Below are 115,343 nucleotides of genomic sequence, written 5' to 3' on the forward strand. Positions count from 1 at the left end.
ATCGTCGATCACGAAAACAAAAAGGTCCCAATGAGCAGGCCCGCAGCGAAGGCGAGAAGCCCCAAAGTACAGGCTGAAACGATACGGACGAGGATGCGAACTTGCTCCTCGTACTCCTCTTCGGCGGTCTTGTGGGACTGAGCCGTCATTGCAACTGCCCTGCCATCGCCCAGATCGGGCGAATGTAGGCTCGAAATTATGGTCAACGCGAGGCATTTTAGCCCCGCCGCGATGCCCTGTTCGTGATCTGGCGGGCCAATCTCCTCAACGGGGAGGGGCATTGAAGCCTCCCTTGAGGTCCGTTCAATGGGGGCTTAGCGGACTGAATTTGCTCACGTTGTGTTTTTCGCGTTGGCCCTTAGCGGACTTGAGGCGATGCCCGGTTTGAGTCCGCAGAGAGTCGGATACCGGACGCTCGAGCCGCGCCAGTGAATCTCGATTACGAGCACACCGCCTAGCCTTCCTTCGCGAACGCCGCTTCCATCGCTTTCCGCGTCCTGATCGTCTCGTTGTTGGCGTCGAATTCGACATCGCTCCAGCGCACGATCTCGCCATGGGCGATGTCGTGCTTCAACTTGAGGCGATGCGCCAGCCCAATCGGCAGGGCGCTCGCCTTCAGGCTCGCGGCCGCCGGCACCAGCTTGCCCCACACCGTGTAGCCGCCTTCGCCGTCCAGCAACTCGCCGGCACGCAGGCTACGTTTCGCCACGGCGGCGACGTCGCCGCGGAAGCCGTAGGGTTGCCCGGTTGGTTCGTTGCGCAGCGCCGCCGACAAAACCGAGACGTTCAGCTCGAGGCCGATGAGATGATAGGGCTTGTACATCGCAGCAAAGCGTCCGCTGGAATCGGTCTTCAGGCCATACTGCTTGAAGCAGTCGGCGGCATAGTCGTTCGGCGCCTCCAGCACGACGTAGACGCCCCAGCGCAGATCGCGAAACACCGGCCTTCCGTCGCGCTCCAGCGAGGACACGACCTCCACCACGCCCGGCCGCTCCAGCACGCCGCCCTTGTCGCTGGGACGCATGATGTGCGGCAGATCGTCGACCCCGCACGGCGGAAACAGCAAGCCGCCCGTGGGCACGTCGAGGCCGCAGGCGTTGGCAATCGCGGCCATCTCGATCGCCGATTTGGTGCCGTCGAGGAAGGAGTTGAACATCTGCGGATTCATGCCGGCCGACTGTGCTTCGCCCGCGGTGAGACCGTAGTGCTGCCAGACGCCGTCCGGCGTCACGTCGTGATAGGTCGGCAGATATTTTGTGCCCTTGCCGGCGGCGACGACGCGAAAGCCGGTGGCGCGGGCCCAATCGACCATCTCCGCCGTCAGCGCCGGCTGGTCGCCATAGGCGAGCGAATAGACCACGCCCGCCTTGCGCGCTTCGTCGGCGAGCAGGGGGCCTGCCAGCACGTCGGCCTCGACATTGACCATCACGATATGCTTGCCCGCCGCGATCGCGGCGCGGGCGTGCTTGATGCCAACGGCGGGATTGCCGGTCGCCTCCACCACGACATCCATCGCGCCGCCGGCAATGGCGCGCGCGCCGTCATCGGTGAAGACGGTTGCTGCGATGCGATCTGTGTCCCAGCCGACCGTGCGGCAGGCCTCGCGCGCGCGGTCGCGGTCGATGTCGACGATGATGGGCACCTCCAGCCCCGGCGTATGCGGCACCTGCGCCAGAAACATCGAGCCGAATTTGCCGGCGCCGATCAGCGCAACACGGACGGGCTTGCCGGCGGCAGCGCGGGCCTGGAGGAGGCGGAAGAGGTTCATGGGGAAATATCCAGTGCAACTATCGTGTCCCGGACGCGGCGCAGCGTGCAACGCTGCTCCGCGGAGCCGGGACCCAGTGTGAGGGAATTCCGTGCAGTATGGGCCCCGGCTCTGCAGCGCATCGTCGAAGAGACGCTGCGCTGCGTCCGGGGCGCGAGACCTGTTTACTCCGCCGCCTGCCGCGGCGCACGTGCGAGGCGCACGAGCGCGTCGTCGTCCACGGTCCTGATCGGCGCAAAGTCGCGGTGGGCGATGTACTCCGGCCTTGTGGGGTTGCGGATGTAGTTCGAGACCGCGTTCAGCGTCAGGTACACGATCTTGCGCGGGTAGGGCGTGATGTTGCCGGCCGAGCCATGCACGAGATTGCCGTGGAACATCAGCATGCCGCCGCCCTTGCCGGTCGGCGCCACGATGCCGCCTTGCTTGACCAGTCGCGTCACGGTCTCTTCGTCCAGCGTCCATAGCGGATAGGATGTGGTCGCAAGGTCATGCGAGGCCTTGAGGTCGCCGGCGTGCTGGCTTTGCGGCACCAGCATCAAGGGGCCGTTGATCGGCATCACCTCGTCGAGGAAGATCGCGATGTTCATGGCGCGCGGCTCCGGCATGCCGTCGTCGCGCTTCCAGGTGCCGTAGTCCTGATGCCACTGCCAGACGTCGCCGGTGAAGGCTGACTTTGCGTTGATCTTGAACTGGTGCATGTAGACCGGCTCGCCGAACAGCTGCTCGACCGGGTTGATCATGCGCGGATGCGCGCCCAGAATGCCGAAGGCCTCGTTGTAGAGATGGGCGGCAAAGGCGGTGCGGGGCGCGCCGCTCTTCTCGCGCCAGACTTCAGGCCGGTTGGCGTCGTAGATGCCGACCGCCTCGCGCGCGAGGAAATCGACCTCCTCCGGGCTGAACAGCTCGGGCAAAAACAGCCAGCCCTCGCGGTGGAAGAACTCCAATTGCTCCTGAGACAGTTTCATGGGTCGTCCTCCTTGGTTTGTTATTGTTGTCATTCCGGGGCACGCGAAGCGTGAGAATCCATTTCCCCGCAGTCTCTGTCGCGTGATGGATTCCGGGTTCGATGCTCCCGGGCCACGCTTCGCGCGGTCCCGTCGCATCGCCCCGGAATGACGGCGCAATTTTTACGCCGCCACCTCGTCCGTTGCCCTCAATCTCTCCTCGGTCATCCGTCCCGCTGTCTGCGCATGCGCAAGTGCCGCGTGTTCGGCCGCGTTCGCCTCGCCCGCGAGAATGTGTCCGGCAATCGTCGCATGCTCGGCCCAGGCGTTGCCGCGATAGTCGAGCTCGGACAGCACCGTCGCCATCGAGCGGCGCATATGAGGCCATTGCGGCGCGATCGTCTCCTCGATCACGGGATTGCCGGCGAGCTGATAGATTGCGCGATGAAAATCGACATCGAGCGTGATGAGTTCTGCGAGCGACGTGTTGCGGTCGATGCTGCGTCCGGCGCCGAGCGCCGCGTCCAGCCGCGCGCGTCCCGTCGCGTCGCTTGCCGCACGCATCGCGGCAAGCCGCGCGGCGAGCGCATCGATCGCGCCGCGTACCTCGTAGAGCTGGCGGATCCGTGAGGGGTCGAGCTGGGTCACTTCGAAGCCGCGCCGGCCACTCTCGGCGACGAGCCCCTGCCGATGCAGCAGATGCAGTGCATGCGACACCGGCTGGCGCGAGACGCCGAGCTTGTCGGCGAGCTCGTTCTGCCGGATGCGCTGGCCGGGCTGCAACGTGCGATCGGAGATCGCCTCCAGGATCCGTGCATAGACCTGGTCGATCAGGTTCGGGAGCGGGTCGAGAGGGATCACGCCGGCAGCTCCGAAAATGGAATACGGAATTCCGTATTCGAAGATATTGCAGGAGGGGAAGGGCGTCAAGCGGCTGTGCAAGTCTTCATTTTTTTGGTCAGGTAAGCCTTTGATTTCTTTGAGGCCGTCTACTGTGCATGGGGTTGTTTTCGCGGAAATTGCGTCGTCCCGGACGCTCCCGCTACGCCGTCAGAAACCTGCTGACCGCCTCGCCGAACTCCAGCGGCGCCTGTTCGAACATCCAGTGGCCCGCATTGGGGATCACCGCCGTCTTGGCGCCGGCGATGTGCTCGGCCAGCACGCGCCACATCACCGACAGGCTTCCCGTGGTCGCGCCGCCGCCGATCAGCAGCGTCGGCGTCCTGATCGCTTGCGCATCTGCGAGCGTGTAGGATCTGCGCTGCTCGTTGATCTGGCCGAGAAAGGTAATGGTGTTGTCGCGCAACTGCTGCTTGGCCGCAGCCGGCACGCGCCGCCACGAGCCGTCGCCCTCGATGCCTTCGTAGAAGTTCTGCAGCGCGCCCTCGATGTCGCCGGCGTGGATCATCTCGACCGAGCGCGCCGTGCGCGCGGCCAGTGGCGGATGCGCGGGCGTCCCTGCCGGCACCGGCAGGCTAGCGTCGAGATCGCCGCCGGGCTCGGCCAGCACCAGCTTTCGCAACAGATCAGGCCGCGCCTGCGCCATGCGGAACGCGATGTGGCCGCCGCGCGAATGTCCCATCAGGTTGACCGGCGCCGGCCTGACCTGCTCGATGAAGGCGATCATGTCGGCCACATGCTGGGCCATCTTGTAGTCGTCACCGACGGCGTCCCAATGCTCGGGGAAGAAGTGCCGCAGGCTGACCGAGATCACCCGATGCGCCTTCGACAGCGGGCCAAGCACCGAATACCAGGTGCGGAAATCGCCGAGTGTGCCGTGCACGCAGACCAGCGGCGGGCCTTCTCCGACTTCGAGATAAGCCATGTCGTATCCGTTGACGCGAAATGTCTGCATGATCAGCCCGCCAGAAAATCGAGCACAATTTCGGAGTATTTTTGCGGCGCCTGCTCGAACATCGGATGCGTCGCGTTCGGGATGATCGCGGTCTTCGCGTAGGGCACATGCGCGGCGAGCGCATGCAGCACCTTCGGCAGCAGGCCCTTGGTCCGCGCGCCCAGGATGAACAGCGTCGGCATTTTGATCGACTCCGCGTCCGCCTTCGAAAATGGCGGTCGGTTGTCCCGGACCTGCCCGATCAGCGTATAGGCGTTGTCGCGCAGATTCTGCTTCACCATCGCCGGCAGCCGCGGCCAGGTGCCGGGCCCCTCCAGCGTGTCGACGAAGACGGCGAGGCCGCCGTCGACATCGCCGGCTGCGATCTTCTCGGCGGACGCGGTGAAGCGGGCCAGCAGCGGCGAAGGGCCGCCGGCATAGTCGGGATCGAGGCTCGCATCGAGCTCGCCGCCGGGCTCGGCCAGGATCAGCCGTCGCAGCAGGTCCGGCCGTCGCTGCGCGACGCGGAAACAGATATGTCCGCCGCGGGAATGGCCCATCAAATCGACTGGCCCGAGGTCGAGTGCCTCGATGAAGGCAATGACGTCGTCGACATGCTGGGCGATCGAATAGGTGTCGCCGACGCCGTCCCATTGTGCCGGGAAAAAGTGCCTCAAGCTGACAACGATCACCCGATGGCGCTGCGTCAGCGGGCCGAGTACGCAGCCCCAGACGCGGAAGTCGGAGAGCGATCCGTGCACGCAGAGCAGCGGCGGGCCGCCTCTATCCTCGCCCACGTCGAGATAGGGCATTTCGTAACCGTTGACGTGAAGGCTTTGCATCTGGGACTCGTGAAAGGGGCGGAACTCCTGTGCAAGATTCCCGGAAACCGGGTGGATCGCAACTATTTCCAAGCCTACATTTGGCCCCAGATCACACTGGGGGCTAGCGACGAGGACGCAAAGCCAGGAATCAAGCCATGACCGACCAGCATTTTACCCTGTTCGAGACCAAGATCGGCCTGTGCGCCATCGCCTGGGGCCCGCGCGGCATCAATGGCGTGCAACTGCCGATGGGCGGCGAGCAGAAGATCCGCACCCGCATCAGTCAGCGCCACGCTGAGGCCAGCGAAGCCGAGCCGACGGCCGAGGTACAAGAGGCGATCGACCGCATCGTGAAGATGCTCGCGGGCGAGCCGGATGACCTCACCGACATTTCGCTCGATCTTGACGGCGTTCCGGAGTTCAACCGCGGCGTTTACGCGATCGCCCGCACCATCCCGCCAGGCCAAACCATGACCTATGGCGACATAGCGAAGCGCCTCGGAGGCGTTCAGCTGTCGCGCGATGTCGGCCAGGCACTCGGGCACAACCCGTGCCCGATCGTCGTGCCGTGTCACCGCGTGTTAGCTGCCGGCAACAAGCCCGGCGGCTTCTCGGCGAATGGCGGCGTGGTGACCAAGCTGAAGATGCTCGAGATCGAGGGCGCGCTGGTCAACCACACGCCGAGCCTGTTCGATTGAGGCAACGTTGATCGTGCCCCGGCTTTGCGGCGCACCGCTACGCGCTGCACCGCGTCCGGGACACGAGATTTCTGCTAAATCTTCGCCGCCGTCTTCGGCCAATACCGGTCGCGCAAATGGCGCTTCACCAGCTTGCCGGTGGGCGTGCGCGGCAGTTCGGCCTCGAAATCGACCGAGCGCGGACATTTAATTCCGGAGAGGCGGCTCTTGCAGTAGGCGATCAAATCGGCCTCGAGCGCCTTGCCAGCGCGCTTCGGATCGTGCGGCTGCACCACCGCCTTCACCTCTTCGCCCATCTCCTCATTCGGCACGCCGAACACAGCGACGTCGGCGACCTCGGGATGGGTGATGAGCACATCCTCGGTCTCCTGCGGGTAGATGTTCACCCCGCCCGAGATGATCATGTAGGACTTGCGGTCGGTGAGAAAGAGGAAGCCGTCCTTGTCGAGATAGCCGACATCGCCGAGCGTCGACCAGCCTTTTGCGTTGTAGGCTTTCTTCGTCTTCTCGGGATCGTTGTGATAAATGAAGACCGGCGCATCAGCGAAATAGACCGTGCCGATCTCGCCGGCCGGCTGCTCCTCGTCGTTCTCGTCCAAAATCTTGATCTTGCCGACCACAGCGCGGCCGACGCTGCCGCGATGCTCGAGCCATTGCTGCGAGTTGCAGACGGTGACGCCGTTGCCTTCCGAGCCCGCGTAATACTCGATCAGGATCGGCCCCCACCAATCGATCATCCTGGCCTTGACGTCGACCGGGCAGGGCGCGGCGGCGTGGATCGCGCCCTTCAACGTTGCGACATTGTACTTCGTGCGGACGTCGTTCGGCAGCTTCAGCATGCGCACGAACATGGTCGGCACGAGCTGCGACTGCGTGACTTTGTATTTTTCAACGAGCTTCAAGAACTCTTCGGCGTCAAAATGCTCCATGACGATGGACGTGCCGCCGAGCACGATCGCCATCATGTTGAAGCGCAGGGGAGCCGCGTGATAGAGCGGCGCCGGCGAGAGATAAGTGCTTTCGGCATTCATGCCGCACATGTCGGCGCACAGCACGCGCAGGAAGGCGTTTGGCACGTCGATCTTGTTGCCCTCGAACGCCTTCTTGATGCCCTTGGGTCGGCCGGTGGTGCCCGACGAATACAGCATGTCATAGCCGGCGACCTCGTCGGCGACCGGCGTGGTCGGCTGCGCGGCCGCTTCCATGTCGTAGGAGCGGAAACCCGGGAGCGGCGGGTCAACCATGTAGAAGATGGGCTCGCCCGGGGCGCCCTTGATCAGGGCCTTGATCTGGTCGGCGCATTTCGGCGTGGTGATGACGACCTTGGCGCCGCAATCGGCGATAATGTAGTCGATCTCATCCTGCTTCAAATAGCGGCTGATCGCGGTGTAATAGAGTCCGCTGCGCTGTGCCGCCCAGCAGATCTCCATGAACGCGAGGCGGTTCTCCATCAGCAGTGCGATGTGGTCGCCGGCTTTCAGGCCGAGCGAGCGGAACAGGTTTGCGCCCTGGTTCGAGAGCTCGTCGAGCTCGCGATAGGTGATCGCCTTGCCGGTCGATGCCATCTGGTAGGCGATCTTGTCGGGCGTGGCGCGGGCGTGGATGGAAGGGTGGGTCATCGCGGAGATCTCGCAACAAAGACGGCGTCATCCCGGCGAAGGCCGGGATCCATAACCACCGATCAAAATTGTTGAAACACGATGTCGCCCCATCCCGGAATAACCACGGGCTCCTGTGGTTATGGGTCCCGGCCTTCGCCGGGACGACACCTTTAATGTGGCGGCCAATATGGCTGCCGACGTGAGCAGCTTACAGCCGCTCCACGATCGTCACGTTGGCCATCCCGCCGCCTTCGCACATGGTCTGGAGGCCGTAGCGCTTGCCGCGCTGGTGCAGCGCGTGCACAAGCGTCGTCATCAGCTTGGTGCCGGAGCCGCCGAGGGGGTGGCCGAGCGCGATGGCGCCGCCATTGATGTTGAGACGCTCCGGGTCCGCGCCGGTGGTCTTGAGCCACGCGGTCGGCACCGAGGCGAAGGCCTCGTTGACCTCGAACAGGTCGATGTCGTCGACCTTCATGCCGGCCTTCTCCAGCGCACGCTTGGTGGCGTGCAGCGGTGCGTCGAGCATGATCACGGGATCGCCGCCCATCATGGTCATGTGATGGATGCGCGCCAGCGGTGTGGCGCCGAGCTGCTTCAGACCGCGCTCGTTTACCACCATGACGCCGGAGGCGCCGTCGCAGATCTGGCTGGCGCTGGCCGCGGAGAGCTTGCCGTTCTCGGCGATCAGCTTGACGCCCTTGATGCCGTCGAGCGTGGCGTCGAAGCGGATGCCCTCGTCGATGTGATGGGTATCCTTGGAGCCGTCGGCGCGGGTGATCTCGAGCGGCACGATCTCCCTCTTGAAGTGGCCGGCCTGCGTCGCCGCAATCGCGCGCTGATGACTGTTGTAGGAGTATTCGTCGAGCTCGTTCTTCGACAGGCCGTACCTCTCGGCCATCATTTCCGCGCCGGTGAACTGGCTGAACACGATGTTCGGATATTTGGTCTCGATGCCCGGGCTCTTGTAATTGCCGAAGCCGTTCTTGGCCGGAAGCTGCGAAGACAGGCCCATCGGCACGCGCGTCATCGATTCCACGCCGGCCGCGATCACCACGTCCATCGCGCCGGACATCACGGCTTGCGCTGCAAAGTGCAGCGCCTGCTGCGAGGAGCCACATTGGCGATCGATCGAGGTGCCCGGCACGCTCTCCGGAAGTTTCGAGGCCATGATCGCGTTGCGCGCGACGTTGTTGGACTGCTCGCCGACCTGCATGACGCAGCCCATGATCACGTCTTCGACCAGGGCGGGATCGATCTTGGTGCGGTCGACCAGTTCGTCCAGCACCTTTGCGGCGAGATCGGCCGGATGCCAGCCCGCGAGGCGGCCCCCCTTGCGCCCGCCGGCGGTACGCGCAGCGGCGACGATGTATGCCTCGGCCATTTCGGTTTCTCCCTGAATTATTCTGGATCGCGTTCGATTGTCGGGTCGGATTTAAGAGATGGCCGAGCGTTTAGTCAATCGATCAATTAACTCTTGTGGGGAGGCGCTGCTTGGGCTTATCTGCGCGCTTCCTAGGGCACACCAGAGATCTCCGTGACTACCAGCGTACCGAACAGGCTCCCCAGCGGAAAGAATTCCACGGCAGAGAAATTGCTCGTGGCCGCGAGCGAGCTGATGATCGAACGCTCCTCGATCGAGATTTCGCTGAGCGACATCGCGCAAAAATCGGGCGCCAATGCAGCTTTGGTTAAATACCACTTCGGCAACAAGGACGGCCTGCTGTTGGCGCTGCTCGAGCGCGACGCGGGGACGGAGCTATCCAATCTCGAATATCTGCTGGCCCAGCCGATCACGCCGACCGCGAAGCTGAAGCTGCATATCGGCGGCATCATCCGCGCCTATCACCGGTTCCCCTACATGAACCGTCTGATCCACTATCTCCTGCACGAGAGCGTTGCGGGCTCCGCCGATGAAGTCTCGAAATTCTTCGTGGCGCCGCTCTTGGACTTCCATCGCCGCCTGCTCGCCGAAGGCGTCAGCCGCGGCGAGTTTCGCGCCACCGATCCGGTGCTGTTCTACACCAGCCTGATCGGCGCCTGCGATCATCTGTTCTTCGGCCGGCACGCGATGTCTCGCGCGACCGGTATCGGCCCGGTCACCGACGAAGTCTGCCGGCAATATATCAAGCACATGGAAACGCTGATCTGCGGCGGCATCCTCACGCAAGCCGAGGAAGCTGCCGCGGCCGGATAATCCGGCCGCCACCTAGAAGTCTAGAGAAGAAACGCCCAAGGAAAGGTATTTGCGATGCAGTTGAAAGACGTAGCCGTTCTCATCACCGGCGGTGGTTCGGGCCTTGGTGCCGCGACCGCCCGCGCCATGGCTGCCAAAGGCGCCAAGATCGGCGTGATCGACCAGAGCAAGGAAAACGCAGAGAAGGTTGCCGCTGAAGTGAAGGGCGTCGCCTTGCATGCCGACGTCACCGACGAGGACGGCATCAAGGCCGCGATTGCGAAGGCCGAAGCCGCGCACGGCGTCGCGCGTGTGCTGATGAACTGCGCCGGCATCGGCGGCTCACAACGCATTGTCGGCAAGGACGGCGTCTATCCGCTGGCCAAGTTTGCCCGCATCATCAACGTCAATTTGATCGGCACCTTCAATTGCCTGCGGCTGTTTGCCGAGCGCCTGGTCACGATCGAGCCTCTTGGTGAAGAGCGCGGCGTCATCATCAACACCGCCTCGGTTGCCGCCTACGAAGGCCAGATCGGCCAGATCGCCTATTCGGCCTCGAAGGGCGGCGTCGTCGGCCTCACCCTGCCGGCAGCGCGCGATCTCGCGAGTCAAAAAATTCGCGTCAACACCATCGCGCCCGGACTGTTCCTGACGCCGCTGTTGATGGGCCTGAACGAAGAGGCCCGCAAGAGCCTGGGCGCCCAGGTGCCCCATCCCACGCGCCTTGGCGACGCCAATGAATATGGCGCGCTCGCCGTGCATATGGTCGAGAACGCGATGATCAACGGCGAGACCATCCGTCTCGACGGCGCGATTCGTATGGCGCCAAGGTAGCGCGGTGCTTCCCTTCTCCCCTTGTGGGAGAAGGTGGCATAGGCGGCCTCTGGCCGCCGTCCTTAAAAGGACACCGATGCTTTGCATCGGTTATGGCGCTGGATGAGGGGTTTGCATCCGCGGAGACAGACCCCTCACCCAAGCGAACTCTGGGCTCACAGCGTACATGCCCTCTCCCACAAGGGGAGAGGGCGCAGCAATCGGCACCGCGACCAGCGGCACGCAGGAGCGCTCTCCCATGTCCCAACCGCTGCTGATCGAGCATCACGACGGCGTCGACCGGGTGACGCTCAATCGGCCCGAGAGCCTCAACGCGCTCGATCCGACGCTGATCGACGCGCTCAATGTTTACTTCCAGGGTCTCCAGCGAAATCGCGACACGCGCGTCGTCGTGCTGAAGGGCGCCGGCAAGAATTTTTGCGCGGGCCTCGATCTCAAGGCCGCGATGGCGCGACGTGCCGGGCAGCAGGAGCCGCCCGGCGTCACGGAGTCCCTGGACTCGCAGCGGCGCATCGCCGACATCGTGATGCTGATGCGGCGCTGTCCGCAGCCGATCCTGGCGCTGGTGCAGGGCGCGGCGGCCGGTGGCGGTTTTGCGCTGGCGCTGGCCTCCGACATCCGCATCGCCACGAAGTCGGCGCGGATGAATTGCGCCTTCATCAAGCTTGGGCTCGGTGGCTGCGACATCGGCACCAGCTATTTTCTGCCGCGTCTCGTCGGCGTCTCCGTGGCGTCCGAACTGATCCTGACGGGACGTTTCATCGGCGCCGAGCGCGCACTCGCGGTCGGGCTCGTCTCCGAGGTCGTGGACGAAGACAAGCTCGATGACGCGGCCGAACCCTACGTCGATGCGATGATCACGGCCTCGCCCGTGGGCCTGCGCCTCTCAAAAGAATGTCTCAACATGAGCGTCGATGCGGGATCGCTGGAGGCTGTCATCGCGATGGAGGATCGCAACCAGGTCCTGTGCAGTCGCTCCGAGGAATTTTCGGAGGGCATCAGGGCCTTCCTTGAGAAGCGAAAGCCTGTCTATATCAGGCGCTGAATGACAAGATCCGCAAAAGGACAAGAAATTCCGGGAGACGCAAAATGAGTGGGAGCGCGGTGGCGGCGATGACGAAACCCGCCTTTCGCAAAGTGGAGTGGCTGGCGCGCGACATCGACGTCGAGCGCCGCGACGACGGCGCGGTGGTGCTGAAGTCGCGCATTCCCTTGCAGGCTTACGAGAAGCATCTCCCGGCCTCACTGGCGAAATGGGCGAAGGAAGCGCCGGAGCGTATCTGGCTGGCGCAGCGCGGCGGTTCCAATCGCGAATGGCGCAAGGTCTCCTACGGCGAAGCCAAACACACCGTGGACGCGCTGACGCAGGCGCTGCTCAATCTCAAGCTCGACGGCCGCCCGGTCGCGATCCTCTCCGGCAATTCGATCGAGCATGCCTTGATGACGCAGGCCGCGATGCAGGCGCGTTCGCCGGCCGCGCCGGTGTCGCCAGCTTACTCTCTGATGAGCCACGATCACGTCAAGCTGAAATATCTGTTCGACCTGATCAAGCCGGCTGTCGTAATGGTGCAGGATGGTCCGACCTTCGAGAAGGCGCTGAAGGCGCTCGACCTCACTGGCGTCACCGTCGTTCACGTCGTGCGGCCCTGCGACGGCATCAAGAGCGTCAGCTTTGCCGAGCTCGCGGCAACTCCCGTGACGGTCGATGTCGAAGCGTCGATCGCGAAGATCACACCGCAAACGGTCGGCAAACTGCTGTTCACATCGGGCTCGACCGGCATGCCCAAGGCCGTCATCAACACGCAAGAGATGATGTGCGCCAATGCGGCGATGATGATGCAGGTGCGGCCGCGCACCGCAGGTGGACCACTCGCCACCGTGCTGGACTGGATGCCGTGGAATCACACCATGGGCGGCAACGCGGCGTTTCACCCGGTACTGGTCGATGGCGGCACGCTCTATATCGACGACGGCCGGCCGATGCCGGGCCAGCTCGAGGAGACCATCAGGAATCTCCGCGAGATCTCGCCGACCTATTATGCCAACGTGCCGGCCGGCTATGCCGCGCTTGCCGCGGCGATGGAGAAGGACGACGCGCTGTGCCGCTCCTTCTTCAAGAACCTGTCGATCATGGCCTATGGCGGCGCGCGGCTGCCGGACGATCTCTACGATCGCATGCAAGCACTCGCCGTGAAGACCACCGGCGAACGCATTGTGTTCTACACCGGCTGGGGCTCCACCGAGACCGCGCCGACCTCGACCGGCACCTATTGGAACACCGAGCGTGTCGGTCTGATCGGCCTGCCGTTCCCTGGCGTCGAATTGAAGATGGTGCCGTGCGGCTCGAAATACGAGCTGCGCCTGCGCGGCGTCAACGTCACCCCGGGCTATTTTGGCCAGCCTGATCTGACGAAGAAGATGTTCGACGAAGAGGGCTTCTACTGCATCGGCGACGCCGGCATTTTCGTCGACGATTCCGATCCGGTGAAGGGCATCATCTTTGCGGGGCGCGTCGTCGAAGACTTCAAGCTCACCACCGGCACGTTTGTGCATGTCGGCTCGCTGCGCACCGATGCGATCGCGGCCACGACGCCGGTCGTGCACGACGCGCTGGTTGCGGGACAGGATCGTTGCTCCATCGGCCTGCTGGCCTGGCCAAACTTGCACGCCTGCCGCCAACTCGTCGGCAATCCGGAGCTGAGTTTCGACGACGCCGTGAAGCATCCCGAGGTGATCGCCTGCTTCAAGCGTGGGCTGGAAGCACACAACGGGGAATGCGAAGGCGCGAGCAGCCGCATCATCGCCCGTGCGATGCTGATGGCCGAGCCGCCGTCGATCGACGGCAACGAGCTCACCGACAAGGGCTACATCAACCAGCGCGCCGGCCTGGAGCGCCGCGCCGCGCTGGTGGAGCGGCTCTACGCGGATAGACCAGACCAGGATGTGATCGTGCTGCGATGAGAACGACATTCTCTCCATTCGTCATTCCGGGCTCGCGCTACGCGCGCCCCGGAATGACGGCAATAATGAATGACAACGAATAAGAGGCCGCCATGAATTTCGATTTCTCTGACGACCAGAAACAGCTCCGCGACCAGGCGCGCAAATTCCTCACCGAAAAATGCTCGCCGAAGGCGGTGCGCGTCGTGCTCGACGGCAAGGCGCCTTATGACAGGGAACTCTGGAAGGGCCTTGCCGAGATGGGCTTTCTCGGCGTCGCGATTCCCGAGGATTTTGGCGGCGCGGGCGCGGGTCATCTCGAGCTGTGCGTGATCGCGGAGGAGATGGGCCGGGCGAATGCGCCTGTGCCGTTCTCCTCGACCGTTTATCTTGCCGCCGAAGCGCTGCTGGTCGCGGGCAGCGACGCGCAGAAGAAAAAGTGGTTGCCGGCGATTGCCTCGGGTGAGGCGATCGGCACGCTGGCGCTGTTCGAAGGCAAGGGCAATCCGTCGCCGAAGAACGTCAAGCTCACAGCTGCGAATGGCGTCCTTAACGGTGTCAAGAAGCCGGTCGCCGACGGCGCGATCGCCAATTTCGCGGTCGTTGCCGCGCGCACAGGATCGGGCGGGCGCGACAGCGACATCTCCCTGTTTCTGGTCGACCTCAAGGCTGGCGAGGTCGAGGTCAAGAGCCTCACCAATCTCGATCCGACCCGTGGGCAGGCCGAGCTTACGTTCAAGGACTGCAAGGCCGAGCCTTTGGGCGCGGCCGGCGAGGGCTGGAGCATCCTCACCCAGGTGCTTGACCGTGCCGCTGTGCTGTGCGCCTTCGAGCAGGTCGGCGGCGCCGATCGCGCGCTGGAGATGGGCCGCGACTACGCGCTCGACCGCATCGCCTTCGGCCGCCAGATCGGCTCGTTCCAGGCGGTCAAGCACATGCTCGCCGACATGTATGTCTCGGCGACGCTGGCGCGCTCCAACAGCTATTACGGCGCCTGGGCGCTCTCGACCAACGCCGGCGAACTGCCGGAAGCGGCCGCCGCCGCGCGCATCAGCGCGACGCAGGCGTTCCAGCATTGTGCCAAGAACAACATCCAGGTTCACGGCGGCATGGGTTTCACCTGGGAGTTCGACTGCCACATGTACTACCGCCGCGCCAATGCGATGGCGCTCGGGCTCGGCAGCCTGTCCTATTGGGAAGACCAGTTGATCGACCGCATGCGCAAGAAGAACGCGGCGTAGGGAAATACCCGTGTCCCGGACGCGACGCAGCACGTAGTGCTGCTTCGCAGAGCCGGGACCCAGAGAGCCGCAATGGACCCCGGATCAGCAGCGCACCACTTCGTGCTGCGCAGCGTCCGGGGGAACGAACCGAGAGACAAGACCATGAACTTCGACGACACCCCGCAAGAGGCCGAATTCCGCGCCACCGCCCGCGCCTGGATCGCGGCGAATGCGCCCAGGCAGTACGAAGAGGAGCTGCGCAAATCCTCGCTCGGCCGCACCCAGCTCAAGAACGCCAACATCCTGGAAGTCGCAAAGGCCTGGCAGAAGAAGAAAGCCGACGCTGGCTGGGCCTGCCTGCACTGGCCGAAGGATTATGGCGGCCGTGGCGCCTCGCCGATCGAGCGCGTGATCTGGCAGCAGGAGGAAGGGCCGTTCGGCAAGTTGTCCGGCATGTTCATCATCGGCCACGGCATGTGCGGGCCGACTATGATGACCTTCGCGCGCGAGGAGCATAAGCGCAATTATTTGCCGCCGCTCGCTTCCGGCGAAAGGGTCTGGTGCCAGCTGTTCTCCGAACCGGCCGGCGGCTCGGACGTCGCGGGCCTGCGCACGCGCGCCGAGAAGGACGGCGCCGAATGGATCATCAACGGCCAGAAGATCTGGACCTCGGGCGCGCACTACTCGGACTACGGCATCCTGCTGACGCGCACAGATCCTAACGTGGCCAAGCACAAGGGCCTCACCATGTTTTTCCTGGACATGAAGAGCCCCGGCGTCGAGGTGCGGCCAATCAAGCAGGCGAGCGGCGCCTCCGACTTCAACGAGGTCTATTTCACGAACGTGCGCATCCCCGATCACCAGCGCCTCGGTGAGGTCAATGACGGCTGGAACGTCTCGCTGACCACGCTGATGAACGAGCGCATGTCGATCGGCGCCGGTGTCTCGACTGGCTTTCCGGAGCTGTTCGACTATTGCGCCAGCCTGATGCTGGACGATGGCCCCGCGATCGAAGACCGCGCGGTGCGCTCGAAGTTGGCGAATTGGGCGGTGAAGGCGAGCGGGCTGCGTTACACCAGCATGCGTGCGATCTCGGCGCTGTCGAAGGGCGAGCGGCCGGGGCCGGAGAACTCCATCGGCAAACTGGTGGCGGGATCGATGATCCAGGATGTCGCGACCTATGCGCTCGATCTTCAAGGCGCTGCCGGTGTGGTCAGCGGCCCGGAGGAGGCCGAGGTCGCCGGCCGTTTCCAGGCGATGCTGTTGCGCGCGCCGGGCACCCGCGTCGAAGGCGGCACCGACGAGATCATGCGCAATATCATCGCCGAGCGGGTGCTGGGCCTGCCCGGCGATATCCGTGTCGACAAGGACGTGCCGTTCAACAAGATCCCGACGAAGGGAAGAAATTGATCGTGTCCCGAACGCGATGCAGCGTGCAACGCTGCTTCGCAGAGCCGGGATCCAGATGGCCACAATGGGCCCCGGCTCTGCAGCGCACCGCCAAGGCGCTGCGCCGCGTCCGGGGCACGCGAGAGGAGAGTGCGAAATGAATTTCGACGACACGCCGCAGGAAGCCGCATTCCGCGAGACCGCGCGCACATGGGTTGCCGCCAACGCGCCGAAGGAGTTCGAGCAAGAGCTGTCAAAATCCTCGCTCGGCCGCATCCGGCTCGCCAAGCACGACATCGTCGATGTCGGCAAGGCTTGGCAGAAGAAGAAGGCCGAAGGTGGTTGGGCCTGCCTGCACTGGCCGAAGGAATATGGCGGCCGCGGTGCCACGCCGATCGAGCGCGTGATCTGGCAGCAGGAGGAGGGCGTCTACGGCAAGCTGACGCAGCCGTTCCAGATCGGCGAGGGCATGTGCGGCCCGACCGTGATGGCCTGGGGCAGCGAGGACGCCAAGCGCCGCCATCTGCCGAAGCTCGCTTCCGGCGAGGAGATCTGGTGCCAGCTGTTCTCCGAACCGTCCGCAGGCTCCGACGTTGCGGGCCTGCGCACGCGTGCTGAGAAGAAGGGCGATAACTGGGTCGTCAACGGTCAGAAGATCTGGACCTCGGGCGCGCATTATTCCGACTTCGGCCTCCTGATCGCGCGCACCGATCCGAACGTGCCCAAGCACAAGGGCCTCACCATGTTCTTCCTCGACATGAAGAGCCCGGGCGTCGAGGTGCGGCCGATCAAGCAGGCCAACGGCATGCAGGAGTTCAACGAGGTCTACTTCACCGACGTGGTAATCCCTGACAGCCAGCGTCTCGGCGCCGTCGGCGAGGGCTGGAGCGTCTCGCTGACCACGCTGATGAACGAGCGGATGTCGATCGGTTCGCGGCTTGCGACCGGCGTGCCTGAGATGTTCGAGTTCTGCTCCAATCTGATGCTGGAGGACGGGCTCGCCATCGACGATCCCGCCGTACGTTCCAAGCTCGCGAGCTGGGCGGTGAAGTCGAGCGGGTTGAAGTACACGAGCTACCGGGCGATCTCATCGCTGTCCAAGGGCGAGCGGCCGGGTCCGGAGAATTCGATCGGCAAGCTGGTATCGGGCATGATGCTCCAGGACATTGCCACATACGCGATGGACCTCCAGGGCGCGGCCGGCGTTCTCACGGGAACGGACGAGGAAACCGTGCACGGCCAGTTCCAGCAGATGCTGTTGTCTTCGCCCTCGATGCGGATCGCAGGTGGCACCGACGAGATTTTGCGCAACATCATCGCCGAGCGCGTGCTGGGCTTGCCCGGCGACATCCGCGTTGACAAGGATGTGCCGTATAACAAGATCCCGACGAAGGGTAGATGAAGACTCTCGTGTCCCGGACGCGGTGCGGCGCGAAGTGCCGCTCCGCTGAGCCGAGACCCAGCACCACAATGGGCCCCGGCTCAGCATCGCACCACTTCGTGCTGCGCTGCGTCCGGGGCACGAAAGCGAGACAAGCCATGGATGCCAAAGCGCCCAACGCCCACTACGCCACCGAAGACCGCATCGGCGTGCTCGAAGAGCTCCTCAACGAGCGCTACTCCGTGCGCGCGTTCCTGCCGAAGCAGGTCGACCGCGCGACCATCGAGCACGTGCTGACAACCGCGCAGCGCACCGCGTCCTGGTGCAACAGTCAGCCCTGGCAGGTCATCATCGCCAGCGGCGAGGCCAAGGAGCGTTTCCGCCAGCTGATCTACAAGGAGGCTTCGGGTGGCCTCGGCGATGACTATGACTTCACCCCGCCGCGCGAATATGCCGGCGTCTATCTCGAGCGCCGCCGCGAGAGCGGCTTTCAGCTCTACAACACCCTCGGCATCGCGCGCGGCGACAAGATGGCCTACGCCAAGCAGGCGCTGGAAAACTACAATTTCTTCGGCGCGCCGCATGTCGCGATCATTCACACCAACGAGCCGCTCGGCATCTACGGGGCGATCGATTGCGGCGCCTATGTCTCGAATTTCATGCTGGCCGCGCAGGCGCTCGGGCTCGGCACCATTCCGCAGGCCGCGTTAGCGCGCCACTCCGGCCTGATCCGCCGCCACTTCAACCTGACGGATGATCGCCGCGTCGTCTGCGGCATTTCGTTCGGCTATGCCGACAATGCCCACAAGGTCAACAGCTACCGCACCTCGCGCGCCAGCGTCGCCGACACGGTGACGTTCGTGGAGGACTGACCTCGCGGGTTTCCGCGCGCCATCAGTCTTTCAGACGCGTGCAAAGACGGCCGCATCAACGGCCGCCTTCGCAGGTGTCGTCCTGGTCCGATTGACGCCGGCCGCTATCCGCCGCTGCCGCCGATCACGGCGCGCACGGTCTCGTCGGGCCCAAAATCCTCGGCGCCGTCGACATAGAGCAGCGCTGCGAGCTTCGAGCGCGCGCGGTTGACGCGGCTCTTGATCGTGCCGACCGCACAGCCGCAGATCGAGGCTGCGTCCTCGTAGGAGAAGCCGGAGGCGCCGACCAGGATCAAGGCTTCACGCTGGTCCTGCGGAAGCTTCTCGAGCGCGGTGCGAAATTCCTCGAACTCGAGATGTGCGTTCTGCGAGGGCTGTGTCTTCAGCGTCTTGGCGTAGTTGCCCTCGGCATCCTCGACCTCGCGCCGCCGCTTGCGATAGTCGGAGCGGAACAGGTTGCGCAGGATGGTGAACAGCCACGCCGGCAGGTTGGAGCCGGGCTGGAACGAGTCGATGTTGGCAAGCGCACGCAACAGCGTCTCTTGCACAAGATCGTCGGCACGGTCCGCATTGCCGCTGAGCGAGATGGCGAACGCGCGCAAGCTCGGCACGGCCGCTAGGATGTCGTCGCGCAGGGAATTCGTGAGAGGCATTAGTCCCTCCCATTGTTGTTGTCGTTAGGGCCCCCAGCTCCATTCTCATCCTGAGATCCGCCTCCCGGCGCATCAAGCTTCTTGATGAGCTCCGCGAACCGGTCGGGAACCCCCTGCCGGACGACGTCGTCGTACATGGCGCGCAGTTGATGCCCTATCCGGGACTGGATCTCCGGAGTAAGGCCTCCCTTGCCGGGGGTCGTGCTTTTGCTAGCTTGAGACTTGAGATCTTTCATGACCTGTTCCACGTTTCCCCGAGTTAAGTAACTGCAAAATCGAGAGGTTTCCTCAACCGGGAGCCGTTCCCTGGATAGGCACAATTCCACGTTCGACAAAAAGTTCCCGGACCAAGGGAACTTTTCTTACTCTGAGGCGTAATCAGTCCCAGTAGGGGAACCCGGGCCTCCCCTCGCAGTTCCTGATTTTTTACGGTTTGGCCCGAAATGAATGGAGTGGGGATGTCCCGTTCGCAGCTTGTTGCTGAGCACTTGCCGTTGTTGCGCCGGTACGCGCGCGCCCTGACGGGCAGCCAGGCCTCCGGTGACGCCTATGTCGCAGCCATGTTGGAAGCCATGCTCGGAGATCCCTCCGTGCTCGACGAGAGCCATGGACCGCGGGCCGGCTTGTTCCGGCTGTTCACCCAGATATGGAATTCGGTCTCCGTCAACGATGACGCTGAAGTGGCGACGCTGCCGATGCCGCCGGAGCGCCGTCTGTCGAACATCACGCCGCTACCGCGGCAGGCGTTTCTGCTGCTCTCGCTCGAGGGATTTTCGGAAGAGGAAGTTGCCTACGTGCTCGGCACCGATGTTGGCGAGACGCGGCGGCTCGCGGACGCCGCGGGACGCGAGATGGCAGCCGAGATCGCCACCGACGTGCTGATCATCGAGGACGAGACCTTCATCGCCATGGACCTCGAGAGCCTGGTGAAGAATCTCGGCCACAACGTCGTCGGCGTCGCGCGCACCCATGCCGATGCAGTGGCGCTCGCCAAGAACAGGCGGCCCGGCCTGATCCTCGCCGATATCCAGCTTGCCGACGGCTCGTCGGGCCTGGATGCCGTCAACGAGTTGTTGCGAACCTTCGAGGTCCCGGTGGTGTTCATCACCGCCTATCCGGAGCGCTTCCTCACCGGCGAACGCCCCGAGCCGGCGTTCCTGATCTCAAAACCGTTCCAGCCGGCGATGGTGTCGGCGGTGGCGAGCCAGGCGCTGTTCTTCCAGCGCAACTCGCGCAACCGCGCGCCCAAGGCGCCCGCGGCGTAAGAAGACGCTAGCGGCCTGAAATCCAGCGAATGGTGATTTGATCCGGCGTGCCGCAAGGTGCGCCGGATTTTTCTTGCGGTTTGTCGCGCTTGACGGCCATCGAATTCGCCGCTCATACCTCGCCTAGCGGCAAGTTGCCGCCGCAACGCAATCGGAGACGTGTTCATGGACCAGCAACTCCTCGATCGTCTCGCCATCCGCGACCTCGTCGAGAACTGGGCAATCTGGCGCGACGCCGGTGACTGGGAGCGCTTTGCCACGGTCTGGCACGAGGAAGGCTGGATGTCCGCCACCTGGTTTCAGGGACCGGCGCGGGATTTCATCCGCGTCAGCCAGGAAGGTTTTGCCAAGGGCGTCCGCATCCTACACTTCCTCGGCGGCACCAGCATCGACCTTTCCGGCGAGCGGGCCATCGCGCAGACCAAGATGACGATCTCGCAGCGCGCGCCGGTGCAGGACGTGCTCTGCGACGTCGTGTGCACCGGGCGCTTCTATGACTTCCTGGAGAAGCGGCAGGGCAGATGGGGCATCGTCCGCCGTCAGCCGATCTACGAGAAGGACCGGATCGATCCGGTCGATCCCGCGGCCACACTTCGCCTTGACGCCCAAGCGCTGGCCGCCCTGCCCGAAGGCTACCGCCATCTCGCCTACATGCAGGAGCTGATCGGCTACACGGTCAAGCGCGACATGCCGGGCCTCACCGGCGCCGAGGTCGAGAAGCTCTATGGCGAAGGGCGGGACTGGCTGTCGGGGAAGGCGAAGTGAACCCCAGACAAAAGTAAGGCGCGACTGGCATCACCACAGTCGCGCCCTACGTCGCCGGCTTATGGGGCAGGGGGGAATAGCCGGCTGTTGAGACGACTCTCAGGGCAGGGAGTCGTTCCAGCCGGTTGCAAAATTTTTTAAGACGCCTGCGACGATTTCCGCACACGGTTAAGTGATCTTAACGGCTGAGAACTCCCGGTCCTCCCATCGCGTTGTTCCCACGATCGCCACGGGGCGAGGGGGTCGACAGCCATGCCACAGATTCGCAAGGTATTTTTGAGTGCCGTCGCGCTTGTCGCGATGCTCGGCGCCGTGCAGCTGGCCTTCGGCCATGATCTTACCGACCGCTGGCAGGCGGTTTCCGACAAGCCCGGCCATGTCGTCAATCGTTCCGGCAAGTCCGACCGTCTGGCCGATCTGAAGCCGGGGGCGGTTCCCACCCGCACCGTCTCGATGCGGCTGAACGACCTTGCCGATACGACAGTGCTGTTGCGGGTCCCCGCGGTCATCGAGACCGGCAACGCCAAGCCGGCTCCCCTGGTGCAGAAGCCGGGCCGCGGCAGGCTGACCATCGCCTGCGAGCCAATGGTCAGCTCCTTGACCGAGGTGGCAAAACTGCTCCAGCCCGGCCGCTGCGTGACCTGATCGCCAATTCGGGGCCTGGTCAGGCTGCTTCTCCCGCAAGCCGGGCGAGGGCAGCCCGTTACATCCACTTGATCCCCGATCCCATCGCGTTATATCCCGGGTTTCCTTCCCCTTCTTTTTGACCGGGTAAACGCATGACGACGTCCGATACGGCTACGCATACGCAGCCCTTCCAGGCCGAGGTTTCCGAGCTTCTGCACCTGATGGTGCACTCCGTCTATTCGGAGACCGACATCTTCCTGCGCGAGCTGATCTCCAACGCGTCGGATGCCTGTGACAAGCTGCGTTACGATGCGATCGCCAATCCGGCGCTGCTGGGCGAGGGCGACGCGCTCAAGATCCGCATCATCCCGAACAAGACGACCGCGACCCTCACGATCGCCGACAACGGCATCGGCATGGAGCGGCAGGAGCTGATCGACCATCTCGGCACCATTGCCCGCTCCGGCACCAAGGCGTTCGTGTCGAAGCTGAAGGAGGCCAAGGACGGCCTCGGCCTGATCGGCCAGTTCGGCGTCGGCTTCTACTCCGCCTTCATGGTCGCCGAAAAGATCGTTGTCGTCAGCCGCAGGGCCGGCGAGAGCGACGTCTGGACCTGGACGTCGTCCGGCGGCTCCGGCTTCGAGATCGCCCGCGCCAGCGAGGAGGAGGCGGCGCGGGTGGCGCGCGGCACTGAGATCGTCCTGCACCTGAAGGACGACGCGAAAAAGTATCTCGAGACCTACGAGATCGAGCGTGTCGTCGGCGCCTATTCCGACAACATCCTGTTCCCCATCGAGCTCGTGCCGGAAGAGGGCGAGCCGCGCCAGATCAATTCGGCGAGCGCGCTGTGGCAGCGCTCGAAATCCGAACTCACGGCAGAAGACTACAAGAAGGCCTACCAGCAGATCGCCTCCGCCTTCGACGATCCCGCGATGATTCTGCACTATCGCGCCGAGGGCCGTTACTCCTACGCCGTGCTGCTGTTCGCGCCGTCGACCAAGCCGTTCGACCTGTTCGAGCCGTCGCGCAAGGGCCGCGTCAAGCTCTATGTCCGGCGCGTCTTCATCACCGACGATGCCGATCTGTTGCCGGGCTACCTGCGCTTCATCCGCGGCGTCGTCGACAGCGAGGATCTTCCGCTCAACATCTCGCGCGAGATGCTGCAGAACAATCCGCAGCTAGCGCAAATCCGCAAAGCGGTGGCGACCCGCGTCGTCAACGAGCTCGAAAGCCTCGCCGAAAAGGATGCCGAGAACTTTGCCAAGATCTGGGACGCCTTCGGCGCGGTGCTGAAGGAAGGCATCTACGAGGATTTCGAGCGCCGCGAAAAACTGCTCGCGCTGTCGCGCTTCACCACGACTGCAGGCGAGAAGCGCTCGCTCAAGGAGGTCATCGCCGACTTCAAGCCGAACCAGACCGAGATCTATTATCTCGTCGGCGACAGCATCGAGCGGCTGAAATCCAGTCCGCGGCTCGAGGCGGCCACCGCGCGCGGCATCGAGGTGCTGCTGCTGTCCGATCCCGTCGATGCCTTCTGGACCTCGATGCCGTCGGATTTCGAGGGCAAGCCGCTGAAGTCGCTGAGCCAGGGCGATCTCAATCTCGACCTGATCCCGCGCGTCGACGACAAGGACGAAACGACGAATGACGAGCCTGAGGCGGATGAGGCCGCCACCATCGCGGTGATCAAGGCCGCGCTCGGCGAGCGCGTCGGCGACGTCAAGGCGTCGACGCGCCTCACCAGCTCCGCCTCCTGCCTCGTCGCCGACAGCCAGGGTCCGAGCCGCGAGCTTGAGCGCATCCTGGCGCAACAGAACCGCGGCATGCGCACCAAGCCGATCCTGGAGATCAATTTGCGCCACCCGCTGGTCACGGCGATCACCAAGGCTCAGGCGGGCTCGAAAGTGGTCGACGATCTCAGCCTGCTGCTGCTCGAACAGGCGCAGATTTTGGACGGCGAACTGCCGGAAGATCCGGCGGCCTTTGCTTCCCGGCTGAACCGGCTCGTGTTGCAGGGGCTCGGATAACGCTGCCAGGGACCGAACATCATTGCCAACACGCTCCGCTGTCATTGCGAGTGAATTGCTTCGCTGCGCTCGCAAGGACGGAGCCGGTGGCGTCGTCCGGGTTCACTCCGCGGCGTCCTTTTGCTCGTCACTCTGCGCCTCCGGCTCGACCTCCGGCTTCTTCTCCATCCAGCGCGACAGCAGATGGGAGAAGCGGTCGAGGTAGAGATAGACGACGGGGGTCGTGAACAGCGTCAGCGCCTGGCTCACCAGAAGGCCGCCGACCATGGCATAACCGAGCGGCTGGCGGATCTCGGCGCCGGTGCCGCTGCCGAGCATCAGGGGAACGCCGCCAAGCAGCGCTGCCATCGTCGTCATCATGATCGGGCGGAAGCGCAGCAGCGCGGCCTGGCGGATCGACTGCTCCGGCGTCAGATTCTGCTCGCGTTCGGCGGCAATGGCGAAATCCACCATCATGATGCCGTTCTTCTTGACGATGCCGATCAGCAGGATGACGCCGATCAGCGCGATGAGGCTGAAATCGAAGCCGAAGACCATCAGGATCGCGAGCGCGCCGACGCCGGCCGACGGCAGCGTGGACAGGATGGTCAGCGGGTGGATGTAGCTCTCATAGAGCACGCCCAGCACCAGATAGACCACGACGAGCGCGGCGAGGATCAGCATCGGCACGGTGCCGAGCGACTGCTGGAACGCCTGCGCAGTGCCCTGGAAGCTTGTCGAGAGCGTCGGCGGCGCACCCATCTCGCCGACCGCGCGCAGCACCGCATCGGTCGCCTGCCCCAACGCCACGCCGTCCGCGAGGTTGAAGCTGATCGTTACCGCCGGAAACTGGCCCTGATGTGAGATCGCGAGCGGCCGCACCGGCTCGTTGGTCCAGGTGCAGATCACCGAGAGCGGCACCTCGTCGCCGGTCAGCGGCGACTTGATGTAGAGCTTGTCGAGCGTGTCGAGCTTGCCCTGCAAGGCCGGAGTGATCTCGAGCACCACGTGATAGCTGTTGGTCTGGGTGAAGTACTGCGCGACCTGGCGCTGGCCGAACGCATCGTAGAGCGTGTCGTCGATCAGTTGCGGCTGGATGCCGTAGCGCGCGGCGGTGTCGCGATTGATCGCGAGCTGCAGCGTTGTGCCCTCGGTCTGCTGGTCAGTGGCGACGTCGCGAAGCTGCGGCAGCTCCTTCATGTCGGCCAGGATCCTCGGCGCCCATTCGTTCAGCTCGGTGAGATTGGCGTCCTGGAGCGTGAACTCGAACTGGGTGCGGGTGGCGCGGCCGCCCAGGCGCACATCCTGCGAGGCCTGCATATACAGGCGGGCGCCCTCGACCTCGGCCAGCTTCGGCCGCAGCCGTGCGATGATCTGCTGCGCATTGGCGCCGCGCTCCGCGATCGGCTTCAACGTGACGTACATGCGGCCCGAGTTCAGCGCCGTGCCGCCGCCGCCAATGAACATCGCGATCGAATCGACGGCGGGGTCGGCCTGCACGATGGCGTTGAGCTCCTCCTGCCGCCGCTTCATCTCGGCGAAGGAGATGTCCTGCGGCATCTCGGACACCGCGGTCAGGAATCCGTTGTCCTGTTGCGGGAAGAAGCCCTTCGGGATCAGGATGAACAGCACGGCCGAAAGCGCGACGGTGGCGAAGAAGATGCAGAGCGTGACGAGGCTGTGCCGCAGTGCCAGGTCCAGCCCGCGCTCATAGGCGCCGAGCAGGCGCTCGAACATCCGTTCGCTCCACCGATAGAAACGACCGTGCCGAGCCTCGCGATCGGTGCGCAGGAAGCGCGAGGCCATCATCGGCGTCAAGGTCAGCGATACCACGAGAGAGACGAAGATCGCCATCGCCAGCGTCACCGCGAATTCGCGGAACAGGCGGCCGATGATGCCGCCCATCAGCAAGAGCGGGATCAGCACGGCGACCAGGGAGATGCTGATCGAGACGATGGTGAAGCCGATCTCGGCCGCGCCCTTGTAGGCGGCGGCGAGCGGGCTCTCGCCCCTCTCGACATAGCGCGTGATGTTCTCCAGCATCACGATGGCGTCGTCGACCACGAAGCCGACCGCGATGGTCAACGCCATCAGCGAGAGATTGTCCAGCGAATAGCCGAACACCCACATCAGCGAACAGGCCCCGAGCAGCGCCAGCGGCACGGTGATGCTCGGGATGATGGTGGCCCAGAAGCTGCGCAGGAAGATGAAGATCACCATCACCACCAGGGCGATGGTGATCAGGAGCGTGATCTGCACATCGTCGACCGCGGCGCGGATGGTGATGGTGCGGTCGCTGATGATCTTGATCCTGATCGCCGGCGGGATCGCCGCGATCAACCGCGACAATTGAGCTTTGATCCGGTCGACGGTCTCGATGACGTTGGCTCCGGGCTGCTTGAAGATGACAAGGAACACGCCGCGCTTGCCGTCGGCCCAGGCGGCGGTCTTCATGTCCTCGGGCCCGGCCACGGCCTCGCCGATGTCGCGGATCCGCAAGGGCGCGCCATTGCGATAGGCGACGATGATGTCCTTCCAGTGCGCGGCCTCGAGCAGCTGGTCGTTGGCGTAGATGGTATAGGCACGTCTGTTGCCGTCGATGTTGCCTTTCGGGCTGTCCGTGGTCGCGTTCGCGATCTGGTTGCGCACGTCCTCGAGCGACAATCCCTTGGCGACGAGCTTGCCCGGATCGACCTGGACACGGACCGATGGTTTTTGCTGTCCGCCGACGAACACCTGCGCCACGCCGGGAAGCTGGCTGATCTGCTGCGCCAGCTGGGCGTCGGTGAGGTCGCTGACGGTGGTCAGCGGCAGCGTGTCCGAGGTCGCCGACAGGATCATGATCGGCGAATCCGCCGGGTTGACCTTGCGATAGGTCGGCGGTGAAGGCAGGTTCTTCGGCAACTGGCCGCTCGCCGCGTTGATGGCGGCCTGCACGTCGTTGGCGGCGGCGTCGATCAGGCGGTTGAGATCAAACTGGATGGTGATCGATGCCGAGCCGAGCGAACTCGTCGAGGTCATCTGCGTGATGCCTGGGATTTGCGCGAGTTGGCGCTCGAGCGGCTGCGCCACCGAGGAGGCCATGGTCTCCGGGCTGCCGCCCGGAAGCGACGCGGACACCTGGATGGTCGGAAAGTCGACCTGCGGCAGCGGCGCAACCGGCAGCAGCGGGTAGGCGACGAGGCCCACGAACAGGATGCCCGCCATCAGCAGCGACGTGCCGATCGGATAACGGATGAACGGAGACGAGAAGCTCTCTTGCATGCCCTGAAACCATCGACCGGCCAGCGCATCTTCTCCCCGCGCGCGGCGGAGCCACGCCCGAGAGCTCGGGCGCGAATGTGCGTTTCCTTCAGCCCATATGTTCGTTAGTCGTCCCGGAGCGTCGTCGACCCCGGGCCGCATTGTCGACGCGAGACTAGTCCGTTTGCGCCGGCCTGCGAACGGAATCCTTTGCCGGATACTTGCGACCTTTGTCGAAAAGACGCTGCCGCGAGATATGCGTTTCGCGCAGGCCGGAAGCGGCCCGCTCTCGGCCTTTTTTCGCCCGCGGGAGGCCCTGTGTCGTCTTTTCGAACGCGTGTCACAAGCGGGAGAGGTATGACAGGGAACGATCGCTTCTCCAGCCGCGTTGTGCCATATCGAATTGGCATGACATCAGCCTTCGCTACCGATTCGAGGAATTTTTCGATGCGCCTACCGCTCCTGATCATCATGGCGATCGCCACGCTGCCAGCTGTGGCGCCGGCAAGTGCCCAGACTTACGATCCGCGCTATCCGGTGTGCATGCACGTCTATACGTCCGGTGGTCGGGGCGGTGGCGGCGATTATTACGACTGCTCCTTCACCTCGCTCCCGCAGTGCCACGCCACGGCGTCGGGCCGCTCCGCAAGCTGCGACCTCAACCCCTATTATGCCTTCAACGAACCGCCGCCGCCACCGCCGCGCCGGCGGCACAAGAAGGTGAACTGACGATTGGCGATGCGACGTCCGGCAGGCATCTTTACGCGTCGCTCACTCGGCCTGATCGTGACCGTCGGTACATTGCTGGCGGCCAGGCCGTCGTATGCGCAGACCTTTGATCCCCGTTATCCCGTCTGCATGCACGTCTATTCCGGCGCGAGCGGTGGCGGCGGCGAATGGTACGACTGCTCCTTCACCTCGCTGCCGCAGTGCCACGCCACGGCCGCAGGCCGCGCCGCGAGCTGCGATCTCAATCCCTATTATCCCGTGAACGCGCCGCCACCGCGCTGGCATCGCAAGAGAGGCGGTTAGCCAACGCCACCAGTGGCCGCGGCGCCAGCCGCGCGCGCGGCGAGGTAGCCTTGCATGTGTTGCAAGGACAGCTCCGGCCCGATGTGGGAGAGCTCGGTCGCGACCGCCTCCGCGGCGTGGGCGGCAGGACCCGCCACGCGCGCGAACATGTCGCGCTCGTAGCTGCGGACTGCCACGCCCCAATCGTTGTGCTCGATGAGAAGCCGACCGAGCTCCGCGCCATCGAGCATCGCCATGTTGACGCCGTCGCCGCCGAAAGGCGACATCACGTGCGCGGCGTCACCGAGCAGCGTCAGCCCGGCCCGATTCGGCCAATGATGGCCGACCGGCAGCGCATGGATCGAGCGCGCGGCCAGCGAGTCATTGCTGGCGCGAATGAGGTCGAGCAGTTCTGGCGCCCATCCCGCAAATTCGGCGATGAGCCGCGTGCGGACCGCGGAGGGTGATGCGAAATCGAAGGTCCTCACCGCCCAGTCTGCCGGGACACGGAATATGGCGTAGCCACGGAGATGCGCGTTGGCATTCCGCTGCACGATCATGCCGCGCCCGTTGCCCTCCGCTCCGAGCTTGCCGCGCCCGACCAGCGCGGCGAGCGCAGGGTGGCGCGCGTCCGCATCGTCGATGCCAAATTCGATGAAAGTGATGCCCGTGTATTGTGGTTCGTAAGCCGACACCAGCGGGCGCACGCGCGACCATGTGCCATCAGCGCCGACCACGAGGTCGAATGGTCCTTCGGTCGTGGTCTCGAATAGGAGCGCGAATGTGCCGTCGCTTGCAGGAAGGACCTCGCGCAGTGCGCGGCCCCAGTGAATCGTGCCCTTGGGCAGCGAGGCAAGCAAGATCTCCCTGAGCGCCGTGCGGTCGACTTCGGGTCGGTCGGCGTCGGCAGAATCGTCGTCGGCGAACAGCAATGTGCCGTGCTTGTCGTAGAGACGACTGCCCTGATCCTCGTAGCGGGCGATACGGCGGAATTCCGCTTCGAGCCCGGCGCGCTTCAGCGCCAGCTGGCCGTCATCCACGTGCAGGTCGAGCGTACCGCCCTGCGGACGCTCCAGCGCGTGCGTCTCCTTTTCGAAGACGGATGCGGCGATCCCGGCGCAATGAAGGATGCGGGCGAGCGTCAGGCCGCCGGGGCCTGCGCCGATGATGGCGATACGGGGACGCGAGACCATGGACAGACTCCTCAAAGTCAATTATATAGGCTCCTATATATTAAATATAGGTCCCTATGCAATGACGGATTCGAGGACGGGAGGCGGAGCCGCAGCGGCGGCTGACGAGCCGAGCGCCGTACCTGACAATGAATGGGAGTTGTTGAACACACCGGCGCCGCTCATCAACATGGCCTCGCGCGGCCTGATGCGCCTTGCCGAGCGTCGCCTGAAGCCATTCGGCGCCAGTGCCGGCCAGCTCCCGGTCTTCTATTTGCTGCGCGATGGCGGCGCGATGTCGCAGCGGGACCTGGCCCGGCTGGCGCGGATCGAGCAGCCCTCGATGGCGCAGACGCTTGCGCGCATGGAGCGCGACGGCCTGGTCCGCCGCGTGCCCGACCCGAAGGATGGCCGCAGCAGCCTGGTCTCGCTGACAAGGAAGGCGCTGGCGAAGATGCCGGCGTTACGCGAGGCGTTGCATGCCGGTCGTGCCGAACTGGTCGAGGGATTCAGCGAAGCGGAAGTCGCAACGCTGTGCGACCTCTTGCAGCGTCTCAATCGCAATCTGGAGCGCGGAGTCACCAGCGAGATCGCCGAATAGCCCCGCCTGCTCCGGCCGAAGAGCAGCGTTCGCCACTATTCCTTCTTGATCCCCGACAGCTCCACCACCTTGCGCCAGCGGTCGGTTTCTGCGGTCAGCATGCCGCCGAACTCGTTGGCATTGCCGTGTAGCGGGATCGCGCCGACATCGGCGATGCGGCCCTTGATCTCGGCGTCGGAGAGAGCTGCGTCGATCTCGCGATTGAGGAGATCGACGATCTCGCGCGGCGTGTCGCGCGGGGCACCGACGCCGTAGAACGAACTCGTCTGGTAGCCGGGAAGCGTGTCCGCGATCGGGGGTACGTCCGGCAAGATCTCCGAGCGCTCGCGAGTAGTGACGCCCAGCGCGCGCAGCTTGCCGGCGCGCACCAGCTCGAAGGACGAGGTGACGTTGTCGAACATGCCCTGGATCTGGCCGCTCATCACGTCGGTCAGTCCCGGCGCCGAGCCGCGATAGGGCACGTGGGTGAACTGCACGCCTGCCAGCGACTTGAACAACTCGCCGGACAGATGCAGCGAGGTGCCGATGCCGGAGGAGGCGATCGACATCTTGCCGGGATTGGCCTTGGCGTAGGCGATGAAGGCGGCGACGCTCCTCACCGGAAGATCGTTGTTGACGACCAGCACCAGTGGAATGCGCGCGACGCCCGCCACCGGTGCGATGCCCTTGGCGAAATCATACGGCAGCGCTGGGTCGAAGGAGGCGTTGATCGCGTTCGCGGTCGACGTGAGGAGCAGTGTGTAGCCATCCGGCGCAGACGCAATCACCGCCTGCGTACCGATATTGCTGCCGGCGCCCGGCTTGTTCTCGACGATAAAAGTCTGGCCGAGCCGATCTGACAGGCGCTGGCAGATCAGCCGCGACAGCACGTCGGTGGCTCCGCCCGGCGCATAAGGCACCACCCATTTCACACTGCGCAAGGGATAGGACGGGTTGCCTACGGCAAAGGCACGCGGTGCGACGAACGCGGCTGCGGCGCAGGCGGCGGTTTGAAGGAAACGTCGCTTGGTGATCATTATCACCTCCAGTTCACTCGTCCGTAAGCGGGGAGAGGCACACGCGCAGCGCCCCAATGACTGGATTTGCTATCGCAAGAATTGCGCCAAGCCGCACGCCGTTCCCGTCGGCTTGGTAAAGGATGACTGGAGTTAATCAGGAGCTAACCGAGTTTTACCTTGTCTCTTAACACCTGGGCAGGGCACGCGGGCTAAGCTGCCGGAACCAGCAGACATGGCCCCGAAAGAATGAACGGCATGACCACCGGCGTCATCGAGCAGCCGAAAGCGGCGCGCGCGCCCTCGGCCTCAAAGATCTGGCTGAAGGCGATCGAGCTCACCGCGCGGATCGAGACGTTGCCGGGCCGGTTGTTCGCCGACGTCGTCGACGACTGGGCGCGGCGCCAGCCCGATCGCACCGCGCTGGTCATGGACGACGCAAGCCTCGATTACGAAAGCCTGTCGAAGCGCATCAACCGCTACGCGCGCTGGGCGCACTCGGTCGGTGTGACCAAGGGCGACACCGTCGGCCTGATCATGCCGAACGGCATCGACTATGTCGCGGCGTGGCTCGGCATCAGCCGTGTCGGCGGTGTGGTCGCGCTGATCAATACAAAGCTCGTGGGGCAGTCGCTCGCGCATTGCATCGATCTCGCCCAGCCCTCGCACATCATCGTCGCGCATGAATTGGCGGAGATGTTGGAGAGCGCAGCGTCGCATCTGAGGACAGAAGCAAAGGTCTGGACCCACGGTGACGCTCGCAGCGAGCGCGCCATCGACGTCGCGCTGGCCGCGCTCGACGACGGGCCGCTCTCGCCGGAAGAACATGGCGACGTCACTATCAATGACCGCGCGCTGCTGATCTACACGTCCGGTACCACCGGCCTGCCGAAGGCGGCCAGCATTAGCCATCGCCGCATCCTCAACTGGGGTTTTTGGTTCGCCGGCCTCACGGACGCATCGCCGCAGGACCGGCTTTACGATTGCTTGCCGCTGTTCCACTCGGTCGGCGGCATCGTTGCGCCATGCAGCATGCTGGCCGCCGGCGGCTCGGTGGTGATCGCGGAAAAATTCTCGGCCTCGAATTTCTGGCCCGACATCGTGCGGCACGACTGCTCACTGTTCCAGTATATCGGCGAGCTCTGTCGTTATCTGCTGAAGGCGCCGCCGTCGGAATACGAGAACCGCCATCGCCTGCGGCTCGCCTGCGGCAACGGCCTGCGCGGCGACATCTGGGAGGATTTCCAGGGGCGCTTCGCCATTCCCCGTATCCTCGAATTCTATGCCGCGACGGAAGGCAATTTCTCGCTGTTCAATGTCGAGGGCCACGCGGGCGCGATCGGCCGCATCCCGCCGCTGCTCGCGCATCGCTTCCCTGCAAGTCTCGTCAGGCTTGATCCCGACGAAGGTGCGCCGCTGCGCAATGAAGATGGACTCTGCATCGCTTGCGCACGTGGGGAAGCCGGCGAAGCGATCGGCCGCATTGGCACGGCTGACCAGGGCGGTGGCCGCTTCGAGGGCTACACTGATGCTGGCGAAACCGAGAAAAAAGTCCTGCGCGACGTCTTCGCCAAGGGCGATGCCTGGTTCCGCACCGGGGATCTGATGCGGCTCGACGACAAGGGCTTCTTCCACTTCGTCGACCGCATCGGCGACACCTTTCGTTGGAAGGGTGAGAACGTCGCGACCTCGGAGGTCAACGACGCCGTGCGCGATCTCACCGGCGTGGTCGACGCCGCCACCTACGGTATCAGCATCCCCGACACCGACGGCCGCGCCGGCATGAGCGCGATTGTCGTTAACGAAGGCTTTGATATCACAGCACTGCCCGCGCATCTCGCGCAGCGCCTACCGACCTATGCCCGCCCGGTCTTCATTCGCATCTCGCGCGAGCTCGATGCGACCGAGACGTTCAAGCAGAAAAAGGGCGAGCTTGTGCGCGAGGGATTTGATCCCGGCGCGATCGCCGATCCGCTGTTCATGCTCGACCCGAGGTCCGGCGCCTATGTCGCGCTCTCGTCGGAGGCTTATGCGCAAATCATCGACGGTGCGATCAGGCTGTAGCCGCAGCAAAATCCGGAGATAGGTCCAATTTTATCTGAATTGTCCAAGAGGCCATTTACTTCTGTCCGGTAAACAAGCGGCCATGGGAGGCGGTCATCAAGAGCCGCCTTAAGAAAAACGATCGACTAACAAAGCACGAGGCGAGCCAGCCATGTCGGTAAGATCCAGGGTTATTGAAGCGATCCAACAGATCGCCAAAGAGCAGCACGTCACGATTCCCGAACTCTCGGACGATTTGTCCCTGCACGAGACGGGCTTCGACTCGCTTGCCTTCGCGATCCTGGTGGCGCGTCTCGAGGACGAGACCGGCGTCGATCCCTTCACCATTTCCGAGGACGCGGCGTTCCCCGCCACCGTGGGCGATTTCGTGCGGGCCTACGAAAATGTCCCCGCGTGAGATCTTTGCGCTTCGTGACCATCTCGGCGTGGAGCTGAAGGGCCGCACGCTGTCGGATGCGCACGATGTCGTGTCGTTGACCGACATCCTGTCGCAGACCGTCCTGTGCGGCCGCCTGCGTGAGTTGTCCGGCCGCGCCGTGCTGCTCAAGCTGTCCGACCAGCTTCGATCCGGCCTTGCGATGATCGAGCTCGACGGCATCGCCCGTCGCATGCTGTTGTGTCCGCCGGATCTCAATCCGGCGCATCTGGACGCGCTGATCGCTGATGCCGGGATCGATGCCGTCGTCACCGACGAGCCCGATCGCTGGGCCGATACCGGCGTCGCGCTCATCGTCACTGTACAATTGCCGCTCGTATCAACGGTGCCCGCGCAAACCGAGCGCGCCACTGAATGGCTGATGCTGACTTCTGGCACCTCGGGCGTGCCGAAAATTGTCGGCCATACCCTGGTAGCGCTCACCGGTGCGATCGTCGCCGAAGGTCCCGCGCGCGGACCGGCGCCAGTTTGGGCGACGTTCTACGACATCCGTCGCTATGGCGGCCTGCAAATCTTCCTCCGCGCGGTTCTCTCCGGCGGTTCGATGGTGCTGTCGGACCCGCATGAGGCGCTTGCCGATCACGTCGCCCGGCTGAACGCGCGCGGTGTTTCGCATATCTCCGGCACGCCCTCGCACTGGCGCAAACTCCTGATGAGCGGCTCGGCCGCGCAATTCGCGCCGCGCTATGTTCGTCTCTCCGGCGAGATCGCCGACCAGGCGGTGCTTGATGGGTTGAAGGCGGCGTTCCCGGAATCGTCGGTTGGCCACGCTTATGCCTCGACGGAGGCCGGCGTCGGCTTCGCCGTCAATGACGGGCTGGAAGGTTTTCCGGCTGACTATCTCGGCAATCGCAACGGCGTCGAGATGAAAGTTGTCGACGGTTCGCTCCGCATTCGTTCGAGCCGCACGGCGCATGCCTATATCGGCCGCGACGCGGCCGCGCTCACCGACAATGACGGGTTCGTCGACAGCGGCGACATCGTCGAGCTGCGTGGCGATCGCTATCATTTCGTCGGCCGCCGCGGCGGCATCATCAATATCGGCGGACTGAAGGTCCATCCCGAGGAGATCGAAACGGCGATCAACCGTCATCCCGACGTGCGGATGTCGCGGGCGAAATCGCGGCGCAGCCCGATCACCGGCGGCATCGTCGTCGCGGACGTGATCCTGGCCGACGGCACCGATCCGGCGCGGGCGAAGGAGATCCGCGACCAGATCCTGGGTCAGTGCCGTGCGCAGCTCGCGTCCCACAAGGTGCCGGCGGTGATCCGCTTCGTCGAGGCGCTCGACGTTACCCCGGCCGGCAAACTGGCGCGCACCGATGCATAATGTCCTCGTCACCGGCGGCAGCCGCGGCATTGGGCTCGCGATCGGCAAGCGCCTGGTGGACGCCGGCTACAACGTGATCGCGGCGGCGCGGCGCGAGAGCGAGGAGCTCGAGGCCGCGATCGCCGAATCCGAAGGCCGCCTGCATTTTCGCGCCTGCGACCTCGCCGTGATCGACGCGATCCCGGCCTACGCCAAGCTGGTGCGAGACGAATTTGGCGCGATCTACGGCCTCGTCAACAATGCCGGCCTCGGCACCGAAGGCCTGCTCGCCACCATGCACAATTCCGAGATCGAGGCATTGGTGCAGCTCAACGTGCTGTCGCCGATCATCCTCACCAAATATGTCGCGCGGCAGATGATGGCGGATGGTGCGGGTCGCATCATCAACATCTCATCCATCATTGCGACCACCGGCTACAATGGGCTCTCGGTCTACGGCGCGACCAAGGCTGCCGCCACCGGCTTCACCCGTTCGCTCGCGCGCGAGGTCGGCAAGCTCGGCATCACCGTGAATGCAATCGCGCCGGGCTTCATCGACACCGAGCTCACCCACAATCTCTCCGATGAGAGCCGCAAGCGCATCGCCGGCCGCAGCGCGCTGCGTCGCCTGCCGGAGACGGACGACGTCGCGCGCATGGTGGAATATTTGCTCGGCGAGGGCGGCCGCAACGTAACCGGCACCGTGTTTACGATCGATGCGGGGAACACGGCGTAGAGCGGAACTCCGCCGCCACAATTGAGTTGACCGGGCTCAATGACATCAAGCCGGATTTGGTCGTAAGATGCCCCGCAATCGATTGGGTTACGTCAATCGATCTGCCCTAATCGAGAGGGAGCAGCATGGCCATTTCAAACATGACCGCTTCGAGTCACGACCGGACGTCTACAGAGCAATCTCACGCGAAGCCGGATGACGTCCGCTGCCCGCCGATGTCGCATCAGAATTCCGGCGATCACGGCCACGAAATGTATCCGCAGCAATTCGTGCGGCTGGTCGGCTGTCACGACGCGCCTGCATCCGCGCCGCGCAAGCGTCAGGACGAGAAGCTGCACTAGCGCGCCTCCCCGGACATTGCTGACGAACAGTGCTGGGCCGGCTGGCCCTCGCCGGCATCTTGTTGTCATCCCCCATTTCAGACAATGATGCGTCGTCGTTCGGGCGAGCCGGCAGGCGAACCCAGATCGATCCCGCCCCGTATCTGTTCTCGTGCAAAACCAGACCGGCTCCTGCGATGACAGCCGCAACTTTTTATGGCGCCATTCCCGTCTTCCGCGGCTTCACCAGCCTGATGGACCCCGTGCTCTATTCGCCGTTGCCGGATGACTGGAGCATCGGCGTTGCCGATATCGTCGATTCCACCAAGGCGATTGCGGCGCAACGCTACAAGGCGGTCAACATGGCCGGCGCCGCGGTGATCGCGGCGGTGACGAATGCGCTGGAGGGACGGGAATTCCCCTTCGTGTTCGGCGGTGACGGCGCGAGCTTTGCGGTTGCGCCTGGTGATCTCGAATTCGCCCGCGCGGCGCTGGCCGCGACCGCGACCTGGGTGCGGGAAGACCTCGATCTGAAGATGCGAGTCGCGCTGGTGCCGGTGAGCGCCATCCGCGCGCAGGGCCTGGATGTGCGCGTCGCACGCTTCGGTCCGTCGGCCAACCTGTCTTACGCGATGTTTTCCGGCGGCGGGCTGAACTGGGCCGATGCCGCAATGAAGCGCAGCGAGTTCGCCGTCCCTGAAGCGCCTGCCGGTGCACAGCCCGATCTCTCCGGCCTGTCCTGCCGCTTCGAGGTGATCCCGGCCTCGCGCGGACTGATCCTGTCGGTGCTGGTGGTGCCGGCACGCAGCGCCGATCCGCCGGCGTTCCGAAAAGTGATCGAGGACATCATCCATCTCGTCGAGCGCAGCCCGGATTCCGGGCGTCCCGTGCCGTCGGAGGGGCCGCCGCTGAAATGGCCGCCGCAAGGACTGGACTATGAGGCAAGGGCGACGCGCGGCGGGCCGCTGTTCAAGCGTCGCGTCGGCGTCCTTGTCTACACGCTATTCGCCTATCTGATCATGCGCTTCGACATCAAGATCGGCGGCTTCGCGCCGAAGACCTACAAGCAGCAGGTGGTCGAGAACTCCGACTTCCGCAAATACGACGACGGCTTGCGCATGATCCTCGACTGCACGCCACAGCTCGAGCGTTCCTTGAGAACTCGTCTTGAAGCCGCGGCGCGCGACGGCGTCGTGCGCTATGGCCTTTACCAGCAGGATGCCGCGATGATGACCTGCTTCACGCCCTCGGCGCTGCGCAGCGACCATGTGCACTTCATCGACGGTGCACGCGGCGGCTACGCCTCGGCGGCGACGGCACTCAAGGCGATGCTGGTGTGAGATGATTCTCGTGCCCCGGACGCAGCGCTGCACTCCCGGCGATGCGAAGCATCGTCCGGTGTGATGCGCTGCAGAGCTGGGGCCCATTGTGACGTGGGTCCCGGCTCTGCGCAGCAGCGCAAGCGCTGCAGCGCATCCGGGACACCAGACTTGGTTATGGCCCCGCGCGCGTCCAGGTCTCGCCGCCGCAAAGCGCGCCGACGCAGCCTTCGACCCGCAGCGACTCCGCACCCGTCACCGTGACGCTGCTCGCATAGGTGCTGCCGTCATCGGCATTGTAGATCTGGCCCGACCATTTGTTGGGGCCTCCGGGCTGCATGCCGCTGAACAGCGGCAATCCGATCATCGGGCGCCTGGCGAGCGCAGGATTGGGGTTCTTGCTGTCGGTCGCGGGTTGGCCGGTCGTGGTGTCGGTGGGCTCCCGCAGCCAGACGATGACGCCGCAGATGCCGCCGCCGCACTTGCTGATCTTGACGCGCGCATCGCCCGCCTGGGTCAGCCAGGTCCCGCTCGCATCAGCGCTTTGCGCATAAGTGGCATTCGCACCAAGCAGCGCAGCCAGAAGGACGGTGAGAATGGCGAATCTGGAAGTCATGGAGAGTGCCCCGGAATGGAGGCGCCTCCAATAGCAGCATGTCAGGATAGTGCAACGCTTGATGGAATCACATTCCTGCGCTCATTTGCCCCAGCAGAAACAGCTGGCCTCACCAGGGCAGGCCGCACAGGTCTATGGTGCCGAGCGTGGGCGCGCGGGCGATGTCGAACACATAGGGCGCCATGTGGCTGAAGCGGACCCGTCCCTCCGGCTGCTCGCAATAGACCTCGCCGGTGAAGGCGTGCCAGTTGCGGGCCTCGTAGAAGGCGACATTGTGCGGCTCGCAGAACAGGATCGCGAAGCGGACCGCCTCGTTGGCGCGCATGGTGTGCACAGCCGCGTCGATCGCCATCGTCGCGTAGCCGCGGCCGCGCCGGTCTTCACGCGTGCAGACGCCGCCGATGCCGCCGACGTGAACCTTGCGGCCGTTCCAGGTGGCGGTGCGGAAGTAGATGCCGACATGGCAGACGAGGCCGTCCTCGGGCGTCTCGATCAGCACGCGCAAATCGGCATGGGCCCACATGATGTGACCCCAGGGCTGCTTCTCGACCCTGTGGCGCGGCCAGACCGCGCTATGCAGCGGCTCCGCCAATGACCACGAGGCGTCGCCGTTCAAAATGTCGATCTCGATGCTCATGGCTCTGTCTTTCGCATCCTGGCTGCGTGGTGCATTCGTTCTGTCATAAGCACTTCAAAGGCAATGATATTTTGCGGCGACATCGGCTTGCCTGCTGCGGAGTTGTGCATTCCGGCCATGCTTCGCATCACGGCTTTTCGCAAATTGCCGGTATTTAACGGCGACGGAACCTTCTATAAGGGAAGACCGTTAGAACGTTCCCCACCAGTTGCGGACAAGAACCCATGACATTCACGCTGCCCCCCCTTCCTTACGCCTATGACGCCCTCGGGCAATTCATGTCGAAGGAAACGCTGGAATTCCACCACGACAAGCACCATCAGGCCTACGTCACCAACGGCAACAACGCGCTCAAGGGCACCGAATGGGAAGGCAAATCCCTTGAGGAGATCGTCAAGGGCTCGTTCGGCAAGAACCCCGCGGTGTTCAACAATGCCGGCCAGCACTACAACCACATCCACTTCTGGAGCTGGATGAAGCCCAGTGGCGGCGGCACCAAGCTGCCGGGCAAGCTCGAGAAGAAGATCAACGAGGACCTCGGCGGCTTCGAGAAGTTCAAGACCGACTTCCAGGCGGCCGGCGTCGGCCAGTTCGGCTCCGGCTGGTGCTGGCTCCAGGTCAAGAACGGCAAGCTCGAAATCGCCAAGACCCCGAACGGCGAGAATCCGCTGGTGCACGGCGCCAGCCCGATCCTCGGCTGCGACGTCTGGGAGCACTCCTACTACATCGACTATCGCAATCGCCGTCCGGACTATCTGAAGGCGTTCGTCGAGAACCTCGTGAACTGGGAATACGTCGAGTCCCTGTTCGACAAGGCCTGAGTTAGCCGCCTCGGGACGACGAAATCGAGAAAGGCGGTCGCATGCGGCCGCCTTTTTGCTGACCGAACCAGCCCTGCGCCGTGCGCGCATCGGCCTGTGATCGTTCCGTTTGCATCAACTGCGCGGCACCCTTAATCAGAACGGGCATTCCTTCCACTCGATCCAAGCCCGTTGTCAGAACCTTCCCCGAAAGACCCGGCGCCTGCCGAGGACGTGGACTCCGAGCCGCGGCCGGGGCGGGCGCGCAAGCCGATCGGCTGGTCGACGATCATGATCGCGGCACTTGTGGCGGTGAGCGCGGCGCTGGTCTGGCGGCGTGACGGCACCGACGGCGTTCTCGATATTCTGACCCACGATCTCTCGCTGTTCGGCGGCATTCTGCCGCGCGTGCTCGCCGGCTGCCTGCTGGGTGCATTCATTTCGGAGATTCTGCCGCACGAAAAGGTCTCGCGCTCGCTTGGGCCGAAATCCGGGCTGAAGGGCCTTTTGATCGGCACCGCCTTCGGCGCAATCCTGCCGGGCGGGCCCTTCACCGCCTATCCGGTGGCGAGCGCGCTGCTCGCGGTCGGCGCGGATTTCGGCGCCACCATCGCCATGGTCGTGAGTTGGACCCTGATCGGCTATGGCCGGGCGGTCGCCTGGGAAATCCCGATCATGGGCACCGACTTCACGCTGTGGCGCATCCTGATCTCGTTGCCGTTGCCGGTGCTCGCCGGCGCGCTCGGCCGCTTCGTCTATGTCCGGATCTATCCGAAGCCGCTCGCGAAGGACGACGAGACGTGAGTGCCGCGCTTCTGATCGACATCCTGCTGTGGGGTTCGGTGTTCGGCGTCGGTCTGATCGCCTTCCGCCGTGGCCCTCCGGTGTTCAAGGCTTCGCTCCGCGAAGGCTCGATGGACTTCATCAACATCGTGCCGCGGATTGCGCTCGGCGTGATCGGTTCCGGCTACATCGCCGCGATCATCCCGCAGGAGGTGATCACCGGCTGGCTCGGCCCGGATAGGGGCTGGCTTGGGGTTGCGACCGCCGTGGTCGCCGGCGCTGCCACGCCCGGCGGGCCCGTGATCGGCTTCTCCATCGGCACGGTGGCGCTGAAGTCGGGCGGCGGGGTGCCGCAGGTGGTTGCCTATGTCGTCGCCTGGGCGCTGTTCGCCTTCCAGCGGGTGATTTTGTGGGAAATCCCGTTCATGCCGGCCCGTTTCGTCTGGTTCCGCTGCGCGGTTTCGGTGCCATTCCCGTTCGTCGCCGCCGCCATCGCGATGGTGATCGGCAAGCCCTGACCCGGGCGTGGACAGGCGTAATGTTATAATATAACGTCCCCGAATGGTTCCCGCCGCGTCCCACGCCCACAATCACGACCACGACCAATCCCATGTCCATGCCCGCGGGCATTCGCACGGGCACGACCACAGCCACGCCCATGTCCACGATGCGACGTCGCCGCATCCGGCGCAGGCGGCGTCCTGGTCGATCCTGCACATGACCATGGTCGCGCGCCTTTCGGCCGCGGTCGCCGTCTGCGCCGTGCTCTGGGCCGTGGTCTGGCTGGCGATGAGGTGACCATGGCGGCCGTGCACTTCCACAACGTCACGCTCGGCTATGACCGTCATCCGGCCGTGCACCACCTCAACGGCGAAGTCGCCTCCGGCGCGCTGGTCGCGGTGATCGGCCCGAACGGCGCCGGCAAGTCGACGCTGCTGCGTGGCATCGTCGGCATCCTCAAGCCGCTCGACGGCAGCATCCATCTCGCCGGGCTCGACTCTCGCGATATCGCCTATCTGCCGCAGAGCGCCGAGATCGATCGCAGCTTTCCGATCTCCGTTTTCGATTTCGTCGCCTCCGGGCTGTGGCGCGCGACAGGCCTGTTCGGCGGCATCGGCAAGGCTGCGCGGGACAAGATCCTGCGTACGGTTGCAGCGGTCGGCCTCAACGGTTTCGAGAACCGTCCGATCGGTACGCTCTCGGGCGGTCAGATGCAGCGCGTGCTGTTCGCGCGCGTGCTGCTCCAGGACGCGAGGCTGATCGTGCTCGACGAGCCCTTCAACGCGATCGACAGCAAGACCACGGCCGATCTGCTTGCGCTGGTGAAGCACTGGCATAGCGAGGGCCGTACGTTGCTCGCCGCGCTGCATGACATGGAGATGGTGCGCACGCATTTCAGCGAGACGCTGGTGCTGGCGCGCGGCCCCGTGGCCTGGGGACCGACGGCAGAGGTGCTGACGCCGGAAAATTTGATGGTCGCGATGCGGATGTGCGAGGCCTTCGACGACAGCGCCGCGGCCTGCGCGGCCGACGATGCCCGCTCGCGGGCAGCGTGACATCCGATGATCTATGACGCGCTGATCGGCCCGTTCACCGAATTCGAGTTCATGCGGCGGGCGCTCGCTGCCGTCATCGCGCTGTCGCTCGCTGGTGCGCCGATCGGCGTGTTCCTGATGCTGCGGCGGATGAGCCTCGTCGGCGACGCCATGGCACATGCGATCCTCCCGGGGGCGGCAATCGGGTTCCTGCTCTCCGGCCTCAATCTGTTCGCGATGACTGCCGGCGGCCTGATTGCCGGCTTTGCCGTCGCGATCCTCGCCGGTGTGGTTTCGCGCTCGACCGGGCTGAAGGAGGATGCGTCGCTTGCGACCTTCTATCTCGCCTCGCTGGCGCTTGGCGTGACCATCGTCTCGATCAGGGGCACCAATATCGACCTCTTGCACGTGCTGTTCGGCAACATCCTTGCCATGGACGACCAGACGCTGCTGGTGGTCGCCTTCAACGCCACGGTCACGCTGCTGGTGCTCGCAGTGATCTACCGCCCGCTGGTGATCGAGAGCGTCGATCCCTTGTTCCTGCGCACCGTCAGCCGCGCCGGGGGGCCTGCGCATCTCGCCTTCCTCGCACTGGTCGTGATCAACCTCGTCAACGGCTTTCAGGCGCTCGGTACGCTTTTGGCGGTCGGCCTGATGATCTTGCCGGCGGGCATTGCACGGTTCTGGTCGCGCGATCTGACGGTGATGATCTGCATCGCGGTCGTTGCCGCGGCGGTGTCCGGCTATGCGGGCCTGGTGCTGTCGTTCCAGACGCGTGTGCCCTCTGGCCCCGCGATCATTCTCGTGGCGACGATGCTCTACATCGTCTCCGTCCTGTTCGGCCGCGTCGGCGGTATCGTCAGGCAGATGTTTCCCGGCCGGCATCTGGAAGCGTGACCGGCGATGCGGCGTATCCTGCTTTGTGTACTCCTGCTGATCGCGTCGCCGCTGCACGCCGCGGAGCGGCTCAACGTCGTTGCAAGCTTCTCGATCCTCGCCGATTTCGCTCGCACGATCGGCGGTGACCGCATCAATCTGACGACGCTGGTCGGCGCCGACAGCGACGTGCACGTCTACACGCCGGCACCGGGCGACGCGAAGCGGATCGCGGACGCGAAGCTCGTCATCGTCAATGGGCTGGGCCTCGAGGGCTGGCTGCCGCGGCTGGTCCAGTCCTCGGGCAGCAAGGCGACGATCGTGACCGCGAGCGCCGGTATCGCGCCGCTGAAACTCGGCTCGGCTGCGGACCCTCACGCCTGGCAGTCCGTCCCGAACGCGAAAATCTATGTGACCGATATCGCCAACGCGCTGGCTGCGGCGGACCCGGATGACGCCGAGTTCTTCCGCGCTCAGGCCAAAGCCTATCTGGACAAGCTCGAAACGCTCGACCGCGAGGTCCGCGAGGTCGTAGCCAAAATCCCGCCGGAGCGGCGCAAGGTGATCTCCACCCATAACGCCTTCGGCTATTTCGCCGCCGAATACGGCATCCAGTTCATCGCCCCGCTCGGGGTCTCCACCGAAACCGAGCCCAGCGCGCGGGATATCGCAGGGATCATCGGCCAGATCAGGGCCCAAAAAATCCCGGCCGTATTCCTGGAAAACATCAGCGACGACCGGCTGATCCGGCGGATTGCGGCCGAGACCGGCTCAAAGGTCGGCGGGACGCTGATTTCGGACGGTTTGACCGGCGAAAAGGGGCTCGCCCCCACTTACATTGACATGGTCAGGCACAATATAAAGGCGCTGACCAGCGCGCTTGACCACTAGGGCAGGGGGCCACCCCGCCTCGCGTCGCGCGACAAGCCCGATGTCGGAGTAGTTATGTCTGAAGCGACTTCCACCAAGATTCCTGAGAAGATTCCCGTGACCGTCCTGACCGGCTATCTCGGCGCCGGCAAGACCACGCTGTTGAACCGCATCCTGTCGGAAAACCACGGCAAGAAATACGCCGTCATCGTCAACGAATTCGGCGAGATCGGCATCGACAACGACCTCATCATCGGCGCCGATGAGGAAGTGTTCGAGATGAACAACGGTTGCATCTGCTGCACCGTGCGCGGCGACCTCGTGCGCATCATGGAAGGCTTGATGAAGCGCAAGGGCAAGTTCGACGCCATCATCGTCGAGACCACGGGCCTTGCCGATCCGGCGCCGGTCGCCCAGACCTTCTTCGTCGACGAGGACGTGCAGAAGAATGCCCGGCTCGATGCGGTCGTCACGGTCGCCGACGCCAAATGGTTGTCCGACCGGCTCAAGGACGCGCCCGAAGCCAAGAACCAGATCGCCTTCGCCGACGTCATCGTGCTGAACAAGACCGATCTCGTCACCAAGCCTGAACTTGCCGAGGTCGAGGCCCGCATCCGCGCCATCAACCCCTACGCCAAGCTACACCGCACCGAGCGCTGCTCGGTCGCCTTGGCCGATGTGCTCGATCGCGGCGCTTTCGACCTCGACCGCATCCTCGACATCGAGCCGGACTTTTTGGAGGTCGACGATCATGGCCACGACCATGATCACCACGACCACGATCATCACCACCATGATCACGGCCACGGCCTGAAGCATTATCACGACGAGGACATGCAGTCGCTCTCGCTCAAGACCGACAAGCCGCTCGATCCGAACGTGTTCATGCCCTGGCTCCAGAACCTGGTGCAGGTCGAGGGCGGCAAGATCCTGCGCTCCAAGGGCATCCTGTCGTTCCACGACGATGACGACCGCTACGTTTTCCAGGGCGTCCACATGATGCTGGAGGGCAACCACCAGCGGAAGTGGAAGGACGGCGAGCCACGCCAGAGCCGCCTCGTCTTCATCGGCCGCGAATTGCCCGAAGAGCTCATTCGCACGGGCTTCGAGAGCTGCATCGTCTCGTGATGAAAGAGTTTACGCCGGCTCCCGATTCACCTTCGATCGTCTCCGTCACCGATCGCGTCAAGCCGGTCGCGCTCGGGATGGGCGTGACGTCAGTCCACTTCCTTGGCGACCGCGCCGCCTTTGTCGGCGGTGAGGAGAGTGTCGCCTTCGTCGATGCCAATGCCGAGATCAGCAAGGTCGCGGTGCACAGCGGCGGCATTCTCTCGACGGCCTCCGACGGCAAGCGCCTCGTGATGGGCGGCGACGACGGCAAGGTTGTCTCGCTCGACGCCAAGGGCGAGGTGACGCTGCTCGCGACCGACCCAAAGCGGCGCTGGATCGACGCGGTGGCGCTGCATCCGGACGGCGCCTTCGCCTGGTCGGCCGGCAAGTTCGCGTTCGTCAAGAGCGGCAAGAACGAAGAGAAGTCGATCGAGGTACCCTCGACCGTCGGTGGCCTTGCGTTCGCGCCGAAGGGGCTGCGGCTCGCGATCGCGCATTACAACGGTGCGACACTGTGGTTTCCCAACATGGCAGCGGGCGCCGAATTTTTGCCGTGGGCCGGTTCGCATCTCGGCGTCACCTTCAGCCCGGACAACAAATTCCTGGTCACCACCATGCATGAGGCGGCGCTGCATGGCTGGCGGCTTGCCGATAACCGCCACATGCGCATGACCGGCTATCCCGGCCGCGTCCGTTCGATGTCCTGGAGCGCGGGCGGCAAGGCGCTGGCGACCTCGGGCGCCGACACCGTCATCCTGTGGCCGTTCGCCAGCAAGGACGGCCCGATGGGCAAGGAGCCCGCGATGCTCGCGCCGCTGCAGGCGCGCGTGTCGGTGGTCGCCTGCCATCCCAGGAACGACATCTTTGCCGCCGGCTACAGCGACGGCACCGTGCTGATGGTGCGTCTGGAAGACGGCGCCGAGATTCTGGTCCGCCGCAACGGTACTCCGCCCGTGGCCGCGCTGGCCTGGAACGCCAAGGGCACCCTGCTCGCCTTGGCTGATGAAAATGGGGACGGCGGCGTTCTGGAGCTTTGATCTGTCATCGTTCTGACCGTATAGGGGACCATGCGGTTCCTGACGACCTTCCAACTCGCTGATTTCGCCGACACGCTGGTCAGCCTGTTCACCGCCTTCGTGCTGGGCACGCTGATCGGCGCCGAGCGGCAATACCGGCAGCGCACCGCTGGCCTGCGCACCAACGTGCTGGTCGCGGTCGGCGCCGCCGCCTTCGTCGATCTCGCCATGCATCTGACCGGTGCCGACGGTGCGGTCCGGGTGATTTCCTATGTCGTCTCCGGCATCGGCTTCCTCGGCGCCGGCGTCATCATGAAGCAGGGCATGGACGTGCGCGGGCTCAACACCGCGGCGACACTGTGGGCCTCGGCTGCCGTCGGCTCGTGCGCAGGGGCCGACATGGTCGCGCAGGCAGCCGCGCTCACCGTGTTTGTTATCGCCGGCAACACGTTGCTGCGCCCGCTGGTGAACGCGATCAACCGCATTCCACTCAATGAGAAGACCTCGGAGGCGACCTACTACTTCAAGCTCGCGGTTGCGCCGGACACCGTGCCTGACATGCGCGACCGGCTCGTCGAGAAGCTGGAGGGCGCGCAATATCCGGTGGCCGATATCGACGTGGTCGAGACCGGGGACGATTTGATCGAAATCGTCGCAAAGCTGGTCGCGACCGCGGTCGATCCGAACGAGTTGAACGCGGTGGCGACCGATCTCCAGCACCTGCCGGGCGTGCGCCACGCCACCTGGGAAGTCAGCACCACGGATTGAGCGCGGCGGTTTGGCGCGCGGGCTTGGGGTTCCCGCCGGAACCGCGGTGGCGCAAATTCGTTGATCTCGCGAACAAACGCGGTGATCGACATGCCCGGCACGAACGACAAACGCGGACTTCGACGAGACCTCCTGATCGCCTCCACGCTGTTCGCAGCAGGCGTTGTGGTCTCGGGCCTCTCGCTGGTGCAGATCCGTGCCGAGAGCCGGGTGCAGACGGCGCAGGCGACGCAGCCGCTCCAGGGCACGCCATCCGACGACCAGAACAAGATGCCCGCGGAAGCCAAGCCCGGCGGCGAGCGTCCGACCACGCCGGCGCCCGAGCCTGCGCGTCCCGATCCGCAGACCCAGGGCGCGGCCACCAAGCCCGCGCTGCCGCAGGCGCCTGCCGAGAAGGTCGCGCCGCCGATCAAGGAGAAGTAGTTTTCTCCGTCATTCCGGGGCGCGCGGAGCGCGAGCTATGATGCGCAATTGCGCATCATAGAATCCATTGATCCGCAATCTCTGAGGCCTGATGGATTCCGGGCTCGCGCCAGGTGGCGCGCCCCGGAATGACCAGTCGAGAGAGCCGGCCTCAGCGCACCAGAATATTCCGGAACTGCCAGGGATCGCTGGTATCGATATGTTCCGGAAACAGTCCCGGACGATCCGTCAGCGGCGTCCAGTCGGTGTAGAAACCCTTCACCGGGCCGAGATACGGCATCTGGATTTCCAGCAGACGATCGAAATCCATCTCGTCGGCTTCGACGATGCCTTCGTTCGGGTTTTCCAGCGCCCACACCATGCCGCCGAGCACGGCGGAGGTCACTTGCAGGCCGGTGGCGTTCTGATAGGGCGCGAGCTTGCGGGTCTCTTCGATGGAGAGCTGCGAGCCGTACCAGTAGGCGTTATTGTCGTGGCCGAACAGCAGCACGCCGAGCTCATCGATGCCGTCGACGATCTCGTTCTCGTCGAGGATGTGGTGCTTTTCCTGCATCTTCGCGGCGCGGCCGAACATTTCGTGCAGCGACAGCACGGCATCGTCGGCCGGGTGATAGGCATAGTGGCAGGTCGGCCGGTAGACCGCCGTGCCCGATGCGTCACGCACCGTGAAATAATCGGAGATCGAGATCGACTCGTTGTGGGTGACGAGGAAGCCATATTGCGCGCCGCGGGTCGGGCACCAGGTGCGCACGCGCGTGTTGGCGCCGGGCTGCATCAGATAGATCGCGGCGCCGCAGCCAGCTTCGTGGGTACGCGCATTCTCGGGCATCCATTTTTCATGGGTGCCCCAACCGAGTTCGGACGGCTGCACGCCTTCCGACAGAAAACCTTCCACCGACCAAGTATTGACGAAGACATCCGGCTCTTTCGGCGACTTGGAGCGCTGGGTGTCGCGTTCGGCGATGTGGATGCCCTTGATACCGGCCTGCCGCATCAGGTCCGCCCACTCGGCCTTGGACTTCGGCTTGGGGGCATTGAGCTTCAGATCGGCGGCGACGTTGAGCAGCGCCTGCTTGACGAAAAAGGAGACCATGCCGGGATTGGCGCCGCAGCAGGAGACGGCCGTCGTCGAGCCCGAGGGGCGCGCCCTCTTGGCGGCCAGCGTCGCTTCGCGCAGGGCGTAGTTGGAGCGCGCTTCCGGGCCCTTCGAGGCATCGAAGTAGAAGCCGAGCCAGGGCTCGTTGACGGTGTCGATGTAGAGAGCGCCAAGCTCGTTGCAGAGCTCCATGATGTCGGTCGAGCCGGTATCGACCGAGAGATTGACGCAAAAACCCTGGCCGCCGCCTTCGGTGAGCAGCGGGGTCAGCAATTCCCGATAATTGTCCCTGGTCACGGCCTTCTGGATGAAGCGCACATTCTGCCTCTCGCAATGCGCCTTGCGGCCTTCGTCCTTGGGATCGATCACGGTGATGCGCGACTTGTCGTAATCGAGATGCCGCCCGATCATCGGCAACGTGCCTTTGCCGATGGAGCCGAAGCCGACCATGACGATGGGACCAGTGATCTTCGCGTAGATCTGCGAGGGGGGGCTCATGGGATGGTTTCTCCGGAACGTGCTGGCGGACAAAGGGTGGGTGGATCAGGCGCTGCGGCGCTTGGCGGTCGCTTCGATCTCGACCTTCATCTCGGGCTTGTAGAGCGCCGAGACGACGAGAAGCGTTGCCGCCGGACGGATGTCGCCGAGGACTTCGCCGCAGACCGCGAAATGGGCGTCTGCGTCCTTGGCGTCGGTGAGGTAGTAGGTCACGCGGACGATGTCGGCCATCTCGAATCCGCCCTCCTTCAGGGCCGCTTCGATGGTCTTGAAGCAGTTGCGTGACTGGCTGGTGACACCGGCCGGCATCGTCATCGTCGTGTAGTCATAGCCGGTGGTTCCCGCGACGAACGCGAACTCGCCGTCGATCACGGCGCGGCTGTAGCCGGCGGTCTTCTCGAAGGGGGAGCCGGTGGAGATCAGGCGACGGGACATGGGTTCGGCCTCGACTGAAAATTGGTGTTTCTCGGGGTTAAAGGGCGTTTCCGGGGCCTGCGCAACCCCAAAGGAATAAAGCTTAGCGCGGACGCGGCCGGGCGTTGCCGCTCAATGCGGCTTCGGTCATCGCCATCATGGCAATCCCTTAGGCCGCGTGCGCCTGGAGGGCGCGAACTACCCTCCGTTTGGAAAGGACCGCGCCGGTCGGGACGATCATCCCCTCGGCGCCATCCAGTGCGCCGGCCTGGAATTCGATCGCCAGCAGGCGGTCGCACTCGAACGGGCCGGGCAGCGACAGCGCGCCGGTCTTCTCGGGCGAGAAGCCGAAGCGGGCATAGTAGGGGGCGTCGCCGAGCAGGATCGCGGCGGCATGCCCGCGTGCCCGGGCGGCGGCCAGCGCTTGTTGCATCAGCGTGGCGCCGATCCCGAGCTCGCGGCAGGCAGGATCCACCGCCAGCGGTCCGAGGACCAAAGCGGGCCTGCCTCCGGCGCTGACGTGCCACAACCGCACGGTTCCCACGAGCTTCCCCTCGTGCATCGCCGACAGGGCAAGGCCTGCAGCAGGCGCACGTCCGTCGCGCAGGCGCTGGCAGGTGCGGTCATGGCGGTTCTCGCCAAAGCAGGCATCCAGCAGCGCTTCACGGGCGGCGACGTCGGCAGCACGTTCCGCACGGATCGCGAACGGAGCAGCTTTCGAAGTGAGGGCGACTTGTGGCTTCCGAAAAGCAGTCATGGCGCGTCAGTCCCCGCTTGAACGGATGTGCCCGATGGGCACGCCGGTCCAAGACGTCGTCAGAAATCGAAAATGTCAGGGAAGGAGCCGACAAGCCGGCTCCCGGGTTCGTCAGGCCTCAGAAAGTGAGGCAGATCAGATGTGGTAGGTCTTGAGCGGCGGGATGCCGTTGAACGCTACCGCCGAGTAGGTCGACGTATAGGCCCCGGTGCCTTCGATCAGGAGCTTGTCGCCGATCTCGAGCGTGACGGGGAGCGGATACGGGTTCTTCTCGTACAGCACGTCGGCGCTATCGCAGGTCGGGCCCGCGAGTACGCACGGCGTCATGTCCGCACCGTCATGCGGGGTGCGGATGGCGTAGCGGATCGACTCGTCCATGGTCTCGGCGAGACCGCCGAACTTGCCGATGTCCAGATAGACCCAGCGCACCTCGTCCTCGTCGCTCTTCTTCGAGATGAGCACGACCTCGGATTCGATGATGCCGGCGTTGCCCACCATGCCGCGGCCCGGCTCGATGATGGTCTCCGGAATCTGGTTGCCGAAGTGCTTGCGCAGCGCGCGGAAGATCGAGCGGCCGTAGGTGACGACCGGCGGCACGTCCTTCAGGTATTTGGTCGGGAAGCCGCCGCCCATGTTGACCATGGAGAGGTTGATGCCGCGCTCGGCGCAGTCGCGGAACACCTGCGAGGCCATCGCCAGCGCACGGTCCCACGCCTTCACCTTGCGCTGCTGCGAGCCGACATGGAAGGAGATGCCGCACGGCTCCAGGCCCAGACGCTTGGCGACGTCGAGCACCTCGACGGCCATCTCCGGGTCGCAGCCGAACTTGCGCGACAGCGGCCACTCGGCGCCGGCGCAGTCATAGAGGATGCGGCAGAACACCTTCGCACCGGGAGCGGCGCGTGAGACCTTCTCGACCTCGGGAACGCAGTCGACCGCGAACAGCCGGATGCCGAGCGCGAAGGCGCGCGCGATGTCGCGCTCCTTCTTGATCGTGTTGCCGAAGGAGATGCGGTCGGGGGTCGCACCGGCGGCCAGCGCCATCTCGATCTCGGCAACCGTCGCGGTGTCGAAGCAGGAGCCCATGGAGGCGAGCAGGGCCAGCACTTCCGGCGCCGGGTTCGCCTTGACGGCATAGAACACGCGGCTGTCGGGCAGCGCCTTGGCAAAGGTCTGGTAGTTGTCGCGCACGACTTCGAGGTCGACCACGAGGCAAGGCTCGGTGTCCCGGCCCTCGCTGCGGCGGTTGCGCAGGAATTCCTGAATACGTTCGGTCATAGCACTCTCCCAAACGGCCCAGCGACGGGGATCCGTTCAAAAAAAGACGTCGGATAAGAGCGCTCCGGCCAGATCGCGCGATGGAGGCGCGACGAAGCCAAAGACTCAAACCAGACTGTGCTGCCGTGGATTGGTTGGGAGTTTTCCCGCCCGCACACCTGGCAATGAAGGACAAGCCTTTTCAGTAGCCCGCGCCGGCTTTGGACTGCCGGTAGAGACCAAAAAAGCCCGATCCGTCGTTGCTTTAAGTCGCGTCCCCCGTTGAGAGCGGGGTGCGCCGGTTCGCCTCCGGCTGCCAGTCACGGTTGCAAAGAGTGAAGTCACCTTCGACAAGGCATCTCTTGAGAGAGATGCTGGACGCTCCGGGTTTGCTTCGGTCTTCCGACTTTTCAGTCTCAGACTTCCGCACTTCCGAAGAGCCCCTCGGCTTCTTCACCCCTTGGCGGCTGTCCGGCCTCTTGTCCGGATACCTACCGACTGACACACGACCACAGGCACGTGCGAAATTGGGCAAGAACGCACATAAGGGTTTTGAATCTCGATCGCAAGATTTTTTTTAGGCTGGCGACAAGATTACCTAACATCTGCTTGCGCTGTGCTGCGCGAGCGACGCTGAAGATGAACAGTCGTTAAGTTTTTTCGTGGCGCGAGCGTGTCTCGCGCGCGCAAGCGCGCCTCAGCCGCGCTTGGTGAAGGGCTCGACGCGTTGAGCCGCGCGGATGAAGGCGGTCATCACCAGCACGCCGAGCGCGAACAGCACGGCCTGGAGGATATGCGCGCCCTGGTCGCCGAGCCCGAACAGAATTGCGAGCGCCCAGCCGCCGGCAAACGCCGCGCCGAACACTTCGGCGCCGATCAGGATGGCGGCGCTGATGACAGTGATGACGCTCGGCCAGACGATCTGACGGGAGGACGAGGAAGGCGCGTTCATGGGCTCAGGATCCGTGGCTTCGAGGGCCGCAATCTCCCCGAAAAGGCGGGCGGGAGCAAGGCCAAATGGCCCAAAAAAGCCCCATCGCGTGCTATAGCTGGCCCCAACGATCGAGCCTCAAAGAACGGGACTTGTGATGTCAGAACCCCGCCAAACTACGGACTCCGAGACCAACCCGCTGCTGAAGGCCTGGGTGACGCCATTCGCGACCCCGCCCTTCGACGAGATCGCGCCGGAGCACTTCCTTCCGGCCTTCGAGCAGGCCTTCGCCGACCATTCCGCCGAGATCGCGGCGATGACCAATGATCCGGCCGCGCCTGACTTCGCCAACACCATCACGGCGCTGGAGCGCTCCGGCAAGCTCCTGAACAAGGTCGCTTCCGTCTTCTACGACCTGGTCTCGGCGCATTCCAACCCGGCCATCCTGGAAATCGACAAGGAGGTCTCCTTGCGGATGGCGCGGCACTGGAATCCGATCACGATGAATGCCGTGCTGTTTGGCCGCATCGCCCAGCTGCACGAGAACCGCGCCAATCTCGCTCTCAACCCGGAGCAGCTCCGCCTGCTGGAGCGCACCTACACCCGCTTCCACCGCTCCGGCGCCGGCCTCTCCGAGGAGGCCAAGACGCGCATGGCCGAGATCAACGAAAAGCTCGCCCAGCTCGGCACCGGCTTCAGCCATCATCTGCTCGGCGACGAACAGGACTGGTTCATGGAGTTAGGGGAGGCCGATCGGCAGGGCCTGCCGGAGAGCTTCGTCGCCGCCGCCCAGGCTGCGGCAGAAGATCGCGGCATGGCCGGCAAGGCCATCGTCACGCTGTCGCGCTCCTCGGTCGAGCCCTTCCTGAAGAGCTCGGCCCGGCGCGACCTGCGCGAGAAGGTCTACAAGGCCTTCACCGCGCGCGGCGACAACGGCAATGGCAACGACAACAACGCGACCATCGTCGAGATCCTGAAGCTGCGCGAGGAGAGTGCGAATCTGCTGGGTTATCCGACCTTCGCGGCCTACCGGCTCGAGGACTCCATGGCCAAGACGCCGGACGCCGTGCGCGGCCTGCTGGAGCGGGTCTGGAAGCCGGCCCGCGCCCGGGCGCTCGCCGACCGCGACGAGATGCAGACGCTGATCACGGAAGAGGGCGGCAATTTCAAGCTCGCGCCCTGGGACTGGCGCTTCTACGCCGAAAAGCTCCGCCTCCAGCGCGCCAATTTCGACGACGCCGCGATCAAGCCGTATCTGACGCTCGACCATATGATCGCCGCCGCCTTCGACTGCGCCACGCGCCTGTTCGGCATCACCTTCGAGGAGCGCAAGGACGTCCCGGCCTGGCACCCCGACGTCCGGGTCTGGGAGGTGAAGGGCCCGGACGGCAAGCACAAGGCGCTGTTCTACGGCGATTACTACGCCCGGTCCTCGAAGCGCTCCGGCGCCTGGATGACCTCACTGCGCGACCAACAGAAGCTCGACGGCGAAATCGCCCCGCTCATCATCAATGTCTGCAACTTCGCGAAAGGAGCGGGCGGCGGGCCCTCGCTGCTGTCGCCGGACGATGCCCGCACCCTGTTCCACGAGTTCGGCCACGGCCTGCACGGCATGCTCTCCAACGTGACCTATCCGTCGCTGTCGGGCACCTCGGTGTTCACCGACTTCGTCGAGCTGCCCTCGCAGCTCTACGAGCACTGGCAGGAGCGGCCCGAGGTGCTCCAGCAGTTCGCCCGCCACTACCAGACCGGCGAGCCCTTGCCCGACGACCTGTTGCAACGGTTCCTGGCCGCGCGAAAATTCAACCAGGGCTTTGCCACCGTCGAGTTCGTCTCCTCGGCCCTGATCGACCTCGAATTCCACACCCAGCCAGCCTCGGCCGCGCAGGATGTGCGGGCCTTCGAGAAGAAGGAGCTGGAGAAGATCGGCATGCCCGAGGAGATCTCGCTGCGCCACCGGCCCACCCAGTTCGGCCACATTTTCTCCGGTGACCATTATGCCGCTGGCTATTACAGCTACATGTGGTCGGAGGTGATGGACGCCGACGCCTTCGGCGCGTTCGAGGAGGCCGGCAACATCTTCGATCCTGCCGTGGCCAAGCGTCTCCACGACGACATCTACTCGAGCGGCGGATCGGTCGATCCGGAGGCCGCTTACGAGGCCTTCCGTGGCCGTCCGCCGGAGCCCGATGCGCTGCTCCGCCGCCGCGGTCTGCTCGACGGCGCGAAGGCGGCCTGATCGGCATGCGCGCCCTGTTCGGATGGCTGCTCGCCGCTGCGCTGACGCTCGCAGCGGGCGCGGCGAGCGCGCATCCGCATGTCTGGATCACCGCGACCAGCGAGCTCATCTACGCGGAGGACGGCAGCATCACCGGCGTGCGCCATGCATGGACCTTTGACGACATGTTCTCGGCCTATGCGGTGCAGGGGCTCGAGAGCAAGACCAAGGGCGCTTACACGCGCGAGGAGCTGGGGCCGCTGGCGCAGACCAACGTCGAGTCGCTGAAGGAATATGCCTATTTCACCTTTGCGCGAGCCGACGGCAAGAAGGAGCGCTTTAACGAGCCGGTCGACTACTTTCTCGACTACAAGGATACGGTGCTGACCCTGCACTTCACGCTGCCGCTGAAGAACCCGGTCAAGCCCAAGCAGCTGGTGCTCGAAGTGTTCGACCGCTCCTTCTTCATCGACTTCCAGATGGCCAGGGACAATCCGGTCAAGCTGGTCGGCGCGCCCGGTGGCTGCCAGATGAAGCTTGAACGGCCGAGCGACGGCACCGCGACGGCGCAGAAGCTCAACGAGCAGACCTTCATGGATGGCCCGAACGCCAATTTCGGCATGATGTTCGCCAACAAGATCACGGTGGATTGCCCTTGAAGCCGCAACTCTCCCCGCTCGCGCGCGGGCTCCTCGCCTGCGCTGCAATTGTCCTCGTGCTGGGATTCGCCGACGCCGCGCTGCACGATCTCCTCGCGCAGAATCCCTTTGGCGCGCCACGACCCGCGCAGGCTGCCGAGCCCGAGGCCAGCGGCCTCGTCGGCTGGCTCTTGGCAAAACAGTCTGAATTCTATCGCCAGATGTCCGCGACCATCCGCGCCGCCAAATCCGACGGCTCGGCGGTGTGGACACTGCTCTTCATCTCCTTTGCCTACGGCATCTTCCATGCCGCCGGCCCCGGCCACGGCAAGGCGGTCATTGCCTCCTATCTCGTCGCCAACCGCGAGACCGCCCGGCGCGGCATCGCGCTATCCTTTGCCTCGGCGCTGATGCAGTCGGTGGTCGCGATCCTGATCGTCGGCATCTCGGCCTGGGTGCTGAATGCGACCGCGAAAACCATGTGCAAGGCGGAAGGCGCGATCGAGATCGCCAGCTACGCGCTGATCGCGCTGTTCGGCCTGCGGCTGGCCTGGGTGAAGGGCGGCGGCTTCATTCGCGCGCTCCAGGCGGCCCAGCCGGTTCCGGCGATTGCGGGCGTGCCGCGCCATCATGATCACGGCGATCACCATCATCACGATGCGCATGACCATCATGACCACGATCGCGGTCATGATCACCACGACCATGGTCACGCCCATCATCATCACGGGCATGACCATGTCCATGACGAGCATTGCGGCCATTCTCACGGCCCCGCGCCGAGCGAGCTCGCCGGCCCCGGCGGCTGGCGGCGCGGGTTCGGCGCGATCCTCACGGTCGGTATCCGCCCCTGCTCGGGCGCGATCCTGGTCCTGGTGTTCGCGCTCGCCCAGGGCCTGTTCTGGGCCGGCATCGCCGCGACCTTGCTGATGGGGCTTGGCACTGCGATCACGGTCGCGGCCATCGCGATCATCGCCGTCTCCGCCAAGGACATCGCCGGCCGCCTGAGCGGAGCCCGCGACGGTGGCGGTGCGCTGTTCATGCGCGGCATCGAATTCGGCGCCGCCGGCTTGGTGCTGCTGTTCGGCGTGGGCCTCTTGTTCGGCTACATCGCGGCGGAGCGGACGACGTGTTTCTGAGCTAGACTCTCGTGCCCCGGACGCAGCGCAGCGTCCCTCGACGATGCGCTGCAGAGCCGGGGCACATTTCTCGGTGCAGAAAGTAGCGTGTGGCTTTCTGGGTCCCGGCTCTGCGGAGCAGCGCAAGAGCGCTGCACCGCGTTCGGGACACGATACGGAGTTGCGCTCGCGCGAACCTCACACCGGCAAAAACCGCTTCATCATCGGCATGAAGAAAATCCCGAGGTTGATCGCGAAGCCGATGCTCCAGAGGATCGACCGCAGCGTCGGGCGGTCGCCGAGATAGGTCAGCACGTAAGCGATCCGCACGATCAGGAACAGCACGGCGAGCTCGTCGATCAGGCGTTGCGGCGAATCCCGGAATTCGGCGAGCAGCACCGCGAAGGCAAAGAACGGGAAGGTCTCGATGCCGTTCTGGTGCGCGCCGAGTGCGCGCTGCGCGATGGCATCCTCATAGAAGGCGGGGTCGCGCGGCCGGGAATTGTCGAAGCCGCGAAACCGGATCCATTTGATCGAAACGATCGTCGAGAGATAGAGCAGCAGCGCTCCGAATACGCACCATTCCGCGAGTGTCATCTTCCCTCCCCCGCTTGGGCGCGACCCTAGCTAAACCGGGCTCATCTTGACAAGTTCGGAGCAACGCGCGACCCACGGGCCATGACGGCAGTTGTCCCCATCGAGACCGCGAAATCGGCCGCCCAATCCGGCCAGCCGCGCGTCGGCGTGCTTCTGGTCAATCTCGGTACGCCCGACACGGCCGACGCCCCGGGTGTGCGGGCCTATTTGAAGGAATTCCTCTCGGACGCCCGCGTCATCGAGGACCAGGGCCTGATCTGGCAGCTGGTGCTGAACGGCATCATCCTCCGCAGCCGTCCCCGCACCAAGGCGCTCGACTACCAGAAGATCTGGAACAACGAGCGGAACGAGTCGCCGCTGAAGACCATCACGCGGTCGCAGAGCGACAAGCTCGCGGCCGCGCTGTCGGACCGCGACCACGTCGTGGTGGATTGGGCGATGCGCTACGGCAATCCCTCGATCAAGTCGGGCATCGACGCGCTGATCGCGAAGGGCTGCGACCGTATCCTCGCAGTCCCGCTTTATCCGCAATATTCCGCCTCGACTTCGGCGACCGTCTGCGACGAGGTGTTCCGCGTGCTCGCGCGCCTGCGCGCCCAGCCGACGCTGCGGGTGACGCCGCCCTACTATGAAGACGCGGCCTATATCGAGGCGCTCGCGACCTCGATCGAGGCGCATCTCGCCACGCTGCCGTTCACACCCGAGCTGATCGTCGCCTCCTTCCACGGCATGCCGAAATCCTATGTCGACAAGGGCGACCCCTATCAGGACCACTGTGTCGCCACCACCGAGGCGCTGCGCCGCCGGCTCGGGATGGACGCGACAAAGCTGCTGCTGACCTTCCAGTCCCGCTTCGGCAACGATGAATGGCTCCAGCCCTACACCGACAAGACGATGGAGCGGCTCGCGAAAGAAGGCGTACGCTGCATCGCGGTGGTGACGCCGGGCTTTTCCGCCGATTGCCTGGAGACGCTGGAGGAGATCGCGCGGGAGAACGCCGAGATTTTCAAGCACAATGGCGGCGAACAGTTTTCCGCAATCCCTTGCCTCAATGACAGCGAGCCCGGCATGGACGCGATCCGCACCCTGGTGCTGCGCGAGCTTCAGGGCTGGATCTGATGGGTGCTCGATGAATCGCCGCGAACTCCTGGCGCTTCTTGGGACGATCACGGCGCTGCCGCCCTCGGCCCTGGCGCAGCAGTCGAACGCGACTCGACGGCTCGGCGTGCTCTCGGTCACCGCCGATGAGGTGATCGGGCAGACCCGCCTGGCCGCGGCGCTCGCCGTCCATGGCTGGAGGGAGCAAGACAATCTCAAGATCGACTGGCGCAGTGGCGCCGGCGACCGCGCGCCCATCGCCCGGCTTGCCGACGAACTGATCGCGCTCAAGCCCGACATCCTGCTCGCGATCGGCACGCCGTCAGTGGAGGAGCTGCGCCAGCGCACCACGACAACGCCGATCGTGTTCGCCGTCGTCACCGATCCCGTCAGCCAGGGGTTTGTCAAAAATCTCGCGCATCCCGGTGGCAACATCACCGGCTTCACCGATTATGACGGCCCGCTCGCCGGCAAATGGCTGGAGATGCTGACGCAGATCACGCCGCGCGTGGCCCGCGTCTTCGTCGTCTACAATCCCGACACCGCGCCATTCGCCGGCCTGATGCTGCGGACCATCGAGGAGGCGGGGCGCGCGCTTCGCGTGACGGTCGAGCCCGCGCCGGTGCATGACGCGGCTTCGATCGCGGCGCTGGCCTCGCTGAAAGATGGTGGCTTCCTGGTGCTGCCAGATTTCTTCACCATGGCCAACCGCGCGCATCTGCTGGCGGCGATTGCCGAGGCGCGCGTGCCTGCGGTGTTCTGGAGCCGCACCTTTGTCGACGAGGGCGGGTTGATGTCCTACAGCACCGATAGTGCCGAGCAGTTGCGGCGTGCGGCATCCTATATCGATCGCATCCTGAAGGGCGCGCAAGCGGCCGATCTCCCCGTGCAGAACCCCACCAAGTTCGAGCTTGCGATCAACCTGAAGACGGCGAGGGCGCTTGGCGTCACAATCCCCCAAAGCCTGCTCGCAACCGCGAACGACGTCATCGAATAGGACTGTCCATAACGGACGGCACGGCTGGATTTGTTAACTTTTGCTGCTAGGTCTGCGCCTGCGTGCTTTCAAGAGCGTCTTGCAAATACATAATCGTGACCAATCCCTCTCCGTGCGTCTTGTGCAGAATTGCGTGGATGCCGACGTTACTCGCGACCGCTGAACCGGTAGGGTCGTGATCCCGACCAATGACAGCGCGGGAAGGGTCTTTTCCCGCCTTGGAGGAAATATGAGCGGTTTCGGTATTTTCGCGATTGTCCTGGTGTTGCTCGTCATCGTCACTCTGTTCGCCGGCGTGAAGACGGTGCCGCAGGGGTTTGACTGGACCATCGAGCGGTTCGGCAAATACACCCGCACGCTGGCGCCGGGATTGAACCTGATCGTTCCTTATTTCGATCGGGTCGGGCGCAAGATGAACATGATGGAGCAGGTGATCAACATCCCCGAACAGGAGGTGATCACCAAGGACAACGCCACCGTAACCGTCGACGGCGTCGCCTTCTTCCAGGTGTTCGACGCCGCCAAGGCGAGCTACGAGGTCGCCAATCTCACCCAGGCGATCATCGTGCTGACCATGACCAATATCCGTTCGGTGATGGGCTCGATGGACCTCGACCAGGTGCTGTCGCATCGCGACGAGATCAACGAGCGCCTCTTGCGCGTGGTCGATGCCGCGGTCTCGCCCTGGGGTCTCAAGGTCAACCGGATCGAGATCAAGGACATCGTGCCGCCGGCCGACCTGGTCGAGGCGATGGGCAGGCAGATGAAGGCCGAGCGCGTCAAGCGTGCCGACATTCTCCAGGCCGAAGGCCAGCGCCAGTCGGAAATCCTGCGCGCCGAGGGCGCCAAGCAGGGCCAGATCCTCCAGGCCGAAGGCCGCAAGGAAGCTGCGTTTCGCGATGCCGAGGCCCGCGAACGGTCCGCGGAGGCCGAGGCCAAGGCAACCCAGATGGTCAGCGAGGCCATCGCCAAGGGTGACGTGGCCGCGCTGAACTACTTCATCGCCGACAAATACATCAAGGCGTTCGGCCAGTTCGCGGATGCGCCGAACCAGAAGATCATCATGCTGCCGATGGAGGCCGTGAGCTTGCTCGGTTCGCTCGCCGGCATCGGCGAGATCGCCAAGGCGACGTTCGGCGAAAGTGCTGCGTCCGCGGCCGCCGCCGCCCGCCGCGGCTCGGTGCCGACGTCGGGCTCCGCGCCGCCAACTGTGCCGCCGCAGTAGGCTCTTCAAAGAGGTCGTGTCATGACCGACATGTTTGTTTCGCTCGGCACCTGGAACTGGCTGATCTTCGGCTTCATCCTGATGGCGCTGGAGGTGCTGGCGCCGGGCGTGTTCCTATTCTGGCTGGGGCTTGCGGCCCTGCTGGTCGGCTTGATCTCGTTCGCTGTGGTCATGTCCTGGCAGATCCAGCTCGTGATGTTCGCGGTGTTCGCCGCCGCCGCCGTGCCGGTGTGGCGCCGGCTGGCGCGGGGCCGGACGGACGCGAGCACGAGCCCGTTCCTCAACAAGCGCACCGAGGCGCTGCTGGGCCGCGAGTTCACGCTGGAGAAGCCGATCATCGACGGCAACGGCACGGTGCGCATCGGCGACACGGTGTGGCGCGTCGCCGGCCCGGATGTGCCGGCCGGGACGCGGGTGAAGGTGGTGCAGGTAGATGGTGCGAATCTGACGGTCGCGGCGGCGTAGCTGCCTCATCCCCTCCAGAGGAGGGTAAGAGAAGGTGCTCACTTCTTCCACCTCTCCGCAAACCTGTGCAGCGGCATGAACGTCTCGCACAACTCCCGGCCCAATGGCGTCAGCCCGTAGCCGCCAGCCTCGCCCAGCTCCACGAACCCTGCCTCACGCAACTCCGTCAGCCGCGCTTGCAGCACCGTGGGCGAGGCCTCGTCGCAGGCCGTGCGCAGCGCGCGGGAGGTGAGTGGGGCGTCGCGCAACTCCCACAATATCCGCAGGCACCAGCGTTGGCCGAGCAGGTCGAGCAAGGCCATGATCGGCCGTCCCGTGCGCGAGCCGCGGACGCCGCGTGATTTGGACCCGGCCTGTTTCGACATCGACGCCCCCTTGCATCTTGCTACAGATAATGTAGCGTATTGCTACGATAAATGTAGCAATGGAAGCGGTCCGTGTCTCAAGCCATACCGCGCATCGCGCCACTCGAGCCGCCTTATCCCCCGGAGGTCCAGCAGCAGTTCGTCCGCATCATGCGCGGCGCGCCGCCGCTGGTGCTGTTCCGGGTGATTGCTGCCCACAAACGGGCCTGGGACAAGTTTCGCGCCGGCGGCTTGCTCGACCCCGGGCCGCTGTCGTTGCGCGAACGCGAGATCGTGATCGACCGCACCTGTGCGCTGAACGGGTGCGAGTATGAATGGGGCGTGCATGTCGCGGTCTTCGCCGGGCCTGCGAAACTCACCGGGGAGGAGGTCCACGCCACCGTGCAGGGCGATGCAACGTCACCGTGCTGGTCAGCGGCCGAGCAGGCGCTGATCGCGGCCGTCGACGCGCTGCATCACCGCGCCACGTTCACCGACGTCGAGTTCGCCGCGCTCTCGGCGCATTACGACGAAGCGCAGATTTTGGAGATCATGCTGCTGTGCGGGTTCTATCGCACGGTGTCGTATCTTGCGAATGGGCTGCGACTGCCGCTGGAGGACAAGGCGGCGCGGTTTCCCGCTTAAGATTCGTCGTCATTCCGGGGCGCGCCACTTGGCGCGAGCTATGATGCGCAATTGCGCATCTGAGAATCCATGGAGCAACGAAAACTCTGCGGCGCGATGAATCCCGGGCTCATCGCTTCGCGATGCCCCGGGATGACGATCAGGCCACACCGGCCCGTAACAGATCGTGCAGATGCACGATGCCCACGACCTTGTCCGCTTCGGTCACGACCAGCGTCGTGATTTTTCGCGCATTGAGCACCTCGATCATCTCGGTCGCAAGCATCGAGGGCGGCACGGATTTGGGTTGCTGCGTCATGATGTCGTCGACCGACACCGTCAGCAGATCAGGCCGCATGTGGCGGCGCAGATCGCCGTCGGTGATGATGCCGACAGCCTCGCCCGCATCGTTGACGATGCAGACGCAGCCGAGCCCCTTGGCCGACATCTCCATCACCGCGTCCGACATCTTGGTGCCGACCGGCTTCACCGGGATTTCCGCGCCGGTGCGCATGTAGTCGCGGACGAATTTCAGCATCGCCCCCAGCTTGCCGCCGGGGTGGAAATGCGCGAATTCCAGCGCGGTGAAGCCGCGGCCTTCGAGCAGCGCGATCGCGATCGCATCGCCGATTGCGGCCTGCATCAGCGTCGAGGTGGTCGGCGCCAGATTGTGCGGGCAGGCCTCGCGCGCCTTCGGCAGCTCGATCACGATGTCGGCGGCTTGTGCCAGCGAGGATTCCGGGTTCGACGTCACCGCGATCATCGGAATCGCAAAACGCGCCGAATAGTTCACGAGGATCTTCATCTCCGGCTGCTCGCCGGACCAGGACAGCGCCATGATGACGTCGTCGGTCGTGATCATGCCGAGATCGCCGTGGCCGGCTTCGGCGGCGTGGACGAAGAAGGCCGGCGTGCCGGTCGAGGCCAGCGTCGCGGCGATCTTGCGCGCCATGTGGCCGGACTTGCCGAGCCCGGTGACGATGACGCGGCCCCGGGCCTGGCGGATCAGGTCGACCGCCCTGGCAAACGTCTCGCCGAGCGGGCCGCGCAGCGCTGCTGCAAGCGCGTTGATGCCGCCGCTCTCCGTCTCCAATGTGCGGAGCGCGGATTCGACGCTGGAGGGGGTGGGGCCGGATGATTGGGTCATCAGCGGTTTCGAACTCGGCATGCGTCTATCCAGAAAGGTAAGTTGGCGCCTGCTTAGCACGCCCCAGCCAATGAGGCGACGCGGGGCCCAAGACGCTCAACGGGTCATTAACCATAGTTGTTTTAACTCCATTAACGATGGTTCCCGCCTGTTCGCAGGAGGCCATCTACGAAGCGTCTGATTTCGTTGGAGTTATTCCATCGTGGGGTTGCCTCCAGGCAGGGGCCGGAGCAAACGCGCGTACGCCTTTCGCGCCGCTTTGCCATGCCTGCTGCTGACGGTGCTCGAAAGTGCGCCAGCGACCGCCCAGAGCCTGACGCCTGACCTGTTCAATCCCAGCCGCAGCGGCTTCGTCTCGCCCGACACGCTGCCGACGCGCCGTACCGCCGGCGTCCCGCAGGCGCCGTCGGATGCGATCCCGATGCCCCCGGATCCCAATGCCGATCCGCGCAAGAACCGTGAGACCCCCGCGCCGTCGCGCGTCGGCCAGGTCCCGACCTACGGCCTGCCCGCCGCCAACGGCGCCAGCAGCTCCGGCTACGACTCGCTCAATCGCAAGCGGCAGCAGCCAAAACTTTATCCGGGGCAGCCGAAACCGAAGCGCCCCGCCGGGCCCGGCTCGCCGGTGCCACCTGCGACACCGGCAACGGGCCTCGGCCCGCCGCGCATCGCGCCGCCGCCGTCGGAGACCGCCAATAAGGCTCCGGTGCCGCCGGCAATGGCGGGCACGGTGCCTGGCCAGCCCTTGCGCCGCCGTCTCAAGGCAGATGACGATGCGTTCGGCGCGGTCGGCGACTATGCCGGCAGCTTCCTGATCAAGGGCGGTCTCGAACTCTCCGCCGGCTACGACACCAATCCGGCGCGTCTGCAAAAGCCGGTAGGCTCGCCCGTCTATGTGGTGGCGCCCGATCTCCTCGTGGTGTCGGACTGGGAGCGCCACGCGCTGGTCGCCGATCTACGCGGCTCGTTCTCGGGCTACACCAACAACATGCTGGCAACGATCGACGGGCTGGCTTCGCCGTCGCCGGTCGAGATCGATCGCCCCGATTTCACCGGCCATGTCGACGGCCGCTTCGATGTCGATCGGGATCTCAAGCTGACTTCGCAATTCCGGCTGCGGCTCGCCACCGACAATCCCGGCAGCCCGAACGTGCAGGCCGGTCTCCAGAAATATCCGATCTACGCCACCTATGGCGGCACCTTCGGCTTCGACCAGACGTTCAATCGCTTCCAGGTCGCTGCCGGCGCCACCATCGATCGCACGGCGTATACCGACTCCAAGCTCACCGATGGCTCGACCTTCAGCAACGACGATCGCGACTTCAACCAGTATGGCGGCGTCGGCCGCTTCTCCTACGAGCTGAAGCCAGGCCTTAAACCCTTTGTCGAGATCGAGGGCGACAACCGCGTCCACGACCAGGCCGCCGACCGCAACGGCTACTTCCGCGATTCATCCGGCGGCTATGCCAAGGTCGGCTCGTCCTTTGAGTTCTCGCGCATCCTCACCGGCGAAATCTCGGTCGGCTATTCCGCGCGCAACTATGTCGACCCGCGGCTGAGCCAGCTTGCGGGCTTCCTCACCTCGGGCTCGCTGATCTGGAACGCGAGCGGCCTGACCACGGTGAAATTTGTCACCGACACGCAGATCGCCGAGACCACCATCCCCGGCTCCTCCGGCGTGCTGGTCCACACCTATGCCGCCGAAGTCGACCACGACTTCCGCCGCTGGCTCACCGCGGTCGGCAAGTTCACCTACGGCACCTACGACTACCAGGGCCAGAATCGCAACGACAAGACCTACTCGATCGAAGGCGATTTGATCTACAAGCTCAATCGCAACCTCTGGATCAAGGGCTCGCTGCGCCACGACATCCTGGATTCGAACCAGCCGGGCTCGAGCTCGCAGGGGACGGTGGTGATGGTTGGGGTGAGGTTGCAGAACTAGTTCTGCTGTCATGCCCCGGCTTGACCGGGGCATCCAATACGCCGCGGCTTATCCGTATCCTCGCACTGCCTCTGGAATGCTGGATCGCCCGCTCCAGCGCGCAATTGCGCACAAGGCGGGCGATGACACCTTTCGTAAATCTGGCAGCGGGGGAAAGTCTATCGCGGCAGGTCCGTCTTCCCCATCAGGAACGTATCGATCGACCGCGCGCACAGCCGCCCCTCGCGGATCGCCCACACCACCAGCGATTGGCCGCGGCGCATGTCGCCTGCCGAAAACACGTTCGGGCGCGAGGTCTGGTAGTCGAGCATGTTGGCCTTGACGTTGCCGCGAGGGTCGAGATCGACCGAGAGCAGCTTGAGCAGGCCCTCGTGCACGGGATGCACGAAACCCATCGCGAGCAGGACGAGGTCGGCGTCGAGGTCGAACTCGGAGCCGGCGATCGGTTTGAACTTGTCGTCGACGCGTACGCAGTGCAGCTTCTTGACCTTGCCGTTCTCGCCGGTGAACTTCTGCGTCAGCACGGCGTATTCGCGGACCGCGCCTTCGGCCTGGCTGGAGGACGTGCGCATCTTCAGCGGCCAGTTCGGCCAGGTCAGGCCCTTGTTCTCGTGCTCGGGCGGGGCCGGCATAATCTCGAGCTGGGTCACCGAGAGCGCGCCCTGGCGCAGCGACGTGCCGATGCAGTCGCTTCCAGTGTCGCCGCCGCCGATGACGACGACATGCTTGCCGCCGGCCAAAATCTCGGTGACGCCGTTGAGCGGCTCGCTGGAGACGCGGCGGTTCTGCTGCGGCAAGAAGTCCATCGCATAATGGATGCCGTCGAGGTCGCGGCCGGGGATCGGCAGGTCGCGCGGGGCTTCGGCGCCACCGGTCAGCGCGACGGCGTCGTACTCGTTGAGCATCTCGCGCGGATCGACGTTGCCCACAGTGCCGACATGGCTGTTGTAATGGAAGGTGACGCCTTCGCCTTCCATCTGGTTGACGCGGCGGTCGATGATGCCCTTCTCCATCTTGAAGTCGGGAATGCCGTAACGCAGCAGGCCGCCGGCCTTGGCGTACTTCTCGAACAAATGCACGTCGTGGCCGGCGCGAGCGAGCTGCTGCGCGCAGGCCATGCCGGCCGGACCCGAGCCGATCACCGCGACCTTCTTTCCGGTCTTGACCGAGGCGACCTCAGGCCTGAGCCAGCCATTGTCCCAGGCGCGGTCGACGATCGCGCATTCGATGGTCTTGATGGTGACCGGGTTGTCGTCGATGTTGAGCGTGCAGGACGCTTCGCACGGCGCCGGACAAATGCGTCCGGTGAATTCCGGGAAGTTGTTGGTCGAGTGCAGATTGCGCGACGCCTCTTCCCAGTTGCTCTGATAGACGAGGTCGTTGAAGTCGGGGATCTGGTTGTTGACCGGGCAGCCGGGCGTGCCAGGTGCGACCGAGCCGGTGCCGTGACAATAGGGAATGCCGCAGTTCATGCAACGCGCGGCCTGGTCGCGCGTTTCCTTCTCGGTCAAGGGAACGACGAACTCGTTGTAATGCTTCACGCGCTCGGCGACCGGCGTGTACTTGCGGTCGTGCCGTTCGATTTCGAGAAAACCCGTGATCTTGCCCATTAAACCCGAAGTCCCTGCCGCTCTAATTCGTCTGTTCTCTCTCCCCTCATCCTGAGGAGCAGCGCACTTGGCGCCGCGTCTCGAAGGATGAAGGCCCGGATGGTGGCCTCATGGTTCGAGACGCGCTTCGCGCTCCTCACCATGAGGGCTTATTGCTCAAGCCCCGATCGCGATTTTCGGCTCGGCGTCCGCGTTGGCCGCCATTTCCCGCAGCGCGCGCCGGTACTCGACCGGCATCACCTTGCGGAATTTGGGCAGCCAGACCTTCCAGTTGGCAAGGATGTCGGCAGCGCGCTTGGAGCCGGTCGCCTTGGCGTGGCGCGTGATCAGCACATGCAGCCGCTCGACGTCGGAATCGAGCAGGTCCTTGAACACGTCGACCCGGCCATGCGCCTCGAGGTCACCTGCGTGGTGATAGGTGCCGGCGTTGATCAGCTCTTCCGACAGCACCGGCTCGAGCTCGACCATCGCCATGTTGCAGAGCCGCTCGAAGTCGCCGGTCTCGTCGAGCACATAGGCGATGCCGCCGGACATGCCGGCTGCGAAGTTGCGCCCGGTCTTGCCGAGCACGACCACGATGCCGCCGGTCATGTATTCGCAGCAATGATCGCCCGCGCCCTCGACGACGGCGACCGCGCCGGAGTTGCGCACGGCAAAGCGTTCGCCGGCGACGCCGCGGAAGTAGCACTCGCCCTGGATTGCGCCGTACATCACGGTGTTGCCGACGATGATGCTCTCTTCCGGCACGATGCTGCTGTTCTTCGGCGGCTTGACGACGATCTTGCCGCCCGACAGCCCCTTGCCGACATAGTCGTTGGCTTCGCCTTCGAGCTCGAAGGTAACGCCATTGGCGAGCCACGCACCGAAGGCCTGGCCCGCGGTGCCCTTCAGGCTGACATGGATGGTGTCCTGCGGCAGGCCGGCATGGCCGTAGATCTTGGCGACCGCGCCGGACAGCATTGCGCCGGCGGAACGGTTGGTGCTGTTGATGGCGGCCTCGATCTTCACCGGCGCGCCGCGGTCGAGCGCGGGCTGCGCCTTCTCGATCAACGAGCGGTCGAGCACGGCCTCTAGATGATGGTTCTGGCGCTCCGAGTGATAGATCTTCTGGCCCTTCTCTTCCTTCTGCTTGACGAACAGTTTTGAGAAGTCGAGGCCCTTGGCCTTCCAGTGCGCGACCAGCTTGGTCTGGTCGAGCAGCTGAACCTGGCCGACCATCTCGTTGAAGGTGCGGAAGCCGAGCGAGGCCATGATCTCGCGGACTTCTTCCGCAACGAAGAAGAAGTAGTTGATCACGTGCTCGGGCTGGCCGGTGAAGCGCTTGCGCAGCACCGGGTCCTGCGTCGCGACGCCGACCGGGCAGGTGTTGAGATGGCACTTGCGCATCATGATGCAGCCGGCCGCGATCAAGGGCGCCGTGGCGAAGCCGAACTCGTCGGCCCCTAACAGCGCGCCGATCACGACGTCACGCCCGGTGCGGAAGCCGCCGTCGACCTGGACCACGATGCGGCTGCGCAGCCGCTCGCGCACCAGCGTCTGGTGGGTTTCGGCGAGACCGATCTCCCAAGGCGAGCCGGCATGCTTGATCGAGGTCAGCGGCGAAGCGCCGGTGCCGCCCTCGAAGCCCGCAATCGTAACGTGGTCGGCGCGCGCCTTGGCGACGCCGGCCGCGACCGTGCCGACACCAATCTCGGAGACGAGCTTGACCGAAACCGCGCCTTCCGGATTGACGTTCTTGAGGTCGTAGATGAGCTGCGCCAGATCCTCGATCGAGTAGATGTCGTGGTGTGGCGGCGGCGAGATCAGGCCGACACCCGGCGTCGAGTGCCGGACCTTTGCGATGGTCGCGTCGACCTTGTGGCCGGGCAACTGGCCGCCTTCGCCGGGCTTGGCACCCTGCGCCATCTTGATCTGCATCATGTCGGAGTTGACGAGATACTCCGTGGTGACGCCGAAGCGACCCGAGGCGACCTGCTTGATCGCCGAGCGCATGCTGTCGCCATTCGGCAGCGGCTTGAAGCGATCGGCTTCCTCGCCGCCTTCACCGGTGTTCGACTTGCCGCCGATCCGGTTCATGGCGATCGCAAGCGTGGTGTGCGCCTCGCGCGAGATCGAGCCGAAACTCATCGCGCCGGTGGCAAAACGCTTGACGAGGTCCTTGGCTGGCTCGACCTGGTCGAGCGGCACCGGCTTGCGCTTTTCTTCCTCGGCGCTCTTGAGCCGGAACAGGCCGCGCAGTGTCAGCAGGCGTTCCGACTGTTCGTTGAGGATCTTTGCGAAAGCGCGGTAGCGCTCCAGCGAATTGCCGCGCGCGGCGTGCTGAAGCAGCCCGACCGACTCGGCCGTCCATGCATGGTCCTCGCCGCGGCTGCGATAGGCATATTCGCCGCCGACGTCGAGCGCGTTCTTGTAGACCAGCGCTTCGCCGAACGCGTCGGCATGACGGCGCACGGCCTCCTCCGCGATCTCGGCCAGACCCACGCCCTCGACACGGGTGTGCGTGCCGGCGAAGAATTTTCCGACGAAATCGGCCTTGAGTCCAACGGCGTCAAAAATCTGCGCGCCGCAATAGGACTGGTAGGTCGAGATGCCCATCTTGGACATCACCTTGAGAAGGCCCTTGCCGATCGACTTGATGTAGCGCTTGACGATCTCGTAGTCGTCGAGCGAGCCGGGCAGGCGGTCCTTCATCGCGATGATGGTTTCGAACGCGAGATAGGGGTTAATCGCCTCGGCGCCGTAGCCGGCCAGGCACGCGAAGTGATGCACTTCGCGCGGCTCGCCGGATTCGACGACGAGGCCGACCGAGGTGCGCAGGCCGGTGCGGATCAGATGATGATGCACGGCGGCGCAGGCGAGCAGCGACGGAATCGGCACGCGATCGGAGCCGACCATGCGGTCGGAAAGGATGATGATGTTGACGCCTTCGCGCACCGCGCTTTCTGCGCGCGCGCAGAGCTCGTCGAGCACCTGGTCCATGCCGGCAGCACCAAGACCGGCGTGGAAGGTAGTGTCGAGCGTGCGCGACTTGAAGTGCGACTCGGCGACCTCCGAGATCGAGCGGATCTTTTCGAGATCAGCGTCGGTCAGGATCGGCTGGCGCGCTTCGAGGCGCTTGGTGGTGGCAAGGCCCTGGAGGTCGAAAAGGTTCGGCCGCGGTCCGATGATCGAGACCAGGCTCATCACCAGCTCCTCGCGGATCGGGTCGATCGGCGGGTTGGTGACCTGCGCGAAGTTCTGCTTGAAATAGGTGAAGAGCGGCTTGGCCTTGTCCGACAGTGCTGAGATCGGCGTGTCGTTGCCCATCGAGCCGGCTGCTTCCTCACCGATGGCGGCCATCGGCGTCATCAGGATGGCAATGTCTTCCTGGCTGTAGCCGAACGCCTGCTGGCGATCGAGCAGCGACAGGTTGGAGCGCACGCCGGTGGTCGGTACCTTCGGCAGCTCTTCCAGCACGATCTGGGTCCGCTCCAGCCACTCCTTGTAGGGATGGCTCCTGGCGAGATCAGCCTTGATCTCGTCGTCGGGGATCAGGCGGCCCTGCTCGAGGTCGACCAGCAGCATCTTGCCGGGCTGGAGCCGCCACTTGGTGATGATCTGGTCCTCGGGGATCGTGAGCACGCCCATCTCGGACGCCATCACGATGCGGTCGTCCTTGGTCACGAGATAGCGCGCCGGCCGCAATCCGTTGCGGTCGAGCGTGGCGCCGATCTTGCGGCCGTCGGTGAAGGCGATCGCGGCGGGGCCGTCCCACGGCTCCATCAGTGCGGCATGATATTCGTAGAAGGCGCGGCGCGTCTCATCCATCAGGGGATTGCCGGCCCACGCCTCCGGAATCATCATCATGACGGCATGCGGCAGCGAATAGCCGCCCTGCACCAGGAATTCGAGCGCGTTGTCGAAGCAGGCGGTGTCGGACTGGCCTTCATAGGAGATCGGCCAGAGCCGGCTGATGTCCTTGCCGTAGAGCTCGGAGCTCACGGACGCTTGGCGTGCTGCCATCCAGTTGGTGTTGCCGCGCAGCGTGTTGATCTCGCCGTTATGCGCGATCATGCGGTAGGGATGCGCCAGCGACCAGGCCGGGAAGGTGTTGGTCGAGAAGCGCTGATGCACCAGCGCCAGCGCGCTCTCGAAGTCCTTTTCGTGCAGGTCGGGATAGTACTTGCCGAGCTGGTCGGCGAGGAACATGCCCTTGTAGATCACAGTGCGGCAGGACATCGAGCAGGGGTAATAACCCGCGAGCCCGCGGTCGCGGCGCTGGTAGATCGCCTGCGAGATCGACTTGCGCAGGATATAGAGCCGGCGCTCGAAATCGTCCTCGGTCTTGGCGGTGCCGTTGCGGCCGATGAACACCTGCATGCAGGCGGGTTCGGTCGGCTTCACGGTGACACCGAGCGAGGAATTGTCGGTCGGCACGTCGCGCCAGCCGAGCAGGGTCAGGCCCTCTTCCTTGATCTGGTCGGCGATGATGCTCTTGATGACGTTACGCCAGGCGGTGTCGCGCGGCATGAACAGCGCGCCGATGGCGTATTCGCCGGGCGCCGGCAGCGCGAAGCCGAGCTCCTTGGCCTTGCGGCTGAAGAAGGCGTGCGGGATCTGCACCAGGATGCCGGCGCCGTCGCCGGCGCGCGGGTCGGCGCCGACAGCGCCGCGATGCTCGAGGTTGCAGAGTATGCTGAGCGCGTCCGAGACGATCTCGTGCGACTTCTTGCCCTTGATATTGGCGATAAAGCCGACGCCGCAGGAATCCTTTTCCAGACTCGGATCGTAGAGGCCTACGGCCGGCGGGCGCGAATTGTGTTCCTGAATCGGGTCAGTCGTTTTCGAGGCGACGGTCGCCGACAGCTGTTCTGCCACGATGTTTGCGCGCTCGAATTGCGACCCGTTCATGTCCTCGTCCTCTCCATGCGGCAAGCTGCCTCACCGCCATCTTCGGCGCACCTTGGGCGTTCCGCGGCACCCGCTTCTGGGTCACCGCTCGTCCTCTGCGAGCCGCATTTTCTTAGATTCAGGCCAAGGCGTTCTTCGTCCCCGAGAACGGCTTTGCCTGTTGCCTTCTTGGCGCTCGGAAGCACCGAACTTTCGTTGCAATCCCTATGCCGGAACCGCAAGCAAAATTAAGACAGTCTTCCTGTCCTAGCAAACACCTTGCCAAATTTTTCTCTATCACACAAGCGCGCGAAAGTCCCGATTCCCGGAGTGTCAATCACCGCTTTCCGCATGGCGTGCGGCCCCGGTTTTGAAGCAAACGCGCCCTGATCCGGCCCCGCGGACGCCGAAATCCCCAACGAAGCTTCGCCTCAGCCCTTCGAAAGGCGCGCCACGCCGCAAGAAGCGAAAGAGCGCGAGACGTTCGGGGGCCTGACAGGAGCGTGTCGACCATGAAGTTTTTCACAGGATGTGTGGCCGCCGCCGCGCTGGCGCTGGTGGCGACAGCCGCTGAGGCGCAGGTGCTGGCGAACGGAGCGGCGCGAGGGGCCTACGTCACGGTCTCCGATATCGACGGGCCATACGGGCCGCCGGAGGCTGCACCGCCGCCGCCGCGCTACGGCTATGGGTATGATTATGAGCGCGGCCCGGGCCCGGCGCTGCTGCCGGCAACGGAGGTTTATGCGGTGCTGCGCGAAAACGGCTTCTCGCCGCTCGGCATCCCGCGCTTGCGCGGCGCCGTCTACACCATCGCGGTGATCGACCGCCGCGGCGACGACGGACGGCTGGTGATCGACGCCCGCGACGGGCGGATTTTACGCTTCATGCCGGCTGCTGACGCCTATGGCATGGCGCCGGCGTATGAGGAGCGCGCGGTTGCCCCTTACGGGCCGCAAAGCGCGCTGCCGCCGCCGATCGCAATCCGCGGTGGCCCGCCGCGGCCGCCGGCCCCGATCCCGCATGTCGCGAGGCGCGCCGTGCCGCTGCCCAAAGCCGTCCCGCCGCGCGGCGAGACGCCGGTGGCGGCTGCCAAGCCGGCGGCGCCTGCGCCAGCGCCGCAGCAGACCCAGGCTCAGTCTGTGCAGCAGACAGCTGCCGCGCAGCCCAAGCCGGCCGAGGCGGCGCCGCAAGCTACCGCTCCGACCGTCGGTCAGGCCAAGCCCGCGGTGACGATCCTTCCGACGCAGGATATGCCGGCCGCGCAGGGGTTTGATTAACGCGGGTCGTTTGACGCGACGGCGCACTACACACCGCGGTGTTGTCCCGGCGAAGGCCGGGACCCATACCGCGAGGTCTATCGAGAGCGAGAGATGTGAGTCCCAGACGACCAGTCTTCGCCAAATTCCTCCCTGGGGGTGTGGGTCCCGGCCTTCGCCTGGACGACATTGAAGGAAGAGCGGAGCAAAACAAAAGGCGCCCGAAAACTCGGGCGCCTTTTTTACATTCGAACAATCACCCCTCAGCTCCGCCCATATCCCGCCGCGTCCAGGATCAAATTCGCCACGTCCTTCGGATGCGACACCAGCGAGAGGTGGCCGGCGTCGAGCTCGATCGTGGTCGCGTTCATGCGCTTGGCGAGGAAGCGTTCGAGATCGGGATTGATGGTGTCATCGTTCTTTGACACTGCGTACCAGCTCGGCTTGGAGTGCCATGCCGCTTCGGTGGTACGGCCGGCGAAGATCGAGGCGGCCGTCGGCCATTGCACGGCGTAGAGCTCCCTGGCCTGCTCCGGCTTCACGCCGTTGGCGAAATACTTCAGGAACGCGTCTTCCGAGAGCTTGGTGTAACCGTCGTGCTCGACGATGCCGGCGCGCACCGGGCCCGTCGGAAACTGCTTTGACAGCGCGACGAAATCCTCGTTCGCATCGGGCGCGCGTGCGGCGACATAGACGAGGCCGGTGACCTTCGGGTCGTTGCCGACCTGGCTGATCACGGTGCCGCCCCAGGAATGCGCGACCAGCACGGTCGGCCCGTCCTGCTCGGCCAGCACGCGCTTGGTCGCTTCGACGGAGTCCGCAAGCGACGACAGCGGATTCTGCACGGCGGTGACGTGCAATCCGGCGGCCTGGAGGATCGGGATCACCTCCGACCAGCTCGAGCCGTCGGCCCAGGCGCCGTGAACCAGCACGACGTTCTTCGCTTTCACCGTCTGCGGTGTCTGCGCATGAGCGAGGCTGAGGGGGGCCGCCAGCAGGCTCGCGGCGACGAAAAGGCTGCGCCAGAGTGTCATGATCGTTCTCCGTCTTGTTTTTGGGTTCGATACCCAAAGGACGGAGCGCGAGGCGGCGGCGTTACGTCGGCTCACTGGTCTGTGATGCAGTGCGAAAAAGACAACAGACCATGTCGTCCCGGCGAAGGCCGGGACCCATACCGCGTGATCTATCGATTGCGAGCGCTAGGCGTACCGAACTGCTAGTCTTCGCCAAACCACTCCCTGTGGTTATGGGTCCCGGCCTTCGCCGGGACGACATAAGAAAAAACGCCCCGGGGCCCCGGGGCGTTTTCGCAACTTGGTTGTTGTTGACGCGCTTTAAGCGGCGGCGGCCGAGCTCTCGATCACCTGTGCGCCCTGTGCGCCGGTGTTGATCGCGATCTGGCGCGGCTTCTTGGCCTCGGGAATCTCGCGCACGAGGTCGACGTGAAGCAGCCCGTTCTCGAGCGAAGCGTCCTTCACCTGCACGAAGTCGGCAAGCTGGAAGGCGCGCTCGAAGGCACGCGCGGCGATGCCGCGGTAGAGCACTTCGTTCTTGCTGTTCTCGTTGGCGACTTTCTCGCCCTTGATCGTCAGCGTGTTTTCCTTCGCGACGATGGAGAGCTCATCCTTGGAGAAGCCGGAGACCGCAACGGTGATGCGGTAAGCGTTCTCGCCGGTACGCTCGATGTTGTAGGGGGGATAACCGGGGCTGCCGTCCGAGCCTGCCTGGTCAAGCAGGTTGAAGAGACGGTCAAAGCCGACGGTGGAACGATAGAAGGGGGTCAGATCGTAGGTACGCATGGTCAAGTCCTCCATTGAGCGACTGTTGGTGACCCGCCCGCCAATCGGGCCGGGCTCATCTCTGTGTGCAGCCTGATGTTCCGGTTCCGAAACACTGGTAGCGGCCTGCACCAAGGTGATATGGGTTCAGGAACACTGCGTTCAAGAGGGCGGCACCGGCGCCTTTTCGGCGCTCCCGCCCCCTTGATCTTCAGCACTTCCCGCTCATGACGCTGATCTCGATTCCGTCCAATCCCGTGCCCGAAAACGTCGTCAGCGGCATCGTCAAGACGCCCGACGGCGTCGAGCTGCGCTTTGCGCGCTGGGCGCCGCCGGCGAACCGCAAGGGCACCGTCTGCGTCTTCACCGGGCGCAGCGAGCAGATCGAAAAATACTTCGAGACAGTGCGCGACCTGCGCGACCGCGGTTTTGCGGTGGCGATGATCGACTGGCGCGGGCAGGGCCATTCCTCGCGCCGCCTGCGCGATCCGCGCAAGGGCTATGTGCGCGACTTCGCCGATTTCGAGATCGACGTCGAGACCTTCGTGCTGCAGGTGGTGCTGCCGGATTGTCCGCCGCCTTTCTTCGCGCTCGCCCATTCCATGGGCGGCGCGGTGATGCTCCGTCTGGCGCATGCGGGCAAGCGCTGGTTCGATCGCATGGTGCTGTCGGCACCGATGATCGACCTGCCCGGCCGCGCCACCTCATTTCCGGTGCGGGCGCTGTTGAAGACAATGCGGATGTTGGGGCAGGGCGGCCGTTACATTCCTGGCGGCAGCGACCGCATCACCGGGCTCGATCCCTTCATCAACAACCCCCTGACCAGCGATCCCGTGCGCTATGCGCGCAACGTCGCGATCCTGGAAGAAGACCCGACGCTTGGCCTGGCGTCGCCGACGGTGGCCTGGGCCGATTCCGCGTTCAGGGCGATGAACACCTTCAAGGGCATGAACTATCCCTCCGAGATCCGCCAGCCAATCCTGATGCTGGCGGCTTCCAACGACACTGTGGTTTCGACCGCGGCGATCGAGGAGTTCGCCTATCATTTGCGCGCCGGCTCCCACCTCGTGATCGCAGGCTCAAAGCACGAGATCCTCCAGGAGCAGGACCGCTACCGCGCCCAGTTCTGGGCCGCCTTCGATGCCTTCGTGCCGGGCACGCCGCTGTTCAAGTGAGAGTTTGGATAGCGGATAGAGCCGCAAACTCGTCATGCCCGGGCTTGTCCCGGGCATCCACGTTCTTAGTGCCGCAGCAAAGATCGTGGATGGCCGGGACGAACCCGGCCATGACGGTGAGGGCTTTGGCTACAGCGTCTTCAGATATTCGATCAGGTCGTAGCGCTCTTGCTCTTTGAGCACGCGGCCGATGGTGCCGTCCTTGCCGGGGCCCGGCGTACCATCGAACGAGTGACCGGCACTGCTGTTGCCGAAGATCTCGGTGCCGTCCGACGCTCGCGTCGAGAAGCGCGACTGCCCGGTCTTGCAACTCTCGCCGTCGACGACCGCGAAGCCGACCTGCTTCGGATCGTAGTCGCGACCACCACCCATGCAGAACGATTTGGGGCGCTCGGCCGCGGGGCTCAGCATCCAATAGAGCGAGGGCACCGATCCGTTGTGCAGGTAAGGCGCGGTGGCCCAGACGCCGTTGAGCGGGCGCGCGCGATACCAGGGCCGCGGCTCCTTCTTATCGGGCGGCTGCGGACCGGGATTCGGGCAGTTCTGGCGCTCACCCCACCAGATCTGCTGAACCTTCGGGTCGATCTTCGCATCGTCCATCGCTTTGCGGCTGACGATGTCGACAAGCACCATCAAGCCGAGCGAGTATGGCATGTCGGTCGAAGAGATATCCGGCAGATTGCAGCTCCACCAGGCATTGAGTTTCTGCGTGGGATCGAGCTTGAGAAAGCCCGGTACCTGAACCGTCCGCGTCTCCAGCACGCTGGCCTGAGCGGGATCGGTCCCCATGCCCTTGACGCTTTTCTGAACCTCGTTCAGGAATTTGTCGTTGCCGATGGTCTCCCAGCGCGACGAGGACCAGATGCTCTGGTCCGGAAATTCGGTGTCGAACACGGGATCGTTGACCGGCCCGAGATGGCATTCGGCGCAGATCTGCGCGTAGAGCTTACGGCCGTTCTTGACGCGGTCACCATCGATCTTCCAGGCATCATCGCCGAAGATGTCCGACGGCCATTTCGGTGATGTCAATCCGGAGAGCTGCTTTTTCGGATAGGGCGCCGACCCCTTCAGCAGATCCTCGATCCAGTTCAGATTCTTGATGTCCATCGACGAGCGGAACAGCGTGTCCTTGGGGGTATTGTCGGACAAATTGAGCAGCGCGGTCACGCCCAGCGCTTCGCCGGCGTTGCGGATCAGCGGTTGTTCGATGGAAGCGTCATATTGCGCGAATTTGAGCCAGGGCACGGTCCAGATCGGCGGGAAGCTGACCGGCGCGTCCTTGGCATGCAGATTCTTCTCGAAGCCGCTGAGGCCGCTGAGCGTCATGTCCTGGGCGAAGACCTGATTGCCGATGCGGTTGAGCGCGTCGAGGCGGCCGTATCCTTCCTCCGTGTCCTGCTGCTGCTCTTCCCGCTTCGTCTTCTCGTTGAACCTCGTCTTGCCGTCGATGGTCTTCTTGTAGGTCTTCTCCCAGTCGACCAGGAACGTGCCGATTGCGCGCAGCTTCTGCTTCAGCGCATCGCGATCCGCATCGCTGGCGGAGGGGCCGAGCACACGGTCGGCGAAGCGCGTGAAGCGACCCGGCACGATGAGCGTGTAGGCGATCGACAGCCCGGTCGTGACCTCGAGCTTCCTCAGATCGGTCATCGCCGGGCCGCCGTCGAAGCGGATGTCGATGCCTTTGTAGTGGATCTGGCCGGTGTGGCAGGCGGCGCAGGTCAGGCCGATCCGGTCCTCGCCGATCTGGCCGGTCGCAGGATCGGGCACGCCGGTCATGCGCGCAAAGCCGACGGGCAGGCCGCCGACGTTTTCAGCCTGGGTGCCCCAGTTAACCGGCGGATCCCAAAGCAGCGCCGGCACCGGCTTCGTCTTGTCGTAGACGTTGGCATAGCCAAACCGGCGCAGCGTGGCGTCGTCGGTGTTGATCGTCTGCGGGCTGGGGATGAAGCCGAAGCGCTGCAGATGGTCGCTGTCATCTAGCATTCCGGGCTTTGCGAAGAAATGTAGCCGCGGCTGCTCCAGCGCCATGAACCAGCTATACGGCACCGGGAAGGTCGCGGTGCCCTGGCTGGCGTGATGAAACCAGTGCCGGTCTTCCAGCGACCAGTTTTGTTCAAGCCAGTACGCGGCCCGGGGTTCGACGTGCTCCGGCAATGGCGGCGCCACCAGGTCCCCGAGGATGCCGGGCAGCATCGGCTGGAATTGATCGGGAAAGCGCAGCGCCACGACGCCAAAGACGAGGAGCGCGGCGACGAGTCCGCCGGCAACGCGCAATATAAGCGAGGGCGGGGTGACCGACTGGCTGACGACCCGTTGGGTGACCCGGTCCGGGAATTTGCGCTCGTTGAACAATGTCCTCACCTCGGCCACGCTGAGATAGCGGTCATCACCCTGACCCTTGGCCATGATCTTGAGCAGGACCGGCCATTCGAACTTCATCAGGATTGGGTAGTACCAGCGCGATTGATTGCCGGCGCGCTTGAGATTGTCGTCCATGAAGGTCTGGATTTGCGAGGCGTTGAGCCCGGTCTCGATGCCGCCATCGGGATCGGCATAGGTACTGCCGAAACCGGCGAGCCGTGCGATCTCGTCCTCGTTGACGCGCCCGTCGACGCCGAGAATGCGCGAGCCGGCGCCGAGCTTGTCGAGCGGGCCGCCGCGCAGTCTATTGAGCTGCGGGCCCCAGCCGATGCTTTGCAGGATATGACAGGCGCCATTGGCGATCAGCGCGACGCCACGGGTCTGGATGCGGGCCAGCGTCTTTTTCGCTCCAGTCTCGCCGCTCGCATTCGCAATGGTCTGCGAGAGCGTGGTGAGCGGCACCGTGCCGCCGTCGACAAACCCCTCGCCGACGAGGCCGCGCAGGAATGGGCAGGGATTGTTCGGCGAGACCTGGATTGAGGGGTCGAGGGGCTTCTTGCGGGAGTCATCCATCGGTCCAGCCTGTCGGTCAAAGTCCTGAAAGAAACGAATCGTGAAAAGCAGCCGCGCCGATCAAGCGCGGAAAGTTTTAACAAACAGACAGCGCGGCCGCGGAAGACTATGCTACTTCCGCGTGTGACGAAGTGTGGCTGAATTCACTGTGGTGTCAATAAAGCTGGGCGTGAGATCGCGCCGCCGGCGCGGCTTGCCCTCAGGATTCGGCGGCGCGTTTGACGTCGCTCTGGACCAGGGTGAGCTTGCCGAGCGGCACGCCCGCCTTCAGCAGCCCCTCGCGGTAATGCGCGAGATCTTCGGCCCGCTTCCAGTGAAAATTCCGCAAGTGCCGGTCGACGTTCAGGGTCGGGTAGTTGCCCATGAGCACGCCGGTGGCCTCGCTCGCCTCGCCGGTCCGTCCCAGTTGCGCCAGCGCCGCCGCGCGGATTGCCAGCGCCTGCAAATGGTTCGGGTTGACGTAGAGCTGCTCGCGCGCCCACGACAGGGTCGCGTCATACTGGCCCACGAGATAGTGGCTGAAGGCGTTCAGCGCCGCCCATTGATAACGTGGGTCGCTGTTGTCGCGCTGCGCGGCCATCGAAAACAGCTCGATCGCCTGCCGGTGCTCGCCGATGACGAAATGGCAGATGCCGAGCACGCCGCGCGCGCCCATGTCGTAGGGGTTGAGGGCGACCGCGCGCTTGGCGGCGTCCATCGCGGCCTCGTCATGGCCTTCCATCGCGTGCGCCCAGGACAGGATCGAGAACGCGAAGGAGGAGCGCGGGTCGAGCCGGACGCTGGTTTCGGCGAGGCCCATCGCCTCGGACCACATCTCGCGCGTGCCCTTGACCCAGCCGAACTGGATGCTCTGGATCTGGATCGTGGCGAGATAGGCGTGCGCGATCGACAGGTTCGGATCGAGCGCGATCGCCACCCGGAACAGGTCGACGGCCACGCTCAGATCCTCCTTGGTCTGCCGATAGTAATGCGACAGACCCTTGAGGAAGCGGTCCCAGGCCGTCACGTCGGTGGTGGGGCGCGCGGGCGCGGAGGCTTCGGCCCGGACGATCTCGGTGGCGATGGCGGCAGACAGGTTGGTCGTGATCTCGTCCTGCATCGCAAAGAGATCGCCGATGTCGCGGTCGTAGCGGCCGGTCCAGAGCTGCTCGCCGGTCTCCGGCGCGATCAGCTCGGCGGTGACGCGGATCTTGGCTCCGGCACGCCGCACTGAGCCCTGGATCAAATAGGTGGCGTCGATCTCGCGCGCAATCAGGCGGGTGCTCGCATTTTTGCCCTTGTAGGCGAACGTCGAGTTGCGGCTCAGCACGCGGTAGAAGGATTGCAGCGACAGCGCGTGGATCAGGTCCTCGGTCAGGCCGTCGGAGAAATATTCATCCTGGGCGTCGCTGAGATTGGCAAAGGGCAGCACGCCGACGATCGCGGTCCGCGACTGCTGCGCCAAGGCCTCCTTCGCCTCGGGCACAAGTGTCGGCCCGCCATCGGGGTTCCAGGTCCAGACGCCGATCGGATCCTTGATGTTCTTGAAGCGATGATTGCCGGCATCGACCAGCGGCACGCTGAGATGCTTGCTCGCTTCCTTGTGGGCCTTGGCCGAGATCGCGAACCCGCCGGGGCTCGCCACGGATTCGAGGCGGACGGCAATGTTGACGTCGTCGCCGAACACCTCGTCCTCGTCGGCGATCACGTCACCCATGTGGATGCCGAGCCGGAACTGCATGGCGCGGTCGGCGGGCAGGTGGTCGTTGCGCTCCGCCATCAGCGTTTGCATCGCGATCGCGGCTTCAGTGGCGCCGACGATGCTGGGGAACTCCAGCAGGAAGCCGTCGCCGGTGTTCTTCACGACGCGGCCGCCATGATTGAGGATGATGGGGTGGATCGCGCTGCGATGGGCCTTGAAGGCGGCATGCGTGCCGGCCTCATCGGTGCCCATCATGCGCGAATACCCGGCGACATCGGCGCAGACGATGGCGGCCAGACGTCTTTCCATATCCTCGGAGCTCCAAGGGAGCGGGGACCGGCCAGGGCGTGGCAGGCGCCTCGAATCCCGCATTTCAAGATCCCGGCCTTTATAGAGCAGATAGGGCCGAGCGAAAGTATGATCCGCATTGCAAATTCGATGCAAATCCCACGCAATTCCGCCGGTGGACGACGGGGTGCGAACCGATTAAGCCAATCCCTCGAGACCGCCCGGCCGGGGCGGCGGGGGCATCTCGCATGCTGGGCATTCACGAAATCTGGCTCTTCATCCTGTCGGGCATACTGCTCAACATCACGCCGGGGCCGGACTCGGTCTACGTCATGGGCCGCAGCATGCAGATGGGGTGGCGAGGCGGGGCCGCGGCCGCATTCGGCATCAGTTGCGGCTGCTTTTTCCATGTTGCGGGAGCAGCGATCGGCCTTTCGGCCCTCCTGATGGCGTCCTCCACCTCCTTCTCGATCCTGAAGCTGGTCGGCGCAGCCTATCTCGTGCTGACCGGACTTCAAATGCTGTGGTCGCGGCCGGCGCTTGCGGCGGTCAAGGACGAGCCGAGGCGGAACTCGCTGCGGCGGGTCTTCCTCCAGGGCGTCTTCACCAACGCGCTCAATCCCAAGGTCGCGCTGTTCTTCCTGGCCTTCCTGCCGCAATTCGTCGCAGCCGATGCAGCCCACAAGCCACTCGCCTTCCTGACGCTCGGCCTGATCTTCATCTGCACGGGAACGCTGTGGTGTCTGGTGCTGGCGGCGTTCGCGGCCAGGGCCGCCCACCGGCTGCGCCAGTCCGAGGGCGTGATCGCCTGGGTCAACCGGACTCTCGGCGGCCTCTTCATCTATCTCGGCATCCGCGTCGCCATGCTGGAGACGCGGTAACTTCTTTTACGCGAACTCCTTGAGCAGCGCGCTGCCGGCCAGATAGAGGCCGAGCAGGACCATCGCGATCAGGAACCAGTGGCGGAACGCCTCGGCCGGCATCCGCGCCCGCACTAATTGTCCGATGAACATGCCGGCAAAGGCGCAGGCCATTGCGATGGCGCCGGGCACGGCGTTGGCCGGGGTTAGGAGGCCGCCCGCGGTAAGGTTGAAGGCCAGCGCTATCGTCGCAGTCGTGAAGAACACGCCGAGCGCCTGCACCAGCTCGTCCTTCTCCATGCCGATCGCCTGCATGAACGGCATCGAGGGGATCACTTGCACGCCGGTCGAGGCCGAGATCGCGCCGGTGATGACTCCGACCACGCCGCCGACCCATTTCTCGTTCTTCGGCGCGACACGGAACTGGAACTTGTTCAGCCCGATCACGGCGTAGATGATGAGCAGCCCGCCGAGCACGACCGTGCCGTAGCGCGCATAGGGGCCAGTCAGCGCGCCGGCATTGAGCCAGCATCCGATCACGGTGCCGATCATCAACGGCCACAGCCGCTTCAGGATGTCGCGCAAATGGGGGCCGACAAAGGTCTGCCAGATGTTGGTGACGATGGCGGGCACGATCACGATGGCGATCGCGCGGCTGGGCGCCATGCTTACCGCGAGCAGGCCCATGGAGACGGTCGGCAGGCCGAGCCCGACCACGCCCTTGACGAATCCGGCGATCAGGAAGACGGCGGCGATAACAATGAGGAGAGGGTCGATCATGTTCCCACATTGACCCAAGCCGCGCGCCGGCACAATCTGGAGGTTACGGAGACAGCCTTCGTATATAGCGAAGGCTGAGGTAGGAGGAAGCTCCCATGCGCTTCGACCTCGTCGACCTCCAGCTCTTCATCGCGGTCGCCGACCAGCGCAGCATCACCCGCGGCGCCGAGCGGTCGCATCTGGCCCTGGCCTCGGCCAGCGCGCGCATCAAGGGGCTCGAGGACGCCTTCGGCGTCGCGCTGTTGAAGCGCGGTCGCCGCGGCGTCGAGTTGACCGCGGCCGGCGAGAGCCTGCTCGACCACGCGAGGGTCGTCATCCACCAGGTTGAGGCCATGCGCGGCGATCTCGCGGGCTTTGCCAGCGGGGTGCGGGCCAGCGTCTATTTCCTCGCCAACACCTCCGGCCTGTCGGAGCATTTGCCGAAGGCGCTGGCCGGCTTCCTGCGCGAGCATCGCGATGTCGCCATCGACATCGAGGAGCGCGAGAGCACCGACATTGCGGCGGCGATCACGGCGGGCGCCGCCGATCTCGGTTTTGCCGCCGAGCACGCGCTGCCCGACCATATCGAGCGCTTCGTCTTCAGCGAGGATCGCCTGACCCTGGTGACGTCGCGCCGCGGCCCGTTCGCCGGCCGCCGCCAGATCGATTTCCAGGAGGCTGGCGATTGCGAGTTCGTCGGGCTGACCAGTGCCACCGCGCTCCAGGTCCATATTTCGAAGCACGCCGCCCGTCTCGGGATGCGCCCGCATTTCCGCGCACGGCTGCGCGACTTCGACGCGATCTGCCAGATGGTCGCCGCCGATGTCGGCGTCGCGCTGGTGCCCGAAGCCGCCGCCCGCCGCTGCGCCAAGCTGATGCCGCTCGCCATGGTCCGCCTGCGCGATACTTGGGCCAACCGCCGCCTCGTGATCTGCGCGCGCAGCTTCAAGACGCTGCCGCGGCCGGCCAAGATGCTGGTCGAGCATCTGCGCGCGGCGGCGATGTGAAGGGCCACAAACTCGTCATGCCCGGGCTTGTCCCGGCCATGACGGTGCGGGAACGTCTGCGGGAAAGCCCGCTAGCGAGAGGAAGACCGCCGCTACTTCGCCGTCTCCACCCCGGCGTCCTTGATCACTTTCGCCCATTTCGCGGTCTCCTCGGCGATGAAGCCGCGAAAATGCTCCGGACTGTCGCCGATCAGCGTCGCGCCTTGCGCGGCGAGCTTCTCTTTCACCGCCGGATCCGCCATCGCCTGCGTCGCCAGTCGATGCAGCGCTGCGACGATCTCCTTCGGCGTGCCTTTCGGCACCACCATGCCGTACCAGTTCTCGATGCGCAGATCGGGGAATCCGGACTCTGCCGTAGTCGGCACGTCGGGCGCGGTCGGTGCGCGTTCGGGCGAGCCGACAGCGATGGGCCGCAGGGCGCCGGCCTTGACCTGCGGCAACAGCACCGGCAGATCCAGGAATGTCATCTGCACCTGCTGGCCGAGCAGGTCGTTCACCGCGGGGGCCGCGCCGCGATAGGGCACATGCACGATGTCGATCCTGGCCGTCAGCTTGAACAATTCGCCGGCGAGATGCGGCAGGCTGCCGGGGCCGGAGGAGGCGAAGTTGAGCTTGCCGGGCTGTGCTTTCGCCAGCGCGATCAGCTCACCGATATCTTTTGCGGGCACGTTGGTTGCCACCACCAGCATTTCCGGCACAGTCGCAACCAGCGTCACCGGCGTGAGATCAGCGAGCGTGTCGTAGGCGACCTGCTCCATGCTCGGGCTGATGGCGAGCGCGCCGGCGCTGGAGAGGGCAATGGTGTAGCCGTCGGGGGCGCTCTTGGCGACCGCATCAGTACCGAGCACACCGCCCTGGCCGCCGCGATTGTCGATCAGCACCGGCTGGCCCGCCAGTTCCGACATGCGCTGGCCGATCACCCGCGCGATGATGTCGTTGGGACCGCCGGCCGGGAACGGCACGATCAGCTTGATCGGCTTGGCCGGAAAATTCTGGGCGGACGCGAGGGTCGGAAACAGAAGCAGGATTGCGAGGAGAAGCTTAGGCCAGTTTTTCATGCAAGCTCCCAAGTCGCCTAGCCGTTGAGCAGTTTCAGTGCTTCTTCGTGAACTCGCGCATCGCCCGCGGCGATGATACGGCCGCCGCCCTGCGCCGGCTTGCCCTCCCAGGTGGTGACGACGCCGCCGGCGCCGGTCACGATCGGGATCAGCGCAGCGATGTCGTAAGGTTTCAGCTCGGTCTCGACCACCAGATCGACGTGGCCGGCCGCCAGCATGCAATAGGAGTAGCAGTCGCCGCCATAGCGCGACAGCCGCGCGCCCTGCTCGATCCGGCCGAAAATGGCGCGGTCGCGCTCGTTCATCAGCAGCGGGCTCGTCGTGTAGGTCGTCGCCTCCGACAGCGAAGCGCAACGGCGGACCTGGAGCCGGCGCTCGCCGGAGGGGCCTTTATAGTTGGCCGAGCCGTTGTCGCCGGAAAAGCGTTCGCCGATGAAGGGCTGATGCATCATCCCGAACACCGGCGCGCCCTTGTGCAACAACGCGATCAGCGTGCCCCAGATCGGGAAGCCGCCGATGAAGGACTTTGTGCCGTCGATGGGGTCGAGCACCCAGACATAGTCGGCGTCCTCGCGCTCATTGCCGAATTCCTCGCCGACGATGCCGTGCTGGGGGAAGTTGGCCTTGATCAGCCGCCGCATCACCGCCTCCGCGGCGCGGTCGGCTTCCGTGACCGGATCGAAATCCTTGGTCTTGCTCTTGTCGTCGATCGACAGCGAGGTGCGGAAGAACGGCAGGATGGTTTCGCCGGAGGCAGTGGCGAGCCGTCCGATGAAGGCTGAGAAATCGATCACCGTCACGGCGCATCCTCAAAACGAAAGTCGGTGAAGCTCGCACCTGCCTAGCTCAAATCGCCCACTGCGTGCAGCGCTGTCTCGATTTGCACCCTGGTATTTTGAATGCGGATGACCGCTGCCCTATCCGAGCCATATGCTGGCCAAATATCGATCATTGAGTTGAAAACTTAGTTCCGACTATGCCTCGTTCGTATGCAAACGACTATCAACCCATTGAATTTCCTTATCAAAGAAACTGAATTTGGGTTTCTCTGGAAGCAAATGAGCCATGTGTTTTTGCATGGGAAACGGCTCAAAAGCCCTTGCACTTTGTGCGTCGCGGCCGCATATTGTTGCGGTGCGGTAGCGCTCTGCGTTACCGCTGCCCTCCTTGGGCGTTTCCTCCCTAGACTTGGGCCGCTTGTTCATCACAAGCGGCCCTTTTTTCTTTGGACCTCTGTCTTCGCTTCAAGCGCGCGAATACGCGAAGCGAAGATTTGGCGCTGGATGTGCTCGTTGCTGCGTCTGGTCCAGATCCGCGACGTGATCGCGCTGAGACGGTGCGCGCGCCTATTCCGCCGCGGCCTGGAACGGGCCGAGATCGCCGAATGGGATTGTCGTCGCCAGCACGTCGGCCAGCACTCCGAAGTCAGAGGCCATCTGTGCAAAGCGCGGGCTGCGCTCGCGCCGCCGCTCGTCCATGTAGATCGCGCGGTTGAGCTCGAGTTGCACCGCGTGCAGGCCGCTCGCCGGGTTGCCGTAATGCTCGGTGATGAAGCCGCCGGCATAGGGCTTGTTGCGGCCGATCGAATAGCCGAGCCCGGTCATGGTCTCCTCGACCCGGTCTGGCAGGAGCGGCGTGCAGCTTGTGCCGTAGCGATCGCCGATCACGACGTCGGGCCGGCGCGGCTCGTCGCGCGAGACGCCGACCGAGGGCATCGAGTGGCAGTCGACCAGCACCACGGTGCCGAACATCTGGTGCACCTTGTTGATCAGCCGGCGCAGCGCGCGATGGTAAGGCTTGTAGAGCGTCTCGATCCGCGCCAGCGCATCGTCGACCAGGATGCGCTCGCGATAGATCTCCTGACCGTCGCCCACCACGCGCGGAATGGTGCCGAGCCCGCCCGCGACCCGCATCGAGCGGGTGTTGGCAAAGCTCGGCAAGCGTCCGGTGAACATCCGGGGATCGAGCTCATAGGGTTCGCGATTGACGTCGACATAGGAGCGGGGAAAATTGACCCGCACGGTCGGGAAGCCGCGCTCGCTGAGATGGCCGATCAGCTCATCCATGAAGGAATCTTCCGAGCGCCGCAGCGTCGGCAGGTCGATCCGCGAGGCGCTCAGGAAATCGTCCGGATAGGTCGAGCCGGAATGGGGCGAGTTGAAGATGATCGGTGCGCGCCATTCGGCGGGCTCCACGATCTCGAAGGCTGGCGACTTGTCGCCGTCAAACCGGGTCATCTTCTCAGGCTTCGTCCCTTAATTCTCAGGCTTGGCGCCGCACGATCCGGCAAGTCCCCGGCAAAAGCCCGAACACAATGATTCGGCCGGTCGAGCGGCTCTTATGTGTCGTCATTGTCCGGAATCGCAACCATTCTGCCAAGCGAAAAAGTGTGATCGGCGCTGGAACATGTCTTAACCGTGCGGGCATCGAGGCGGGGATCGCAGCGAGCGTCTCGATTGATTCGTGCCGCATTCGGGTTCACAACGGGGCCGCACCGGCCGGGCCCAGGGTAAAGATTTTCACCCGAAATTTACCCTCTGTCGGGCTTAGTGACCTCTGCTCATGCCTTGGGGATTCGACGTTCCTGCCATGCCAAAAATCCTGCTCGCCGAAGACGACAACGACATGCGCCGTTTCCTGGTCAAGGCGCTGGAAAACGCCGGTTTTCAGGTCTCGTCTCATGACAACGGCATGGCCGCCTATCAGCGGTTGCGGGAAGAGCCGTTCGAGATGCTCCTGACCGACATCGTGATGCCGGAGATGGACGGCATCGAGCTCGCCCGCCGGGCCTCGGAACTCGATCCGGACATCAAGATCATGTTCATCACCGGCTTCGCCGCGGTCGCCCTGAACTCGGATTCGGACGCCCCCAAGAACGCCAAGGTGCTGTCCAAGCCCGTTCACCTGCGCGAATTGGTGAGCGAAGTGAACAAGATGCTGGCGGCCTAAATCGGCCGTTGAGCGTCCTTGCGCACGCTCCCCTGAGCCGTTATAGGGACCCGACCCGATCTAGACGACTTTAGGGCACGTAGCTCAGCGGGAGAGCACTACCTTGACATGGTAGGGGTCACAGGTTCGATCCCTGTCGTGCCCACCATCTTCTCCAATGACTTAGCCGGCTGGCGCCGGTCTGCGAGAAGGTGATTTCCACGAAATTTCTACGAAGGCTGATTTTGGTGCGGGCTGCCCATACGGATTGGGCCGCTGCCCAAATGCGTGCGCTCTCTCCGCTTTGATTGCGTGCTGATCGCTCCGCAGCTTGGTGCGCGGTCGTCGCTCCAACGCATGATCCGGTAATGCTGATAGGCGATGCCCCGACGCAGCTCTCCACCGTTGTGCTTTCTGCAGCCGTATTCCTCCATGATCAGTTCCTTGATGCGCGGATGTCGCGCTCACGCGGGGGGCCCCCGACGATACGGCGCAGGCGGCGCACCGGGCCGCCGGCCCAGTGCTTCGCGATGGCGTCACGCTCAACGCCATCGAGCGGCGTCACCAGCGGCAAGGCGGCGTTGATAGCATTCTTCAGTGGGCCGATGATGCCTTTGAGCTTGGGATTCTTCATCTTGGCGTCGGACAGGCGCGCAACAACCATGACGGCAGCGACGGCATCGGCCCCATCGCGTTGACATTGAGGGATAGCTAATGCCCTCTGGAGAACGTGATTGATCGGCTTCGAGGAGGCATCCTTTCTCTGCCACTGCTTAGTCCTTTTGTCTTGGCTTTCGTGAACTGGTAAGGTTCAGTAACTGGGGCGGAGTGGAGCTGGACAAGCTCACCGCTCGATTATGCTTCTCCGCCACGCACGCTTCGAGCTTCCAAGGTCCACTCGACGCGATCCGGTCTTCAAGGCGATGGGAATGAGCTTCAAGAAGTGGGTCATGCAGCGTCGCGCCCTCAAGCTCGTAAGCGGGCCAGGAGCCGACGCCGCGGGGGAAGAAAGCTATCGGGAGACCGGGTTGTCCGTGGCGAAATTTCTCCACGTGCAGCGCGCTCTAACAGGTGACGTGAGGCTAATCCGCAAAACTGGTGAGGCGAACGTTAAGGCGCTCGGCTACATCTATGGATTTACCGATGCAGCCTTCCAAAGTGCTGGTATGGACATCGGAAGCGAATACGGAGTGAGCGCGCTCGTAGCCCTCATTTCGGAATTTGACAGGCCCAACGCCGAGATATTGTGGCTCCGGCTGAAATGCCCTGGAGATGCGTGGGCACTAATGGACGGAGTGAGGATTGGGTTTGAAGACTACGATAGATTGATGCGGGGCGAGAGGACGCGTGATGAGCTGGCTTTTGGATGGGCGAAGTGTTTTCCCAACGCTTAAAGGCGAGTGCGGCATTACTTGAGCGGCCAACAGCCGTCGTATTCGCCACCGCGAACTCGAACAAAATAGTGGCACCTGCGGATTCAACTCCCGCACGGAAACCGACAAAGCGACCTGAGCTTGAAAAACTGCGAAACCACTTGAGGCCACCTGCTTCATATGTCGCTGTAAGGTGCGAAAGAAAGCCTGGTTCTCAGGTTCGCTCTTGCTTTTATAACCGGCCCGATGAGGAACTCAACTCCACGATCCCAAGATGGATAGTTGAGGGCTCCCTCGATATCCGCCTTCGATAGCTCAATAGGCATTCCGCTTGCTCAGGACCTCAATAAAGGTCTTGATCAATATCAGAAGGTCGAGCTTAAGGCTCCAATTGTCGATGTACCAAAGATCCAGCCTTACGCGCGCGGACATCTGTTCGATTTGAGGAGTTTCACCCCTCGCTCCGTTGCATTGAGCCCAGCCGGTAATTCCTGGCTTGACGTGATGCCGGAGGGCATAATCGCTCAAGAGCTTTTCAAAGTGATTGTCATGCGCCAAGGCATGGGGACGCGGCCCTACCAGAGACATCTCTCCTCTCAGAACGTTGAATAACTGCGGCAGCTCGTCGATACTCAGCGAGCGTAGCGTTCGTCCAATTTCTGTGATCCGCGGATCTTCGCGCGTTGCCTGAGCAACAACAGAACCATTTTCTTCAACGGTCATAGTCCTAAATTTGAATATGACGAAGTGTTTTCCATTATATCCCTTCCGGTGCTGTCTGAAGATCACGGGGCCGGGACTATCGAGCTTGATCGCAACCGCGGTGATGGCCATGATTGGTCCGAAGAACATGAGCGCTAATGTCGCGAACAGAACGTCAAGCATGCGCTTGAGCAGGCGTTCACGATCGCTCAACGGAGCATTCTGAATGTTGACCGTGAGTGCAAGAATTTTATCGAGCGACATAGGGCCGGAAAGTGTTTGGGCGTTTTTATCCGGTAGCAGGCGAACGGCCACGGGTAAGGCTTTAACCTGATTGCGCACGAACTCGATGCGTTTGGTGTCTGTCCAGGGGAGCGCGAGTAAAACCTCGCGGCAATTGCTGTTCCTAATGAAATCAGCGACAGAACCGATAGTGCCAATATCCTCAGGTCCGCTTGACAAGGGGCCAGGCGCAGTGAGTACGAAGCGCTTGATCTCTGATGCGCCGAAGTGGGATAGCAAGTCCTCTTGTCCCCGCATCTCGTCGAATACGCCGAGTACGACGGTGCGACCTCGATCAATGGCGCGGCGAGACACCGCGCTCGCCAGAGTTAGCTTGGCGGCCTTCCTAAGCGCCACCAACGCGAGCAGTCCGACCGAGCAAAAGGTCAGAAATGAGCCACGGGAATATTCCGCGCCAACCTTGAAAATCAGTGCCGCGAACGCAAGCAATAACAGGGTCGAACACCAGCAAGACAGAATTTTCCCAGTTTCAACCCGCTGCTTGCCGCCGTAGGGAAATCTGTAGAATCCTCTCCCGCTCATCCGGAGGACGTAAATCGCGCCGGCGAGAGATCCGGCGGCACAATATGGGAGGCAGCTAGGTACGGTATTGCCCACCGCAAACTGGTATGCGAGCCCGCCGATCAAGCTGGACAGCAAGACCGTCAAGAAATCGACCGTGGACAAAATATATGGGATAGCCTCGCTTGAAATGCTGAAATTCAGCGGAGGCGATGCTGCAAACTGATTGTTGCCGTCGCGAATGTCTGACGTGCTTGTCAACGGAAGCACCCGATTTATAAAATGTACGGTATTCGTCTATTTAATTTTGAATTTTATAATTTATTTAAAATCAGTAAATTATAACCATATCTGGTCAAGTGGCGCAATCTGGTTTTTGCTCCAGCGAGCAGCATTTTTTCATAAAACTTCCGTCAGAGAGGCTGGACTAGTTTTTCGTTATACTTCCGTCGATATGAAGCGTGATGCTCACACTGTTGCCCTCCATCTCGGCGTTGCCCTGCCAGGCCCCTTCCGCGTCCTTTCGCAATTGTTCGACTTTCGAATACCCCGCAGCTTCGATGGCCGCACGCGCCTGGTCGATGGTAATGGCACGAATTTGCAGTGGGGACGGACGAGCTGCTGGCTGTGATTGGGGAACTGTGGATGCAGGTGTGGTGGTCTTCGAACAGGGGTCCCCCACCGCGGAGTAACAAGGATTGCCGGGGGCCTTGGCCGAGAAACAAGGACTGGTAGGGTTGGAGGCGTCGCAAGGGCTGTTTGGACTAGTCGAGGAGGAGGATGGCAAGGACGGGCTTGTCGGAGCGGCAGACCGATTGGTCCGCGTTGTTTGACCGTTCGCACCGCTGTTGGAAGCGAGGCATATGATGGCCAAAAGAAACACCCTGCCAAGGGTTTGCCTCGACAGCCGAAACCGGGTGGAATTGTCTGCCGGAACAAGATTTCCCCTCGTGCTTGGCTGCTTAACCTTCATTCAGGACTCCCGTTGTCGCGTGCTGTGCAGAAGCCAGAGGGACCTCGCAACGATATCGTGTTCTAGAATTTCGGAATTGAAGGGTGAATGCAAAACATAAAGATGTGGCCGAGTGTACCCGCCCAGGCATTCTGTCCAGCGATGAAGTGCGCGTCTGGCACTCTACTTTAGACGTCTCGCGGGCCCGTCTTGCCAGCCTGTACCAATTACTTTCCCCTGGCGAGCGAGAGCGCGCAGGCCGATTTCGCAGCATCGCAGATGCCAAGCGTAGCATTATCGGTCGCGGATACCTGCGGCTATTGCTGGGGCGGGCAATTGGTTTGCGTGCCGAGGAATTGCGGTTTGAGTACGACGAGTTCGGTAAACCTAGTCTAGCGACCGATTACCGCTCTGAGTTGCAGTTTAGTGTTTCGCATTCGGGTGATTGTGTTCTCATAGCCCTTGCGAGAGGTCGAGCGGTCGGTGCGGATGTGGAAAGGGTTCGAACGGACATAGATGTCGCGGATCTAGCGAAGCGGTTCTTCTCAACGACCGAGGCCGAGAAGTTGGCTTGTTTGACCGGGCCTGTTCTTTACAAGGCGTTCTTTGCTTGTTGGACCTGTAAGGAAGCGTACGTCAAGGCAAAGGGTCAGGGTATTTCGTTACCTCTCAACGACTTTGAGGTAGCCTTTCTTCCAGGAGAGGCGCCGGGCCTGCTGACGACCAGGCCTGATCCCACGGAAGCTAGCAGATGGAAGCTGTTCGCCTTGAATGTTGGTCAATACCACGAGGCCGCGCTGATAGCGGCGGGGCAAGATTGGCACTTCAGCCGCGGAACATTAGAGCACATTGAATTGCCGAATCTGGGTAAACCATTGATAACGTGATGTGTATCGGGACGGCGTAATCGCCGCGATAGTGTGTCCCCGTCGATTGAAGTTTCCCAATGTGACTAAACGGACACAGATTTGGCCGCGCGAAACGGATAGGATTGCACGCGGAGCCCAGAATTTTAGGGCATATTCGCGGCGATTTGCGAGCGGGGCTAATGCTGTCCAAATATTCGAAACTGGCAGTCGTATTTGTCGCAGCCCTCCAATTGGGCGGATGCTACACTGACTACGGTCCTGTCGAAGTTGAAACGCAGCCGGTAAGGCCGTCGTTGGGCGCTGGGCTTGCATCCAGCTTACGTCCTGGCGACCGGATCAAGGTCACCGTGTATGGCGAAGAATCGCTCACGGGCGAGTACGATGTTAATCCCGGCGGCAGCGTTTCGATGCCCTTGGTCGGTGCCATAAGAGCTGCGGGGCGGTCGCAAGTCGATCTGGGCCGCGAGATTGCAGCAAGGTATCGTAGCGGCGGCTTCCTGCAGGATCCCAAGGTGACCGTGGCGGTGGTCCAGTTTAGGCCATTCTATGTATTGGGCGAGGCGTCGACCCCTGGCGAGTACCCGTTCCGAAGTGGTCTCACCGTGCATGCCGCCGTTGCAATGGCAGGCGGATTCACTTATCGCGCGAGCAAGTCGGTGGTCCTCATTAGGCACCTCGGTGACGACATATGGAAAGAGTATCCTCTGTCGGAGGCGGTCGTAATCGCGCCGGGGGATACTATTCGGATTCCGGAAAGATACTTCTGAAGTCCCCGTGTAGCCTTGCTCGCTTTTTTTGAAGCTCGACGGACGGCTTCCGGTAGTCAATGCGCCAGCTAGGTTCCATTCAACTCCGAAAGGTAGCTTCCTGTTTTGCGTGGGCTGCATTTTTTTGCTTCGCGTTGATTTCGACGAGCCTGGCACAGGAACCGCCCCTCGATGTTCCAGTGGTCAAGAGGCTTCCGGCAAGAGATCCTACCGCCGTTACAGTCAATGATTGGCTGCTCTATCCCACGTTGCGCACCTATTCGCTGTACTCAGACAACCTCTTCCAGGCTCCCCGAAACGGCATAGCATCGCCTGGGATCGGAGTTACGCCGGGCCTCGTCGCAGTCTGGACCAATGGAATTCACACGACGACATTGTACGGAAATCTCGATCGCCAAGTTTATCCGGACGCCAACGAGGTCAATACTCTGGATGGACGGGCTGGCTTTTCGCAAAGATACGAGGCCATGCGGGATTTGAACTTCACGATCGACGCAAACTACGTTCGTCGGACTTGGGCCTCAACTCTGCAGAGCGCGATCCAGGTACCTCAGACTGCCCCGCTTTCCACCGTTGTGCCTAACGGCAATACGCCTCCGCCAAATGGAACGACCGGTTCCCCGACAGGTCAGGTGGTTGGGCAATCGACGCCGGCAACCAGTAGTGTCCTTCCATTGTTGGTGAATCCAAGTAATCGTTACACCGGGACGTTCACGGTGGAGAAACTTTTTAATAGGGGCATCCTAACCCTATCGGGCTCCGCTGCGCGGACCGAATATGAAGGGCAGGGTCTGCCGAACAACTCTAGCAGAACCTTTACCGAGCGCGCCGGGTTTTGGCTTGGCCCACTGTTTTACATCTATTCGGAAGGTGTTGTCGGCAACGTGGCACTTGACGCAACGCCTACGTCAACGCCCGTTTCAACAACCTCGCACCGCGCTGTCGGCGGAATTGGGACGAGCCGGATCGGCCTCTTTCGCCTTTCGGCGTATTACGGTCATCAGGGCTCCGATAGCTCCGGCATCGGTGGGCACGCCACGGCAGGCGGGGATGTCTATGGAGGGCGTATCAGCTACGAACCATTTCGCCAGTGGACACTTACCGGAACCGTCGACATAACGAACAACATCGCGTCGAGTTCAGCAGCGACTGATCTCGCTCTTGCCCTTCCCGGCGTTGTCGCGGTTCAGATACCGACTACAGCATCGGCCCGGATCGCATCTGCGTCCGTGCAATCCAGCTATGAGATCAGCCAACTGTGGTCCGCGGACTGTTTGGTGTCCTACAGCCGCATCGAATATGTCGACGGCACCAGACTGGACAATTCCTGGATATTCAACGGAACGCTTCGGTATGACATCCGGCGTGACACGTCTCTTACTTGGGAATATCGATACACGAATCTTCAATCCAATGCGCCCCTGGTGGGCTCAAAGAGCAACTACGTCTCGATGGGGGCGCTCTACAAGTTCTGAGCTATCAGTGGGTCGAAAGCTTGTGGCTTGCCCCTGGCGTAGGCAAAGCTCACGTGAACGACCCAGGGGTGGTCGCCGCTTGTCAGTCCGCCGCACCGCTCGGCGAGTTGTGCTCAGTAATAATATCCGTGCGCGGTGCCCGAGGGAGCCTTGTTCAGGACAAAACGCACCATGTCCGTGGCCTGCAGATACTTCTTGCACTGCTCGATTTCCGAGACTTTCGAGGTCCCGACGGCCGCAACGAGGAGGACGCAGTCAACGTGCGGCAGGACCGAGATCACGTCGTGTCCTGTCAGGAGCGGGGGCAAGTCAATCACGACGATTTGCGCTTGTCCGCGACGAGAGAGCCCGTCCAGGAACTGTTTCGTTGCGCTTGATGACACAAGATCTGATGCGTTGGAGCCGGATGTAGTCGGCATCACTTCCAAGTTGCTGCTGCCGACGCGTACATTGATAGTCGCTTCGTCCGGGTCTTTGCGTCCCTCCAGGACGTCTATGACTCCATCTCCACCCTTCAGACCTAAAGTACGGGCGATCTGTGGCCTGCGAAGATCGAAATCCACCAGCGATACCTGTCTTTCCGGCTCTCGTGCCATGCTGAGAGACAAATTGATAGACAGAAAGGTCTTGCCGCATCCCGGCGTCGGAGACGTTATCGCCAACGTTTTCCAGCCCTTGAAGTCCATCGATCGCAGAACTTCGGTCCGCAGAATGTCAAATGTCAGCGAACGAGGGTCCATTCCATCATGAGCAACGATCCTGCGCGATTGAAGAAAGGAAGATTCGAGCGTCACTTGTCGAAGCGGCGTCTTTCGCTCAGTTGGTGCATCGTGGCGTGGCCGATTACTCGTGGTACCAAATCTGGGAGCGCCGTGCGACCCTAGCTCTGCCTTTGCACGCTCCACTGCTTGGCGAATGTCTTCCATTCGATGCCTCCTGCTATCGCAATCTCGAAAGAGCTAGTGGCGGGCTAGCACGTGCAAATCGAACCAAGCCTTCGACTGCTCGATCGGCCAATGGAAAACGATTGCAGCGGCAAGTCCGGCAAGTATCGCCAGAAGTATCAGCACGCAGACCGCACCAAAGACGAATCTCGCGCGTGCTCGAATAATATCGCCCGTCGTTTCGATGTACGGTATACAGACGGTGAGCGATGGTGGAATCAATCCAGCCAGCGCTTCCGGGCCCCGGATGGACCCGTTGAGGAACTCTGCCGCCAATCCTGAGCCAATGCCAAGCACCAAGGCTGCACCAAGAGCCCCCGCAACGAGCTTCAACCTATTCGATTTGAGGGGTTTTTGCGGTAGCGTCGGCGCCTCGATCACCTGCAGCCGCTCGGCCTGCTGGTCTCGACTGATCTTTTGAGTGAGACGAGCCGTTGTGAGTTTTGCATTCGCGTCCGAGAGCCGCTTTTCAACTGCCTCCCGTTGCCGCTTCAATGCCTCTAAGTCATCGATTTGAGATGGTCTAGCTTGCGCGGCCACCGGTGGAGGCTCCTGGATGCTTTTCTCCATCAGAGCTATTCTTTTTTTCAGAGATATCACGGCAGGATGTGCTTCCGAATAGACTGACATCTTCTGAGCCAATTCGGCCCGAAGGGCTCCCAGCGTGGCGAGTTGCGATTTCTGCTGATCGGATATCGTCGACGAGGTGTCAGCCGGTCGCCGAGCCGCCTCGATGATCCGTGCTTGCGTGTCCTCGAGCTTGTTCTCAAGGTCCCTCGATTCATCCGCAAGGATATTGACGGCCTCCGCCGCCCGGTCGCTTCTAGCGCGATCGTCCTCACTCACTATCGCGCGAATCAACTCGTTCGCGACTTCCATTGCGAGTTCTGGGTCTGGGTATTCGAAACCAACCGTAAAAGCGATCGTGAGCGTGCTCATGCGTACCTGAGCATCCGCGACCACGGGCTTGAATTGGATGCTGCTGCGCATCGTTTCCACAACATCAGCGCTGTTGGGAAACAGAGCGAATTTCCTGGCGACAGTCAGAAGTTTGTCGCGCGTAAGGACCCGCTGTTGAAGGAGTTGAACACGTTCCGGCGCTGACATGCTGGAAACAGGTCTGACGATGTCCGGTGCCAGGAGTTGCGCTTCAAGAAGAATCTTGCCTTCAGAAACATAGTTGGGCTTCTGAAGCGCGGCGAAAAGCATGCCGCCAATGGCGATCATTCCAAATGGGAAAAGAAAGAAAAAAAACCTGCGCTTAAAAACATCAAACAACCGACCAAGATTTAAGCTTGCCCCTTGGTCAGGGGCAAAGTCAGGCTCATTGGGGGCGAAAGGTTGATGCGAGCCAACGGTCTGAAGCACGGCGTGAACCCTCGGATTAAAATTAGCTTACCCCCCAATCTAGCGCTTATTTTCAAGGCGACCAATTGCCCCGCACGCCCAACTAAACGTATAAGTCCTCCCCAATTTGAGAACAAGCAAAAAATCATCAATGATTAACGCGACATATTCCCCCATACCTCTTCGGTGAATGGAACCGATGCGCAGCGGATTTTCTCGTCGGTTGGAGGAATCTCGTCGTCCTCCTCGGCAATATTGATTAATCAACCCCGCCAAGAAGATTTCCATTTCGAGTGGGCTTGGTCTATTCGTTCTTGTTTGTCGGCAATCATGCCGCGTTCTCTGAAGGCTCTGCGGATGTATGAGTCATTTTATGGGTTTCGGGAGAAGCCCTTCTCCATCTTGCCTGATCCGGATTTGATTTTTTGGGGTCAGAATCACCGATTGGCGTTTGCCATGCTCGAGTTCGGGGTAATGAACAGTGCTGGCTTTACGGTGATCACTGGCGAGGTCGGATGTGGAAAAACGACATTGGTCCGGTACCTGCTGCGGCGCCTCGATGACCACATTACCGCTTGCGTCATCTCAAATACGCCGCGCCCTCAAGACGGATTTCTGCCGTGGGTGATGATGTCGCTCAATTTGCCGTTCGAAGGGGCCTATCCAGCGCTGTTCAAGCAATTTCAAAAATTTCTTCTAGATCAGTCTGCCGAAGATCGGCGAATAATTCTGATTGTCGATGAAGCGCAGAACTTGGGGATGGAGGCACTCGAAGAGCTTCGAATGCTCTCCAATTTCAATACGGACAAGCGGCAGCTTCTGCAGATTATTCTTGTCGGGCAGCCGCAATTACGGGACACGTTGCGTGGCCCGCAACTGCTCCAATTCGCGCAACGAATCTCGTCTGACTTTCACCTCAAGCCAATGGGTGTTGACGAGGTCTCCGATTACATCAATTTCCGTTTGGGTGCCGTAGGCTCGAGCGAAAAGCTGTTCGAGGATGAAGCTTGTGCACTTATCGGCCGAGTTAGCCGGGGAATCCCACGTACGATAAATGTTATTTGCGATACAGCTTTGGTGTACGGCTATGCTGCGCAAGCCAAGTCGATCACGACCGAAATCGTGGATTTGGTCATGAAAAACAAGGAGCAATTTGGTGTGGTTTCATTCGGCATGGAGCTAGCCGAGGAAGGTCGACCTCTAGCTACCGAGTTGAACCTAAGATCCAGCTTCCGGTGACAGCAAGTATTCAAGCTCATTCAGCTGGAAAAGTTTCCTGATTGTCCAGGTGACGCCGGTAAACCTCAGCTTGGCTTTTCGGCTGGTTAGTTCCTTGTGCAGCATCATCAACATGCCAAAGAAGCGTGCATCGATGGTCTGCGTTCGCGAAAGGTCAATGATAACGTTCCGGTCGCTAGCCAGAGCTTCTTCGAAATGCTTCGAAGCACGCGAAACATGCGTTTGCAGCGCGACTCCGGATAGCGCGAACTTGATCGACCTCTCGTCCTCCTGAAGTTTCACAATCGAAAGTTCCCGAGGCCGCAGTTTCTGACGCAGTTGATGCCAGCGATTCGTCGCGGCAAGTGGCAAAACTCGGGTGAGCAGTAGGCGCAGCAGGACAAAACCATCATGCTGATAGCGCTTCCAGAGATAGTGCTCCTCCTTAATGCGCCATAGCCATTCAAAGCCGCATGCGCGCACAACCGGCGGAGCCCGCTTGAGCACACCCGCCTGGAAACCGATCGCCGCACCTAGATGGGCGCGGATAGGAATCTTCAGGCGATGATGGTTCCGTTGGAGCCACAATTGCCCTTTCTTGGCGCCAAGAGATACGACCAAGAAGTCGGCGCCGCTTGAATTTACGACATTGATTATATTGTCAGCGCTGAGTTCATCGATCTCGCCGAAGCCCGGATCCATCGTTCCGATACATTTCGGCTCGCTTGAGCCGGCGTTAAATGCCTTTGCCGCAGCAGTGGCGACACCTGGTGCTCCTCCAAACAGGAACAGTGAGAGTCTGTGCACACCTGTCGCTTTGGCCCGGAGGCGGTCAAGAAGGTCGGCCCCTGACGCCCTCTCCCGGATCGGCAGGCCGATAAGCCGTGCAATCCAGATGATTGCCATGCCATCTGGAGGGCACAGATCGCTATCAAGGAGCGATTGTCGAAATTCAGGATCCGAAAGACTGTTGACCAGGAAGTTCAGATTGGGCGTGGACACGAGACACGTCGCGCGCTGAGCGGCCGCGCTTTCAAGCCTTCTTACAACAGCCGGGAGATCGAGGGCATCGATCGGGACGCCTAAAATGCAATAAACTTCACGCGAGAGATTGGACGACAACAGTGGCGCATCTGTAGGGGACGCCGACGAACCGTCGCTCAACGCGGCTCCCCCAATGAAACCTGCTCCGGCCGGCGACGATCTCCGACGGTCAAAGCCACTTGCCGGGTGCGCTACGTCCAAACTGATCATTTTAACTAACGGTTCTGGAACCAAATATTTAATAAATCTTAAAACCCTGTTAAGAATTCTATATTATGGCCGCAGGCCAATTGCCAGCAATATTTTAAATCCGGTCAATGTCTTGCACTTTCAAGGCGCACCCTCCGAGCATTGGATCTGTGTCGCGGCGAGATATGGAACGATTTTTTGAACTAAGCCGTGAACACAGGGCTTGTCTTTAATGGTGCCGTGATCACCCTCGACAAAATGTAAATCGATGCCGTGAGGCGCACAACTATTCCATCCCACGGCGTGATCTTTAAGCTTTCTGTCGAGCAGGTCTTCTGTTCGGATTAGGATGAACCGCCTTGGATAGGGCGGCGGAACATAGGCTTTGTTGGCCTCGATTGACGCAATAATCTGCAGGGGTTTCGGCACGGGCCGGCCGGCGCCGCTCAACCTTTTTTGGGAAAGGCGCCAGCCAATCGACTTTGCCTTATTGAACGCGAACCGAGCCAAGTTCGACGCTACTTCACTGGCTCCGCCTTTCATGAGGATTCGGCGATATTTCCCAAGGCGATCGATGACCCGCAGGATTCTATAGCGAGCCATCTCCCTTGGGGTCAGCGACTGAAGAAATTGTGGATGCCAGATATCAAATAGTGCGAGGAAGCCAACGTCCTCGCCTTGAGCCAGGAGGCGTTGGCCCATTTCATACGCAACAAGGCCGAATGTCGAATAGCCGCAGAATTGGAAGGGCCCATGCGGTTGCAGTTTGCGAATCTCGGAGACAAATAGATCGGCAAGTTCCTCCACACTTGGATAACGGCTCTCGTTATCCACGTTTGGCCACCAGATTTCGTAGACTGGTTGATCCTCGGGTAGTGCTGCGGCAAGGTCACGCGCACCCGGCGGTCCTGGAAAGAAGCAAATGAGAGGAGGTCGACTACCGGCTGCGCGGATTGGGCGAAGGTGTAAAAATTTGCATGCTGGTTGGAGCTCAGCCACAGTGTCGCTACCGTTGCTGCGGTCCGGACGTGCTTCCGACGCCGAAGCGGAGGGCAACGAGGGAGTTGAGGACTGTCTCGTTGTTGTTTGGCTTCCGCCGATAGAGCAAAGGGTGTTCATTTACTCCAGCATTCATTTTGAGTACGGATAAAGTCCTCTTGGGTCTTTATAACCGCGCAAAAAATTAAAAACGGATGGCTTAAAAAACTAGCTTCCCGAGAAAATACCGTTCTGGCGCCCTTGAGTAAAGCACGCATGGCGGATTTTGATGCAGTATAATGAATGCTGTCGCTTCGCCTAGCCCGTATAAGTGCAGCGTTATCGCGCGCCCCGAGGTCCGTTGTGGGTAACATGTGACAAACTTGACCGGTCTCTTCAGCTTCAACGTACGAGCATTTTCCGGCGCAGCAATTCAGCTTTCACAAGTTGCGCCACCAGAGCATGGGCACGACCGCTATAGTGACCACCACATGGCACGGGCGAGCGAAGCCATGCGGCAAAGCCCGTGTCTTGCCGCGTAAAGTAACCGCAAGCCAAGCGGCCACCGCTTGCAGCGGCCATTGCAGGGCCGACATCCAGCACCTCGATGTTCCTCCTCCGTAGCTCGTTGACGAGAGCTACGTATTCGAATTGGTCGAAGGTTGTGTTCTCCCGAAAGCTGCCGGAGACCGGAAGTATGACGATGAGTGGGCGTTGATCGCGCGCTCGCGCAAGCCGTGCGAACGCTTCCGAAATGGCGACCATCAATTGCAGAGCGCCGGACGAATGATCTGCGTGATACAACGCGCTCCACTCCGTATGCCCAGCCAAAAAAGCGCGTATGCTTGGCATGAGCGCGACCCGCGCAAGCGTCAGAGTGTAGGGAAAGCGCGATATAACGGCCCCATCCTGCGTGCCAGGCAGAAAATAGGACTCTGGCAGCGAGCCCGAAGGCGCTTGGTTCAAGGCAACAAACCCGTCTGCATCAAGGCGCGGCGGGCCAATCCAGTTCAGGCGCCCGGAAGGAGTGATCACGAAGCGGCCTTTGAGTGCGAATGGCACCTGGTCCCCGCCGAGCCATCCATCATACTGGCTGACGACGTCCATAATCCCGTTGGGATCGAGCCCGAGTAGCACGAATCGAGAGCCGTCGTGAATTCGTTCGAGACGTCGATATGCCTGATCGATGCCGTAGCCGCCTACGGAATAGTTCACTATACGACATCCTAGGGTGAGTGACAGGCGTTCGACCCAGCCCTCGCCGTCCTCGCTCTCGAAACCGGACGTGAAAGAATCCCCGTACGCAGAGCCGCAAGGTGTGACATTGCCTAGGATAGTCTCCGGCGTATGAAGCCCCCCAATATCGGGGTCCAACATTGAGGAACTGCTATTCCAGTTCGCGCGTACTTGTTCGAGTTGCGGACTCCACAAGTAGCGACTGGCCTGCGGATAGGCTGCCAAAAGTCGACAGATCGTTGTCGCTCCCGCCTCGACAGCGACGACAGCCAGTACCAATGTCAATGCCACGGAACGCCAATTGAGCTTGGGCATCTGCTTCGATCGATACTTACCCCTGGTGAAGCGGCTCGGCCGCCCTTGGGGCGGGGCTATGTTAGATCTGTGCGGCTAGAATCCGGCGCGGCATAGCTAAGTCTGCTGCGCGTCGTTCTCTCAAAAATGAGGAGCCTGAATCGCGCCAACACCGTCGGGCTTGGCAAAAGAGATCACGATCTGCCCATTGTCGCCGACCTAACATACGACAATGTCTTGCGGCATGGAATCCACACATTCATCGCCTCGGCCTTCAATGCATCGATGCCAGGTTGCAATCCCGGAGGCTGCGGCTGTGCGCCGGCCATTCGCAGATAGTGATTGAAACCCCGAATACGGTTCGTCTTGCGTGCCGTCAGGGTCTCGAAGAAAAACGAATAAGAGACTGAGATGTCGCCCTGGGTTTCTACCCAGTGAGGCGCGTTCTGTGGCTGGTGCAATCCGGTTCCGGCCGACAGCTGAAATACATGCTCCTCCTTCGGATCACGCTTGGTGAGCTCGACCTGGGCGATGTCGACCATGCCGCGGAAGTAGAACTGCTCCAGTTCGGGCTCAGTGAGCGTGGTGGGAGAATAGAGATGATATGTCTTCTTGCCCATGATCTGACAGAAGAACACGGCGGATGGATCGAAATGAAACGGAGTTAGCGTTGCGGCAGATGTGATGAAAATCGCCGACTCCAGCCGCAATATGCGATCGTTTCGGAGCTCCGGTGACCTATCGAGGATCTGCTCCATTAAGTCGTCGCGCAGCTTGCGGAAGCGCGGATCGTGATCCTCAGGCCGTTTCAGCAGAATTCGGATCGAGTGCTTATTCAAGCTGCAGAATGCGTCGGTCAAACTCAAATTAACCGACTTCACGGCCCGGAATCTCTCATCGGGCGCGGTCGCGCTCGATGCCAGGAAAAAATCACTCTCGTGACCAGGGCCGTACTGCTTATCCGCGAGGCTCGCAAGTGACCCAAGCTCAAACATGTCGAGCTGGCTTAGATTATGATCGAAACCAAACGGCTCGCGATTGAACGATCGCTCGACAGAATTGGGACGGAGCTCGAGCCTTCCGATGTCCAGACTACCAGTCAACGCCATTTGTGTATTCCTGTATCAACAGACGCACTCAGCGCGCTCGGCTCGGCGCCGAGTCGATGGCTTATGAAAACTTGTGGTGCGCGTATCTGGCCCTTTCGGCGGCGACGGGCCGTCCAGCCAGCCGGCGCGCTGCACGCAAGGTCGCCCGCACCGGTGTCGCGCCCATGTAGACCAACTGGTCCAGCAACTGCGAGTCGCCCACGTTTGGCAATGCGATTCCGCGGTCGGCGAGATGGCCTCGGGCATAATGCAGCATGCTCTGGCGGCGAGTGCTGTCCGTGTAATAAGTGAAGCTCATGGTGATGGAAGGTTCGTCCCCGACCTCAACGAGGTGTGGCGCCGTAGAAGGCATATACGCGCCGTCACCCGGGCCAACCTCGAAGCGATGAGCACGCTTGCGAAACTCTTCCTTCCAGACGATCAGATCCCGGTCGTGGCGGGCATGGAAGAGATCTCGCGCCTTCTGGCTGACAACGACCTCGTCATCCGGGTCCCAAACATAGATGGTCTTGCGGCCCTGGATCTGAAGGATGAAATTGTGTTCCTTGTCGATATGGAACGGCGTGACGGTGTTGGGAGACGTGACGAAGATCCAGCCGCCGCGATAGCTCATGTTCGGATCTTTGGCTTCGACCAACGGTCGGACGCTGTCCAGTACTTGGTCAACGAGCTCACGATAAGTCGCATCCGTCTGCACGTTGAGGAGCGACAGCCAGGCCTTTGCGTCCCGAATGCGCTTGAGCGTGTCTGCCGCCGAGGAGCTATTTGGATGTATCTCCGGCGCCGCATTGAACGGCGTGTCTGCGGTGGCGCTGCTGGCGTGCGTGCGGACTCGTCCTCGTTCCTCCAGACGCTTGCTCAGCTCGATCAATTGATCTGGTTGAAGCAAGTCGTGATCGGAGAGACGGTGCCGAACAGCGGTCACCTTCCACGGTTGAAAGTTTTTCCAATCGAGTTCGATCAGCGGAGCTGAAATCTGTGACATTACGCGACATCCTTTGATCTCGCTTGCGCACGCAAGAAATTCAATTAGTTGATTAACCTTGAAAATATTAAAGATAATAATGCCCGTCTCCAGTGCTTGTCGCAAGATGTTTCAATGGTCAGAAATGTCGAAATGGTGAATGCAGCGGCCATGGCATCCCAGCTGGCCGGCGGGTATGGTACGTCGTCGATGTCGCGTTTTTTAATAATGAAATTTATTTCACTCGATAGGAAATGGATTCCTGTGCGTCTTCTGGGTCGATTTGAGGGTTTCCGTTCCGGAACCTCCCCTGAGGCCGGTCGTATGGGTGGAGACTTTGTGAAATTCGGCCACTGGCGGAACGCGATCCGGTCGATGCGGGTCGTGCAAATACGCGGTTTTGCCCGTCTCCTCACCCTGTTTGGCAGGTCGCGACGGGGCGCTGGGCTGATCATGCGCGCGCGCCGCAGCCGCGTGATCAGGCCGGCGCTGGAGCGGTTGCTTGCCTTTCATGGGACGTTCCCGAGCATCGAGGCAGCAAGTGCATGTGCGGCGCGATACGTCCCGGCATCCCATGACCATCCGAAACAGCTGAGCCTCCACGCCGAGTTTGCGCAGGTGACGCGGGAAAGCGACTATCCCGTGCTCTTCTTTCTGGCGCCCATCGCATCCGAATTGCGGTCGGTCTTCGATCTCGGCGGAAGCGTCGGCAATCTCTTCTTTCAGCTTGACCGCCATCTGCATTTCTCGCGTGACCTCGCTTGGACTGTTCACGATCTCCCGTTCAAGCGCGACGCGATGCTCGAATTCGCAAGGAGCAGAGACGAGGAACGCCTCAGATTCTCGGACCAGTTTTCCTCGGCTTCGGGCGCGGATTTGTTCATTGTGGCGGGGGCCATCCATTTTTTCGAACCCACGTTGGCGGCGCTGCTCGCGCGTCTCGAACGGCTTCCTAAACATGTTATCGTCAACCGAAGCCCGTTCTCGAACCTCGACGATATCGTTGCCGTTCACGACGGTGGGCTTTGGGTCAATCCGTGCAAGCTTCACAGCGTCGACAAGTTTTGCTCGGCTATGGGTGAGCTGGGTTATGAGCTCATCGCAAGTTGGCCTGTTCACGAACGCAGAACGCGGGTCCCGCTTTTTCCTGACTGCGACGGGACCTATAGGGGCTTCTATTTTCGCCTTTCCGAAATGATGGGGGGCCGGTAAGCGAGGCGCCCGAAGCGGCCCCGGAGAGCTCCCGGCGCAGTCCGCACGATAGGGAACCATGGCGCAATTGAACCTGCGGCGCAGGTCAAGTTACTAAGGTATTTGCGAGTTAACTGTTCTCCGGGGGCGACGAGCAGGCAGGGTTGGCCGGCCTATGAATTAACCAGGTGTTGCAAGTGTTTGATCGGCCCCGTTAAATGGGCTGACAGCAAGATAAATTGCTTATAATATTGAGACATACTTGGCTGGATTTCGGGTGGCTTCCGATTGCTGCCCAGCGCTTAAAAATACTGCCCGCTCAGTTTGAAAAGGGCCTGACTTGTGTCGTTGGATTCAGTTGGATCGCAGGTTCTGAATCGATCTGGGAATTCCGCGTCTGCTCTCGTGGAGCAGGTTCGCGCATGGAACGGTCCCCGTACAGAGTACCCTCGTGACCGCACCGTTGCCCAGCTTTTCGAAGAAGTCGTTGCTTCATCTCCGAACTCGATTGCCCTGGAGATCGGAAGCAGGCGGCTCACATACGCCGAACTGAATTCTCGCGCCAACCAACTGGCTCATCGACTGCGCGCAGCGGGCGTTGGTCCGGAAACGCTGGTGGGGTGCTGCCTCGAGCGCTCGGTCGAATTGATCGTTGCGCTCGTCGCGGTGTTGAAGGCGGGCGGCGCCTACGTTCCCTTCGATCCCGACTATCCGAAAGACCGTATCGATTTCCTGCTCCACGACACGCGAACGACGGTCATGGTCACCCAACCGTCGCTCGCCTCGACTGTTCTGTCAGGTTATGACGGAACCTGTGTGGTTCTGGACAACTCCAGGTTTTCAGGGATCGATATCGGAAATACCGAATCATTGGGCGGGCCCAACGCCCTAGCTTACGTGATGTACACGTCGGGTTCCACGGGGCGTCCCAAGGGAGTGATGGTCGAAAATCGGGCCATCATTCGTCTGGTTCGCAATACGAATTTCTGCAACTTCGGCCCGGAAGAGACCTTCCTGCACTTCGCGCCCATCTCGTTCGATGCGTCGACGCTGGAGATCTGGGGAGCGCTGCTCAATGGCGGGCGCTTGGTTGTTATGCCGCCTGCGCCGACTTCGCTGAAAGAGCTGATACGCGTGATCCGGGAGCACAAGGTCACCACCCTGTGGCTTACCGCGGGACTGTTCAACCTCGTCGTCGAAGAAGAGCTCGAGAGTCTCGGTTCGCTTCGGCAGTTTCTTGCGGGCGGCGACGTGTTGTCGCCTCGGCACGTCCGGCGGGCGCTTGAGAAGCTTCCGAAGTGCCGGGTAATCAACGGATACGGGCCGACCGAGAATACGACATTCACATGCTGCTATGTGATGCGTGCCGGAGAACCGGTGCCGGAGCCGGTGCCAATCGGTCGCCCAATCTCAAACACTCAAGCGTACATCCTCGACGAGGAACTGCGGCCGGTGCCGCCAGGCTCAGTGGGAGAGCTGTTTGCAGCGGGCGATGGTCTGGCGCGCGGCTATCTCAATGCTGCCGAAACGACCGGCCAAAAGTTCCTTCTGAACCCGTTTGCCGTGGGAGAGGACGACGCCCGCATGTACCGCACGGGCGACCTTGCGCGCTGGCGGCCCGACGGGATCGTCGAGTTCCTCGGGCGGGCGGACGGGCAGGTGAAGATCAACGGCCACCGTATCGAACCGGGAGAAATCGAGTCTGCTCTGGATGAGCATGACCGGGTTGCCCAGAGCTGCGTCGTGGCGCTTCCCGGCCAGCAAGGATCCAGACGTCTTGCTGCGTATTACGTTTCTCGCGATGGTGCATTGAGTGACCGCGACTTGCGGGAATTCCTCGCAACTAAGCTGCCGGAATTCGTGATCCCAGCTCTCTTCGTTCGGCTGGAGACCCTTCCGTTGACGCCCAATGGAAAGGTCGATCGATCCGCACTGGTTTCGCTCGGCGTTCCGGATCAAGCGGTCGCTGCGACCGACGGCGCGACCACCGATCTGGAGAGCGCCATCTTCGATATCTGGCGCCAGAGCCTCGGTATCGATAAGTTCGGGATCCTCAACAATTTTTTCGACCTCGGCGGCAATTCGCTTCTGCTGGTGAGCGTTCATGCAAGCCTTGAGAAGGCGTTGCAGATCACGATCCCGATTACCGCCTTGTTCGAGTTCACCACGATCAAGTCTCTGGCCGAGCATCTGAGCGGGCAAGCGTCATCGGAACAATCCGTCGTCGACGCGCAGGAACGCGCGCGACGACAGCGGGCGGCTTTCGCCCGGCAGCGTGCGCGTCGAACCGGCAGTGTGTTATGAGTGATCGGGAAGTTGAGTCTGAGGTCCTTGAGGGAGTTGCGATCATCGGCATGGCGGGCCGGTTCCCCGGCGCTCGCAACGTTGCTGAATTCTGGCGCAATCAGCTGGAAGGCATCGAATCGATTTCCAAATTTCGCGTCGACGAGCTGGAAATCGCAAATCGTGAGAAAATCGCAAGCGATCCGCGTTATGTGAAGGCACGCTCGATCGTTGACGATGTAGACATGTTCGATGCCGAGTTCTTCGGCATCTATCCACGCGAAGCGGAAGTGATGGATCCGCAGCAGAGGCTGTTTCTCGAGTGCTGCTGGCAGACCTTGGAAGACGCCGGCTACGTTCCGGATACATATCCGGGCCAGATAGCTGTATATGCCGGCTCCAGCGTCTGGTCGTATTTCCTGACGCGGCTTTGCACGACGCCAGGCTTCATTGAAAAGTTTACCTCGGGCTACCAGGTCTCGAACTACGCCGAGATGATGGGAAACAGCCTCGATTTTCTATCGACGCGGGTTTCCTATAAGCTGAATCTGCGTGGTCCGAGCTTCACTATGCTGTCGGCATGCTCGACATCCTTGCTTGCGGTCACTCAGGCCTGTCAGTCGCTCCTGACCTATCAGACCGATATGGCGCTGGCTGGCGGAGTCTCGATCACACTTCCGCAGAAGCGTGGCTATCTCTATCAGGAGGGCGGCATGGCGTCGCCCGATGGTCACTGTCGCGCTTTCGACGCTGACGCTCAAGGTACCGTATTCGGCAGCGGACTGGGCGTCGTGCTGCTCAAGCGTCTGGACGATGCGGTACGCGATGGCGATCAGATCCATGCGGTCATTCGCGGCTTCGCCGTCAACAATGACGGCTCCGCCAAGGTCGGTTACACGGCGCCGAGCGTGGAGGGGCAGGCCAGCGCTATCGCGATGGCGCACGAGGCCGCCGGCGTCGCCCCGGACACCATTGGCTACATTGAGGCCCACGGCACCGCTACGCCGCTCGGCGACCCGATCGAATTGGCGGGGTTGACCCAGGCGTTCAGGGCACACACGGATCGCCAGCAATTCTGCACGATCGGAACGGCGAAGACCAATGTCGGGCATCTGGATGTAGCCGCTGGCGTAACCGGTCTGATCAACGCAACGAACATTGTGCGTGACGGCGTGTTCCCGCCAACGCTTCATTTCAGGAAGCCGAATCCAAAGTTCGATTTCGCGAACAGCCCGTTTCGGGTCAGTGTGGAGAGATCGGAATGGAAAGCCGAAGGACCCCGGCGGGCCGGGATCAGCTCGTTTGGAGTTGGCGGAACCAACGCGCATGTGATCATCGAGCAGGCGCCCGCCGCTCGTTCCTCGGAATCTCCCCGGTCAAATCATCTTCTTCCCCTGTCAGCGCGCTCGCCCGCAGCGCTCGAACAGGCGGCCAGCAATCTTGCCGCGCATCTAGAGTCGCATCCGGAGCTCAGCCTGGCTGATATAGCCTGGACCCTTCAGGCTGGGCGTAAGAGGTTCGACTATCGCCGGACGATCGTCGCCGGATCTACAGCGGAAGCCGCCAACCTCCTTTCGCAGAAAAGGCAGCCGCAGGCGCGCGCGAAGCCGGATGCTGTTCCGGACGTCTACTTCCTGTTCCCGGGGCAGGGTTCGCAGCATCCGAACATGGCTCGCGAAATCTACGACGGGGAGAAGGTGTTCCGCGAGGCGGTCGATTGTTGTGCGCAGATCCTGCGGCCACACCTTGGCGTCGACATCCGCACATTGCTCTATCCGGCGGCAGATGCCGGAGATGAGGCGAAACGGTCTGTTACGGAGACGGTCAACGCGCAGCCTGCCATATTCACCATCGAGTATGCTCTGGCACAGCTCTGGATGAGCTGGGGTATCCGGCCCAAAGCCATGGCGGGGCACAGCGTTGGAGAGTTCGTTGCTGCCTGCCTTGCGGACGTGATCTCGCTAGAGGATGCCCTCGCCCTCGTCGCCCTGCGTGGCCGGATGATGCAAGAGATTCCTGCGGGTGGCATGTTGTCGGTCCGTCTGTCGGAGGCGGAAGTCCGTGAGCGCTTGCGCGAGCCACTATCGCTGGCGGCAATCAATTCGCCTTCGTTATGCGTCGTTGCCGGAGCATTGGAGCCCCTTGCGGAATTCGAGAAGGAGCTGAACGAGGCTGGAATTGCATGCCGCCGTCTCGTTACTTCACACGCATTCCACTCGTCGATGATGGATCCGCTGATCGAGCCGCTCGCCAGCGCCTTCTCGAAAGTGAAGTTGAATGCACCGAAGATTCCCTATGTGTCGGGTGTGACCGGCACATGGATGGGCGCTGAGGAGGCCTGCGATCCCGAATACTGGGCAAGGCATGCGCGGGAGCCGGTTCGCTTCTCGGAGGCGGTCCGGGAACTCCGCAAGAACTTGGACGCTGTGCTCCTGGAGGTCGGCCCCGGCAATGTGTTAGCGATGCTCGCCCGACAGCATTCCGCATCTTCCTCCAGTCAGATCGTCGTCTCCTCGCTGTCCGACGGGTTCTCGGGTGAAGGCGATTCCAAAGCGCTGATGTCCGCTCTCGGAGCACTTTGGCTCGCGGGTGCGCAGCCCGACTGGCCATCGCTCTACAAGGCGGAACGCCGCCAGCGCGTTTCGCTGCCGACCTACCCATTCGAACGCAAGCGCTATTGGTTGGAAACTCCGCCCGTGCATGAGCAGGCAACGGCTGCGCCTCCGCCTGCAACGGCAACGACGCCAGAAATCCCCGGAATCCAAGGCCAATTCAATCAGGGAAACGAACCCGTGAATATCGCCGTAGCACCAGTTCCAATGTCGGCCGCAGGTCGTACGACAAAGATTGAAGCAGCTCTGATCGAAATGTTCGCTGATCTGTCGGGCGCCGATCTGTCTGCCACGGACAGTTCGACTTCGTTTCTGGAGCTCGGATTCGATTCTCTGTTTCTGACCCAGGCAGCGCAGGCCTTGCAGGAGAGGTTCGGCGTCAAGATCACGTTCAGGCAGCTTCTCAATGACGTAGGCTGTCTGCGAGACCTCACTGAATATCTTGCGAGCAACCTCCCGCCCGATGCTTTTGCCGAGCCTGTCGCTACGGGCGTGCCGCAGGCGGAGAAAACGCCTCAGATATCGACCATCCAGACAACATATCCGATAGAGATGACGACCGCACTACTGGTGCCCGGTGTGTTCAGTGGGGCTGGGGCCGGGTCCGATAGCCCGATAGAACGGGTCATGCGTGATCAGCTTCAGGCCATGAATTTGCTGATTGCCAAGCAACTGGAAACGCTCAATTCCGTTCGGCCGCAGGCCTCCGTTGCGGCGACGTCGGTTACACCCGTAGCCGTGAGCGTGCCGCAGGCCGTGCAAACGCGACCGGCGTTCGACAAGGATATCTCGAAAGTCGCAGGGGGTGTCGAAGCGCAGCTGGCTGCGGGCAAGTCGTTCGGCCCCTACAAGCCGCCACAAGCGGGCGTCTCCCACGACCTGACCGACCGGCAGCGCGAGCACCTCAACGTCCTGGTAGACCGCGTCACCCGACGTACGGCCAAGTCCAAGACCTTCACCCAGGCGCACCGCAAAGCGCTGGCCGATCCCCGTGTCGTCTCGGGCTTCCGTCAGCAGTGGAAGGAGATAGTCTACTCGATTGTCACTGACCGCTCCGAGGGCTCCCGGATCTGGGATATCGACGGCAATGAGTACATTGATCTGGTCAATGGCTTCGGGCAGATCATGCTTGGCCACCGGCCGGAGTTTGTCACGAAGGCGATCGAAGCGCAGCTTCAGAAGGGTTTCGAAATCGGTCCGCAGACGCCGCTCGCGGGTGAGGTCGCAGAGATGTTCTGCGAGATGACCGGCAACGAGCGCATGGCATTCTGCAATACAGGCTCCGAGGCCGTGCTTGCCGCCATGCGGGCCTCGCGGACCGTGACAGGGCGCAACAAGATCGTCATGTTCTCGGGTGACTACCACGGCATGTTCGATGAAGTCCTTGCGAAGGGTTTCATCAACAGGGCTGGAGAGCCGCAATCCGTGCCGATCGCCCCGGGTATTCCACGGCAGAGCGTCTCCAATGTGGTCGTGCTCGACTATGGCACGCCGCAGTCGCTCGCTTGGATCCGTCAAAATGCGGGCGATCTCGCCGCCGTCATGGTGGAGCCGGTTCAAAGCCGGCATCCTTCGCTTCAGCCGGTTGAATTTCTGAGGGAGCTTCGCAAGATCACCGAAGATTCCGGTGCCGCGCTCATCTTCGACGAGGTCGTTACTGGATTCCGGGTCCATCAGGGCGGGTGTCAGGCGCTGTTTGGCATTCGAGCCGATCTTGCGACCTATGGAAAAGTGCTTGCCGGCGGCATGCCCGCGGGTGTTCTTGCCGGCAAGGCGCGCTTCATGGACGCGCTTGACGGAGGCATGTGGCAGTTCGGAGATGAGTCGTTCCCCGAGGTCGGCGTGACCTTTTTTGCTGGAACGTTCGTTCGTCACCCGTTGGTGGTGGCGGCAATGAAGGCCGTGCTCCAAAATCTAAGGGAGCAGGGGCCGGCCCTGCAGATGCAGCTCAACGAGCGGACGACGAACCTGGTCCGCACGCTCAACGAGATCGCCAGTCAGGAAGGCATTCCGACCCGCATCGAAAGCTTTGGCAGCCTCTTCTACTTTGGCTTCCCGGCAACCGAACGCTTCGCGAGCCTGTTCTATTTCTACTTGCGTGATAAAGGCATTCACATTCGCGAAGGTTTCCCGTGCTTCCTGACGACCTCCCACAGCGAGGCCGATCTGGAGAAGATCGTTCGAGCTTTCAGAGAGAGCGCGGTCGAGATGCGGCAGGCGGGTTTCTTCGAACAGGATGCGGTACCGCTGGTCCCGGCCGCGGGATCGGAAGCCGGCGAAGCCCCGCTCACGGAGCCACAGCTTGAAGTCTGGCTGTCTGACCAACTCGGCGAAGAAGCATCCTGCTGTTTCAACGAATCCATCTCCCTGCACTTGCACGGGAGTCTTAACGTATCGGCTCTCAGAGAAGCGCTTGATCGCATCGTGTCGCGCCATCAGGCGCTGCGCGCCGTCTGCGACAGCGATCATCATCGGCAGACATTTGTTGCCGAGCTGAAGCTGGATGTGCCGACCATCGACCTGACGCAGTCGCAGGCAACGGAAAGAGAGCAGCAATTTGCCCGAATCGTCAAAGACGATTCATGCACGCCGTTCTCTGTGACCAAGGGGCCGATGGCTCGCGCACAACTGGTCAAGATGTCGGCGGATCATCACGTCCTCGTCTTTACCGCGCATCACATCGTTTGCGACGGTTGGTCGATCAACGTCCTGGTCGACGAATTGTCGCAGGCCTACAACGCAATCAGTGGGGGCGCGAAATGGAGTCCGCCGACCGCGATGGCGTTCGCAGACTACGCGAATTCGCAGGCCAAGTTCGTCGACAGCGCCGAAGGGCGCAAGGTCGAGCAGTACTGGCTTGAACAATTCCGCGAGCCCGTATCGCTACTGCACCTTCCCACCGATCGTCCCAGGCCGGCGATCAGAGAGTTCGATGGGGCAACGTATCGGACCAGGATCGGCCCGCAGCTCTACGGCCGGCTCAAGAAGTTCGGCGCAAGCCACAAGTGCACGCTGTTCGTCACGATGCTTGCCGGCTTTCAATCCCTGCTCGCTCGTCTGAGCGGCCAATCCGACATCGTCATCGGCGTGCCGACGGCGGGGCAGTCGTTGGTGGAGGGCGCCGTTCTGGTCGGACATTGCGTCAATTTCATCCCTCTGCGCGGCCGCTTGACCGGAAATCCGACTGCGGCCGAGTTGCTTGCCCAGATGAAGCAGACGGTCCTCGCCGGATACGATAACCAGAATTACACGTATGGAAGGCTGGTTCGGAAGCTGGCTATCCAGCGCGATCCAAGCAGGCTGCCGCTGACCGAGATTCAGTTCAATCTGGAAAGGTTGGGTGGTTCGACCGCCTTCGAAGGGCTGCGGGCAGAGATCGATCCAAATCCGAAGAGCTTCGTCAACTTCGACATCTTCCTCAACATCGTCGAATCGAACGACGGCCTCACGCTTGACTGCGACTATAATACCGGTCTGTTCGACGGAGCAACGATCGCGCGCTGGCTGGATCACTACAAGGTGCTGCTGGAGGGGATGGCTACGGAAGCGTCACGCCCGATCTCGATGCTGCCCTTGCTGTCAGACGCCGACAAGCGACAGATCCTCGATGGTTGGAATGACACGCGTGTTAAGCGGGAGGACGGTCTGACCGTTCATGCGCTGTTCGAGGACCAGGCAAGCAAGACGCCAAACGCGGTCGCGGCGATTTTCGGATCGACCCAGCTCACATATTCCGAGCTGGACTGCCGTGCGAACCAGTTGGCCAACCATCTGCGCAAGCTCGGCGTGAAGCCGGGCGTCCTGGTTGGCGTGTTCGTCGAACGCAGCATGGAAATGCTGATCGGGCTGTTGGGGACGCTGAAGGCCGGCGGCGCCTATGTGCCGATCGATCCAACGTTCCCCCCTGAGCGTGTTCGCTATGTCCTGGAAGACGCGGGCGCGTCGGTCGTGCTGTCGCAGAAGGCGCTGACCAAGTCATGGTCGTTCGGGAACGCGGAGGTCGTTCTCCTCGATGGCGATTGGGGAGCGATTGCCCGTGCGGACGCGGCACGACTAAACAGCCTCGCCGGCGGAGAGGATCTGGCCTATGTGATTTATACGTCGGGATCGACCGGCCGGCCGAAAGGCGTTGAGATCACGCATCGTGCGGTGGTCAATCTGTTGCAATCGATGCTGGTGCAGCCTGGCCTGGTCGAAACCGACGTGCTGGCTGCTGTCACCACACTGTCATTCGACATTTCGGGGCTTGAGCTGTTCCTTCCGCTCTGCGCAGGCGCCCGGGTGGCTATCGTCAGCCGCGAAACGGCTCAATTCGGGGTGAAGTTGCTTGAGTACCTGAAGGAGGTCGGCGCGACTGTGGTGCAGGCCACGCCGGTGACATGGCAGCAATTGCTGGACGCCGGCTGGAACGGCGAGCCCGGGCTGAAGGTACTCTGCGGTGGCGAGCCCTTCCCGCGCGAGCTTGCCGACGAACTCGCGAAGCGAGCCGGGTCAGTGTGGAACATGTATGGCCCGACTGAAACGACGATCTGGTCCGCCGCTTTGGAAGTGAAATCCGGCGAGGGATCCGTGCCGGTCGGTCATCCGATCGCCAACACGAGATTCTTCGTGCTGGATCAGGAACTCCAGCTTGTTCCGATCGGTGTTCCGGGCGAACTCTACATCTCGGGCCAGGGACTGGCGCGCGGATATCACCAACGGCCGGATCTGACCGCGGAGCGGTTTGTCCTAAATCCCTTGGAGCCAGGCGAAAAGATGTACCGGACTGGCGATCTCGTTCGCCGCCGTCAGGACGGAACGCTTGAATTTCTCGGTCGGCTCGACAACCAGATCAAGCTTCGAGGCTTCCGCATCGAACTCGGCGAGATCGAAAGCGTGCTCGGCAGCTATCCCGGTGTCACTCAGACGGTCGTGTCCGTCCGCGAGGATGTGGCAGGAGAGAAGCGCCTGATTGCCTACGTTCTGGCCGCCAAGGACTCTGCGCTCCCCGTCCCGGCCTTGCGCGAGCATCTTCTGAAAAGCCTGCCGGCCTACATGGCGCCGGCAGCGTACGTGACGCTCGAGGCGTTTCCCTTGACGCCAAATGGCAAAGTGGACCGCGCAGCTCTTCCAGCTCCGGACTGGTCGAGGCAGCAGGCGAGCATGGCTTATGTAGAGCCGCGCAGTCCGGACGAAGAGACCATGGCAAAAATCTGGGCGGAGATCCTGCGGCTGGAGCGTGTCGGTATCAACGACAATCTCTTCGAACTCGGCGCCGATTCACTCCATGTCTTTCAGATCACGTCGCGCGCAAACAAGGCGGGCATTGCCGTGACCCCGCGGCAAATTTTGCAGCTTCGCACCATCTCGGCAATCTTCGAGCACTTGGCCAATCAGTCGCAGGATCAAGCGCAATCGAACAGTCAATCGATCAAACCCGTCTCGCGGCACAAATTCCGGATGGCGCCACAGGTGGTCCGGCAGGCAAACTAGATGGCGAAAATCATCAAACTTCCCAATGTGAATAGGGAGGTTGGCGACCGTCGCGAGATCGGGACCAATCAGTACAATCTGATGTTCCCGCTCTCGGCGGCGCAGGCACGGATATGGCGGGCCGACCGGCAAAGGCCCGGTGATCCTGCCCATAACTGCGCATTCAGATGGCGCCTGAACGGTCCATTGGACTCGGATGTGGTCGAGAGAGCCTTCAACGAAGTCGTGGCTCGCCACGAGATCCTCCGCGCGACGTTCTCGCAAATCGGCGGTGATCCCGTTCAAATCATTGCCCCTACGGTCGAACTGCTAGTAGGCCAGGAAGATCTCAGACGCGTTTCCGACGCGGAGCGCCAATCCCTGCTCGAAGGCCTTTGCCGTGACGAGGCGACGCGCGGCTTCGACATCGGCACCGGGCCGCTTGTTCGCGTCAGGCTGGTCCGCACCGAAGAGCAACAATACTATCTGTTGCTTACGTTGCACCTCCTGATCGCGGATGGTTGGTCGATCCGGGTCATTTTGACGGAGTTCTGCACACTCTACAGCGCCCTGGCTATCGGATTTCCCCCGTCATTGCCCAGCCTCGCACTCCACTACCCGGACTATGTTGTCTGGCAGCGTGAACAACGGTCGCAGAAAGAGATCTTGGATCAACTGGCATATTGGCGGTCCAAGCTCTCCGGATATAACCGATTGGAGGTGGCACCGGATCTAACGCCCCCAAGCGAACTTACACGGTCGAGCGACATTGTCGCTCTCGAGCTGCCGCGTACACTGACCGATGCACTCAACGCTCTGGCCAATCGGCAGGGTGGTACCATGTTTACGGTCGCGTTTGCCGCCTGCAAGGCCCTGCTTTGCCGCTATACCGGCAGGACCGATATCGCTGTCGGATCGGAGCTCGCTGGACGCAACCGGACCGAGCTTGAGTCCTTGGTTGGTCTCTTCATAAATCATGTGGCCTTCCGAACCGACATTTCCGGAAACCCGCGCTTTGAGGAACTGGCGGCACGTGTCCGCGACACCACCTTCGAGATATTTGCCAACCAGGATGTTGCCTTCGAGGACGTGCTCAACTCCATCGGAGCCGACGATGTCGACTGCCCCGAGCCGTTCGTTCACGTCAACTTCAATTGCTATCGTGCGTTCGGGGAGGGAGCCGACCCGTTTCTTGGGCCGTCGAAGGTTCGCGTGACGCCGGTCCCTTCGTTTTCCCAGGGCGCGCTATACCGGTTGAACTTCTTCATGGTCGAACGCGAAAGCGGATGGCGGCTGTCGATCGAGTTCAGCAAGGACTACTATAGCCGTCAGTTCGCCTTGCAGATGCTGGAGAACTTCCGGGACCTGCTGCAGCAGATCGTCCTCGATCCGCAGCAAAAACTATCCGAGTTCAATCTGTCTGGTGTCCCTGCGCCGTCGATAGATCCTTCCGACAACGCGACGAACTCCGGAGCCGCGGAAGACGAGCTGTACGTGATGCCTGCGAGCGTCGTCCAGGAACGCTTCTGGCT

At 62.7% G+C, this 115,343-nt stretch carries 98 protein-coding genes and 1 tRNA gene (1 of these 99 only partly in view); 57 read left to right on the forward strand and 42 right to left on the reverse strand.

Going from position 1 to position 115,343, the window contains the following annotated elements; translation table 11 throughout:
* Window positions 1-8: 8 nt before the first annotated feature.
* From ABIB73_RS27280 to ABIB73_RS27305, 6 genes are all read right to left on the reverse strand, one after another.
* Complete coding sequence (locus tag ABIB73_RS27280) at window positions 9-281, reverse strand: hypothetical protein (protein ID WP_354228980.1); 273 nt, start codon at window positions 279-281, stop codon at window positions 9-11.
* Between the two features lie 173 nt (window positions 282-454).
* Window positions 455-1,768 (reverse strand): NAD(P)H-dependent oxidoreductase, encoded by a 1,314-nt coding sequence (locus ABIB73_RS27285; protein WP_354228981.1) that lies wholly within the window; start codon window positions 1,766-1,768, stop codon window positions 455-457.
* Window positions 1,769-1,932: 164 nt separating this feature from the next.
* Window positions 1,933-2,733 (reverse strand): phytanoyl-CoA dioxygenase family protein, encoded by an 801-nt coding sequence (locus tag ABIB73_RS27290; protein ID WP_354228982.1) that lies wholly within the window; start codon window positions 2,731-2,733, stop codon window positions 1,933-1,935.
* Between the two features lie 162 nt (window positions 2,734-2,895).
* Window positions 2,896-3,573: a GntR family transcriptional regulator gene (locus ABIB73_RS27295; RefSeq protein ID WP_354228984.1), complete on the reverse strand. Its 678-nt coding sequence runs from the start codon at window positions 3,571-3,573 to the stop codon at window positions 2,896-2,898.
* A gap of 181 nt (window positions 3,574-3,754) precedes the next feature.
* Window positions 3,755-4,567, reverse strand: coding sequence for an alpha/beta fold hydrolase (locus tag ABIB73_RS27300; RefSeq protein WP_354228985.1), 813 nt, complete (start codon window positions 4,565-4,567; stop codon window positions 3,755-3,757).
* Window positions 4,568-4,569: 2 nt separating this feature from the next.
* Complete coding sequence (locus tag ABIB73_RS27305; RefSeq protein ID WP_354228987.1) at window positions 4,570-5,388, reverse strand: alpha/beta fold hydrolase; 819 nt, start codon at window positions 5,386-5,388, stop codon at window positions 4,570-4,572.
* Window positions 5,389-5,525: 137 nt separating this feature from the next.
* Between ABIB73_RS27305 and ABIB73_RS27310 the strand changes: the two genes are divergently transcribed.
* Window positions 5,526-6,068, forward strand: a complete 543-nt coding sequence (locus ABIB73_RS27310; RefSeq protein WP_354228989.1) for a methylated-DNA--[protein]-cysteine S-methyltransferase — start codon at window positions 5,526-5,528, stop codon at window positions 6,066-6,068.
* Between the two features lie 74 nt (window positions 6,069-6,142).
* Here ABIB73_RS27310 and ABIB73_RS27315 read toward each other — a convergent pair whose 3' ends face one another.
* Window positions 6,143-7,687, reverse strand: a complete 1,545-nt coding sequence (locus ABIB73_RS27315; RefSeq protein WP_354228991.1) for an acyl-CoA synthetase — start codon at window positions 7,685-7,687, stop codon at window positions 6,143-6,145.
* A 190-nt stretch (window positions 7,688-7,877) separates the two neighbouring features.
* Window positions 7,878-9,050, reverse strand: coding sequence for an acetyl-CoA C-acetyltransferase (locus tag ABIB73_RS27320; protein ID WP_354228993.1), 1,173 nt, complete (start codon window positions 9,048-9,050; stop codon window positions 7,878-7,880).
* 210 nt (window positions 9,051-9,260) lie between these two features.
* Here ABIB73_RS27320 and ABIB73_RS27325 point away from each other — a divergent pair, with 210 nt between their 5' ends.
* The 8 genes from ABIB73_RS27325 (at window position 9,261) to ABIB73_RS27360 (ending at window position 18,481) form a co-directional block, all read left to right on the forward strand.
* Window positions 9,261-9,863 (forward strand): TetR family transcriptional regulator, encoded by a 603-nt coding sequence (locus tag ABIB73_RS27325; protein WP_354229194.1) that lies wholly within the window; start codon window positions 9,261-9,263, stop codon window positions 9,861-9,863.
* Window positions 9,864-9,917: 54 nt separating this feature from the next.
* Window positions 9,918-10,676: an SDR family NAD(P)-dependent oxidoreductase gene (locus ABIB73_RS27330; protein ID WP_354228995.1), complete on the forward strand. Its 759-nt coding sequence runs from the start codon at window positions 9,918-9,920 to the stop codon at window positions 10,674-10,676.
* Window positions 10,677-10,914: 238 nt separating this feature from the next.
* Window positions 10,915-11,721 carry an enoyl-CoA hydratase/isomerase family protein gene (locus tag ABIB73_RS27335; protein WP_354228997.1) on the forward strand — a complete coding sequence of 269 codons (807 nt, stop codon included), beginning with the start codon at window positions 10,915-10,917 and terminating at the stop codon, window positions 11,719-11,721.
* 44 nt (window positions 11,722-11,765) lie between these two features.
* Window positions 11,766-13,637: an AMP-binding protein gene (locus tag ABIB73_RS27340; protein ID WP_354228998.1), complete on the forward strand. Its 1,872-nt coding sequence runs from the start codon at window positions 11,766-11,768 to the stop codon at window positions 13,635-13,637.
* A gap of 92 nt (window positions 13,638-13,729) precedes the next feature.
* Window positions 13,730-14,857 (forward strand): acyl-CoA dehydrogenase family protein, encoded by a 1,128-nt coding sequence (locus tag ABIB73_RS27345; protein ID WP_354229000.1) that lies wholly within the window; start codon window positions 13,730-13,732, stop codon window positions 14,855-14,857.
* A 144-nt stretch (window positions 14,858-15,001) separates the two neighbouring features.
* Window positions 15,002-16,249, forward strand: coding sequence for an acyl-CoA dehydrogenase (locus ABIB73_RS27350; protein ID WP_354229001.1), 1,248 nt, complete (start codon window positions 15,002-15,004; stop codon window positions 16,247-16,249).
* Between the two features lie 136 nt (window positions 16,250-16,385).
* Window positions 16,386-17,630: an acyl-CoA dehydrogenase gene (locus ABIB73_RS27355; RefSeq protein ID WP_354229003.1), complete on the forward strand. Its 1,245-nt coding sequence runs from the start codon at window positions 16,386-16,388 to the stop codon at window positions 17,628-17,630.
* Between the two features lie 137 nt (window positions 17,631-17,767).
* Window positions 17,768-18,481 carry a nitroreductase gene (locus ABIB73_RS27360; protein WP_354229005.1) on the forward strand — a complete coding sequence of 238 codons (714 nt, stop codon included), beginning with the start codon at window positions 17,768-17,770 and terminating at the stop codon, window positions 18,479-18,481.
* Between the two features lie 104 nt (window positions 18,482-18,585).
* Here ABIB73_RS27360 and ABIB73_RS27365 read toward each other — a convergent pair whose 3' ends face one another.
* Window positions 18,586-19,134 carry a sigma-70 family RNA polymerase sigma factor gene (locus ABIB73_RS27365; protein WP_128954138.1) on the reverse strand — a complete coding sequence of 183 codons (549 nt, stop codon included), beginning with the start codon at window positions 19,132-19,134 and terminating at the stop codon, window positions 18,586-18,588.
* Window positions 19,134-19,370, reverse strand: a complete 237-nt coding sequence (locus ABIB73_RS27370) for a NepR family anti-sigma factor (protein WP_354229007.1) — start codon at window positions 19,368-19,370, stop codon at window positions 19,134-19,136. The genes ABIB73_RS27365 and ABIB73_RS27370 overlap by 1 nt, the downstream gene beginning before the upstream one ends.
* A gap of 222 nt (window positions 19,371-19,592) precedes the next feature.
* On the opposite strand from ABIB73_RS27370, the gene ABIB73_RS27375 reads away from it, so the two are divergent.
* The 4 genes from ABIB73_RS27375 (at window position 19,593) to htpG (ending at window position 23,818) form a co-directional block, all read left to right on the forward strand.
* On the forward strand, window positions 19,593-20,399 hold the full coding sequence (locus ABIB73_RS27375; protein ID WP_354229008.1) for a response regulator: 807 nt from the start codon (window positions 19,593-19,595) through the stop codon (window positions 20,397-20,399).
* Between the two features lie 165 nt (window positions 20,400-20,564).
* Window positions 20,565-21,164 (forward strand): nuclear transport factor 2 family protein, encoded by a 600-nt coding sequence (locus ABIB73_RS27380; RefSeq protein WP_354229010.1) that lies wholly within the window; start codon window positions 20,565-20,567, stop codon window positions 21,162-21,164.
* Window positions 21,165-21,416: 252 nt separating this feature from the next.
* Window positions 21,417-21,809, forward strand: coding sequence for a hypothetical protein (locus ABIB73_RS27385; protein WP_354229012.1), 393 nt, complete (start codon window positions 21,417-21,419; stop codon window positions 21,807-21,809).
* Window positions 21,810-21,943: 134 nt separating this feature from the next.
* Window positions 21,944-23,818 carry a molecular chaperone HtpG gene (gene htpG / locus ABIB73_RS27390; protein ID WP_354229014.1) on the forward strand — a complete coding sequence of 625 codons (1,875 nt, stop codon included), beginning with the start codon at window positions 21,944-21,946 and terminating at the stop codon, window positions 23,816-23,818.
* A gap of 102 nt (window positions 23,819-23,920) precedes the next feature.
* Here htpG and ABIB73_RS27395 read toward each other — a convergent pair whose 3' ends face one another.
* Window positions 23,921-27,061, reverse strand: coding sequence for a multidrug efflux RND transporter permease subunit (locus ABIB73_RS27395; RefSeq protein WP_354229016.1), 3,141 nt, complete (start codon window positions 27,059-27,061; stop codon window positions 23,921-23,923).
* A 426-nt stretch (window positions 27,062-27,487) separates the two neighbouring features.
* On the opposite strand from ABIB73_RS27395, the gene ABIB73_RS27400 reads away from it, so the two are divergent.
* On the forward strand, window positions 27,488-27,769 hold the full coding sequence (locus tag ABIB73_RS27400) for a DUF3551 domain-containing protein (protein WP_354229018.1): 282 nt from the start codon (window positions 27,488-27,490) through the stop codon (window positions 27,767-27,769).
* A gap of 9 nt (window positions 27,770-27,778) precedes the next feature.
* Window positions 27,779-28,072, forward strand: a complete 294-nt coding sequence (locus ABIB73_RS27405; protein ID WP_354229019.1) for a DUF3551 domain-containing protein — start codon at window positions 27,779-27,781, stop codon at window positions 28,070-28,072.
* Here the strand turns inward: ABIB73_RS27405 and ABIB73_RS27410 are convergent.
* On the reverse strand, window positions 28,069-29,244 hold the full coding sequence (locus ABIB73_RS27410; RefSeq protein ID WP_354229021.1) for an FAD-dependent oxidoreductase: 1,176 nt from the start codon (window positions 29,242-29,244) through the stop codon (window positions 28,069-28,071). The two genes, ABIB73_RS27405 and ABIB73_RS27410, sit on opposite strands and share 4 nt — an antisense overlap.
* Window positions 29,245-29,413: 169 nt before the next feature.
* Here ABIB73_RS27410 and ABIB73_RS27415 point away from each other — a divergent pair, with 169 nt between their 5' ends.
* On the forward strand, window positions 29,414-29,824 hold the full coding sequence (locus ABIB73_RS27415; protein WP_354229196.1) for a MarR family winged helix-turn-helix transcriptional regulator: 411 nt from the start codon (window positions 29,414-29,416) through the stop codon (window positions 29,822-29,824).
* A gap of 35 nt (window positions 29,825-29,859) precedes the next feature.
* Here ABIB73_RS27415 and ABIB73_RS27420 read toward each other — a convergent pair whose 3' ends face one another.
* Window positions 29,860-30,840: a Bug family tripartite tricarboxylate transporter substrate binding protein gene (locus ABIB73_RS27420; protein WP_354229023.1), complete on the reverse strand. Its 981-nt coding sequence runs from the start codon at window positions 30,838-30,840 to the stop codon at window positions 29,860-29,862.
* 228 nt (window positions 30,841-31,068) lie between these two features.
* On the opposite strand from ABIB73_RS27420, the gene ABIB73_RS27425 reads away from it, so the two are divergent.
* From ABIB73_RS27425 to ABIB73_RS27450, 6 genes are all read left to right on the forward strand, one after another.
* The gene (locus tag ABIB73_RS27425) at window positions 31,069-32,883 is read left to right on the forward strand and encodes a long-chain-acyl-CoA synthetase (protein ID WP_354229025.1); all 1,815 of its coding nucleotides are present in this window, start codon (window positions 31,069-31,071) and stop codon (window positions 32,881-32,883) included.
* A gap of 151 nt (window positions 32,884-33,034) precedes the next feature.
* The gene (locus ABIB73_RS27430) at window positions 33,035-33,280 is read left to right on the forward strand and encodes an acyl carrier protein (protein ID WP_354229026.1); all 246 of its coding nucleotides are present in this window, start codon (window positions 33,035-33,037) and stop codon (window positions 33,278-33,280) included.
* Window positions 33,267-34,649, forward strand: coding sequence for a class I adenylate-forming enzyme family protein (locus ABIB73_RS27435; RefSeq protein WP_354229028.1), 1,383 nt, complete (start codon window positions 33,267-33,269; stop codon window positions 34,647-34,649). Before ABIB73_RS27430 ends, ABIB73_RS27435 begins: the two co-directional genes overlap by 14 nt.
* The gene (locus ABIB73_RS27440) at window positions 34,642-35,364 is read left to right on the forward strand and encodes an SDR family NAD(P)-dependent oxidoreductase (protein WP_354229030.1); all 723 of its coding nucleotides are present in this window, start codon (window positions 34,642-34,644) and stop codon (window positions 35,362-35,364) included. Before ABIB73_RS27435 ends, ABIB73_RS27440 begins: the two co-directional genes overlap by 8 nt.
* A gap of 125 nt (window positions 35,365-35,489) precedes the next feature.
* Window positions 35,490-35,705 (forward strand): hypothetical protein, encoded by a 216-nt coding sequence (locus ABIB73_RS27445; RefSeq protein ID WP_354229032.1) that lies wholly within the window; start codon window positions 35,490-35,492, stop codon window positions 35,703-35,705.
* 176 nt (window positions 35,706-35,881) lie between these two features.
* On the forward strand, window positions 35,882-37,024 hold the full coding sequence (locus tag ABIB73_RS27450; RefSeq protein ID WP_354229034.1) for a DUF3095 domain-containing protein: 1,143 nt from the start codon (window positions 35,882-35,884) through the stop codon (window positions 37,022-37,024).
* Window positions 37,025-37,178: 154 nt separating this feature from the next.
* Here the strand turns inward: ABIB73_RS27450 and ABIB73_RS27455 are convergent, their stop codons facing one another.
* Both ABIB73_RS27455 and ABIB73_RS27460 read right to left on the reverse strand, forming a co-directional pair.
* Window positions 37,179-37,619: a DUF2147 domain-containing protein gene (locus ABIB73_RS27455; protein ID WP_354229036.1), complete on the reverse strand. Its 441-nt coding sequence runs from the start codon at window positions 37,617-37,619 to the stop codon at window positions 37,179-37,181.
* 109 nt (window positions 37,620-37,728) lie between these two features.
* A complete protein-coding gene (locus ABIB73_RS27460) occupies window positions 37,729-38,256 on the reverse strand; it encodes a GNAT family N-acetyltransferase (protein WP_354229038.1) in 528 nt (175 codons plus the stop codon).
* A 224-nt stretch (window positions 38,257-38,480) separates the two neighbouring features.
* On the opposite strand from ABIB73_RS27460, the gene ABIB73_RS27465 reads away from it, so the two are divergent.
* From ABIB73_RS27465 to ABIB73_RS27515, 11 genes are all read left to right on the forward strand, one after another.
* Entirely contained in the window at window positions 38,481-39,077 is a 597-nt protein-coding gene (locus ABIB73_RS27465; RefSeq protein WP_354229040.1) for a superoxide dismutase, read from the forward strand.
* Window positions 39,078-39,248: 171 nt separating this feature from the next.
* Window positions 39,249-39,860, forward strand: coding sequence for a permease (locus ABIB73_RS27470; RefSeq protein WP_354229042.1), 612 nt, complete (start codon window positions 39,249-39,251; stop codon window positions 39,858-39,860).
* Complete coding sequence (locus ABIB73_RS27475; protein ID WP_354229044.1) at window positions 39,857-40,357, forward strand: hypothetical protein; 501 nt, start codon at window positions 39,857-39,859, stop codon at window positions 40,355-40,357. Before ABIB73_RS27470 ends, ABIB73_RS27475 begins: the two co-directional genes overlap by 4 nt.
* A gap of 43 nt (window positions 40,358-40,400) precedes the next feature.
* Complete coding sequence (locus tag ABIB73_RS27480; RefSeq protein WP_354229046.1) at window positions 40,401-40,637, forward strand: hypothetical protein; 237 nt, start codon at window positions 40,401-40,403, stop codon at window positions 40,635-40,637.
* A gap of 2 nt (window positions 40,638-40,639) precedes the next feature.
* Window positions 40,640-41,395, forward strand: a complete 756-nt coding sequence (locus ABIB73_RS27485) for a metal ABC transporter ATP-binding protein (protein WP_354229048.1) — start codon at window positions 40,640-40,642, stop codon at window positions 41,393-41,395.
* A 6-nt stretch (window positions 41,396-41,401) separates the two neighbouring features.
* Entirely contained in the window at window positions 41,402-42,271 is an 870-nt protein-coding gene (locus tag ABIB73_RS27490) for a metal ABC transporter permease (protein ID WP_354229050.1), read from the forward strand.
* Window positions 42,272-42,277: 6 nt separating this feature from the next.
* Complete coding sequence (locus ABIB73_RS27495) at window positions 42,278-43,141, forward strand: metal ABC transporter solute-binding protein, Zn/Mn family (RefSeq protein ID WP_354229052.1); 864 nt, start codon at window positions 42,278-42,280, stop codon at window positions 43,139-43,141.
* A 54-nt stretch (window positions 43,142-43,195) separates the two neighbouring features.
* Window positions 43,196-44,248 carry a CobW family GTP-binding protein gene (locus ABIB73_RS27500; protein ID WP_354229053.1) on the forward strand — a complete coding sequence of 351 codons (1,053 nt, stop codon included), beginning with the start codon at window positions 43,196-43,198 and terminating at the stop codon, window positions 44,246-44,248.
* Window positions 44,248-45,267: a WD40 repeat domain-containing protein gene (locus ABIB73_RS27505; RefSeq protein WP_354229198.1), complete on the forward strand. Its 1,020-nt coding sequence runs from the start codon at window positions 44,248-44,250 to the stop codon at window positions 45,265-45,267. The genes ABIB73_RS27500 and ABIB73_RS27505 overlap by 1 nt, the downstream gene beginning before the upstream one ends.
* Before the next feature lie 30 nt (window positions 45,268-45,297).
* Window positions 45,298-46,014 carry an MgtC/SapB family protein gene (locus ABIB73_RS27510; RefSeq protein ID WP_354229055.1) on the forward strand — a complete coding sequence of 239 codons (717 nt, stop codon included), beginning with the start codon at window positions 45,298-45,300 and terminating at the stop codon, window positions 46,012-46,014.
* 90 nt (window positions 46,015-46,104) lie between these two features.
* Window positions 46,105-46,437, forward strand: a complete 333-nt coding sequence (locus ABIB73_RS27515; RefSeq protein WP_354229057.1) for a superantigen-like protein SSL4 — start codon at window positions 46,105-46,107, stop codon at window positions 46,435-46,437.
* A gap of 151 nt (window positions 46,438-46,588) precedes the next feature.
* On the opposite strand, the gene ABIB73_RS27520 is transcribed toward ABIB73_RS27515, so the two are convergent.
* From ABIB73_RS27520 to ABIB73_RS27540, 5 genes are all read right to left on the reverse strand, one after another.
* Window positions 46,589-48,031 carry a homospermidine synthase gene (locus ABIB73_RS27520; RefSeq protein ID WP_354229059.1) on the reverse strand — a complete coding sequence of 481 codons (1,443 nt, stop codon included), beginning with the start codon at window positions 48,029-48,031 and terminating at the stop codon, window positions 46,589-46,591.
* A gap of 45 nt (window positions 48,032-48,076) precedes the next feature.
* Window positions 48,077-48,466, reverse strand: a complete 390-nt coding sequence (locus tag ABIB73_RS27525; protein WP_354229061.1) for a RidA family protein — start codon at window positions 48,464-48,466, stop codon at window positions 48,077-48,079.
* Between the two features lie 148 nt (window positions 48,467-48,614).
* Window positions 48,615-49,202, reverse strand: a complete 588-nt coding sequence (locus tag ABIB73_RS27530; protein ID WP_354229062.1) for a GNAT family N-acetyltransferase — start codon at window positions 49,200-49,202, stop codon at window positions 48,615-48,617.
* Between the two features lie 135 nt (window positions 49,203-49,337).
* The gene (locus tag ABIB73_RS27535; protein ID WP_354229064.1) at window positions 49,338-50,480 is read right to left on the reverse strand and encodes a type III PLP-dependent enzyme; all 1,143 of its coding nucleotides are present in this window, start codon (window positions 50,478-50,480) and stop codon (window positions 49,338-49,340) included.
* A gap of 676 nt (window positions 50,481-51,156) precedes the next feature.
* The gene (locus ABIB73_RS27540) at window positions 51,157-51,411 is read right to left on the reverse strand and encodes a hypothetical protein (protein ID WP_045004054.1); all 255 of its coding nucleotides are present in this window, start codon (window positions 51,409-51,411) and stop codon (window positions 51,157-51,159) included.
* A 136-nt stretch (window positions 51,412-51,547) separates the two neighbouring features.
* On the opposite strand from ABIB73_RS27540, the gene ABIB73_RS27545 reads away from it, so the two are divergent.
* From ABIB73_RS27545 to ABIB73_RS27555, 3 genes are read left to right on the forward strand one after another with little or no spacing between them, the layout of a single operon-like run.
* On the forward strand, window positions 51,548-53,629 hold the full coding sequence (locus tag ABIB73_RS27545) for a M3 family metallopeptidase (RefSeq protein ID WP_354229066.1): 2,082 nt from the start codon (window positions 51,548-51,550) through the stop codon (window positions 53,627-53,629).
* Window positions 53,629-54,267, forward strand: a complete 639-nt coding sequence (locus ABIB73_RS27550) for a DUF1007 family protein (RefSeq protein ID WP_354229200.1) — start codon at window positions 53,629-53,631, stop codon at window positions 54,265-54,267. Before ABIB73_RS27545 ends, ABIB73_RS27550 begins: the two co-directional genes overlap by 1 nt.
* A complete protein-coding gene (locus ABIB73_RS27555) occupies window positions 54,264-55,385 on the forward strand; it encodes a nickel/cobalt transporter (RefSeq protein ID WP_354229068.1) in 1,122 nt (373 codons plus the stop codon). Before ABIB73_RS27550 ends, ABIB73_RS27555 begins: the two co-directional genes overlap by 4 nt.
* A 177-nt stretch (window positions 55,386-55,562) precedes the next feature.
* Here ABIB73_RS27555 and ABIB73_RS27560 read toward each other — a convergent pair whose 3' ends face one another.
* Complete coding sequence (locus ABIB73_RS27560; RefSeq protein WP_354229069.1) at window positions 55,563-55,961, reverse strand: MAPEG family protein; 399 nt, start codon at window positions 55,959-55,961, stop codon at window positions 55,563-55,565.
* An 81-nt stretch (window positions 55,962-56,042) separates the two neighbouring features.
* Here ABIB73_RS27560 and hemH point away from each other — a divergent pair, with 81 nt between their 5' ends.
* The 4 genes from hemH to ABIB73_RS27580 all read left to right on the forward strand — a co-directional run bounded on the left by hemH (window position 56,043) and on the right by ABIB73_RS27580 (window position 59,746).
* Window positions 56,043-57,080 (forward strand): ferrochelatase, encoded by a 1,038-nt coding sequence (gene hemH, locus ABIB73_RS27565; protein WP_354229071.1) that lies wholly within the window; start codon window positions 56,043-56,045, stop codon window positions 57,078-57,080.
* A gap of 10 nt (window positions 57,081-57,090) precedes the next feature.
* Window positions 57,091-58,056: an ABC transporter substrate-binding protein gene (locus ABIB73_RS27570; protein WP_354229073.1), complete on the forward strand. Its 966-nt coding sequence runs from the start codon at window positions 57,091-57,093 to the stop codon at window positions 58,054-58,056.
* A 229-nt stretch (window positions 58,057-58,285) separates the two neighbouring features.
* Window positions 58,286-59,281: an SPFH domain-containing protein gene (locus ABIB73_RS27575; RefSeq protein ID WP_354229075.1), complete on the forward strand. Its 996-nt coding sequence runs from the start codon at window positions 58,286-58,288 to the stop codon at window positions 59,279-59,281.
* Window positions 59,282-59,302: 21 nt separating this feature from the next.
* Window positions 59,303-59,746, forward strand: coding sequence for an NfeD family protein (locus tag ABIB73_RS27580; protein ID WP_354229077.1), 444 nt, complete (start codon window positions 59,303-59,305; stop codon window positions 59,744-59,746).
* Between the two features lie 38 nt (window positions 59,747-59,784).
* Here ABIB73_RS27580 and ABIB73_RS27585 read toward each other — a convergent pair whose 3' ends face one another.
* Window positions 59,785-60,111 (reverse strand): winged helix-turn-helix transcriptional regulator, encoded by a 327-nt coding sequence (locus ABIB73_RS27585; RefSeq protein ID WP_354229079.1) that lies wholly within the window; start codon window positions 60,109-60,111, stop codon window positions 59,785-59,787.
* A gap of 72 nt (window positions 60,112-60,183) precedes the next feature.
* Between ABIB73_RS27585 and ABIB73_RS27590 the strand changes: the two genes are divergently transcribed.
* The gene (locus ABIB73_RS27590) at window positions 60,184-60,735 is read left to right on the forward strand and encodes a carboxymuconolactone decarboxylase family protein (protein ID WP_354229081.1); all 552 of its coding nucleotides are present in this window, start codon (window positions 60,184-60,186) and stop codon (window positions 60,733-60,735) included.
* Between the two features lie 139 nt (window positions 60,736-60,874).
* Here the strand turns inward: ABIB73_RS27590 and ABIB73_RS27595 are convergent, their stop codons facing one another.
* Window positions 60,875-61,882 carry a KpsF/GutQ family sugar-phosphate isomerase gene (locus ABIB73_RS27595; RefSeq protein WP_354229082.1) on the reverse strand — a complete coding sequence of 336 codons (1,008 nt, stop codon included), beginning with the start codon at window positions 61,880-61,882 and terminating at the stop codon, window positions 60,875-60,877.
* A 181-nt stretch (window positions 61,883-62,063) separates the two neighbouring features.
* Between ABIB73_RS27595 and ABIB73_RS27600 the strand changes: the two genes are divergently transcribed.
* Window positions 62,064-63,806, forward strand: a complete 1,743-nt coding sequence (locus tag ABIB73_RS27600) for an outer membrane beta-barrel protein (RefSeq protein WP_354229084.1) — start codon at window positions 62,064-62,066, stop codon at window positions 63,804-63,806.
* Between the two features lie 158 nt (window positions 63,807-63,964).
* Here ABIB73_RS27600 and ABIB73_RS27605 read toward each other — a convergent pair whose 3' ends face one another.
* Both ABIB73_RS27605 and gltB read right to left on the reverse strand, forming a co-directional pair.
* Window positions 63,965-65,416: a glutamate synthase subunit beta gene (locus ABIB73_RS27605; RefSeq protein ID WP_354229086.1), complete on the reverse strand. Its 1,452-nt coding sequence runs from the start codon at window positions 65,414-65,416 to the stop codon at window positions 63,965-63,967.
* A 156-nt stretch (window positions 65,417-65,572) separates the two neighbouring features.
* A complete protein-coding gene (gene gltB / locus ABIB73_RS27610) occupies window positions 65,573-70,306 on the reverse strand; it encodes a glutamate synthase large subunit (protein WP_354229088.1) in 4,734 nt (1,577 codons plus the stop codon).
* Between the two features lie 491 nt (window positions 70,307-70,797).
* Here gltB and ABIB73_RS27615 point away from each other — a divergent pair, with 491 nt between their 5' ends.
* A complete protein-coding gene (locus ABIB73_RS27615) occupies window positions 70,798-71,562 on the forward strand; it encodes a hypothetical protein (protein WP_354229090.1) in 765 nt (254 codons plus the stop codon).
* Window positions 71,563-71,804: 242 nt separating this feature from the next.
* On the opposite strand, the gene ABIB73_RS27620 is transcribed toward ABIB73_RS27615, so the two are convergent.
* Complete coding sequence (locus ABIB73_RS27620) at window positions 71,805-72,575, reverse strand: alpha/beta fold hydrolase (protein WP_354229092.1); 771 nt, start codon at window positions 72,573-72,575, stop codon at window positions 71,805-71,807.
* Between the two features lie 300 nt (window positions 72,576-72,875).
* Window positions 72,876-73,340 (reverse strand): Hsp20 family protein, encoded by a 465-nt coding sequence (locus ABIB73_RS27625; protein ID WP_354229094.1) that lies wholly within the window; start codon window positions 73,338-73,340, stop codon window positions 72,876-72,878.
* Window positions 73,341-73,546: 206 nt separating this feature from the next.
* On the opposite strand from ABIB73_RS27625, the gene ABIB73_RS27630 reads away from it, so the two are divergent.
* Window positions 73,547-74,494, forward strand: a complete 948-nt coding sequence (locus ABIB73_RS27630) for an alpha/beta fold hydrolase (protein ID WP_354229096.1) — start codon at window positions 73,547-73,549, stop codon at window positions 74,492-74,494.
* 129 nt (window positions 74,495-74,623) lie between these two features.
* Here the strand turns inward: ABIB73_RS27630 and ABIB73_RS27635 are convergent, their stop codons facing one another.
* Complete coding sequence (locus tag ABIB73_RS27635; protein WP_354229097.1) at window positions 74,624-77,428, reverse strand: di-heme-cytochrome C peroxidase; 2,805 nt, start codon at window positions 77,426-77,428, stop codon at window positions 74,624-74,626.
* Between the two features lie 199 nt (window positions 77,429-77,627).
* Window positions 77,628-79,418, reverse strand: coding sequence for an adenylate/guanylate cyclase domain-containing protein (locus ABIB73_RS27640; protein ID WP_354229099.1), 1,791 nt, complete (start codon window positions 79,416-79,418; stop codon window positions 77,628-77,630).
* 227 nt (window positions 79,419-79,645) lie between these two features.
* Here ABIB73_RS27640 and ABIB73_RS27645 point away from each other — a divergent pair, with 227 nt between their 5' ends.
* Window positions 79,646-80,278 (forward strand): LysE family translocator, encoded by a 633-nt coding sequence (locus ABIB73_RS27645; RefSeq protein ID WP_354229101.1) that lies wholly within the window; start codon window positions 79,646-79,648, stop codon window positions 80,276-80,278.
* Window positions 80,279-80,284: 6 nt separating this feature from the next.
* On the opposite strand, the gene ABIB73_RS27650 is transcribed toward ABIB73_RS27645, so the two are convergent.
* Window positions 80,285-81,037 carry a sulfite exporter TauE/SafE family protein gene (locus ABIB73_RS27650; protein ID WP_354229103.1) on the reverse strand — a complete coding sequence of 251 codons (753 nt, stop codon included), beginning with the start codon at window positions 81,035-81,037 and terminating at the stop codon, window positions 80,285-80,287.
* A 95-nt stretch (window positions 81,038-81,132) separates the two neighbouring features.
* Between ABIB73_RS27650 and ABIB73_RS27655 the strand changes: the two genes are divergently transcribed.
* Window positions 81,133-82,023: a LysR substrate-binding domain-containing protein gene (locus tag ABIB73_RS27655; RefSeq protein ID WP_354229104.1), complete on the forward strand. Its 891-nt coding sequence runs from the start codon at window positions 81,133-81,135 to the stop codon at window positions 82,021-82,023.
* A gap of 92 nt (window positions 82,024-82,115) precedes the next feature.
* Here the strand turns inward: ABIB73_RS27655 and ABIB73_RS27660 are convergent, their stop codons facing one another.
* The 3 genes from ABIB73_RS27660 to ABIB73_RS27670 form a co-directional block, all read right to left on the reverse strand.
* On the reverse strand, window positions 82,116-83,081 hold the full coding sequence (locus tag ABIB73_RS27660; RefSeq protein WP_354229106.1) for a Bug family tripartite tricarboxylate transporter substrate binding protein: 966 nt from the start codon (window positions 83,079-83,081) through the stop codon (window positions 82,116-82,118).
* A gap of 17 nt (window positions 83,082-83,098) precedes the next feature.
* Entirely contained in the window at window positions 83,099-83,881 is a 783-nt protein-coding gene (hisN, locus tag ABIB73_RS27665; RefSeq protein WP_354229108.1) for a histidinol-phosphatase, read from the reverse strand.
* Between the two features lie 546 nt (window positions 83,882-84,427).
* The gene (locus ABIB73_RS27670) at window positions 84,428-85,318 is read right to left on the reverse strand and encodes an N-formylglutamate amidohydrolase (RefSeq protein ID WP_354229110.1); all 891 of its coding nucleotides are present in this window, start codon (window positions 85,316-85,318) and stop codon (window positions 84,428-84,430) included.
* A gap of 352 nt (window positions 85,319-85,670) precedes the next feature.
* On the opposite strand from ABIB73_RS27670, the gene cpdR reads away from it, so the two are divergent.
* Both cpdR and ABIB73_RS27680 read left to right on the forward strand, forming a co-directional pair.
* Entirely contained in the window at window positions 85,671-86,030 is a 360-nt protein-coding gene (gene cpdR / locus ABIB73_RS27675; protein WP_007597092.1) for a cell cycle two-component system response regulator CpdR, read from the forward strand.
* A gap of 73 nt (window positions 86,031-86,103) precedes the next feature.
* Window positions 86,104-86,178, forward strand: a tRNA-Val gene (locus ABIB73_RS27680).
* 267 nt (window positions 86,179-86,445) lie between these two features.
* On the opposite strand, the gene ABIB73_RS27685 is transcribed toward ABIB73_RS27680, so the two are convergent.
* On the reverse strand, window positions 86,446-86,643 hold the full coding sequence (locus tag ABIB73_RS27685) for a hypothetical protein (RefSeq protein WP_354229112.1): 198 nt from the start codon (window positions 86,641-86,643) through the stop codon (window positions 86,446-86,448).
* Window positions 86,644-86,938: 295 nt separating this feature from the next.
* On the opposite strand from ABIB73_RS27685, the gene ABIB73_RS27690 reads away from it, so the two are divergent.
* On the forward strand, window positions 86,939-87,403 hold the full coding sequence (locus tag ABIB73_RS27690) for a hypothetical protein (protein ID WP_354229114.1): 465 nt from the start codon (window positions 86,939-86,941) through the stop codon (window positions 87,401-87,403).
* A gap of 294 nt (window positions 87,404-87,697) precedes the next feature.
* On the opposite strand, the gene ABIB73_RS27695 is transcribed toward ABIB73_RS27690, so the two are convergent.
* Window positions 87,698-89,149 (reverse strand): undecaprenyl-phosphate glucose phosphotransferase, encoded by a 1,452-nt coding sequence (locus tag ABIB73_RS27695; protein ID WP_354229116.1) that lies wholly within the window; start codon window positions 89,147-89,149, stop codon window positions 87,698-87,700.
* A 795-nt stretch (window positions 89,150-89,944) separates the two neighbouring features.
* Here ABIB73_RS27695 and ABIB73_RS27700 point away from each other — a divergent pair.
* The 3 genes from ABIB73_RS27700 to ABIB73_RS27710 all read left to right on the forward strand — a co-directional run bounded on the left by ABIB73_RS27700 (window position 89,945) and on the right by ABIB73_RS27710 (window position 92,951).
* The gene (locus tag ABIB73_RS27700) at window positions 89,945-90,727 is read left to right on the forward strand and encodes a 4'-phosphopantetheinyl transferase family protein (RefSeq protein WP_354229118.1); all 783 of its coding nucleotides are present in this window, start codon (window positions 89,945-89,947) and stop codon (window positions 90,725-90,727) included.
* 161 nt (window positions 90,728-90,888) lie between these two features.
* Window positions 90,889-91,476, forward strand: a complete 588-nt coding sequence (locus ABIB73_RS27705; protein ID WP_354229120.1) for a polysaccharide biosynthesis/export family protein — start codon at window positions 90,889-90,891, stop codon at window positions 91,474-91,476.
* A 179-nt stretch (window positions 91,477-91,655) separates the two neighbouring features.
* Window positions 91,656-92,951: an outer membrane beta-barrel protein gene (locus ABIB73_RS27710; RefSeq protein WP_354229122.1), complete on the forward strand. Its 1,296-nt coding sequence runs from the start codon at window positions 91,656-91,658 to the stop codon at window positions 92,949-92,951.
* Window positions 92,952-93,064: 113 nt separating this feature from the next.
* Here the strand turns inward: ABIB73_RS27710 and ABIB73_RS27715 are convergent, their stop codons facing one another.
* Both ABIB73_RS27715 and ABIB73_RS27720 read right to left on the reverse strand, forming a co-directional pair.
* Window positions 93,065-93,877 carry a CpsD/CapB family tyrosine-protein kinase gene (locus ABIB73_RS27715; protein ID WP_354229124.1) on the reverse strand — a complete coding sequence of 271 codons (813 nt, stop codon included), beginning with the start codon at window positions 93,875-93,877 and terminating at the stop codon, window positions 93,065-93,067.
* A 33-nt stretch (window positions 93,878-93,910) separates the two neighbouring features.
* Window positions 93,911-95,263 (reverse strand): GumC domain-containing protein, encoded by a 1,353-nt coding sequence (locus ABIB73_RS27720; RefSeq protein WP_354229126.1) that lies wholly within the window; start codon window positions 95,261-95,263, stop codon window positions 93,911-93,913.
* Window positions 95,264-95,428: 165 nt separating this feature from the next.
* Between ABIB73_RS27720 and ABIB73_RS27725 the strand changes: the two genes are divergently transcribed.
* Window positions 95,429-96,481: an ExeA family protein gene (locus ABIB73_RS27725; RefSeq protein ID WP_354229128.1), complete on the forward strand. Its 1,053-nt coding sequence runs from the start codon at window positions 95,429-95,431 to the stop codon at window positions 96,479-96,481.
* Here ABIB73_RS27725 and ABIB73_RS27730 read toward each other — a convergent pair.
* The 5 genes from ABIB73_RS27730 to ABIB73_RS27750 form a co-directional block, all read right to left on the reverse strand.
* Window positions 96,461-97,624 (reverse strand): WecB/TagA/CpsF family glycosyltransferase, encoded by a 1,164-nt coding sequence (locus ABIB73_RS27730; protein WP_354229130.1) that lies wholly within the window; start codon window positions 97,622-97,624, stop codon window positions 96,461-96,463. The genes ABIB73_RS27725 and ABIB73_RS27730 overlap by 21 nt on opposite strands.
* 210 nt (window positions 97,625-97,834) lie before the next feature.
* On the reverse strand, window positions 97,835-98,812 hold the full coding sequence (locus ABIB73_RS27735; RefSeq protein WP_354229131.1) for a thioesterase domain-containing protein: 978 nt from the start codon (window positions 98,810-98,812) through the stop codon (window positions 97,835-97,837).
* A 261-nt stretch (window positions 98,813-99,073) separates the two neighbouring features.
* Window positions 99,074-99,886 (reverse strand): hypothetical protein, encoded by an 813-nt coding sequence (locus tag ABIB73_RS27740; RefSeq protein ID WP_354229133.1) that lies wholly within the window; start codon window positions 99,884-99,886, stop codon window positions 99,074-99,076.
* Between the two features lie 509 nt (window positions 99,887-100,395).
* A complete protein-coding gene (locus ABIB73_RS27745) occupies window positions 100,396-101,310 on the reverse strand; it encodes a cupin-like domain-containing protein (RefSeq protein ID WP_354229135.1) in 915 nt (304 codons plus the stop codon).
* A gap of 61 nt (window positions 101,311-101,371) precedes the next feature.
* Complete coding sequence (locus ABIB73_RS27750; RefSeq protein ID WP_354229137.1) at window positions 101,372-102,295, reverse strand: cupin-like domain-containing protein; 924 nt, start codon at window positions 102,293-102,295, stop codon at window positions 101,372-101,374.
* Window positions 102,296-102,343: 48 nt separating this feature from the next.
* On the opposite strand from ABIB73_RS27750, the gene ABIB73_RS27755 reads away from it, so the two are divergent.
* From ABIB73_RS27755 to ABIB73_RS27770, 4 genes are all read left to right on the forward strand, one after another.
* Complete coding sequence (locus tag ABIB73_RS27755; protein WP_354229139.1) at window positions 102,344-103,486, forward strand: methyltransferase, TIGR04325 family; 1,143 nt, start codon at window positions 102,344-102,346, stop codon at window positions 103,484-103,486.
* 384 nt (window positions 103,487-103,870) lie between these two features.
* Window positions 103,871-105,769 carry a non-ribosomal peptide synthetase gene (locus ABIB73_RS27760; RefSeq protein ID WP_354229141.1) on the forward strand — a complete coding sequence of 633 codons (1,899 nt, stop codon included), beginning with the start codon at window positions 103,871-103,873 and terminating at the stop codon, window positions 105,767-105,769.
* A complete protein-coding gene (locus ABIB73_RS27765) occupies window positions 105,766-113,832 on the forward strand; it encodes a non-ribosomal peptide synthetase/type I polyketide synthase (RefSeq protein ID WP_354229143.1) in 8,067 nt (2,688 codons plus the stop codon). Before ABIB73_RS27760 ends, ABIB73_RS27765 begins: the two co-directional genes overlap by 4 nt.
* Window positions 113,833-115,343, forward strand: the start of a protein-coding gene (locus ABIB73_RS27770; RefSeq protein WP_354229145.1) for a condensation domain-containing protein. It continues 2,392 nt past the right edge of the window; 1,511 of the gene's 3,903 nt are visible here — the first part of the coding sequence; its start codon is at window positions 113,833-113,835; its stop codon lies off the right edge, out of view.

This window comes from Bradyrhizobium sp. F1.4.3 (assembly GCF_040548375.1).
Classification (GTDB): Bacteria; Pseudomonadota; Alphaproteobacteria; order Rhizobiales; family Xanthobacteraceae; genus Bradyrhizobium.

Excerpts from the sequence above, each read along its gene's own strand:
- ABIB73_RS27280 (WP_354228980.1), bottom strand. The coding sequence starts at position 281 with ATGCCCCTCCCCGTTGAGGAGATTGGCCCGCCAGATCACGAACAGGGC.
- ABIB73_RS27285 (WP_354228981.1), bottom strand. The coding sequence starts at position 1,768 with ATGAACCTCTTCCGCCTCCTCCAGGCCCGCGCTGCCGCCGGCAAGCCC.
- ABIB73_RS27290 (WP_354228982.1), bottom strand. The coding sequence starts at position 2,733 with ATGAAACTGTCTCAGGAGCAATTGGAGTTCTTCCACCGCGAGGGCTGG.
- ABIB73_RS27300 (WP_354228985.1), bottom strand. The coding sequence starts at position 4,567 with ATGCAGACATTTCGCGTCAACGGATACGACATGGCTTATCTCGAAGTC.
- ABIB73_RS27305 (WP_354228987.1), bottom strand. The coding sequence starts at position 5,388 with ATGCAAAGCCTTCACGTCAACGGTTACGAAATGCCCTATCTCGACGTG.
- ABIB73_RS27310 (WP_354228989.1), top strand. The coding sequence starts at position 5,526 with ATGACCGACCAGCATTTTACCCTGTTCGAGACCAAGATCGGCCTGTGC.
- ABIB73_RS27315 (WP_354228991.1), bottom strand. The coding sequence starts at position 7,687 with ATGACCCACCCTTCCATCCACGCCCGCGCCACGCCCGACAAGATCGCC.
- ABIB73_RS27320 (WP_354228993.1), bottom strand. The coding sequence starts at position 9,050 with ATGGCCGAGGCATACATCGTCGCCGCTGCGCGTACCGCCGGCGGGCGC.
- ABIB73_RS27330 (WP_354228995.1), top strand. The coding sequence starts at position 9,918 with ATGCAGTTGAAAGACGTAGCCGTTCTCATCACCGGCGGTGGTTCGGGC.
- ABIB73_RS27335 (WP_354228997.1), top strand. The coding sequence starts at position 10,915 with ATGTCCCAACCGCTGCTGATCGAGCATCACGACGGCGTCGACCGGGTG.
- ABIB73_RS27340 (WP_354228998.1), top strand. The coding sequence starts at position 11,766 with ATGAGTGGGAGCGCGGTGGCGGCGATGACGAAACCCGCCTTTCGCAAA.
- ABIB73_RS27345 (WP_354229000.1), top strand. The coding sequence starts at position 13,730 with ATGAATTTCGATTTCTCTGACGACCAGAAACAGCTCCGCGACCAGGCG.
- ABIB73_RS27350 (WP_354229001.1), top strand. The coding sequence starts at position 15,002 with ATGAACTTCGACGACACCCCGCAAGAGGCCGAATTCCGCGCCACCGCC.
- ABIB73_RS27355 (WP_354229003.1), top strand. The coding sequence starts at position 16,386 with ATGAATTTCGACGACACGCCGCAGGAAGCCGCATTCCGCGAGACCGCG.
- ABIB73_RS27360 (WP_354229005.1), top strand. The coding sequence starts at position 17,768 with ATGGATGCCAAAGCGCCCAACGCCCACTACGCCACCGAAGACCGCATC.
- ABIB73_RS27365 (WP_128954138.1), bottom strand. The coding sequence starts at position 19,134 with ATGCCTCTCACGAATTCCCTGCGCGACGACATCCTAGCGGCCGTGCCG.
- ABIB73_RS27370 (WP_354229007.1), bottom strand. The coding sequence starts at position 19,370 with ATGAAAGATCTCAAGTCTCAAGCTAGCAAAAGCACGACCCCCGGCAAG.
- ABIB73_RS27375 (WP_354229008.1), top strand. The coding sequence starts at position 19,593 with ATGTCCCGTTCGCAGCTTGTTGCTGAGCACTTGCCGTTGTTGCGCCGG.
- ABIB73_RS27380 (WP_354229010.1), top strand. The coding sequence starts at position 20,565 with ATGGACCAGCAACTCCTCGATCGTCTCGCCATCCGCGACCTCGTCGAG.
- ABIB73_RS27385 (WP_354229012.1), top strand. The coding sequence starts at position 21,417 with ATGCCACAGATTCGCAAGGTATTTTTGAGTGCCGTCGCGCTTGTCGCG.
- htpG (WP_354229014.1), top strand. The coding sequence starts at position 21,944 with ATGACGACGTCCGATACGGCTACGCATACGCAGCCCTTCCAGGCCGAG.
- ABIB73_RS27395 (WP_354229016.1), bottom strand. The coding sequence starts at position 27,061 with ATGCAAGAGAGCTTCTCGTCTCCGTTCATCCGTTATCCGATCGGCACG.
- ABIB73_RS27400 (WP_354229018.1), top strand. The coding sequence starts at position 27,488 with ATGCGCCTACCGCTCCTGATCATCATGGCGATCGCCACGCTGCCAGCT.
- ABIB73_RS27405 (WP_354229019.1), top strand. The coding sequence starts at position 27,779 with ATGCGACGTCCGGCAGGCATCTTTACGCGTCGCTCACTCGGCCTGATC.
- ABIB73_RS27410 (WP_354229021.1), bottom strand. The coding sequence starts at position 29,244 with ATGGTCTCGCGTCCCCGTATCGCCATCATCGGCGCAGGCCCCGGCGGC.
- ABIB73_RS27415 (WP_354229196.1), top strand. The coding sequence starts at position 29,414 with ATGGCCTCGCGCGGCCTGATGCGCCTTGCCGAGCGTCGCCTGAAGCCA.
- ABIB73_RS27420 (WP_354229023.1), bottom strand. The coding sequence starts at position 30,840 with ATGATCACCAAGCGACGTTTCCTTCAAACCGCCGCCTGCGCCGCAGCC.
- ABIB73_RS27425 (WP_354229025.1), top strand. The coding sequence starts at position 31,069 with ATGAACGGCATGACCACCGGCGTCATCGAGCAGCCGAAAGCGGCGCGC.
- ABIB73_RS27430 (WP_354229026.1), top strand. The coding sequence starts at position 33,035 with ATGTCGGTAAGATCCAGGGTTATTGAAGCGATCCAACAGATCGCCAAA.
- ABIB73_RS27435 (WP_354229028.1), top strand. The coding sequence starts at position 33,267 with ATGTCCCCGCGTGAGATCTTTGCGCTTCGTGACCATCTCGGCGTGGAG.
- ABIB73_RS27440 (WP_354229030.1), top strand. The coding sequence starts at position 34,642 with ATGCATAATGTCCTCGTCACCGGCGGCAGCCGCGGCATTGGGCTCGCG.
- ABIB73_RS27445 (WP_354229032.1), top strand. The coding sequence starts at position 35,490 with ATGGCCATTTCAAACATGACCGCTTCGAGTCACGACCGGACGTCTACA.
- ABIB73_RS27450 (WP_354229034.1), top strand. The coding sequence starts at position 35,882 with ATGACAGCCGCAACTTTTTATGGCGCCATTCCCGTCTTCCGCGGCTTC.
- ABIB73_RS27455 (WP_354229036.1), bottom strand. The coding sequence starts at position 37,619 with ATGACTTCCAGATTCGCCATTCTCACCGTCCTTCTGGCTGCGCTGCTT.
- ABIB73_RS27460 (WP_354229038.1), bottom strand. The coding sequence starts at position 38,256 with ATGAGCATCGAGATCGACATTTTGAACGGCGACGCCTCGTGGTCATTG.
- ABIB73_RS27465 (WP_354229040.1), top strand. The coding sequence starts at position 38,481 with ATGACATTCACGCTGCCCCCCCTTCCTTACGCCTATGACGCCCTCGGG.
- ABIB73_RS27480 (WP_354229046.1), top strand. The coding sequence starts at position 40,401 with ATGGTTCCCGCCGCGTCCCACGCCCACAATCACGACCACGACCAATCC.
- ABIB73_RS27485 (WP_354229048.1), top strand. The coding sequence starts at position 40,640 with ATGGCGGCCGTGCACTTCCACAACGTCACGCTCGGCTATGACCGTCAT.
- ABIB73_RS27490 (WP_354229050.1), top strand. The coding sequence starts at position 41,402 with ATGATCTATGACGCGCTGATCGGCCCGTTCACCGAATTCGAGTTCATG.
- ABIB73_RS27495 (WP_354229052.1), top strand. The coding sequence starts at position 42,278 with ATGCGGCGTATCCTGCTTTGTGTACTCCTGCTGATCGCGTCGCCGCTG.
- ABIB73_RS27500 (WP_354229053.1), top strand. The coding sequence starts at position 43,196 with ATGTCTGAAGCGACTTCCACCAAGATTCCTGAGAAGATTCCCGTGACC.
- ABIB73_RS27505 (WP_354229198.1), top strand. The coding sequence starts at position 44,248 with ATGAAAGAGTTTACGCCGGCTCCCGATTCACCTTCGATCGTCTCCGTC.
- ABIB73_RS27510 (WP_354229055.1), top strand. The coding sequence starts at position 45,298 with ATGCGGTTCCTGACGACCTTCCAACTCGCTGATTTCGCCGACACGCTG.
- ABIB73_RS27515 (WP_354229057.1), top strand. The coding sequence starts at position 46,105 with ATGCCCGGCACGAACGACAAACGCGGACTTCGACGAGACCTCCTGATC.
- ABIB73_RS27520 (WP_354229059.1), bottom strand. The coding sequence starts at position 48,031 with ATGAGCCCCCCCTCGCAGATCTACGCGAAGATCACTGGTCCCATCGTC.
- ABIB73_RS27525 (WP_354229061.1), bottom strand. The coding sequence starts at position 48,466 with ATGTCCCGTCGCCTGATCTCCACCGGCTCCCCCTTCGAGAAGACCGCC.
- ABIB73_RS27530 (WP_354229062.1), bottom strand. The coding sequence starts at position 49,202 with ATGACTGCTTTTCGGAAGCCACAAGTCGCCCTCACTTCGAAAGCTGCT.
- ABIB73_RS27535 (WP_354229064.1), bottom strand. The coding sequence starts at position 50,480 with ATGACCGAACGTATTCAGGAATTCCTGCGCAACCGCCGCAGCGAGGGC.
- ABIB73_RS27540 (WP_045004054.1), bottom strand. The coding sequence starts at position 51,411 with ATGAACGCGCCTTCCTCGTCCTCCCGTCAGATCGTCTGGCCGAGCGTC.
- ABIB73_RS27545 (WP_354229066.1), top strand. The coding sequence starts at position 51,548 with ATGTCAGAACCCCGCCAAACTACGGACTCCGAGACCAACCCGCTGCTG.
- ABIB73_RS27560 (WP_354229069.1), bottom strand. The coding sequence starts at position 55,961 with ATGACACTCGCGGAATGGTGCGTATTCGGAGCGCTGCTGCTCTATCTC.
- hemH (WP_354229071.1), top strand. The coding sequence starts at position 56,043 with ATGACGGCAGTTGTCCCCATCGAGACCGCGAAATCGGCCGCCCAATCC.
- ABIB73_RS27570 (WP_354229073.1), top strand. The coding sequence starts at position 57,091 with ATGAATCGCCGCGAACTCCTGGCGCTTCTTGGGACGATCACGGCGCTG.
- ABIB73_RS27575 (WP_354229075.1), top strand. The coding sequence starts at position 58,286 with ATGAGCGGTTTCGGTATTTTCGCGATTGTCCTGGTGTTGCTCGTCATC.
- ABIB73_RS27580 (WP_354229077.1), top strand. The coding sequence starts at position 59,303 with ATGACCGACATGTTTGTTTCGCTCGGCACCTGGAACTGGCTGATCTTC.
- ABIB73_RS27585 (WP_354229079.1), bottom strand. The coding sequence starts at position 60,111 with ATGTCGAAACAGGCCGGGTCCAAATCACGCGGCGTCCGCGGCTCGCGC.
- ABIB73_RS27595 (WP_354229082.1), bottom strand. The coding sequence starts at position 61,882 with ATGCCGAGTTCGAAACCGCTGATGACCCAATCATCCGGCCCCACCCCC.
- ABIB73_RS27605 (WP_354229086.1), bottom strand. The coding sequence starts at position 65,416 with ATGGGCAAGATCACGGGTTTTCTCGAAATCGAACGGCACGACCGCAAG.
- gltB (WP_354229088.1), bottom strand. The coding sequence starts at position 70,306 with ATGAACGGGTCGCAATTCGAGCGCGCAAACATCGTGGCAGAACAGCTG.
- ABIB73_RS27615 (WP_354229090.1), top strand. The coding sequence starts at position 70,798 with ATGAAGTTTTTCACAGGATGTGTGGCCGCCGCCGCGCTGGCGCTGGTG.
- ABIB73_RS27620 (WP_354229092.1), bottom strand. The coding sequence starts at position 72,575 with ATGACACTCTGGCGCAGCCTTTTCGTCGCCGCGAGCCTGCTGGCGGCC.
- ABIB73_RS27625 (WP_354229094.1), bottom strand. The coding sequence starts at position 73,340 with ATGCGTACCTACGATCTGACCCCCTTCTATCGTTCCACCGTCGGCTTT.
- ABIB73_RS27630 (WP_354229096.1), top strand. The coding sequence starts at position 73,547 with ATGACGCTGATCTCGATTCCGTCCAATCCCGTGCCCGAAAACGTCGTC.
- ABIB73_RS27635 (WP_354229097.1), bottom strand. The coding sequence starts at position 77,428 with ATGGATGACTCCCGCAAGAAGCCCCTCGACCCCTCAATCCAGGTCTCG.
- ABIB73_RS27640 (WP_354229099.1), bottom strand. The coding sequence starts at position 79,418 with ATGGAAAGACGTCTGGCCGCCATCGTCTGCGCCGATGTCGCCGGGTAT.
- ABIB73_RS27645 (WP_354229101.1), top strand. The coding sequence starts at position 79,646 with ATGCTGGGCATTCACGAAATCTGGCTCTTCATCCTGTCGGGCATACTG.
- ABIB73_RS27650 (WP_354229103.1), bottom strand. The coding sequence starts at position 81,037 with ATGATCGACCCTCTCCTCATTGTTATCGCCGCCGTCTTCCTGATCGCC.
- ABIB73_RS27655 (WP_354229104.1), top strand. The coding sequence starts at position 81,133 with ATGCGCTTCGACCTCGTCGACCTCCAGCTCTTCATCGCGGTCGCCGAC.
- ABIB73_RS27660 (WP_354229106.1), bottom strand. The coding sequence starts at position 83,081 with ATGAAAAACTGGCCTAAGCTTCTCCTCGCAATCCTGCTTCTGTTTCCG.
- ABIB73_RS27670 (WP_354229110.1), bottom strand. The coding sequence starts at position 85,318 with ATGACCCGGTTTGACGGCGACAAGTCGCCAGCCTTCGAGATCGTGGAG.
- cpdR (WP_007597092.1), top strand. The coding sequence starts at position 85,671 with ATGCCAAAAATCCTGCTCGCCGAAGACGACAACGACATGCGCCGTTTC.
- ABIB73_RS27685 (WP_354229112.1), bottom strand. The coding sequence starts at position 86,643 with ATGAAGAATCCCAAGCTCAAAGGCATCATCGGCCCACTGAAGAATGCT.
- ABIB73_RS27690 (WP_354229114.1), top strand. The coding sequence starts at position 86,939 with ATGAGCTTCAAGAAGTGGGTCATGCAGCGTCGCGCCCTCAAGCTCGTA.
- ABIB73_RS27705 (WP_354229120.1), top strand. The coding sequence starts at position 90,889 with ATGCTGTCCAAATATTCGAAACTGGCAGTCGTATTTGTCGCAGCCCTC.
- ABIB73_RS27715 (WP_354229124.1), bottom strand. The coding sequence starts at position 93,877 with ATGGAAGACATTCGCCAAGCAGTGGAGCGTGCAAAGGCAGAGCTAGGG.
- ABIB73_RS27735 (WP_354229131.1), bottom strand. The coding sequence starts at position 98,812 with ATGAACACCCTTTGCTCTATCGGCGGAAGCCAAACAACAACGAGACAG.
- ABIB73_RS27745 (WP_354229135.1), bottom strand. The coding sequence starts at position 101,310 with ATGGCGTTGACTGGTAGTCTGGACATCGGAAGGCTCGAGCTCCGTCCC.
- ABIB73_RS27750 (WP_354229137.1), bottom strand. The coding sequence starts at position 102,295 with ATGTCACAGATTTCAGCTCCGCTGATCGAACTCGATTGGAAAAACTTT.
- ABIB73_RS27765 (WP_354229143.1), top strand. The coding sequence starts at position 105,766 with ATGAGTGATCGGGAAGTTGAGTCTGAGGTCCTTGAGGGAGTTGCGATC.